Below are 111,530 nucleotides of genomic sequence, written 5' to 3' on the forward strand. Positions count from 1 at the left end.
CGATTCACCGACCGAGGATCGCCCGAGCGGCGAACACTAGGTTCTCCCGTCGCTCGCGGACGCGACGCGAGAAGTACGACAGCCACGCGTCGCCGAACGGGGCGTACTGCACCACGTCGACTCCCTGTGCGGCGAGGTCGCGCTGGGCGTCCTCGCGGACACCCATCAGCATCTGCACCTCGTAGTCGGTCCCGAACTCCCGGGCGAGTCGATCGGCGAGCGAGATCATCTCGGGGTCGTGGCTCCCGACGGCGACGCCGCGGTCGCGGTGCTCGAAGAGGTACCGCAGGTCCTCGCGGTACGCCTCGTTCACGGTCGCCTTGTCCGTGTACGCGATCGATTCGGGTTCGTCGTACGCCCCCTTCACCAGCCGGAGCGCGCCGGGCACGTCGACGAGGCGTTCGAGGTCCTCGCGGGTGCGACGGAGGTTCGACTGAACGCACTGGCCGACGCGCCACGGGTGGTCGGCGGCGATCGACGCGAAGGCGTCGAGGGTCGCGTCGGTGGTGTCTGCGCCCTCCATGTCACACCAGACGAACGCGCCAACGTCTGCGGCGTGCGAGACGACCTCGCGGTAGTGCGTCTCGAACAGCTCGATAGCGATGTCCAGCCCGAGCTGGGAGGGTTTCACCGAGAGACACGCGTCGAGTCCGCTGTCGGCGATGTCGTCGAGCAGCGCGAGGTAGGCGTCCACGTCGGCGCGGACGTCGGCTGCGTCGGCGTAGTGCTCGCCGAGCAAGTTCAGGATGACCGCGATGCCGTCCTCGTTGCACGCCCGCGCGTGGTCGAGGGCCTCCGGGACGGTCTCGCCGGCGACGAACCGACGGGCGATCGGCGGGATCATACCTCACGTTGGCTCGGCAACGACTTCACGGTTCCGCGCGTCGATCCGAGTATATATACTCCCGCCGAGCGACGCTCGGATATGATCGGTTCGCTCGTCGCGACGGCGTTCTGGGCGATGGTCCCCGCGTACGTACCGAACAACGCCGCAGTGCTCGCGGGCGGCGGTCGCCCCATCGACGGCGGCCGCGAGTGGCGTGGCGCGCGGCTGCTCGGCGACGGAAAGACTTGGCGTGGCACGGCCGTCGGCACGCTCGTCGGCGTCGTCCTCGCGCTGGCGCTCAATCGCCTCAACGGCCCCGCGAGCGCCGTTCTCGGCGTCGACCTCCCCCCGCTCTTCGGACTCCCCGCCGCGTTCGCGCTGGCGTTCGGTGCGATGTGCGGCGACATTGGGGCCTCCTTTCTCAAGCGGCGGTCCGGCCGCGAACGCGGCGCGGCGTTCCCGGGCGTCGATCAGCTCGACTTCGTCGTCGGCGCGCTCGCGCTTGTCTTCCTCGTCGACCCTGCGTGGGCGACGGACGTGTTCACGCTCCCGGTACTCGCGGCCGTCGTCGTGATAACGCCCGTGCTCCACGTTGTGACGAACGTCGGCGCGCACGCGCTCGGGCTGAAGAACGAACCCTGGTGACCCACCACCTCGACACCCCCGCCGAGGCCGGTGCGGGCTACTCCTCCGCGACGAAGTCGTCCTCGCTGGCGGACGAGGTACACACCGGACAGCCGGTCGCGAGGATCGTCTCTCTCATCTCCTCGTTCACCTCGATGGACTGCTCACAGTCGGCGCAGATGAATTCGACGGTCGTCAACACGAGTCCTCTCGTCTCTTCGAGAAGGCAGCAGACGATATAAATGGCCGGCTTTCGGGCGGAACTCGTTGGCACGCTTGACGGCGGACGGCTCGGAAAGGGATGACGAGGTCCCCGTATCCGCCACGCCGAGCGATCGACTCGGCTCAGTCCGTCCGCGGGACCGCGTACGCGCCGACCGCGAGGAAGGCGACGGCGAGCGCCGCAAGCACCGCCAGATCCCCGGTCCACGCGCCGCCGTCGAAGGTGATCGCTCGCGTGCCGCGAGCGAAGTACGTCAGCGGCGAGGCGGCGACGGCCGGCAGGAACCAGTCGGGCAACAGCGTGGGCGGGACGAACGTCTCAGAGAGGAAAAGCAGCGGCAGCGCGACGGTGTTGCTCGCGGCGATCACGCCGTCCTGTGAGTCCGAGAGCGCACCGAGGATCGCGCCCAGCCCGCAAAACAGCGCGACGGCGACGGCGACGAACGCGGGGAGCGCCGCGAGCGCCGGCGAGATCGCGAGCGTCGCGTCGGTCACCGCGAGCACCAACGCGAGGATGAGGAGGCTCGCCGCGCCGATGATCCCCACGTTGACGAGCGTGTGCGCGAGCAGCCACTCGCCCCGCGACAGCGGGGTCGTCGCCAGCTTCTCGAACCGCCCGCCGTCGCGGTGGCGAGCGATCTCGGAACCGACCCGCGAGAGCGGTGTGAAGAGGACGACCACGGCGAGGTACCCCGGAATGTAGTATCCGGCCGGCTCCGCGAACAGCCCGCCGCCGGTCGGCTGGGTGCGGACTAGCGCCCCGAAGATGACCACGAGGATCACGGGGAAGAAGAACGTGAAGAACACCGCCGTCCGCCGCCGGAGGAACGACCGCGCCGCCGCGGTCGCCTCGGTCCCGATCCGTCCGATCCGGCTCATCGGTCGGCCTCCCCGTCCGCGCTCTCGCTCCCGTCCGGCATCGTCGTCTCCTCGCGCGGCGAGTACTCCTCGCCCGTGAGCCGCAGGTACACGTCTTCGAGCGACGGTTCGGTCCACGCGAGCGATTCGAAGGTTACCCCCGCCGCGTCGAGGGCGTCGACCGCGTCGCCGATCGCTTCCGGCCGGACTCCGAGGATCCGGAGCCCGTCGGCGGTCGGTTCCACCGTCGCGCCGCCCGGCAGCGAGGTCACAGTCGCCTCGTCGCTGGCGGCGGCTTCATCGACTTCGTCGCCGGCGGCTTTGTCGGCTTCGTCGCCGGCGGCGGTGACTGCCTCGGCGACCCTCTCGACGACCTCGTCGCTCGCGGGATCGTCGAGCGTCACGTCAAGCCGCGGCTCGCCGCCGTGTTTGGCGATCAGGTCGTCCGGCGGTCCGACGGCGACGACGCTCCCGTCGCGGAGGAGTGCGACGCGGTCCGCGAGCCGTTCGACCTCGTCCATCGCGTGGCTCGTGAGGAAGACGGTCGTCCCGTCGCCGGCCAGCCGCTCTATCAGCCGGTGGATCGCGCGCCGGCCGGCCGGGTCGATTCCGGTGGTGGGCTCGTCCAGGAAGAGGAGGTCGGGGTCGTTGACGATGGCGGTCGCGACGCAGGTCCGCCGCTTCTGTCCCCCCGAAAGCGTCTCGTACCACGCCTCGGCGTCGTCGGCCATGCCGACGTCTCGGAGCACGCTGTCGGCGTCGCGGGCGGTGTCGTAGAGCCCGCCGTAGTACGCGACGAGCTCGCTCGCCGTCAGCCGCTCCGGCGGGTCGAACGACTGGGGGAGCAGCCCGATCCGCTGCGGATCCACGTCGCGCGGAGGCACGCCGAACGTCTTCAGCTCGCCGTCGGCCGTCGTCGTCCCCGTCAGCGCGCGGACGAGCGTCGTCTTTCCCGCGCCGTTCGGGCCGATGAGCCCGAACACCTCGCCGGACTCGACGCGGAGGTCGACGCCAGCGAGCGCGACGACGTCGCCGTACGACTTCCGAACGTCCTCGGCGACGACGACCGGAGCGGCTTCGGAGGCTGCGTCGCCGGGGTCGGTGTCTCTCGGGGCGGCGTCCGCCGACGCCCCTCGCGTCGCGGCCGCTGTCTCGTTCATGCGAGCGGATCGGTCTCCCGCGCGCGTAAGGGTTGCTCTTCGAGTGCGTGACTGACGGCGATTGCCCCTCTTCGAGCGCGGATTCGACCCCCGATCGTCCCGGTCCGTTACGCCTAAGCGACGCCGAACCGACCCACGGTGTATGCACTACCACGAGGCGGCGGCGTTCCTCTTCGACCTCCGCCGCTTCTCGGTCAAGCCGGGGACGGAGCGCGTCGCGGCGCTCCTCGACCGGCTCGGACATCCCGAAAACGCGGTGTCGTTCGTGCAGGTCGCGGGCTCAAACGGGAAGGGAAGCACGGCGCGGATGACCGAGTCGATCCTGCGCGAGGCCGGCCTCTCGGTCGGACTGTACACCTCGCCGCACCTCTCCGCGCTCACGGAGCGGGTCCGAGTCGACGGGCTTGCGATGACCGAAGACGCGGTCGCTGACTTCGTCGGCGAAGTACAGCCGTGGCTCGTCGAGCGCGCGGCGGCCGGAGAACCCCTCACCTTCTTCGAGGTCGTCACCGCGATGGCGGTCCGCGAGTTCGCGCGCCGCGGCGTCGACGTCGCGGTGCTGGAGGTCGGTCTCGGCGGCGAGTACGACGCGACCAGCGCGGTCGACCCGGTCGCGACCGCAGTCACCAACGTCTCGCTCGAACACACCGACGTACTGGGCGACACAGTCGCGGAGATAGCCCGCACGAAGGCCCGCATCGCGGGGGAGGGGACGCCCCTCGTGACCGCCTGCGAGGGAGAGGCGCTCGACGTGGTCCGCGAGGTCGCGGCCGAGGCCGGCGCGCCGGTCGTGACGGTTGCAGGCGCGAGCGAAGATGACCCGACAACCGCTGGCGACGCCGACCTCTCGGTCGCCTACGGCGGCCGCGTGAGCCCGAGCGACGCCGCGGTGACGCTCGCCGGCGAGCGCGACGGGACGTACCGGATCCCCCTCGTCGGCGCGCATCAGGCGACGAACGCCGGGATCGCCGCCGCGCTCGCCGAGCGGACGGCGCGTGCGATCGGTAGCGATGACGCCGACGGCGACGCGGAGGGCACAGACAGCGCGCGCCCCGACCGCGCACCCCACAGTCCCGCACTCCCGGACGCCACCCTCCGCGACGGGCTGGCGCGGGCGACGTGGCCGGGGCGGTTCGAGGTCGTCGACACCGCGCCGCTGACGGTGTTCGACGGGGCGCATAACCCCGCCGCCTGCGACACGCTCGCGGGGACGCTCGCCGAGTACGACTACGACGACCTCCACCTCGTGTACGGCGCGATGTGCGACAAAGACCACGTCGCCGCCGTCGGCTCGCTCCCGCCCGCCGCCTCCGCGATCACCTGTCGTCCCGACCTCGACCGCGCGGAAGACCCCGACGTGCTGGCGGCCGCGCTCCGGTCTGCGGGCGTCGACGCGGTGACGAGCGGCGACGACGTGGCGGCCGCGCTCTGCGACGCCGTCTCCCGCGCCAACCCCGACGACTGCGTGCTGCTCGTGGGGTCGCTGTTCGCGGTCGCGGAGGCCCGTGCCGCCCGCTTCCGCACCGTGACTCCCCGGCGGAGTGGCAGCGAGCGCGACGCCGCCCGGGCGCTCGACGCGACGGGCATTCCGCCGGCGATCGCCGACGAGCGCGTCGAGGGGATTGACCACCGGGTCCTCGCGCTTCGACTGCGTGGCGACCGCGCGTCGCAGATCGCGGCCGCGCTCCGCGCGGTCGGCGGCGAGGCGATCGTCGGCGGCGTGGGTGCCGGCGAGGGACGCGTCCCGAGCGGCGAGCGCGTCCCCGTCACGCTGGCGGGAACGGTCACGGAGTTTCGGGCCCTGCTGGATCGGATCGGCGGCGATCGAGAGTTCGCCGGCACCAGCCGTGAGTTCGCCGGCATCGTGGCCGACATCGCTGACCGGCTCGGTATTCGGGACGCCGACTCGGTTTCGGGAGAGCCGAACGACGACGCCCCCAACTACCCGTGGATCGACGGCACCGCGGTGATGGGCGTGCTCAACGTCACGCCGGACTCGTTCCACGACGGCGGCCGACACGCGAGCCGCGAAGACGCGGTCGCGGGGGTCAAGCGCATGGTCGCCGCCGGCGTCGACATCGTCGACATCGGCGGCGAATCGACGCGCCCCGGCGCGGAGCCGGTGCCGGTCGACGAGGAGATCGACCGAGTCGTCCCGACGGTCGAAGCGATACAGTCGGTTCCGGCCGTCGCCGACGGCGACGTGCTCGTCTCGATCGACACGCGGAAGCCGGCCGTGGCGGCGGCCGCGCTGGAGGCGGGCGCGGACCTGATAAACGACGTGACCGGGCTCGCGGACCCCGAGATGCGCGAGGTCGTCGCGGACGCCGGCTGTCCGGTCGTGGTGATGCATAGCCTCGACGCACCGGTCGACCCGACGAACGACCCCGAGTACGACGACGTCGTCGACGACGTGATCGCCGCGCTCCGTGAGCGGCTCGCGCTGGCCGAGACGGCCGGGATCGACCGCGACAAGGTGATCGTCGACCCCGGACTTGGCTTCGACACGTCCTCTGCCGAGGCGTTCGAACTGATCGACCGCGTCGGCGAATTCGCCGCGCTCGACTGTCCCGTCCTGATCGGCCACTCGCACAAGTCGATGTTCGGCGCGGTCGGCCGCGCCCCCGACGACCGCGAGCACGCCACCGTCGCGGCGACCGCGCTCGCGGCAGATCGCGGAGCCGACATCATCCGCGTCCACGACGTGGCGGAGAACCGCGCCGCCGTCGACGTCGCCGCGGCGGTCGGCGGATCGCCGCGGGGCAGTTCGGACGAGGTGGCCGACGACAGCGCTCCCGACGAATGACGGCAGCGTTTTCCTTCCCGACTTCCTCGCAGGGATATGACCCGGCGTCTGCTGCTCGGCTGTAGCGCGGTCGGGAACGCGTTCGTCGAACGGATGCGCGACGACCGCGACGAACTCGTCGCAGTCACCGACGACACCGGGTGGGCGTCGACGCTCCGCGACCGCAACGTCGCGACCGTCGAAGCCGACCCGACCGACCGGTCCGCGTATCCTGACGATGCCGCTGTCGTGTTCGTCGCCAGCGACGACCCCGCGCGCAACGTCGATGCCGCGCGCGCCGCCAGACGCCGATACCCCGACGCGACGGTCGTCGCGTACGGTGGGGACGACCCGACACCGGATCAGTTGACGGCCCTCGAATCGACCGCCGATCGCGTCGTCGACCCCGCCGAGGCCGTCGGCGCGCGCGTCTTGGACGCAACGGGTGCTGACGCCACGGAGGAGCCGGTCCGGCTGCTGTCCGCGCTCCGCGACTTCTCGGGCCCCCTGCTCGTGGTCGCCCACGACAACCCCGACCCCGACGCCATCGCGAGCGCGCTCGGACTGGCGCGGATCGCCGAGTCAGCCGGCGTTCCGGCGGACGCCTGTTACGGCGGCGAGATAGCCCACCAAGAGAACCGCGCGATGGTGAACCTCCTCGATCTCTCCTTACGAACCGTCGACGAAATTAACCTCGATGACTACGGCGGCGTCGCCCTCGTCGACCACTCGCGCGCCGGCATCAACGACAGCCTCCCGGAGGGGCACCCCGTCGACATCGTCGTCGACCACCACCCGCCGCGCGGCCCCGTCGCCGGGACGTTCGTCGACATCCGCCCGGATCTGGGCGCGACGAGCACGCTGATCGAGGCGTATCTCTCGCGGCTCGGGATCACGCCCGACCGCGCGCTCGCCACCGCTCTCCTGTACGGGATCCGGATCGACACGAAAGACTTCACGCGGTCGACGGCGATCCCGGACTTCGAGGCCGCGGCGTCGCTGTCGTCGCAAGCGGACGAGGCGACGCTCGAACGCGTCGAGAGCCCGAGCGTGAGCCCCGAGACCCTTCGCGTCATCGCGCGCGCCATCGAGCGACGCGACGTTCGCGGGTCGACGGTCGCCTCCTGCGTCGGCGAGATAGCCGACCGCGACACGCTCGCACAGGCCGCAGAGCGCCTCCTCGACCTCGACGGGATCACGGTGACGTTCGTATTCGGCTACATGGACGGCGTGATCTACGGATCCGCGCGGGCCCGCGGCGCGGACCTCGACGTCGGCGAGCTGCTCCGCGACGCGCTCGACCCCGTCGGCTCCGCCGGCGGCCATGCGACCATGGCCGGCGCGCAGGTCCCGCTCGGCATCTTACAGGAGGCGTCGGACACGGAGTCGTTGACCGATGTCGTCGAAGCGTTCGTCGCCGGGCGCTTCTTCGAGGCGCTCGACGACGCGCCGTCGCCGCCGACCGGGACAGTGCCGGAGTTCCCGACGGACTGACGCCGCAGGTGTCTGCAAACGACGGCCGCCCGCACTCCGCGCCCGAGGGCGCAACCTACATACTTCGCGACGGCGAACGTCGAGACATGACCGACGACGCCGTCGAACACCGCCGGCTGATCATCGCCGGCACGGGTATCTCCGGGCTCACCGCCGGGATCTACGCCGCGCGATCGAACAACGACCCCCTGATCATCGAGGGTGACGAGCCGGGCGGCCAGCTCACGCTCACCACCGACGTGGAGAACTACCCCGGATTCCCCGAGGGGATCTCCGGACCCGATCTCATCAACAACATGAAAGAGCAGGCGACGAAGTTCGGCGCGGACACCCGCAACGGGATCATCGAGGACATCTCGAAGGAACCCGCGGGCCACTTCCGCGTCCAACTCACCGACGGCGACATCTACACCGCAGACGCCGTCATCGCCGCCTCGGGGGCCAGCGCGCGGACGCTCGGCGTTCCGGGCGAAGAGGAGCTGATGGGGTACGGCCTCTCGACGTGCGCGACGTGTGACGGCGCGTTCTTCCGCGGCGAGGACATGCTCGTCGTGGGCGGCGGCGACGCCGCCATGGAGGAGGCGAACTTCCTGACGAAGTTCGCGGACACCGTCTACATCGCGCACCGCCGCGAGGAGTTCCGCGCCGAGGACGTCTGGATCGACCGCACGATGGAGAAGGTCGAGGACGGCGAGATCGAACTCCTCCTCAACACCGAACTCACCGAGATCCACGGGACGCCCGAAGCGGGGATCGATCACGTCACGCTCGTCGAGCACCCGGCCGGTCACCCCAAAGCGAAGCTCGACGACCCCGCGACCGCCGAGGAGGTCGAGGAGTACGACTTCGACGTGGGCGCGGTCTTCTTCGCCATCGGCCACACGCCGAACACCGACTACTTGGAGGGGACCGGCGTCGAGACCGACGCCGACGGGTACCTGATCACCGAGGGCGGTCGCGGCGGCAACCAGACCGACACGGGCGTCGACGGGCTGTTCGGCGCGGGCGACGTGGTCGACTTCCACTACCAGCAAGCGGTGACCGCCGCCGGCATGGGGTGTCAGGCCGCGCTCGACGCCGACGAGTACCTCTCCGAGCGCGAGCGCGCCGGGGAGCTGTACGAACCGGAACCGGACGCAGCGACCGCGGACGACTAGGACTCTCCGCGCCGCATCGGTCGACGCCGCTTACTCGCCGGCCGCCAGTTCCGTGAACACGGCGTCAACCATCTCGCCGGTGTCGTCGACAATTTGGTTCATCGCCTCGTCATCTGTCGGCATCCCGAGCAGGCGAGCGATCTTCATGATCGAGACGTGATACACCTCCTGTTTGCCGGGTGCGACCTCGTGGATCACCATGTTACAGGGAAACAGCCCGCCGATCCGGCCGTCCGTCGCGTCGAGCGCGCGGTCCGCCATCGCCGGGTTACACGCGCCGAGCACGTAGTACGGGTCGCGGTCGGCACCCACTTTCTCGTTCAACAGTTCAGACGGCGAGAACTCGACGGGGACGCCGAACCCGGCGTCGGCGCACACTTCGCGAACGCGCTCGATCGCCGACTCGTGATCGGTCGACAGCGTCGCCGTCGTCTCGCCGTACGCGTCGGGGTCGAGCTCGTGCGGATCGAACGGAAGTACCATACACCGAGTCGGCGTCGCCCGAGTAAAAAGTCCGCGGCGGGAGCGGTACGCTCGGAGCGTGCGGTCGACGGTGACCCCGCTCGGACTACTCCGTCGCGACCGGGCCGCGACCGACCAGGTCCTCGACCGTGGTGACGAACTCGCTCCGGCTCTCGAACAGTGGAATATCGGCGTCTGCGAGCACGTCGTCGAGGTCGCGCGGACCGTCCGGCGTTCGGATCGCGGCGTCGCCCTCTTGGTTCACCACGTCGCTGCGGGCGGCGGGCCACGTGAGCCGGGACGCGACGCGCGCGATCGGCTCGCCGGCCACGTCCACTCGATCGCCGAGTTCGACGACCGGTTCGACCTCTTCGGCCTCCTCGGCTTCGTCAGCCCCCTCGGCCTCGTCGGTGTCGCTCATACCTGCCGATTCCGTTCCGGCGACACTAATGGTTTCGATGCTGTTCGGGTCGGCTCCACCGTGCTCCCCGACTCCCCGCCGGTCAGCGCCAGCCGCGGTCGGTCTCGTTCAGGCGCTCGCACCCGTCGTCGGTGACCACGACGAGGTCCTCGATCCGGCAGCCGAACCGGCCGTCGAGGTAGATCCCGGGCTCGACGGAGAACACCATCCCCGGCTCCAGCGGGCGGTCGTTGCCCGCGACGATGTACGGCTCCTCGTGGACGTCGAGCCCCACGCCGTGACCGGTCCGGTGGACGAACGCGTCGCCGTAGCCCGCGTCCTCGATGACGGCTCTGGCCGCCCGATCGACGGCCTCGGCGGACACACCCGGTTCGACGGCGTCGACCGCGGCCGTCTGCGCCTCGCGGACGACCTCGTGGATCTCCGCGTACGCCGCCGGCGGGTCGCCGCCGAAGACGAGCGTCCGCGTCTGGTCGGAGGGGTATCCGTCGACGCGTGTGCCGAAGTCACACACGATGGGCTCACCCGCCGCGATCTCCCGGTCGCCGTGTCCGTGATGCGGCTTCGCGCCGTTCGGCCCCGCCCCGACGATCGGTCCGAAGGCGGCCCCGCGTCCGCCGTGTGTCTCCATGCGGTCGACGATCCACTCGGCGAGGTCCGACTCTGTCATCCCGACCGCCTCCGCGCCGAGGTCGCGGAGATCGGCGACCGTCGCGTCCGCGGCCGCCGCGGCCGCCCGCATCGCCGCTAGTTCGGTACTGTCTTTACGCACGCGGAGGCGCGAGAGCGCCTCGCTCGCGAGCCCCCACGTCGCGTCCGGCGCGGCCGCACGCAGGTCCTGCGTGAACGTCGCCCACATCGTGTCGTCGACGAGGAGTCGCCCGTCGCGGAGGTCGCACGCGTCGAGCAGGTCGCGGACGGCAGCCCGCGGATCGTCGCCGTCGGTCCACGTCCGCACGTCCGCGACGGTCGTCTCCGCACGCACCTGCGCCTCGTACAGGGCCGGAACGAACAACACCGGCTCGTCGCACGGGTGATCGGTCGCCGGAACGACGAAAAGGAAGTGTCGCTCGTCCGGCTCCGTCGCGAATCCGGTGAGATACTGGAGGTTGCGGCTCGGAAAGCAGATCAGTCCGTCGGCGTCGGTCTCGCGGAGGCGGTCGGCCGCGCGCTCGCGACGCTCCGCGTGGGTGTCGTCGGCCGCATCGGTATCACCTGTTGCCTCCGCGCTACCGGTCTCCTCGTCCGTGCCGCGCTCCGCGGTCATACCGTCCCTCCGCTCGGGACTCGGATATACGCCGCGGTCGTCGGTCCGCCGCTGCTCCGCAGCCCGGTGCGACATCCCCATATCGAGAGTGCAAGGGCCGAATATGCGTCGTTTCAGACACTGAAACGGCCGTTTCTCATCAGTATAGATCGTTTCAGGGAACACATACTTATGTCGGTGTTCGTGGTACCGTGGCGCATGGAGGCGAACAATGGGTACGTGGACACGACCGACGGCGGACTGTTCGACTGCCCCGAATGTGACGTGACGGCCCCGTCGGCGTCGGTGCCGTACGACGCGCTCGGGTACGCGGTCTGTCCATGCTGTGCGTACTCGGCCACACCGCGATCGGCCGCGCCGCCGCCAGACCGCCGAACCGCGTCGTTTTAACCGCCGGAACCGCCGTCTCCGGTATGAATTGGACGCTCGGTCGGGAGGACGATGTGATCACGGAGTGGGAGCGGTCGGACGGGTACGCGACGGTTCGGGTCCGCGAGCGCGCCGACGGCGGCTTCGTCGTCCGACTGGATATCATGGAGCAGGCGGCCGACGAGTCGACCTACGAGCGCGAGCGATACGACGCGCGCGAGGCGGCCCTCGACCGCGCCGCCGAGTGGCGGACGGCCCACGATCTGGAATAAGCGCTCGACGCCGACGCGGACGCGTACCCGGGTCCGACAGTCCGGCTACCGCTCCAGCAGTCCGGCTACCGCTCCGGGTGAACCGGCGCGTCGAACCCGCCCCGCACGAGCGGCTTCGCGACGTGACGCCGGGCGCTCGGCGGCACTTCGTACCAGCCGGTCTCGATCGCGCGGTCGACCTCTCGCTCGACTTTTTCGGGTTCGCCGGTCCCGCATCGACGACAGCGATATCCTTGATTTTTCCCCGCGGACGACATCGACCGACCGCACTCGGAACACGTCGGGACCGCTCGCTCGGTGCGGACGAGCCCTCTGACCGCGATCTTTTCCAGCTTTAGCGTTCCCGACTCCTCGTCCCGACCCGGGAGGGCTCGCCACTCGTGTTCGCCACAGACCGTCACCCGGTCGCCCGGTCGGAGCGCGCGGACGTGGTCGCGGAACCGACCGGTGGGCTCGAACGCGACGCACCGGATCCGATCGTCGCCGTCGAAGTCGTCGCTGGCGTCGCCGCCGTTGCCATCGTCATCGTCGTCGCCGTCGCTATCCGTGTCCGCGCTACTTCCGTCGTCTCCCGCCGCAACGTCGACGTGGACGTGTCCGCCGCGTCTCGTCTCCGGGTCGCTCGCGACGACGCCGTCGACGCGGTAGCCCGCGCCGTCGCGGAGGTCTCCGACATCCCCCGCCGCGAGGTGCGCGTCGGTCCCTTGGTTCGTCATGAATGTCTCGGTGCGCGCGACCGCTTCGCTCTCGATAGACGCGGCGACCTCCCGACAGGCCGCGGCGTCGTCTCCGCGGATTCCGTAGAGGATCGGCCCCGGCGCGTTGGGGACGCACACGATCTCACCCGTGGCTCGATCGACAGTGTCCCAGACGGTCGGGTACGCCGCGTCAGCGGCTGCGAAGACGCTCTCGGCGTCGACATCGCGGGGCGTTCCGCAGCGGACTAGGTCGCGGTAGGCGATGTGTTCGACCGTCCAGTCGTCGAACGCGGCGAGCGCGCCGACCGCGGCGAGCGCGCCGATGCGGCCGCGACCCGGCACACCGCCCTCCGCGATGTCGGAAGCGATCGGGTCGTCAGCGTCGCCCGCACCGCCCGCGAGACCAGCGCCACCGGTACCGAAGGCGGCGTGACGATAGCCGTGAGCCTCCGCGAGCGACGCGGCCTCGTCGAGCGTAAGCCGGTGACGGAGCGCGCGCCGCGCGAACGCTGCGACATCCGTCGGGACCGCAGCGGGCTCGACGGGGGCGACGACGAGTCCGGGCGAGGTGCGGGGATCCGCCGGGACCGCGAACTCGCGGACGGTCGCCGCGCCGATCTCGAAGGCGTCGGCGGCGTCGATTTCGTCGACATGGATCGCGACGGCCGCGTTTCCGCGGGTCTTGTGTTTCACGGCCGGGTTGAGGCGGACGAGAAATCGTCGCTCGACCCGACCGCCGGCGGCCGCGAGGCGCTCGGCGAGGCGCGCGCCGACGTACGTCGTGCACATCCCGCGCTCGCGGGAGTCGGTGTCATCGACGGCGACGATTGGCATACCTCCGCTTTTCGCCTCGCAGACAAACCGGTTTCGGGCCGACCCGTCGCCGGTCGCGGTCCGAACGCGCATCAGCGGCCGCGCCGCTCGGGAGCTATATATACCCTGGTCTGGGATCGATCGGACCGAAATCGCAAGCGAGCGGCGCGTTCGAGGTCGTGCGACTGACACAACGCATATATACGCTGAGCCGCTTGGTTCGACCATGTCCCGGACTGCGCTAATCGGGAACGTCACCGCGATGCTGGAGGACGCGGGCTTCCTCGTGAGCGACCGGTGTGCGGTCCGGCCCAAGAGCTTCGACGTGGCGGCGCGCCGCGACAAGGACCTGCTGTTACTGAAGATCCTCGGCAACGTCGACGCCCTCGACGCGGAGACCGGCGCGGAGATGAGACGCCTCGGCGAGTACCTGCAGGCGACGCCGATGGTGATCGGAATCCGAACGCGCGACGAGGATCTGAAGCCCGGCGTCGTCTACTTCCGCCACGGCGTCCCGGTTATCAACCCGGACACCGCCTACGAGCTGTTCGTCGAGGGAATGCCGCCACTCATATACGCGGCCCCGGGCGGGCTGTACGTCAGCCTCGACGGTGACTTACTCGCCGACGAGCGCGAGGAGCGCGGCTGGTCGCTGGGCCGGCTCGCGACCGAACTCGGCGTCTCCCGACGGACCGTCTCGAAGTACGAGGACGGGATGAACGCCTCCATCGAAGTCGCGATCCAGCTCGAAGAGCTGTTCGACGAACCGTTTTCGAGCCCCGTCGAGGTCCTCGACGGCGCGGACGCGGTCCGCGACGCGGACCCGACGCCCGCAGCACCCGACACTGACCCGGACGACGAGCACGTCGTCCACGTGCTCACGCGCGCCGGGTTCACGGTGCATCCGACGGCCCGGGCCCCGTTCAAGGCCGTCTCGGAGGACGAGAACAGTGCCGTGACGCGCGTGCTCACCGGTCACTCGGCGTTCACGCCAGCCGCGGAGAAACGCGCGCGGATCATGTCCTCCATCGGCGAGGTGGCCCAGACCCGGTCCGTGTACTTCACCGAGGGAGACGAGCGACGCGAGTCGGTCGACGGCACCGCCTTGGTGTCCTGTAAGGAACTCGCCGGCATCTCCGACCCCGAAGAGATCCGCGAACTCATCCGCGACCGGGCGGCGGTTCCCTCAGAAGCCTGATCCGACCGACCGCGACGAGCCCAGATCGCTTTTCACGCTCCGTTCCGCTACCCGTGATTACCGACCGAACAACCGACTGAAGAACCCGTCGCCGTCTGTATCATCGTCGTCGCCGTCGCTTTCGTCGGAGTCTGCGTTCCCATCGTCGGAGTCCGCCGAGTCCTGCTGATCGCCGGACCCGCTCCGCTCCGAGAGGACGGTGTTCATCGTCCCGGTGTCGTCGTCCCGGAACGGGACGCTCCCGGCGAGCTCGTCGTCGATGTCGCGGTCCGACGCGTCGGTCGCGTCGGCGGGTGACTCCTCTTCCGGTGTGTCGTCCGCCGTCTCGCGAGTCGCTGGCTCGTCATCAACCGCTTTGCGGTCTACCGATTCGTCGTCCGTTTCTCGATCCGCCGATTCGCTGTCCACCGAGTCGAGGCCCGTCGACTGGTCATCCGCCGGCCCGCGGTCCGAGTCGAACGCCGCCTCGCCCGCCTCGTCTTCGATCATCGATTCGAGGTCGTCGCCGTCGACGTGGTCGTTGCCGACGGTCTGCGTGTCGCCATCGAGGTCGTCGCCCGCGTCGCCTTCTGGACTGTCGTGCGCCGACTCTGACTCCGGCGATTCGGCGTCGCCCTCGTCATCTGACACGGGCGACTCGTCGGCGATGATGATCTCCCGCCCGTCGGCCGGCTCGTCAAGCCCGCCCGAGTCGGCGTCGGCAACGATGATATCATCGCCGTCGGCCTCCGCCGAATTCGGGTCCTCTTCGGTGTCGGCGTCCTCTTCGGTGTCGGCGGCGGTGCTGTCCACGCTCTCGTCGGAGGGCGCAGCCGCGTCGCCGTCTCGGTCGTCTCCGCCCGTCGATGTCGCCATCGTCGTATCGGCGGACTCCGATTCGGCCGCGGTGGCGGATTCCGGTTCGGGGATCTCCGCGCCGGTCAGCGTCCGGGCAAGGTCGCGATACGCGCGGGACGCGGGCGCATCCGGAGCGAACGTCACCAGCGGCTCGTTCGCCGTCACCGCCCGCGACACGGCAGGGTCGTCAGGGATCCGACCGAGGACGAGCGCGTCGAGGACGCGCGCGATCTCGTCGTCCGTCGCACCATCGGCACCGACGCGCGCGATCGCCACGCCGGCGACCGTGCCGCCGAGCCGCTCCGTCAGTTGTCGGGTCTTCTCGGTGTCGCCGAGGGCGTTGCGTTCGGCCGTCGAGACGAGCAGGGTCTCGTCCGCGAGCCCGAGCGGCAGCGTCGAGTCGTGCGAGAGTCCCGCGCCCGCGTCGAGGAAGACGTAGTCGGCGTCGTCGAAGGCGGCGACGACCTCGCGGAGCCCGGACGGGTCGGCCGCCGCGTACGCGTCAAGGTCGGCCGCTCCCGGAACGACGCGCAGGCCGGCTGGCCCCGATCGAACCGCGTCGATCGGGTCGGCCCGTCCGGAGAGCACGTCGTGGAGGGTGGTCTCTCCCGGTTCGACACCGACCGCTCCCGCGAGATTCGCCATGCCGATGTCGGCGTCGACCGCGACGACATCGGCACCGGCGTCGGCCAGGATCGTCGCTATCGCCGCGGTCGTGGTGGTCTTTCCGACCCCACCTTTCGCCGAGGCGACCGCATACACCGTTGCCATACCGAGACGGTCCGGCGACTGGTACTTAAATGTAGGCGGCCGCAGAGACGCAAGCGGACGGTTGGAGGAACGGTCGCATCCGACCCGTCGCGGGTCGAGGCCGTTCGATCCACCGCTCGCTTTCGCAAACACCTTATACGTCGCTTCTAGAGATTCAGGCGATTAGTAGTATGGCGAGACCAGAGGTGCTCGACCGGATCAAGCAGGCTGAAACGGAGGCGGACGAGATCATCGCGGAGGCGGAATCGGACGCCGACGAGCGCCTCGCTAAGGCTCGACAGCGCGCGGAAGAGATCCGCGACGAGGCCGAGGAGGAGGCGGCTTCCGAGGCCGAAGAGCGGCTCGAAGCGGCCCGCGAGGAGATCGAGGAGCGGCGCGAGGAGATCCTCGAATCGGGTCGTGCCGACCGCGACGAGCTCGAACGCGAGGCCCGCGACAGAGTGGACACTGCCGTCGACTACGCCGTCGAACGGTTCGAAGAAGCGGTGACCCAACAGGCCGAGGAGGCGGTGGATGCTCAGGCCTGAGCGGATGAGCAAGGTGTCGGTGACGGGCTCGAAGCGCGTCATCGACGACGTGATCGAAGCGGCGTACGACCACCACTCGCTGCACGTCACCGACTACGACGAGCGCTACGAGGGCTTCGAGCCCGGCGCGTCGCTCGACGGAGCCGAAGACGTTAACGAGCGACTCGTCACTGTTCGGTCGCTCGAAAGCATCCTCGATGTCGACGACGCGGACGTCGACCCCGCCCGCGCGCTCGACGACGAGGACCTCGCGGCGGAACTGGACGACGTGCGCGAGCGGGTCAACGAACTCAACGACCGGCGCGACGAACTGCGAACCCAGATCCGCGACAGACAAGAGGAGATAGACCGGATGGAGCCGTTCGCGGACCTCGGCATCGCGCTCGACCTGCTCGGCGGCTACGACTCACTCGAAGTCGTCGTCGGGGAGGCGAAACCCGACGCGGTCGAAGGCGCGCTCGCCGGTGCGGAGGGGATAGACGCGTACGAGGTGTTCGCGGGCGGCGACGTGGTCGCCGTCTTCGCGAAGCCCGCGGCGGGAGCTGACGAGGGCGTCCTTCAGGACTCGCTCGTCGGCGTCGACATCGCCCTGCTCGACGTGCCGGACGCGGAGGCGAGCCCCTCGGAGTACGTGGCCGAACTCGAAGCGGAACAGGCCGACCTCCGAGACGACCTTGTGGCGGTCGAATCCGAGCTGTCCGACGTGAAATCGGAGGCCGCGGGCTTCCTGTTGCGCGCCGAAGAGCAGCTCACGATCGAGGCCGAAAAGAAGCAGGCCCCGCTCTCCTTTGCGACGACCGAGAACGCCTTCATCGCCGAGGGATGGGTGCCGACCGAGACGTTCTCCGATCTCGAGGCGGCGATCACCGACGCGGTCGGTGACCACGCCGAGGTCGAGGAACTGGAACGCGCGTCGTTCACCCCCGACGGGGACCACCACACCGAGGCCGTCGCCGACGGCGGCTCCGCGGGCGGCGACACCGCAGCGGCGAGCGGCGACGCGGACGCCAACACCGCGGCGGCGAGCGGCGACGCGGACGCCACGGACGAGACCGAGCGCGAGGCAGCCACAGACGGCGGCCACGCGCCCCACGGCAGCGACGACCCGCCGGTCGTCCAGAACAACGGGAGCGCGGCCGGTCCCTTCGAACTGCTCGTGAAGGGCTTCGGACGGCCGAAGTACGCGGAGTTTGATCCGACGCTTCTCGTCTTCCTCACGTTCCCGCTCATGTTCGGCTTCATGATCGGCGACGTGGGGTACGGCGTGTTGTACGCCGCCATCGGCTATTTCCTGTACAGCAGGTACGAGGGGACGTTCCGCGAACTCGGAGCCGTCGCGCTGTGGGCCGGCGGCTTCACGATCCTGTTCGGGATCTACTTCGGTATCGACGTGTTCGGCTATCACGCCTACCAGCTCCTGCCGGGCGACGTTCACTGGCCGGTCGCTGGGAAGGGGCTCTCGCCAGCTGATATCGACTGGGCGCTGTCGTTCCTCGTCGCCAGCGTGCTGTTCGGCCTCGCGCACCTGAACGTGGGACACGTCCTCTCGTTCGTGAGCAACTACCAGCAGCACGACCTGAAACACGCGCTGTACGAGGGCGGCTCGTGGCTGCTGATCCTCAACGGCGCGTGGATCTGGATCTTCAGCCAGCACCTCCCCGGCCCGAAGCCGGAGTTCCTCTTCGAGTCCTTCTCGATACTCACCTTCGGAGCGGTCTCGTTCGCCGGCTTCCCGGTCGCAGTCGGGTACGCCGCTCTCGCGGCCATCCTCGCGGGCGTCGTCCTGCTCGCGATCGGCGAACCTCCAGAACTCGCGGAGGTGCTCTCGCCGATCGTCAACGTCATCTCGTACGCCCGGATCATGGCCGTGCTGCTCGCGAAGGGCGGAATGGCGCTCGCGGTGAACCTGCTCGCGTTCGGCGCGTACATCGACGAGAGCGGTGAGGGAAGCTTCCACTTCATCTTCAGTGCCGACTACCTCGAATACGTGCAGAGCCACCCCGGAGACTACGAGCTGGTCTTCGCGGGGATGACGACCGCGTTCGACCCGGCCTCCGTCGGAGCCGTCGGCGTCCTCGCGCTCGTCGGCGGTATCCTCGTCGCGGTCGTCGGACACATCGTCGTGCTCGCGCTCGGGATCACGTCCGCCGGTATTCAGGCGGTGCGTCTCGAGTACGTGGAGTTCTTCGGGAACTTCTACGAGGGCGGCGGGGACGCGTACCTGCCGTTCGGCTACGACCGAGAGTACACCGCCGACGAGTAGCCGTCGCGTTCAGCGCTGCGATCCGGCGAATTTTCTGCGGTCGATACCACCGAGAGCACTGTCTGTGTCTCGCGTCTCGGGGGCTCCGTTCGGTTGTTTTGGGAAGCTTTATGACTCCTGTAGGGGCAACTAGCAACTGTTCGGAGACGAGCAACCGCAACTACTACCAATGCTTGAAGCTACCAACGAACTCGGGAATGTCGCACTGCAGGCCGGAGGAACGCTCACTAACCCTAGCGCCGCGGCGGCGCTCGCCGTCGGACTGGCGGCGCTCGGAGCGGGCTACGCGGAGCGTGGAATCGGATCGGCTGCCGTCGGCGCGATGGCCGAAGACGACGATCTGTTCGTCAACGGGCTCATTCTGACGGTCCTCCCCGAGACGATTGTCATTCTCGCACTCGTCGTCGTCTTCATCGTCTAAGCGGTTCCCCCTTTCCACACCAATGAGTTTGGACACTGTCGTTGAGGACGTTCGAGACGAAGCCCGCGCGCGTGCAGAGGAAATCCGTGAGGCGGCGGAGTCCGAGGCGGACGAGATCGTCGCCGAGGCGGAAGCCGACGCCGAGCGCATCCGCGAAGAGCGGCTCGCCGAGATCGATCGCCAGATCGAACAGGAGCGCGAGCAAACGCTCTCGTCGGCCAAACTCGAGGCCAAACAGGAGCGACTCTCCGCGCGTCGAGACGTCCTTGAAGACGTCTACGACGATGTCGAGGCCACCATCGAGTCGCTCGACGGCGACCGTCGCCGTGAGCTGACCGAGACGCTTCTCGATGCGACGCTCGCGGAGTTCGACGACGAGGAGGTCGCCGTCTACACCCGCGCCGAGGATGTCGATCTGCTTGAGGACCTCGTCGCGGACCGCAACGCCGCGGTCGACGGCGAAGTCGACTGTCTCGGCGGCGTCGTCGCGGAAAGCGACACCTCTCGCGTTCGGGTGAACAACACGTTCGACTCGATCCTAGACTCCGTCTGGGACGACGAGTTGAAACACATCTCGGAGCGACTGTTCGACCAATGAGCGCTGTCGGCAGCTCGAACCCAGAGTACGTCGTCGCGCGGGTTCGTGCCCGCCGCGGCAGCCTCTACGGGGACGAGGAGTACCGCAAGCTCACACGCATGGGTCCGGCGGAAATCGCCCGGTTCATGGAGGAGTCGAGCTACGGGGACGAGATCAACGCTTTGGGGAGTCGACACAGCGGCGTCGACCTCATCGAGTACGCGCTGAACCAGAACCTCGCGGAGCAGTTCGACGCGATCTTAGATTGGAGCGAGGGGTCACTGTACGGCCTCATCGCCCGGTATCTCCGCAAGTTCGACGCGTGGAACGTCAAGACGGTCATTCGTGGCGTCTACACCGACGCGGACCAGTCTGCGATCGAATCCGACCTGATTCGCGCCGGGGAGTTCGACGACCGGCGGATCCGTCGGCTCTTGGAGACCGACTCGATCGACGCGGTCGTCGAGGTGCTCGAAGACACGATCTACGGCGATCCGCTCCGTGCGGCGTACGCCGAGTACGAGGAGACGGGCGTGCTGGTGCCGCTCGAAAACGCCGTCGACCGCGCGTTCTACGAGCGGCTCCTGTCGGGGCTCGACAGCGACGAACCGACTCGGCAGTACGAGGCGTTCCTCAAGGCCGAAGTCGACTTCCGAAACGCGACGAATGCCCTTCGGCTCGCCCGGTCGGGTGCCGACATCGACCCCGCGGCGTACTTCATCGAGGGCGGCGAGCTGTTCACTCGGGGGTCGCTCGCGCGGCTCGCCCGGAACCTCGACGAGCTCGTGGAGTACATCGCCGACAGCCAGTACGGCGACGAGCTCGGCCCGGCGCTGCGCGAGCTCGAAGAGGCGGACAGCCTCATCGCGTTCGAGCACGCGACGGACGCCGCGCTGTTGGCGTACGGCGACCGGCTGGGTACGATCCACCCGGTGTCGATCACGCCGGTCATTTCCTACATCCTCGCGAAGGAACGTGAGGTAGAGAATATCCGGGCCATCGCCCGCGGGAAGGAGGCCGGTCTGTCGGCCGACGAGATCGAATCGGAGCTGGTGATAACATGAGCCAAGAGATCGCCGTCGTCGGCAGTCCGGAATTCACGACTGGATTCCGGCTCGCTGGCGTGCGGAAGTTCGAGAACGTACCGGACAACGAGAAGGACGAGCGGCTCGACGACGCCGTCGAGCGGACCCTCGACGACGAGGGAACCGGCATCATCGTGATGCACGACGACGACCTCGACCACCTCTCGCGGGGGACCCGCGACGCGGTCGAGGGGAGCATCGAGCCCGTGCTCGTCACGCTCGGCGGGTCCGGCGCAGGCAGCGGCGGGCTGCGCGACCAGATCAAACGAGCCATCGGGATCGACCTGATGGAGGAGGACGACTAACATGAGCAAAGCAGACACAACCGACGCCGTCTCCGACGACGGCGTCATTCAGAGCGTGAGCGGTCCGGTCGTGACCGCCCGCGATCTCGACGCCCGCATGAACGACGTCGTCTACGTCGGCGACGAAGGCCTCATGGGGGAAGTGATCGAGATCGAAGGCGACCTCACGACCGTTCAGGTGTACGAGGAAACCTCCGGGGTCGCCCCCGGCGAACCCGTCGAGAACACGGGCGAGCCGCTGTCGGTCGACCTTGGTCCGGGAGTGCTGGACGCCATCTACGACGGCGTCCAGCGTCCCTTGGACGTGCTGGAGGGCAAGATGGGCAGTCCGTACCTCGACCGCGGGGTCGACGCGCCCGGCATCGACTTAGAGAAGGAGTGGGAGTTCGAGCCGGCCGTCGAGGTCGGCGACGAGGTCGGCCGCGGCGACGTGGTCGGCGTTGTCGAGGAGACGGTCACCATCGACCACAAGGTGATGGTGCCGCCGGACGCCCTCGAAGAGGATGAGACCACCGAGGTCACCGCGATCGAGTCGGGATCCTTTGATGTCACCGAGACGGTGGCCGAACTCGCCAACGAGACGAACGTCTCGATGCATCAGGAGTGGCCCGTCCGCGAGGCGCGCCCCTCCGCGAACAAGAAGACCCCCCGGACGCCGCTGGTGTCCGGCCAGCGAATCCTCGACGGGTTGTTCCCCATCGCGAAGGGCGGAACGGCCGCGATTCCGGGACCGTTCGGCTCCGGAAAGACGGTCACGCAGCACCAGCTCGCGAAGTACGCCGACGCGGACATCATCGTCTACGTCGGTTGCGGCGAGCGCGGCAACGAGATGACCGAGGTCATCGAGGACTTCCCCGAGCTGGAGGACCCGGCCAACGGAAACCCGTTGATGGCCCGAACCTCGCTCATCGCGAACACCTCGAACATGCCCGTCGCGGCGCGTGAGTCCTGTATCTACACGGGAATCACGATCGCCGAGTACTACCGTGACATGGGGTACGATGTGGCGCTGATGGCCGACTCCACCTCGCGGTGGGCGGAGGCGATGCGCGAGATCTCCTCCCGGCTGGAGGAGATGCCCGGTGAGGAGGGGTACCCCGCGTACCTCGCCGCCCGTCTGGCGCAGTTCTACGAGCGCGCCGGCTACTTCGAAAACGTCAATGGGACGGAAGGGTCGGTCTCGGCGATCGGTGCGGTGTCGCCGCCGGGCGGCGACTTCTCCGAGCCGGTCACCCAGAACACGCTGCGCATCGTGAAGACGTTCTGGGCGCTTGACGCGGACTTAGCGGAACGCCGTCACTTCCCGTCGATCAACTGGAATGAGTCGTACTCGCTGTACAAAGACCAGCTCGACCCGTGGTTCGAAGACGAGGTCGCAGACGACTGGGCCGAAAAGCGCCAGTGGGCGGTCGACGTGCTCGACGAGGAGACCGAGCTACAGGAGATTGTTCAGCTCGTCGGGAAAGACGCCCTGCCGGACGACCAGCAGCTGACACTGGAAGTCGCGCGCTACCTGCGCGAGGCGTATCTGCAACAGAACGCGTTCCACCCGGTCGACACCTTCTGTCCGCCAGAGAAGACGTACCTCATGCTGACGACGATCGAGACGTTCAACGACGAGGCGTTCGACGCCCTCGAAGCGGGCGTGCCGGTCGAAGAGATCATCGACACCGAGGCCGCACCCCGGATCAACCGGATCGGCGTCCAAGAGGACTACGAGGAGTACGTCGAGGAACTCAAAGCGGAGATCAGCGAGGAACTCCGGAGCCTCTACTAACATGAAAGAGTACCAAACCATCACCGAGATCAGCGGCCCGCTGGTGTACGCCGAGGTCGACGAGGCCATCGGATACGACGAGATCGTCGAGATCGAGACGGCACAGGGGGAGACGCTGCGCGGACAGGTGCTCGAATCCTCGGATGGCGTCGTCGCCATCCAAGTGTTCGAGGGCACCTCCGGTATTGACCAGAACGCGTCCGTCCGCTTCTTGGGCGAGACGATGAAGATGCCCGTCACCGAGGATCTGCTCGGGCGGGTCCTCGACGGGTCCGGCCGTCCGATCGACGACGGTCCGGAGATTGTCCCCGAGGAGCGACAGGACATCGTCGGCGCGGCGATCAACCCGTACTCCCGGGAGTACCCGGAGGAGTTCATCGAGACGGGCGTCTCCGCGATCGACGGCATGAACACGCTCGTTCGCGGACAGAAGCTCCCGATCTTCTCCAGTTCCGGCCAGCCGCACAGCGAACTGGCGATGCAGATCGCCCGGCAGGCCAGCGTGCCCGAAGAGGAGGAGGGCGACGACGAAGAGGGCTCCGAGTTTGCTGTCATCTTCGGCGCGATGGGGATCACCCAAGAGGAGGCTAACGAGTTCATGGAGGACTTCGAGCGCACCGGCGCGCTGGAGCGCTCCGTCGTCTTCATGAACCTCGCGGACGACCCCGCAGTCGAGCGGACGGTTACCCCGCGGATGGTGCTCACCACGGCCGAGTACCTCGCCTTCGAGAAGGACTACCACGTCCTCGTCATCCTCACAGACATGACCAACTACTGCGAGGCGCTCCGCGAGATCGGCGCGGCTCGCGAGGAGGTCCCCGGTCGTCGTGGCTACCCGGGATACATGTACACCGACCTAGCGCAGCTGTACGAGCGAGCCGGACGGATCCAAGGTCGTGATGGGTCGGTGACGCAGATCCCGATCCTCACGATGCCGGGCGACGACGACACCCACCCGATTCCAGACCTGACCGGGTACATCACGGAGGGGCAGATCTACGTTGATCCCAACCTGAACAGTCAGGGACTTCAGCCGCCGATCAACGTCCTTCCCAGCCTGTCGCGGCTGATGGACGACGGGATCGGCGAGGGACTCACGCGCGAGGACCACGCCGATGTGAAAGACCAGATGTTCGCGGCGTATGCGGAGGGCGAGGATCTCCGCGACCTCGTGAACATCGTCGGCCGCGAGGCGCTCTCCGAGCTCGACAACAGGTATCTCGACTTCGCGGACGCCTTCGAGTCGGAGTTTGTCGACCAAGGCTTCGACCAGAACCGCAGCATCGAGGAGACGCTGGAGATCGGCTGGGACCTGATCTCGATGCTCCCGAAGGACGCTCTCAACCGGATCGACGAGGAGTTTATCGAGGAGCACTACCGCGAGGACGACTCCGAGCGCGAAGTCATCGAAGCGGCCGACTGATCGGTCACGTCTCGATTCCGCTTTTTCGCCGGGATATACTCTCGAGTGGCGGCGTTGCCGAGCGATGCGGTTCGTCGCGTCTAAAAAGAATTAACCACCTCGGAGCGGAACGTTTCCCCAAGATGGCCAAGGACGTCAAACCGACACGCAAGAATTTGATGGCGATCGAGGACCGCATCGAACTCTCCGAGCGCGGTCACGACACCCTCGAACAGAAGCGTGACGGCCTCATTATGGAGTTTATGGACATCCTCGATCAGGCGCAGGATGTTCGATCAGACGTCTCCGAGAACTATGAGACGGCACAGCGCACAATTGACATGGCCCGAGCGATGGAGGGCGACGTGGCCGTTCGGGGCGCGGCCGCGGCGCTGAAAGAGCACCCCGAGATCACGACCCAATCGAAGAACATCATGGGCGTGGTCGTCCCGCAGATCGAGTCCTCGAAGGTGAAAAAGAGCCTCGACGAGCGGGGATACGGCCTGCTCGGCTCCTCCGCCCGCATCGACGAGGCAGCCGACGCTTACGAGGAACTCCTTGAGTCGATCATCCTCGCTGCCGAAGTCGAGACGGCGATGAAAAAGATGCTCACGGAGATTGAGACCACCAAGCGTCGCGTGAATGCCCTAGAGTTCACCCTCCTGCCCCGACTGTACGAGAATCAGGAGTACATCGAGCAGAAACTCGAAGAACAGGAGCGCGAGGAGACCTTCCGGCTGAAGAAGATCAAAGCGAAAAAAGAGGAAGAAGAGAAGGCGGAAGAAGAGGAACCGACGGTTGAGAGTTCGGCGGTCGAAGAACCCGAAGCGGCCGACTGACCCGGCGGCAGAATCCGCCTCTGCTTTTCCGGCCCTACCCGCTTGACTTCCCACTGCGCCTGAGACCGCAGTGTCTTGGAACGGTTAGCATACGCGTGTTGTCCTTCGGAAATCGTTCAATACGCACGCTATCTCTGCTATCTGTTTCACTGTCATTTCTGATGAAATAAACGCGGATGAGAATCAAACAGATACCGGTCTCTCCTCCTAAATGGACCCTAGACGTACCCGCCGACCATATTCTCGACGTACTTCGCGATCACGTCAACCTCCAAGTGGACCGGGTCGCCGGCCGACTTCTCCGAGAGCGTCGTGAGTTCGTAGGTTGTCGGAATGATGGCGACATCGAACTCCTCGTCCCGTTTCTCTGCCACGGTCAGCGAGATTCCGTCGAGCGTCACCGATCCCTTATCGACGAGGTAGTCACCGTGCCTCTTGGGGATCGAGAAGGTGAACCGCCAGTCCTCGCCGACGCGCTTGATCGCGGTCACCTCGGCGACGGTGTCGACGTGACCCTGCACCACATGGCCGTCGAACCGTCCGTCGGCGGGCATCGCGCGCTCGACGTTGACGGGGTCACCCTCACGGAGTTCGCCGAGGTACGTCTTCGCGACCGTCTCGCTCGCGAGGAACACCTCGAACCAGTTGTCCTTGGCCGGGTCGTCAGCGTTCGCTCCGCCGCCTCCAACCGCGTACTCTTCGACCGTGAGACAGACGCCGCTGACGCTTATCGACTGGCCGTGGTGGAGGTTGTCGAAGCCGTCGACGCCGATCCGTAGTCGGAGCCCGTCCGCGGTCTCGGTCCGCGCGCGGACCGTTCCGGTGTCCTCGACGATGCCGGTGAACATATCCGAACTGAGCGCGCGCGACACATATCGGTTCGGCCTTCGGTCGGTCGGCGGTCGTCCAACGATCGCCCTGTACCCGTCTCGCGACCATCCAGCACCCGGCCCGCGACGAGCCGTTTTTGTCCCCCGGGAGTCAACCCAACCCCGATGAGACTCGGCGTGATGGACATGATCGGACTGGCGGCGTCGCTCGTCTTCGCACTCCCGCTCGCGAACTACGCCGTCATCCGGCTGCTCGCCGGCGAACTCGCGCTTGGCGTCGGTCTACTTGTCGTCGCCACCGCGATGGTCGTCCTCCCGCAGTACTTCCTCGATCCGGGACGGATCCTGCGGGAACTGCTCGCGGGACTGCTCCCGCGTCAGCTCCGCGGGTTCGTCGTGTCCGACTCCGCAGCGGCGTCGGCCGATCCGGATGCGACCGAATCGGACCCGTCCGAAGCGGATCCCGCCGAGGCGACGCCCGAGGATGCGACCGCAGTCGAGAAGTGAGCGCCGGCCGCGGTCGAGACGTGGACCGTTCGCGTCTCGGGTTCACTCGCGTGTAGCCGGTACCATCCCGAGCGGGTACTCTGCGAGCAGTTCGTAGCCGTCCTCGGTGACGACGGCGAGATCACCCAGCCGGACGCCGCCAATGGCGGAGTCGTACACGCCCGGATCGACGGCGACCACGTGTCCGGTGCGAAGTTCGCCCGCGCGCGACAGCGACGGTGCCTCGTGGCGGCTCATGCCGACGCCGTGGCCGGCGTCGTGGAGGAATCCGGGCTCGCCCTCGTCGGCGTTCGGATCGAAGCCGTACGCCGCCAGCTCGGCGGCCGTCTCCCCGTGGACGGTCTTGGCCGGGACGCCAGGCTCGATCTCTGCGAGTGCGACCTCCCTAGCCGACTCGACCGCGACGGACGCCCGCCGCTCCCAACCGCCGTCGCCGTCGACGACGAACGTCCGTGTCAGGTTGCCGCGATACCCGTCGGGGCCGCGCGGCGAGACGCCGATCAACACCGTTTCGCCCGGGCGGATCGGTTCGTCGCCGCGGTAGTGACGGTCGGCCGCGGATCGTCCGACGCCGATCGCGGTGTCGCCGGCGTCGCTGACGCCGCTCACGGCGAGCGCCGCGTTCACCTCGCGGCGGAGTCGCTCCGTCGCCAGCGGTTCGCCGTTCCAGCGGAGAATCGGCTCTCCTGTCCCGTCCGCGTCGACAGCGCTCTCCGCCAGCACGGTCTCTGCGCGTGCCATTCCCGTGGCCGCCGCGCGTTGGACGCGGCGAAGTCGGTCGATCTCGGCCGCGGTCTTTCGCGCTCGGGCATCCGCGACCGCGTCGGTCGAGGCGAGGGCGTTGCCGGCGCGTTCGAGGTAGACGGCGGCGTCGTGGGGGATCGACGGCGGAACGAGCAGCGTCCGGTCACCGTCTTCGTTCCCGTCGCTGTCCTCGTTCCCATCGTCACCGAGCAGGTCGCGCACGACCGCCGCCGCGCGCTCGCCCGCGTGGCCACCGGTGCGCTCGGTCCGAACCGCGCGCACGACACCGTCGTGGAACTCGCCGTCGCCGTCAGAGGCTCCATTCTCGCTTTGAGTGCGTGCGCTCGAGACGAACTCACGGTCGGCCCGTTCGCGAAACAGCGACGGAACACAGCAGACGGCGCGACCCGCGGCGTCGGCGTCGCTCCTGTCGTCGCTCGGGACGACGACCAGCGCGTACGCCCGATCCGGGCCGGAAAAGCGCGTGAGGTACCGGAGATCGTCGTCGAATCGGTCGCCGACCGCGACGAAGGCATCGGCGTCCGCGGCCGCGACCGCCTCGGCGATCGGCGCGAGATCGGTGCGGAGCGGTCGGGAAGCGGAGGCACTCTCGCCGGGCGCGGCGTCGTCGCTCCCGCCGCTCACGGCTCCGGTTCCGGCACCGCCAACTCCGCCTGTACCTCCTCGACGAGATCCTGTGCGGGCTCTTCGCGGAGTTCGTTAAACAGGAGGACGCTGATCGGCAGGGTCGGGGCACCGCTGATGAGGCTCTCTAGGATCACGAGTCGCTCGCGGGCGCGAGACATCCCGACGTAGAAGACCCGCCGTTCGTTGTCGGTGAGAAGCGGGACCGGACTCGTCGTCTTGGTGAACTCCTCGACGCCGTCGACCGCCGTCGGATCGTCGATGGAGGCCGCCATCTGCTCGACGACCTTCTCCGTGAGATCCGTCGCGACGAACACGTGATCGGCCTCGCGCCCCTTCGCGGAGTGAATCGTCCCGACGCGGACGCGAGTCGGGTCCATCCCCCCGTAGTCGCCGTCGAAGTACGCGCCCATCGACTTGCGCTGGAAGCTCGTCACCTTCCGGACCATGTCGTCCGCGCTCGCGGTATCCGGCATGAACGGGATGTAGTCGTCGAGCTCGGCCGCCGTCACTTCGATCTGGGCGACATCATCGGCGTCCGCCGCCTCCTCGCGGTCGTCGAGGAAGTCATAGAACTCGTCGCGGTCGTGCGTGCCGAATGCCGAGTCCTGCAGCATGTCCGCGAGTCGCCGGGCCTCCAGCCCGTTCACGGGATCGCCCGCGTCCGTCTTCTCGATGGCGCTGACGTAGTCTTGCACCCGGTCGGTCCACATCCGCCCGTCGGTCAACATTGTGAAGGGGATCCCGTGGTCGATGAACTCATCGATGAAGTCGAACATCTGGTAGCGCGCGCGGAACAGACACATCACGCTTCCCTCGTCGTCGTCGACCGTGTACCGGACGTTCCGGACGAGTTCGAGCATCGACGGCGACTCGATCGCCTCGACGGTGCCACCCTCCTTGCGAGGGTGGAGATCCTTCTCCTGCCGCTTGTCGATGTGGCGGATCTCCGCATTGACGACATTGAGAATCTCCGATGGGAGGCGATAGGAGTTCGGGAGAACCACGTCCTCGTCGACCTCGGTGTCCAAGAGGAGATCGGGGTCAGCGCCCTGCCACGCGTAGACGACTTGGTCGTCGTCACCGGCGATGAGCACCTTCCGCATGTGCGGCTGCCACTCCTCGAAGACGTTGTACTGCAGCGTCGTGATATCCTGGAACTCGTCGATGATCAGGTACTCGACGTTCGGGACGAGCGAGCGCTGGGCGACTCGTTCGAGCATGTCGGCGAAGCCGACGAGGTCGTTGTCGCCCTTATACGCCCGCCACGCGCGGATCGTCTCGGGGATGTCGATTCGGTCGTCGTCGGAGGGCCACGTCGGCGTGTACTTGTTCCCCTGTTGGGCGTTCGGGTCCTCCTCGGGCGGGAGCCGCACCTCCTCGACGTTCCACTGGAACGGCACGTCGTACCAGTCGGCCACGTCGCGCTCGGTCCGCTGGAGCCATTGTGAGGTCGCGATGATCTTGTTTCCGATGGTCGTCGACCGGGCAGTCCGGCGGCCCGCGCCGCCGTGTTGGTCCTCGAATTCGATGCCGTACTCCTCGCAAAATCCCTCCTTGTCGTCCTCGCCGACCACGTCACCGCGAGAGAGGTCGAGCAGCTCGTACGCCTTCGCGTGCATCGTGCTGACGTTCCCCTGAAGGCTCCGGGGAGAGACGTCGAGCCGCTCGGCGAGCCGTTCCCGGATCTCGGCCGCGGCAGCGCGCGTGTACGAGACGACGAGCACGTCGCGAACGTCCGTGTCCTCGTCGTCGAGGATCCCCTCGACGCGGTCCAGAAGCGCCGTGGTCTTCCCGCTACCCGGACCGCCGAAGAGTCGCGTCACCGTGGGATCGGTCATTATCTACCCCAGATTCCGGTTCTTCTTAAACGCCGTGGCTCGGAGACACGGCAGAAACGTCGCCCGCGATGCGGAGGGTGGCTCATCGGCGAATGACTTGTTTCAGTTGCCTCGGGTCGCGCGGGCCTCTCGGACGTCCGCCCCGTCGCGAACGAGATTCTCGCAGGCCGGACAGACGCGCGGGCGATCGACCTCGTTCGGAGTGAACACCCGGACGTAATCGGCCGTGACGAACGAGCCGCAGTTCTTGCAGGTCGGCATGGTCGTGACTCACGAATGATACTATATAATGCTACCGCCGATCGCGACCGAAAGAAAGGACTTCACCGACTTGCGACGGCCATACACTCAGGTCGGCCGCCAGTCGCAGACGCCGCATCGGGCCGTTCCTTCGGGGTGCAGTGCACCGCACTCTGGACACTGGAGCTTGTTATAGGACCGCTCCCAGCGTACGATCTCTGTCTCGTGGCCGCGATCTGACAGAAACTCGTCGAACACGTCGCCGTCCGAGCTGGGTGCACTACTAGACATGCATGCCAGTCAATGACACGCGTGTATATATATCTTGTCGTAATTCTCGCGCACTTGGGTTTGCGGGACGTTCGAAATCCGTTCAAAATGTGACCGCATATCATAGTATCTCGGAGAGTTGAGCGTATTGCCGATGTGACTGACCGCCGCATCTCGGCCCACACACCGGACGCGCTCACGCGTCTGCGCAGTACTCGACGAAGTTTCGCAGGATCTGCAGCCCCGTCTCGCCGCTCTTCTCCGGATGGAACTGGGTGCCGAACACGTTGCCCGCCTCATTGGCGACGACGGCCGGGAAGTCTACCCCGTAGTCGGCGGTCGCGACGACAGCGTCGGGGTCGTCGGGTTCGGCGTAGTACGAGTGGACGAAGTAGGCGTACCGACCCTCGACCCCGTCGACGATGGGATGATCGCGCTCGACCGACAGTTCGTTCCACCCCATGTGCGGGACCTTGCGGTCGACATCGAACCGGACGTTGGTCCCGGGGACGAGATCGAGGCCGGTCACCTCGCCTTCCCCCTCGTGGTCGGCCTCCTCGCTCGACGTGAGGAGCATCTGCATGCCGAGACAGATCCCGAAGAGGGGACGACCGGCGTCAGCGTGGTCTGTCAGCGCCTCGCGCAGCGGACCAGCGTTTTCCATCCCCTCGCGGAACGCGCCAACGCCCGGGAGGACGACCCCGTCGGCGGCCGCGAACGCCGCGGGATCGTCGGTGATCTCGACCGACGCTCCCGCCCGTTCTAACCCACGGGTGGCAGACCGGAGGTTCCCGAGGCCGTAGTCAACCAACACGACATCCGCCAGCGTCTCCGCCGGCGGCCCGAAGGTGCTCATACGCTCCCTCCGAGGGGCACGGAAAAGTCGGTTTCCCTTGCAACAGTCATCACGAGAGCGGAGACAGACGCTCCGAGAGTCCCGGTCGTTGAGCCGTTTCCGACCGGAAGGGCCGACCAACGCCCGGATTCTCAAAACTCACCGAGACGCGACTGCCCATCACCGCCCGACTCCGTCGCATCGCCGACGCCGGCCACCTCGGCAGCTAGCGCGATCCCCTCGAAGAATCCGTCTCGCTGGCTCCGATCGTACAGCGTCGCCGCCGGGTGGACGGAGAGGAGTACCCGACGCGACGCGTCCGCGATCCGGGCGTCGACGATGTCACCGGACTCCGACGTGATCGCGACCGACCGGTCGAGCAGGTGCTCGCTCGGGACTTTTCCGAGAGTCACGATCAGGTCGGGGTCGAGCCGGTCGATCTCGGCGTCGAGGTAGCCGCGGCAGTTCGCCAACTCCTCGTCCGTCGGGTCGCGGTTGTCCGGCGGCCGACACCGGACGCAGTTCGTGATCCGCACGTCCGAGCGCGCGAGTCCAGCGTCCCGGAGCGCCTCGTCCAGCACGTCTCCCGACCGCCCGACGAAGGGCTCCCCCTGCTCGTCTTCGTTCGCTCCCGGGCCCTCGCCCACGAACAGCAGGTCGGCGTCGATCGGCCCGACGCCGTCTACGATCTGGCTCCGCGACTCGACGAGCGCCGGACAGCGCTCGCAGGAAGACACGCGGAGGTCGTCGTCGAGTCCGCTGTCGGTCCCCGGCTGACTATCGCTCGTCCCGCGATCGCTCATGTGACTCGATGAGCACGGCCGCGACATAAGTTGCGGCCGTTCAGGATCGTTCGATCCGCCCCTCACGCCGACTCGATCGCCTCGCGGTGCGCGCTCGCCGCGATACCGGCGAGGCGGAGGGGCTCAGGCCGCCGGAACCCCTCCTCGACGAGCCCGCGAGCCGCGGCCGCCGCCGCATCGATGTCGAGACCGACGGCGCGAACGAAAAGCGGCATCGCTCCGTCCGCGTCTGAGTCTGGTGTCCCAACTCGCGTGCGGGACGGGAACGACCGATACGCCGCGAGACGGCTCGCGAGTGCGTTTCCGTCGAACGCCTCGCGGAGCGCGGGCTCCAGACCCGGACTCGGCTCGTAGCTCACCGCGTACACCGGCACGCCGAGCGTCTCGTGGAGGCGTCGGAGATCGAGGAGGTTGAACCAAGCAGGAGCGATCCCGTCGCAGGCGACGTGGCGAACGTCGTCGCGGCCGAGCGCGTCGACGAGGTCGATCACAGCGGCGGTCGCGTCGGTGCCGCCGACGGTACAGCGTTCGAAACCGAGCCCGTCGAGGGTCCCGTCGGATCTGACGACAGCACCGGCTACGTAGCTGGTGTAGTCACCGTCGGAAAACGAGACTCCGAGCGTCCGGCTCGGTGGTCTCACCCGATCAGGTCTCCTCGGATTTGATGTCTTGGAGGCGATCGAGAAGTTCGTCGTTCGACGCGCCCGGCTCGTAGTCGACCGACCCCTCGTGGACCGATTCGGCCGCGCGGACTCCGTCCTCGTCGTCGAAATCCGCATCCAGGTCTTGGTTCTCCTGTTCGGATTCGTCGTAGCTTCCGAAGCCCATGTGTGTCCCTTACTAACAGCCGACGACTGATAAAACCCCTGTCGGTAGCGGGGGTTCGTACCGGGACGCGACGACGCCCGACCTGCACGTTTTTACTCGCCGCGCGACCTCGGGTACGTATGGAACCGATCACGGTCACCGCCGACGCGGAGGAGTTCACCTGCAATGCGTACCTCGTTCCCGGCGAGGCGACGACGCTCGTCGACGCCGGAACGATGCCCGGCGTCGCGGACGTGATCGCCGACGCGCTCGCCGACGCCGGCGTCGACGATCTCGACCGCGTCGTCTTGACGCACCAGCACCACGACCACGTCGGGGAACTGGATGCGGTGCTCGACCGGTTCGACGCGACACTTTACGCCAACGCCTCGCACCCGCGGCGCGACGTGACGATCGGCGACGGCGACGAGATCCTCGTCGGCGACGAGGCGTGCAAAGTCGTGTACACGCCCGGACACGCCGACGATCACATCTCGCTCGTCGGCGACGAGCGGCTCTACTCCGGCGATGTCGTCGTGTACAACGACGGGGCCTTCGACGACGGCTCCTTCGGCCGCACCGACATGGCGGGGCAGTCGCGCGAGCGCCTGATCGAGAGCCTCCACACGCTCCTCGACCGACTTCCGGACACCGTCGACGCGATGTTCCCCGGCCACGGCGATGTCTACCGCGCAAGCGACGGCCCCGACACGGTCCGTGCGGTCCTCGAACGCGCGACCGAACGCGCCGAGCGCCGCGAGCCGAAGTACCCCGACGCGTAGCCGTTCGACACGGCCACGCGCCGCAACCCCGACCGCCTCAACGCGACCGCTCCAAAGCGACCGAGCCTAGCCGTCGATAGAGCCCTCTCCGCGCTGGTCGGAGTCCGGCGACACCCCCCGTAACAGCTCGATCCCCTCGGACGCGACGGGAGTCGCCTCGTAGCCGCGCCGCCCGGCGAACTCGGTCTCGTCGATCAGACCGGCCGCGCGGAGCTCCGAGACGGTCCCGTGGAGGTCGGACTCGCACATGTCGGCCGTATCGAGCAGTTCGATCACCGACAGCGGCCCGTCGTCGACGACGACCGCGAGCAGGCCGAGCGACCGGTCGTCGTGTACCGCCCGCAGCACCCGCCGGACCGGTGTCGGGACGCCGCTGGCCGCGGTCGCGAGCGGCGACTCGCCGGCCACGACCGACAGATTGTCGTTGTCGACGTACCGCTCCTCACCGGTGGCCGGATCGCGCACTCGGCTCGACTCCGCGGAGCGTTTCACGAGGAGGTACGTCTCGCCGTCCGCGAGGCGGACCGTTTGCATTACCGTAGAAGAGCGGCCGCGCGAGTATTACGTTTCCGGGGGCGTGTCGGCAGCACCGGCCGCTGTCCCGTTGGCGTCGTCGTCGGCGTCGTCGATGGAAGCGTCGGCGGCGGAAGCGTCAACATCCCCAGAGTCTCGATCGCGCCGCCACGCGCGATACGTCTGGTACGTCCGGACCCCCGCGAGAAGCCCCACGATCGATAGCCCGGCCCCGATCCGCGACCACCCCTCGAAGTACCACACCATCGGGCCGAGCGCGACCAAAAGCACCGCGGCGTTAGCGTAGATCACGGCGGCGACGAACGCCCGGAGCGTCCCCGAGTCCACGTCGCTCGCTCCCTCGAAGTTCCCGTCGTCGAACGTCGTCACCGAGGGCGCTTTCGGGATGTCCGGCGTCATCTCGCGCTCGGCGTCGGACTGCTCGCCGAAGGAGACCTCGCCCTCGTCGTCCTCGTCGAAGGGGAACACGGCCGTCGGTACGCCCGGGTGGGCCAAAGGGGTTCCGTCCGCACTGCTCCGTCTGCAGTGTTCCGTCCGCGATGCGTCCCGCTTGAGACGGCGTCCTGTTTTGGGACGGTCAGAGGGCGTCCGCGAGACTGACCGTTCGGTTCGCTTCGACCCACGCGAGCGGATTAGCCGCGTCGAAAAGCACCACGTTCCCGTCGTCCTCGTACACCTCCACCTCGGCGTCGTCCGCGTTGCGCTCGACCGCACGAGACCGCTCGGAGTCCGAACGTGGGTCCGAAGACATGAACATTGGTAATTCATGGCACGATATATGCCTTTCCGTGTCGGGAGTCTTCGCCGCACCCGAAAGCCGAGCTTTTTAGCCGGGTGTGACGAAGAGCGCGTATGACTCAGTCGGGGCTGTCGGATTTCTCGTCGTCCGGGGCGACAGACGACGAATCGGGAGGTGGCATGGCGACCGCCCGCGACGACCTCGCCGCGGAAGAGGCGGCGGTTGTCGCGGGCGGCGGACGCGGTCACGTCAGCGATGTCGTCGATGTCGACGAGGCGAAGTTCCCGGAATCGACCGGGACTATCGAGTTGATGATCACCCAGATCGACTACGCGGTCGAAGGGTACGGCAACGACGAGTACCCCGTCGTTCACGTCTTCGGCCGGCGGCCGGCGAATGATCTTGAAGAAGACGCCGAACATGACACCGTCGAGCACGTCCGCGTGCTCGGTGTCGAGCCGTACTTCTACGTTCCCACGGCCGACCTCGACGGCGATCTCACGGAGCAGTACGACGTGGTTATCGGAACGCGCGAGGAGAACGCCGAGGGGGAGCCATACGAGAGCATTCGCGGCGAGCCGCTCACACGGATCATCACGCGCACGCCCCGCGACGTGGGGAACATCCGCGACGACTTCGCGACCACCTTCGAGGCGGACATCCTCTTCCCGAACCGCTTTCTGATCGACAACGGGCTGAACGGCGGCATCCGCGTGGAGGAGCGCCGGCTCGACGACGAGGACGGGACGCTTCAGGTCCACGAGGGCATGCTCGAACCCGCCGAGGTCGACGCCGAGATGCGGGTCAACACCTTCGACATCGAGGTCGACGACCGCCGCGGCTTCCCCGAGGACGGCGAGGAGCCGATCATCTGCCTCACCAGCCACGACTCCTACGACGACGAGTACGTCGTCTGGCTGTACGACGCGCCCGAGGCGGAGGTCCCCGCCCCCGAGAACCTCCCGGAGTACGAGGGGATCGTAGAGGGCGGTGACGGCGACGGAACCGGGGACGCGCTCGACTTCAAGGTCCGAACCTTCGAGGAGGAGGCCGCGATGTTGGACGCGTTCGTCGCGTACATCGACGAAACCGACCCAGATCTAATGACGGGGTGGAACTTCGAGGACTTCGACGCGCCGTACGTCCTCGACCGCTTGGAGGTGCTCGACGACGGGAGCCAGTATGACCTCTCCGTCGACCGGCTCTCCCGAATCGACGAGGTGTGGCGCTCGGGCTGGGGCGGCCCCGATATCAAGGGGAGAGTCGTCTTCGACCTGTTGTACGCCTACAAGCGCACGATGTTCACGGAGTTGGAGTCGTACCGGCTCGACGCGGTCGGCGAGCGAGAACTCGGCGTCGGCAAGGAGCGCTACACGGGCGACATCGGCGACCTCTGGGAGCAGGACCCCGAACGGCTCTTGGAGTACAGCATCCGCGACGTGGAGCTGTGCGTCGAGATCGACCGCGCCCAAGACGTGATCGCGTTCTGGGACGACGCCCGGAAGATCGTCGGCTGTAAGATCGAGGATGCGACGACGCCGGGCGACGCGGTCGACATGTACGTGCTCCACATGGCGTACGGCAACTTCGCGCTTCCCTCGAAGGGCCAACAGGAGGCCGAAGAGTTCGAGGGCGGTGCGGTGTTCGATCCGATCTCCGGGGTCCGCGAGATGGTGAGCGTACTCGACTTGAAGAGTCTCTACCCCATGTCGATGGTGACGATCAACGCCTCGCCGGAGACGAAGGTCGATCCCGACGAGTACGACGGCGAGACGTATAAGACCCCGACTGGCGTCCACTTCCGCAAGGAGCCGGATGGCATCATCAGAGAGATGGTAAACGAACTGCTCGACGAGCGAGAGGAGAAGAAGGCGCTCCGAAACGAGCACGATCCGGGGACAGAAGCGTACGAGCAGTACGACCGTCAGCAGGGGGCTGTCAAGGTTCTGATGAACAGTTTATACGGCGTTTTCGGATGGGACCGATTTCGCCTATACGACCGCGAGATGAGCGCTGGCGTCACCTCTACTAACCGCGAGGTGATCGCCTTTACCGCCGACGTAACGTCCGAACTAAACAGAGAAGTTACATATGGAGATACAGACAGTATCATGCTGTCACTCGGCGATCTCTCGAAGGACGAGGCGATCGAGACCTCCTTCGAGATCGGAGATCACATCAACGATCGGTACGACGACTTCGCGCGCGAGAAGTTGAATGCTGACTCGCACCGCTTCGAGATCGAGTTCGAGAAGCTCTACCGGCGCTTCTTCCAAGCGGGCAAAAAGAAGCGGTACGCGGGCCACATCATCTGGAAGGAAGGGAAAGATGTCGACGACATCGACATCACCGGCTTCGAGTACAAGCGGTCTGACATCGCCGGCATCACGAAGGAGGTCCAACAGAACGTCATCGAGACGATCGTGACGGGCGACGACATCGACGAGGACATGACGGAAATAAAAGAGTACCTTGTCGATGTCATCGCGCGCGTGCTCGACGGCGACGTGGACCTCGACGAGATCGGGATCCCCGGCGGGATCGGAAAGAAACTCGACGCCTACGCGACGCCGACCGCGCAGGTCCGCGGCGCGAAGTACGCCAACTGCATGCTCGGAACCAACTTCGGGAGCGGCTCGAAGCCGAAGCGGCTGTACATCGAGAAGGTCCACCCGGATTTTTGGGCACGGATGGAAGACGAGCGGGGGCTCGACCCGCAGCGCGACCCGCTCTACGGCGAGTTCAAACGCGATCCGGACGTGATCTGTTTCGAGTACGCCGATCAGGTCCCCGAGGAGTTCGAAGTCGACTGGGAGAAGATGCTCGACAAGACGCTGAAAGGGCCGATCGAGCGTGTCATCGAGGCGCTCGGCATGTCGTGGGAGGAGGTCAAAACGGGCCAAGAGCAGACCGGCCTCGGTTCGTTCATGTGAGCGCGATCGGCGTTGGTGGAAATAGGTTTTTGATCAGTAGAAAATTTCTTACAAGATCTACGAATTTTGACGGGGAGATGCGTAACCATTAACCCCCTAAGTCACCAGTGTGCAGGTACGAGGTACCGAGACGATATATGGCAACTCTCGAAATCAACAATCTACACGCACGAGTGGCTGAAGAGGGCGGCGAACGGATTCTCCGCGGTGTCGATCTCACGGTTAACTCCGGCGAGATCCACGCCCTGATGGGCCCCAACGGCTCCGGAAAATCCACGACGGCGAAGGTCATCGCCGGACACCCCGCCTACGAGGTAACCGAGGGCGAGATCCTCCTCCATCTCGACGACGAGGACGTCGCCGACATCGACGCTGACCTCGACGACGAGGACTATCACTGGGAACTGCTTGAGTTAGAACCTAACGAGCGCGCCGCGCTCGGGATCTTCCTCGGCTTCCAGTATCCCGCGGAGATCGAGGGCGTCACCATGACGAACTTCCTCCGACAGGCGCTCAACGCCAAGGCGGACGAGCGCGAGGAGCTGTTCGAAGACGAGGAGGAAGAAGCTGAGGCCGACGCGGACGACGAGGGCTACGACACCTCGCCGATGGAGGGCCCCGCAGACGACGGCGAGATCGGCGTCGCCGAGTTCCAGGAGATCCTCTCCGAGAAGATGGAACTGCTCGACATGGACGAGAAGTTCATGCAGCGCTACCTCAACGCCGGCTTCTCCGGCGGCGAAAAGAAACAGAACGAAGTGCTGCAGGCCGCAATGTTAGAGCCCTCCGTCGCCGTGCTCGACGAGATCGACTCCGGGCTCGACATCGACCGTCTCCAAGACGTCTCGAAGGGTATCAACGCGCTGCGCGACGAGCAGGGAACTGGCGTCCTCCAGATCACTCACTACCAGCGCATCCTCGACTACGTTGAGCCCGACCACGTCCACGTAATGCTCGACGGCGAAGTCGCCAAGAGCGGCGGCGCGGAACTCGCGGAGCAGCTCGAAGACAAGGGGTACGACTGGGTCCGTGAGGAAGCGTTCGCCGACGCGTAATCATGTGTGATTACGCAACAACACTATACAACCAGACCAGTAACCATTTGATATGAGTTCACAAGATCACCTACAAGAGACGAACACGGAGGAGCGCTTCGAGTTCAAGAAGGAGGAAAAATCCGCCTTCAAGAGCGAAAAGGGGCTCACCGAGGAGACGGTCCGCGTCATCTCGGAGGACAAAGACGAGCCGGAGTGGATGTTGGAGCGTCGCCTTCGCGCACTCAAGCAGTACCAAGAGATGCCGATGCCGACCGACTGGCCCGGGCAGCCCGATCTTTCGGAAGTCGACATCGACGAGATCGTTCCCTACATCCGTCCGGATATCGAGGCCCGCGGCGGTGCCGACAGCTGGGAGGATCTCCCCGAGGAGATTCAGGACACCTTCGACAAGCTCGGCATCCCGGAGGCCGAAAAGAATGCCCTCTCGGGCGTCGGCGCGCAGTACGAGTCCGAGATAGTCTACCAAAACATGCAGGAGCGGTGGGAAGAGAAGGGCGTCATCTTCTGTGACATGGACAAGGCGGTCCAAGAACACGAAGAGATAGTTAAAGAGCACTTCATGACGAAGTGCGTTCCCCCGAGCGACAACAAGTTCGCCGCGCTCCACGGCGCGATCTGGTCCGGCGGCTCGTTCGTCTACATCCCGGAGAACACCACCGTCGACATGCCGGTGCAGGCGTACTTCCGGATGAATAGCGAGGGGATGGGGCAGTTCGAGCACACGCTCATCATCGCCGAGGAAGGCTCCGAGGTCCACTACATCGAGGGCTGTTCCGCCCCGAAGTACTCGGCGTTTAACCTCCACTCCGGCGGCGTCGAAGTGTTCGTCGGCGAGGATGCTCACGTCCAGTACTCCACGGTGCAGAACTGGTCGAAGAACACGTACAACCTGAACACCAAGCGCGCCATCGCCGAGAAGGGCGGGCGCATGGAGTGGATATCCGGGTCGATGGGGTCGAAGGCGACGATGCTGTATCCCTCGACGATCCTGAAGGGACGCGGTGCGTCCGACAACCACATCACCATCGCCATGGCCGGCGAGGGACAGGACATCGACACCGGCGCGAAGGTGTACCACAACGCACCCGACACGAAATCCACCGTCGAGTCGAAGTCGATCGCGAAGGACGGCGGCCGCACCAACTACCGCGGCCTCATTCACATCGCGGACGGCGCGGAGAACTCCTCGACTGCCGTCGAGTGTGACGCGTTGATGTTCGACAATGAGTCGACGTCCGACACGATGCCGTACATGGAGATCAACGAGTCCAAGGTCGACGTCGCTCACGAGGCGACCGTCGGGAAGATCGGCGACGAGGACATCTTCTACCTGCAGTCGCGCGGTCTCGACGACGACGACGCAAAGCAGATGATCGTCTCGGGCTTCATCGAGCCCATCACGGAGGAACTGCCCATCGAGTACGCCGTCGAGCTGAACCGGCTCGTCGAGTTGGAGATGGAAGGTTCGCTCGGATAACATGAGCACGAAAGCAATCGAGAGCCTCTCAGAGGACACGGTACGACGCATCGCCGACGAACGCGACGAGCCCGAGTGGCTCTTAGAGACCCGTATCGACGCTCTGGAAGCCTTGGAGACGGCAGATCTCCCCGACGTTATCCAGACCCCCGGGCGTCGCTGGACCGACCTAGAATCACTCGACTTCGAGGCGCTCGTCGATCCGCTGAACCAGTCGGACGCGACGGAGCGCGCCGCGGGCGACGACGAGGTCGTCGTCTTACCCTTCACGGAGGCGTTCGACGAGTACGGCGACGTCATCGAGGCGAACTTCGGCTCCGTGCTCGACCCAGATCACAACTACCTCACGGCCCTGTCGGTCGCGCTCTTTACGACCGGCACGTTCGTCTACGTCCCCGAGGGCGTCGACGTCGAGGACGTGACGGTCCGCGCGGAGATGAACTCCCGGTCGCTTTTCAGCCAGACGCTCGTCGTCGCCGAGGAGTCGTCCTCAGTGACAATCCTCGAATCGATCGAGTCCGGTGATGAAAGCGCCGAGGCGGGCATCGACGGCGACCGATACTTCTCGAACCTCGTCGAGATCGTCGCGGGTGAGAACGCGAACGTCCAGTTCGGCTCGCTCCAGAACCTCGATCGGGACACGTACACGTACTCGCTGAAACGCGGAGTGACGGACACGTACGCGACTGTCGACTGGATCGAGAGCAACTTCGGTTCGAAACTGACCCGCTCCGACGTGGAGACCGAACTGAACGGCGACGGCTCCGAGAGCCAAATCGTCGGGACGTTCTTCGGGACCGACGACCAGCACTTCGACATCAACGCCCGCGTGTGGCATCAGGCCGAGCAGACGACGGCCGACCTCGTCACGCGCGGCGTGCTCGACGACGTCGCCCGCTCCGTCTACGAGGGCGTTCAGGATGTCGGTGAAGACGCGTGGAACACCTCGAGCTACCAGCGCGAGAACACGTTGATGCTGTCGGACGACGCCGAGGCCGACGCGTCGCCGAAGCTCATCATCCACAACCACGACACCGAGGCGTCTCACTCCGCCACGGTCGGACAGGTCGACGCCGAGGACCTGTTCTACCTAGAGAGCCGTTCGATCGACTCCCGCACGGCGCGGAACATGCTCGTCGAGGGATTCTTCGTACCTGTCCTCGAAGAGATCGCGGTCGACGAGTTCCGCGACGACGTTCAGGAACTCGTCTTACAGCGCCTCCAGTAAGCGCGCTGCCAGCAGTTTCCGTCGGTGTTTTCTCACGCGCTCGCCGCTTCGAGTCCGTCGTTCTCGCTCGCCGCGCGCGGTATACGGCGGAGACCGAGGGAACTTCTTAAGTCAGCGAGGCTCGGACGTACGTCCGTATGCGAACGGGCGTATCGACCGGCGACGGGTGGTCGGCGTGAGCGTGAGCCAGCGAATCGCGTCAGACGACCAGCTCGCCCGGCTACTACAGATCGGGATCGTGTTAGAAGAGGTGGTCGAGGCGCGGGCACACCACCACTACCAGAGCCTCGACGCCGATCTCGACGCGGAGATCGAGGCGTTGCTCGCAGATGCTGCGGAGGAGTCCGCCCATCACCGCGAGCGCTTGGAGGCGCTCATCGAGGGGCTCGGCGTCGAAAGCGTGCCGTTCGACGAGATCGAATCGCTCGTCGACGCCCGATACGGGCGGACACAGCCCGACGACTTCGACGGCGTGTTGTACGATCAGCTGTGTAACGAAGAGACCGCCTACAAGTTCTACGACGACCTCATCGAGGCGATCGAGGCTTCGGACGCCGCGTTTTCGATCGATCGCGAAGAACTCATGGCGACGCTCCGGGCGATCCGAGAAGACGAGGCCGAGGGCGTCAGCGAGGTGACGGAGGTAATGGAGCGACGATGACTCGAGAGACGAATGCGACGACGGGCCGAAAGCACACACCGTCGAAACCGACGACCGCCGACGGAGGGATGCCGTGAACACCGCAGACCAGTACCTCAAGACGATATACGTTGTACAGAAGCAAGAAGACGGCCCCGCCTCGACCGGCTCCATCGCCGACGCGCTCGGCGTGAGTCCGGCGAGCGCCAACGAGATGATCGGCAAGCTCGAATCGCGCGGGCTCGCCGAACACGAGAAGTACAAGGGCGTTCGGCTGACCGACGACGGCATCGTCCGGGCCCGAGATGCCCTTCAGACGTACTGCATCATCGAGCGGTTCCTCGCGAACGTGCTCGCGGTCGACGAGTTCCGCACGGAGGCTCGCGAGCTGGAGGCCGTCATCGACGACACCGTCGCCGACCGGCTCGACACGATCATCGATCGAGAGCCGGAGTGTCCGGACTGTTTCGACCCCGAGGCGGACGCCTGCGCGTGTCTGGAGGTCGCGGCGGCACCGGTCGAACAGGACTGACGCGCCCGAGCGACCTTACACGCCGGTTGAGTACCGCAATATTCCGGCGATTCCGCCGAACGCGTCGAGCAACTGTTCGCCCTTTTCGAAGTCGGTCGAGATGAACTTCGTCTCCGTACCGCGCTGTTCGGCGATAGCCATCAGGTGTTCGATGACGTCCTCGCGTTTCTCGACGCCGGCCTCCTCGCCGCACTCTGAACACTCGTGGTCGGGCGTCGAATGTCGCACGTCGACGACTTCGTACTCTTCGTGGCCGTTCGGGCACTCGTAGACGACCACGTCAGAGCGGAGGTCCTCGGAGATGAGCAGCCGATCGACAGAACCCATGATCAGATTCCGGCGGGTCTGCTCGAAGCCGTAGGTGGCCTCCTCACCGGTGTTGAGCTTCTCGAAGAACTCGTCCATGTTGCGCTTGTCCTCGACGATCTCTTGGTCGGCGAGCGCCTCACTGGCGTTGTCGACGAGGTCTTTGAGTCCGGACTCGTCCGTGTACGCCACGTCGAACTTGCCGAGCACCTTATCTTGGAGCTCGTGGTGGAGGTAGTCGCCGTCAAGGAACTCGTCTTTCGTCGGTGAGGGACCGCCGACGAGGATACCGTCGAGTTCGTGTCGCTTGTCGACGAACAGGTCGTTCGCCATCCCTGCGACCTCCTGATAGAAGTTGTCGATGGCCTCCAGCCGGAGCCGGGCGAACCGCTGTGCTGACTGTCCGCCCTTCCGCTGTTTGCCGGGGACGAGCGAGGAGGCGGACTTGACGGGCTCGACGCGCTTGCCCTTCAGCCATCCGACGTTCGCCTCGCGACGGTCTAGGACGATGAGCCCGAACAGCCCCGAATCCTCCAGCATGTGTTCGAGCGGCTGGGTGAGGAACTCGGAGTCGCAGTGGTACCGGAACGACTCGACAGGCTGGGGCGGCGACTCCAGCGTCCGAGTGACCATGTCGGTCTGACCGCCGCCGGCGTCGATCGCGCCCGAGAAGATCACGATGCCCTTCTCCGGCGGGTACGTGTCGTAGTACCGCAAGCGATCTTTGATCGACGTGAGCGCGTCCTGCACGTTCGTCCGGGTCTGTTTGGACTTGATGTTCGACGCCTCGCTGTGCTCTTGGGTGACGTGTGCCACCACGTCGGAGATCTGCTTGTCCTCCGGGATGTAGATGGTGACGAGTTGAGTGCCGGAGCCCTCGTACTCTTTGAGCTCCTCGATGACCTTCCGGAACTCGTACTTCCGGCGGTCCTCGCTCGCCTCCTGTGCGTCGCTACTCATTGTCTCAGATACGGTCGCGTGCGTGTAAGTAAGCTTTGACCTATCGATACGGTCGAAAATCGAACGCCTCGGGCCGTTACATCGACTCCGGAGCCTCGACGCCGAGCACGTCGAGCGCATTCGCCATCGTGTGCTTCGCGGCGGCGACGAGTGCGACGCGGGCCGCTCGAAGATCGTCGTCGTCGGCCGTAACGACCGGGCACTCGCGGTAGAAGGCGTTGTACGCGTCGGCGAACTCTCGGGTGAACGTGGCGATCGTGTGGGGTTCCAAGTCGTCCGCGGCGGACTCGATCGCGGCTGGGAACCGCGCGATCTCCCGAAGCAGATCTCGGGCCTCGTCGGCCTCCAGCGCCGCGGCGTCGACATCGATCGGCTCGCCCGGCTCAGGGACAGCGATCCCTGCGTCGGCGGCCTCATCGAGGATGCCGCAACAGCGCGCGTGGACGTACTGGACGAACGGGGCCGACTGCCCCTCGAAGTCGAGCGCGTCTTCCCATTCGAAGGTGATCGCCTTCGCGGGCTGTTTCGAGACTATGTCGTACCGGACCGCGCCGATGCCGACCTGGTGGGCGATCCGCTCCACGTCCTCCTCCGTGAGGTCGTCGTCGCGGATGCGGTCGTCCATGCGCGTCTCGACCGCCTCGCGGGCGCGGTCGATCGCCTCGTCGAGCAGGTCGTCGAGCATCACGCCGGTGCCGCGCCGGGTCGACATCTTCCCCTCCGGGAGATTGACGTACGAGTAGATGACGTGTCCGAGCCGGTCGATGTCGTTGCCGAGCAGCTCTAAGGTCGCGTCGAGCTGGTCGGCCTGCAGCTTGTGGTCCTCGCCGAGCACGGTCACGGCGCGGTCGTAGTTCGCGAACTTCCACTCGTGGTGGGCCAAGTCACGGGTGGTGTAGAGGCTCGTGTCGTCAGAGCGCAAGAAGACGAGGTTCTTGTCGATTCCCCAGTCGTCGAGCTCCAACTGCCACGCGTCCTCCTCGTAGACAGCGTGTTCGGTCTCTTTGAGTCGTGCGGCGATCTCGTCCGTCGAGCCGTCGCGCATGAACTGCGTCTCCTTGACGAACTCGTCGAACTCGGCTGGCAGGCGAGCCAGACACTCCTTCATCCCACCGAGCACGGCGTCGACCACCTCGCCGACGCGCTCGTAGGTCTCCTCGTCGCCGGCTTCGAGTCCCTGCAAGATCGCGGCGATCTCGGCTTCGGCCGCCTCGACGTCGTCCTCGTCGGCCTCCTCCAAGTAGGCGTTCCCCTTGCGGTAGTACCGCACGAGGTCATATTCGGTTCGGTCGCGAGCGGGCTCGCTCTCTAGGTCCGACTCGTCGAACCGCTCGTACGCCCACGTGAACACCGCCATCTGGCGGCCGGCGTCGTTGACGTAGTAGTGACGGTCCACGCCGTAGCCGGCGTACTCCATGAGGTTCGCGACCGCGTCCCCGACGATCGGGTTGCGCGCGCGTCCCACGTGGACCGGGCCGGTCGGGTTCGCGCTCGTGTGCTCCACGACGACCGAGGTGTCTCGGTCGGGCAGCGCGCCGTAGTCGGTGTCGGGCGCGGCCGCGTCGAGGGTGTCCGCCAGATAGCGGTCGTTCGCGTGGAAGTTCACGTACGGACCCGCGGTGTCGACGCTCGCGAGGTATGCGGCGTCGTCGACGGCGACTGCCTCGGCGACTCGCGTCGCCACGTTCGGCGGGGCGTCACCGACCTCGCCCGCGAGTCGGAAGGCGACGTTGGACGCGAGCGTCGCGTCCATCTCGTCGGGCGGTCGTTCGATGCCGAGGTCGTCGGTCGGGAGCTCCAAGGCCTCCAGCGCGTCCGTGAGCGCGGCCTCGACTGCCGACCGGAACTGCCTGAACATACGGTCCGTTCGACGGGCGGGTTAAAAGGGCCTTCCGAAGCGGCTCGGCGGTGAACGCGGCGCTCCGTGGCGACGAGCGTCTCTCGTCACGAGAACGGGACGGGACCCGCCGTCCTTCCGTTAGGCCTTTGCGCGGCGGTCCCGTTCCTATACCAGATGGAGTACCTGCAGCGCCGGGTCGCGCTCGTCGAGGAGCGGCTCGAAGCCGTGATCGGCGAGGTGGAGCCCGACGAGCTGTCCGCGGAGGTCGGCCACGTCGTCCTCGCAGGCGGCAAACGGGTCAGGCCCGCAGTGACGATCCTCGCGTGCGAGGCGTTCGACGGCGACCCCGACGACGCCGTCGACTTCGCTGCCGGGATCGAGTTCGTCCACAACGCGTCGCTGGTGATCGACGACATCATCGATCGCTCCGAGGTCCGCCGGGGAACGCCCTCGGCGTGGGCGGAGTTCGGCTACGGGCCGGCTATCATCGCCAGTGACGGCCTGCTCGGCGAGGCGTTCGCGCTCTTCTCTGGCGAGCCGCGAGCGATGCGGACCGTCGCCGAGGCGATGGTCGAACTCGGCGAGGGAGAGGCGACGGAACTCGCCGCCCGCCCGACAAGCGAGGAGGAGTACATGGAGCTCGCCCGCCGGAAGACGGGTGCGCTGTTCCGGGCCGCGGCCGAACTCGGTGCGGTCGCCGGCGGAGCCGACGCCGACGCGATCGACTCGTTCGGCGAGTACGCGGAGCGCGTCGGCGTCGCCTTCCAGATGCGTGACGACGTGTTAGACGCCACCGCCGACGCCGAGGCGCTCGGCAAGCCGACGGGACAGGATGCGGAGATGGACCGTCCGTCCGTCCTGCAGGTCACGTCGCTCTCGCCGGCGGAGATCGACGAGCGCGCACGCGAACAGTCCGACCTCGCGCTGGCCGCGCTCGATCGCGCGGATCCCCCGGAGACGGAAGCAATCGAGTATCTCCGCGACCTAGCGGAGTTCGTCGTCGTTCGCGAACGGTAACGATCCCCGCTGACGCGGGCTCACCGCCCGCACGTTCAAGTCGCTCCGTCCCGAATCCTGACCCGTATGACACGACGCGATCCCTTCGACGAGATCGACGACCTGCTCGACCGGATGGGACACGAGTTCGAGGAGCTCGGCGACACGTTCGCGCCCCCCGATCCGATGGGGGGTCCCGATCTGCTCGGCGCTCGCGACCCGCCCGTCGACGTGCTCGAAGACGACGCAGAACTCACCGTCCTCGTCGACCTCCCCGGATTCGACGACGACGATATCGAGGTCGAACTCCGCGAGGACGCGCTGACCCTCTCCGCCACGCGCGAAGAGACGAGCGAGGCGTCGATCGCCGGGGCGAGCAACGCGGACGCTGACGGCGCGGATAATGCGGGTGATGCGGACGACAGCGACTCGGCCGACGCGACTCGCGACGACGAGCCGGCCGTGCAGTACCACCGACGGGAGCGGCGCAGTCGATCCGTCTCACGGACGATTCCCCTTCCCGAGCCGGTCGATCGCGCCGAGGCGACGGCCTCATACGACGACGGCGTGCTCACTGTCACCCTCCCGAAGCGGTCGCCGTCCGATGCGGGTGGTCATCGGATCGACGTGAACTGACGCGCGAGTCGACCGAAGTGACACGGACTGCAAGTGAACCGGAGCCGGCAGTCGAGACGCGATCCCGGAATCTCCCTCGTCGGTTTGACCTTCCGCCCACCTTTTGTGTGATGCCGCGGCAGTCACCTCGTGCGATCCGACGCCTCACCCCCGTCCGTGGCCGGCGATACCGTCTGCGAGCGCCGGCGACGTGCGGGTGATCGCTCGTCGGATCGCCCGCGAGAGGGCCGTGGCATGGCACCGGTCGCCGGCGTGTTGCTGCTCGCGATCACCGTGGTGCTCGCGGGGGGCGTCGTCGCGGCCGCGATAGATGCGCCGCCGGAGCCGGCACCGTCGGCGGTGTTGTCGCTCTCGGTGACCGACGACCGGATCGCGATCGCCCACCGCGGCGGCGACCCGATCGACGTGACCAAGCTGACGGTCCGGGTCCGCATCGACGGCGAACCGCTCACCAGACAGCCGCCGCTCCCGTTCTTTTCAGCGTCCGGATTCCGACCGGGACCGTCCGGGGCGTTCAATGCCGCGAGCGCGAACACGCTGCGATCCGGTGACACGGCGTCGTTCCGCGTGGCGGGAACGAACGACCCGACCCTCGAAGCCGGCCGACGCGTCTCAGTCGAACTATCGGTCGACGGACAGCCTGTCGCGTCGCTTGAGGCGACGGCGAGCGCCGGATGACTCTCTGAGAGTGGATTTGAACGAATGACTCCGAACTACTCCTCGGAAACGCGCGCGACGGTCGTGATCGCACGAGGGCTCCTCGGGGTCGCCCGCTGGATGTGGTGCTCGAACGACTCGTAGCCGGCGGCGTCGAACATCTGATCGGCTTCGTCTTCGTCGTAGAAGAGCATGATCGCGTCGGCGATGCGCTGGAGCACGCGGTTGTGGGGGTAGTCGGGACCAACCACGAGGACCTGTCCGCCCGGCTTTGCGACCCGGCGGAGTTCGCTGAGCCCCTCGACGGGGTTCGGCCAGTACTCTATCGAACCGGACGACCAGACGACGTCAAAGGTGTCGTCGCGGAAGGGGAGTCGTTCTGCGTCGCCGCGGTAGAAGTTCACTCGGCCGCGTTTCCCGAACTTCTCGAAGGCCTTCTCCATCTGGTGGACGCTCTGGTCGAGCCCGTGGACCTCGTCGGCGTGGTCGAGCAGTCCCTCGGTGCCGAATCCGGTGCCACAGCCGACGTCGAGCACGTCCGGATCATCGCCGAACTCCAGCCACGAGAGCGCCTCAGTCCGCATCTCCTCAGACCAGTTAAACCGGTTGACTTGGTCGTACACCTTCGAGAGGTACTTGTAGAACAGACGGGCGTTCGACTTGTCCTCGAGGATCCCCATTTGCCGATTCCTTGGGTCGCCCGCCGCATAACGGCACGGATCCGCCGCCGCTCGCGGTCGCCGATCGCGGTCACGCGGTCGCCGACCGCCGACCGTGGGGGCTCCGTCGACTCTCGACGGCCCCGTTCCGACCGGCTTATCCGGCTTGGCGGCCGATCGACGGGCATGGATCCGACGACGAGCGGCCGGTTTCGCGTCCACGACCGCCGCCCGCGCCCGGACATCGAGGGAGCGGACGGCGAGCCGGTGGCCGGCGCGGAGGCGGCCGACCGGGAGACGATCGACACATCGGACGCGGACGACGTCGCTCCCCCCGAGGAGTTCGTTCTCGTCGAACACGCGGAGGGTCCCGTCGACCCGAACGAACCGGACGCAGGCGACCGGTTCGACCCGATGTACGCGACTGCGGAGGGCTACGACGGCGACCTCGGGGAGCGCGTGGCGTCACTGAAACCCGGCCACGTCGTCGACGCGACGCTTGCGTGGACGGACGGCTCCGCGCGTTTCTCTGCGGTCGAGGTCGTCTGCGAGACTCGGTTCCGCTACGCCGACGGCGTCGAGGGCATGTTCGAGGCGGCCGTCGACGCGTGGCAGTCGCTCCGCGCCGACGGCGAGGCCGTGGGATCTGTTCCCACTCGGTCGACCGACGGCGATCCGAACGGGGCGCTCTACCTGTTCGCCGACGGACCGGGGGGCGACACCTTCGACGACCTGCGGGCCGGACGGCTCCCGATCGAACCGCTCGTCGCCCGGGTGAACGCCTCCCGCGCGGACGCCGACCCCCGCGAGGTGTTCGTGCTCGCTCCGGCCGACCACGAGTTCGTCGCCGTCTACGTCGTCTTCGACCGGGACGGGGTGCTCGCACAGACGGTCAGAGACACCTACGACCTCGCCCCGGGACTGGCGGCGGGACTCGATTCTGCCGTGCCCGACGCGGCGAGGGCGGACGACGAAACCGGGCAAGACGAGGACACCGGACGGATCGACGGAACCGAAGACGACGCGGACGGCGTCGACGACTTCGACGCCCTCGATCGGCTGTAGTCGGTCGAGCGACGGCGTTGGCGACGCGACGCCCGCGGCCGTCAGAGCCAGTCGGCGTCCGGGTCGACGCGACCCGAGGGAGTCTCGCCGACGAGCGCCGCGGCGACGTCGGCGGCCACGCTCCAGTTCAGGTCATCACGGGCTTCCTCGCTGTACCACGCCGCGTGCGGCGTGATCACCGTGTCGTCTCGGCCGACGAGCGGGTCGTCTTCCGGGGGTTCGGCGGCCAGCACGTCGAGCCCGGCGGCCGTGATCGCGTCGGCCTCTAGCGCGTCGAGGAGGGCGTCGGCGTCGACCACCGGGCCGCGTCCGACGTTGACGAGCACCGAGTGCGAGTCGAGCTTTGCGAGCGCGTCGGCGTCGACGATCCCCCGCGTCGCGTCCGTCAGCGGCGCGTACACCGCGACGTGGTCGGCGCGCTCGAACAGCGCGTCGAACCCGACCGCCTCGACGCCGCGCTCGGCCATCGTCTCGTCCGCGACGAAGGGATCGTGGGCGATCAGGTCGGCGTCGAAGCCCGCGAATCGATCGGCCGCCCGGCGCGCGATGGGGCCGAACGACAACAGGCCGACCGTCGAGTCACCGACGCGGTGGACGGGTCGACCGACCTCCCAGCTCCAGCCGCCGTCGGCCACGTCGTCGTCGTACCGCTTCAGCGACCGGAGACAAGCCAGAAACAGCGACACCGAGTGGGTCGCCACCTCGTCGGTGCAGTAGTCAGGGACGCGGGTGACCGTCACGTCGCGTGCGTCCGCGGCCGCGACGTCGACGTTGTCGACGCCCACCGCGGCCCGCGCGACGACGGTGAGGTCGAGTCGGTCGAGCGCCTCGGCGGTGACCGGCGTGTCGATGTCGGTCACGACGGCGTCGGCGTCGCTCGCGGCCTCGATCAGTCGCTCCGTCGATCCGAGTTCGGCGACCTCGACCGTAACCGGGTCGTCGACGAGTTCGGCGAACGCCTCGCGGTACGTCTCCGGATCGATCATCGAGAACGCCGACAACACGACGCGGTACATGGAACTCGCTTCGTTTTCCACTCACTTGACGGCTGTCACTCGATGTCTCAGCGGTTCGAACGTCCCTTTTCGATGCGCCTATGCGCGCTCGCTCGCTACGACGAACCGTGAGCGACGACACGTCCAAGCCGCCGATGCTCGTCCTCCTCGAATCGCTGGCGTTCTACCGGAACGTCCGCGTTGGCCTCGTCGCCGGCGCGGTCCTCGCGGTGACGCTGTATCTCGTGCGAGCGCTGGAACTCCTCGGGCCGGTCATCGACACCCGCGAGTACCCGCTGTTCGGCCCCGAGGTCTGGTACGCCCTGTTAGCGTTCGTGCTCGCCGCGACGTTCGCGCTGCTCGTCGCCATCGCGCTGACGATCGCGGAGGCGGCACGCGGCGCTCGCGCGGTGTCAAACGAGTAACCCGGTCAGTCGGAGGGTCTCGACGCCGTCAGTCGGCGGTGCAGGACGCGTCGCACTCGTCGCCCGTGAACTCTTGTGCGGGCTCCGTGAGTTTGTAGAGGTTCTGTCTGGCGTCGGCAAAGTAGACATCTTCGTCGACGACGCCGATCTCCTCTAACCGTTCGAGGGCGTAGCGGACGGTTCGCGCCGAGAGCATCGACTCTTGGACGATCCCCTTCTGTGTCAGCGGGCCGTTGTATTCGAGCACCTTGAAGACGAGTTTGGCGCTCGGCGGGAGGTCGTCGAGCCCCTCCGTCTGGGTTCCTTCCATCGTGGTGAACTGACACCGTACACCGTGATAAATGTTGATGGCACGTCCGGTCGCTCGCGCGTCATCGCGCCGTCTCCCGTCGGGGAGGCAGTCACGGCCGCCGGGCGGAACGAACGGCTTTTCACGGGTGCTCGCGGATCCGGTGGTATGAGCGACGACTCGGAGATAACGGGCCACGCCCGGGGCGTGGTCGTCACGACGATCTGCGCGCTCGCGGGGATCGCCGCCGGCGTCGTCTCGGCGGCCTACGTCGGGACGGATCCGGTCGACGCCGGAAGCACCACGCTACTCGTGGTGCTCGCCGCGTTCGTGCTCGTCCAGTACCCGATATACAAGATCATCGGCGTGAGCGACTTCGGCGCGAAGGACAACCTCTACGTGGCGTTTCTGACGTTCACGCTGTGGTTCATCAGCTACTCGGTCCTTGCCGTCTCCGGCGTCGATCTGGTGGCCTGAGATGGCGGACGATAGCATCGCCGTCGTCGACCTCGATCGGTGCCAGCCCGATCGGTGCAACTACGAGTGTGCGAACTACTGCCCGCCGAACCGGACGGGAAAGGAGTGCATCACCGAGCGCGGCGAGGACGCGGCCGAGGGTGACCCGGATCAGATCCACATCTCTGAGGAGATCTGCCTCGGCGAGACCTGCGGTATCTGCGTCGAGAAGTGCCCGTTCGACGCGATCGAGATCATCAACCTCCCCTCCGAACTCGACGAGGATCCGGTTCATCGCTACGGCGATAACGCCTTCTCGCTGTACGGACTGCCGACCCCCGAACCCGGTTCAGTCACCGGGATTTTGGGACCAAACGGGATCGGGAAGTCGACCGCGGTCCACGCGCTCGCCGGCGAGACGGTCCCGAACCTCGGCGACCACGAGTCTGAGGGAGAGTGGGACCGGGTGCTCGACCGGTTCCGCGGCACCGGCCTCCAGAACTACCTCGAATCACTGAAGGCGGGAGACATCACGGTCGCGCGCAAGCCCCAGTACGTCGACCAGATACCGAACCAGTTCGACGGCAACACCCGCGAGCTGTTGGAGCGCACCGACGAGCGCGGCGCGCTCGACTCTCTCGTCGAGCGGCTGAACATCCGGCCGGTGATGGACCAGGACATCGACTCGATCTCCGGCGGCGAGCTCCAGCGCGTCGCGATCGCGGCGTGTCTCGCGCGCGATGCCGACTTCTACTTCCTCGACGAGATCACGCCGTACCTCGACATCGGCCAGCGGATGGTCGTCGCCCGTCTCATCCGCGAACTCGCGGACGACGACACTGCGGAACGGTCGATGCTCGTCGTCGAACACGATCTGGCCATCCTAGACCTGCTCGCTGACACCCTCCACGTCGCATACGGGGAACCGGGCGCGTACGGAGTCATCACCGACCCCAAATCGGTCCGGAACGGCATCAACGAGTACCTGAAAGGATACCTCGACAACGAGAACATGCGCATCCGCCCCTCCGCGATCACCTTCGAGGAGCACGCGCCGCGCGTCGCGTCACGCAGCGAGACGCTGATCGAGTACCCGGATCTTACGAAGTCGTACGGCGACGGCGAGTTCGAACTCCACGTCGAGGGCGGGACGATCAATCAGTCCGAAGTGCTCGGGGTCGTCGGTCCGAACGGGATCGGGAAGTCGACGCTCGCAAAGCTGTTTACCGGTGATCTGGAACCTGACACGGGCGAAATCGACTTCGCGCTCGACATCTCGTACAAGCCGCAGTACATCGACATCGACCAGCCGATGCGCGTCGATGCGTTCCTCTCGTCTATCACCGACCAGTTCGGCTCCTCCTACTGGAACACGGAGATCGCCCAGCCGCTCCAGCTCGACCGCGTGATGGAACAGAACCTCTCGGATCTCTCCGGCGGCGAGCGCCAGCGCGTCGCGATCGCCGCGTGTCTCTCCGACGACGCCGACCTCTATGTGCTTGACGAGCCTTCCGCGCACCTCGACGTCGAACAGCGCGTGCGGGCGACGACCGCGATCCGGCGATACGCCGAGAACCACGACGCGACCGTGATGGTGGTCGATCATGACATCTACGTCATCGACCTCCTTGCCGACCGGCTGATGGTGTTCGACGGCGAGCCGGCCGAGCGCGGCCACGCCTCCCCGCCACAGGAGATGCGCGACGGGATGAACGAGTTCCTCGCGGACTTAGACATCACGTTCCGGCGCGACGAGCGAACGGGTCGCCCCCGGATCAACAAGCCGGGGTCGCAGCTCGACAGCCAGCAGAAGCGCGAGGGAGAGTACTACTACTCCGGGTGACTCAACCTGAACCGTCCCGTCCGCTTCGGACCGGTCGAGTCCACCGATCCGCCGTATCGAAGCGATTAAGCCCGGAACCTGCAAACGTCAGAGTATGCAACACCTCATCATTCGCGGCGACCCCGGAATCCGGCGGGATGCGGTGATCGAGTACGAGGGCGAGGAGCTGGTCTGTTTCGGAATCAACGTGCAGGGCGGCTGGCACGGCCCCGACGAGCCCCAGCTCTGGTGTACCGTCGGCACCGAAGACGAGCGTGAGGCCTACGACAAACGCGAGTACGTTCCGCACTGGCTCGACGTCGACTCGGTCGACGCGGCAGACGTCGAGGTGCTCTCCGAAAAGGGCGAGTTGGCCGTCTGAAGCGCGATACATTCCTTACCGATCCACCGGCGGATCGTCGAGCCACGCCTCGATAGCGCCGGCCATCGCGCCGCGCCGATGGATCGTCCCCGCGTCCGGGTCGACGACGGTGCTCTCGGAGCCCGGAGTCTCGCCGTCGTCGACGACCGCGGCGACGCCCTCTCGAATCCGGTCGCCGAGGTCAACGGGGTCGGTGACGCTACCGGTCCCGGAGACGTTCGCGCTCGTGGCGGTGAGGGGACCGGCCGCGTCGAGGAGCTCGCGGGCGACCGGATGGTCCGGCACTCGGAGCCCGACGCGGTCGCGTCCGGCAGTGAGCGCGTCCGGAACCGCGTCGTCCCGCTCGACGACAACGGTCACCGGTCCCGGAAGGAACGCGCGGGCGAAGGCGACGGCGAACTCCGTCGGCCGGGTGCATCGCAGCGCGGCGTCGACGCTCGCGACGCCGAGCGAAAGAGGTTTCTCGCGGGCGCGCCCCTTCAGTTCGAAGACCCGCTCGACCGCGTCGGGATCGAGCGCGTCGCCGCCGAGTCCGTACACGGTCTCCGTCGGGTAGACGACGAGATCGCCGTCGGCCGCCGCCGCGGCCGCGCGTCGAACGTCGGCGTCGGGGGTGCTGTCGCCGAGAGCGGCGGGCCCGTCGTGATCGGGGCCACCGTCGTTGTCGTCTGTCACGGGAATCATTAGGCGGCCGACCTGAAAAAGCGTGACGAGAGCGACCGACGGCTCGCGCCGCCGCCCGCGAGGAGACGGCGTTTTATATCTGGTGCGTGCCGACGGCCGGTATGCTCGTCGTCGTCTCCGACACGCACTCGCGCGAAGAGTCGAAGCTCAGCGGCCGGACACTCGAAGCGGTCTGCGGGGCGAACGTGGTGATCCACGCGGGTGACTTCTATCGGGAACCGGTCCTCGACGCGTTCGAATCGACCGCACGGACGCTGCGCGCTGTCTACGGCAACAACGCTGACGCCGCGATCCGCCAACGACTCCCCGAGGTCTGTACGGTCGAGTACGCGGGGGTCCGCTTCGTGGTCACGCACCGGCACCGAAGCGGCGACACCGGGCTCGTCATGCTCGGTCGCGGCCGCGACGCCGACGCCGTGATCTGCGGCCACAGCCACCGCCCGCGATTCGACGACTCCGGCGGACTGCCGATCCTGAATCCGGGGAGTCACGCGCAGCCGCGTGGAAACCGCCCAGCACACGCGGAACTGGAGCCGATTGGGGACGAAGCCGCGTCGGACGAGGACAAATCGGACTGGGACGCCGACGTGTCGACCGAAAGCGGCGACGCCACGCTCTCCGGACGGCTCGTCACCCCCGACGGCGAGGTTTTTGAGAGATTCACGCTCTGACAAAATACCCTCCTTCCGGCGGCCCGTCCTGTCAGGCCGCTGGTTCGGTTCACGACTGTCCGGACCGGGGACCGCTCTCGCGACGGTTCAGGGCGAACGCGGCGAACAGGACCATCTGGGAAAACAGACGGCTCGCGCTCCCCGGACAGCCCGAGATGCCGGCTCCGGCGGGAAGTCGTCTGGCCTTCCAGCATTATCAAGGTGGAGCCTCCGGCCTCAAGGAGCGAACGGAGTGAGCGAGTAGGCCGGAGAGGAAACCGACATGGTGCGTCACAACTGGCATACTGCAACCGCCTGACCCCCAAATATTTAAGAAGCGTTAGCAGTACATCTGAAATATGGAGGTCCGACGTACCGCCCCTGTCAAACTCATCGTTCCCAGCGAGCGACGCGACGGCCTCCACGAATCCGCCCGACAGTTCCTTCATTGTGCCAATCGTGCCGCTGAGTTCTGTTGGTCCGACCGCTCCTACACCGAGTGCGTCACGGCCAACACAACCGCACGGGACGCGCTCTACGATGAACTCCGTGAGGAAACTGACCTCACCGCAAACCTCGTTCAGGAAGCCATCCGACGTGGCGTTGAAGCCGTCAAAGGATGTGTCGAACGGTGGAAAAACGGGAAGCGAGTGAGCCAACCGGAGTTCACGTCGTGGAGCATGCTCTATGACAAGCGGAGCGCGACGTTCTACCGGAACAAAGTCTCGCTCTCGACTGTCAACGGGCGTGTCGAGTGCGAGTTTGAACTTCCCTCGGATAGCCCTACGCCGTACGAACGGTACGTGTTGTCCGAAGCGTTCGAGTTCCGAGCGAGCACGCTTCAGTACGACGCAGTAGACGACGAGTTCTACTTCCATATCACCACCCGGAAGTACGACTCTGAAGGAGACGGCGAGCCGTCTGAGGGTTCGGCAGATACCGAGCACCAAACAGTCCTCGGTATCGACCTCGGCGTCAATAGTCTCGCTGTCGCCTCCACTGGACGCTTCTGGCAGGGAGACGACTACGACCACTGGTGCCGTGAGTTCGAGACGCGACGGGGCGAGATGCAACAGCGCGGCACGCAAGCTGCGCATAACGCCGTGCTTCGACTCGGAAAGCGAGAGGAAGCATGGCGGAAACAGTACATGCACACCGTCGCTAACGAGATCGTTACGGAGGCCGTCGAACACGATTGTGACGTAATCGTGTTCGAGGAGTTGACCGACATTCGAGAGCGGCTACCACACGCAAAGTGGCACCACATCTGGGCGTTCCGACGCCTGTACGAGTACGTCTCCTACAAGGCCCCGGAACGCGGTGTCTCCGTAGAGCAGGTCAAGCCGAACCACACGTCTCAACGTTGTTCTCGGAGTGATTGCGGATTCACGCATGACGATAACCGGCAGGGAGAACAGTTCTGTTGCCAGAAGTGTGGGTACGAAGTGAACGCGGATTACAACGCGGCGAAGAACGTTGGGACGCGGTACGCTCGAAAGCGGATACACAGACTCCGTTCCTCGCCCACGTCGGGGAGCGGAGACGCACCAGTAGACGTGCGTTTGAATGGTGGGACGGTGAACGGCGAGGGTTACCAGCCTATTGCTGGCGACTGATTGCCGGGAGTCCACATCAAAGCCCCTCCCTCAAGGACCGAGGCGCGTAGTCGTTCGAGACGGCGAAGCCGTCTCGTGATGACGAGAGAGCTTCGCTCTCTCGGACCACGCCGAGGGAGTAGGGTGGGGTAGTTTACTGGGGGAGGGCCGAAGCGGGGGTCGCATCTCCGAGTTGGACCGACGGAAGCTTATACGTGGTCGTGGCACAAACGGCTGTTTTAGCTTTGTCACGCCTCAACACGAGGTCAGCCTCGAACCGCCGTCGCGTCGCCCGAAACGCATAACCCCGTGCCGACGGATTCGAGGATATGCTACCGGTCGAGCCGCTGTTTGTCATCATCCTCGTCGGGCTGTTGGGACTGTTCTTCTTCGGGTTCCTTCTCGTCCGACGCACCGTGACTGGACTCCGAGAGGGGTACGAGGACGGCCAGAACTGAGATGGTCGTCGCCACTGTCGCCACGCTCGGTGTCGCCGCGGCTGCCAGCCTCTTCATGGCGTGGTCGATCGGTGCGGGCTCGTCTGGGTCGACGCCGTTCGCTCCGGCGGTGGGCGCGAACGCGATCTCGGTGATGCGCGCAGGGCTCGTCGTCGGCGTCCTCGGTCTCCTCGGCGCGGTGCTCCAAGGGGCGAACGTGACCGAGGCGGTCGGCACCGAGCTGATCGGCGGCGTCACGCTCACCGCCGGCGCGGCCATCGTCGCGCTGGTCACCGCCGCGGTGCTCGTCGCGATCGGCGTGTTCGCGGGGTACCCGATCGCGACCGCGTTCACCGTGACGGGCGCGGTCGTCGGCGTCGGCCTCGCCATGGGCGGCGATCCGGCGTGGCCGAAGTACGCGGAGATCCTCACGCTGTGGGTTCTCACGCCGTTCGCCGGCGGCGGCGTCGCGTACGGAGTCGCCCGCGTCCTGACCGGCGACACGCTGCCGGAGCGTCCGCTCACCGCCGGGCTCGCAGGGGTCGTCGGCGCGCTCGTCGCCAACGTTGGCTTCGCGGTCCTCGGTTCCGAGGGAGAGCAGGCGTCGATCGCGTCGGCGCTCGGATCGGGACTCGGGGTCGGATCGGGGATCGGGAGCGTCGCCGTCACGCTCGCCGTGGCCGCGCTCGTCGCGGTCGCGGTGTACGCGGACCTCGGACGCGACCGCGCGGGCGCACAGCGCCGCTTCCTGCTCGCGATGGGCGGGCTGGTTGCCTTCTCCGCCGGCGGGTCACAGGTCGGGCTCGCGATCGGTCCACTGGTGCCGATCTTCAGCGACGTGGGGGTGCCGCTGTGGGCGCTCCTCGTCGGCGGCGGCGGCGGGCTGCTCGTCGGGTCGTGGACCGGCGCGCCGCGGATGATCAAGGCGATAGCACAGGACTACGCCTCGATGGGACCGCGCCGGTCGATCTCCGCGCTCATCCCCTCCTTCGCGATCGCGCAGACCGCCGTCGCATTCGGAATCCCCGTCTCGTTCAACGAGATAATCGTCTCGGCGATCGTCGGTGCGGGCTACGCGGCAGGCGACGCCGGCGTGAGCCGGGCCAAAATGGGCTACACCGTGTTCGCGTGGATCGCGTCGCTCGTCGGATCGCTCGCGTTGGGGTTCGGCGTGTACTCCGCGGTGCAGTTCGTCGTGTGAAAACGCTCTCTGCCCTACATCGCTCTGCACAGCTCCGACACACCTCACGCCTCCCCAGCCTCGCGGACCGGCGCTCACGCACCGGTCCGGCTCCCTCGCGGACTGGCTCGCGGTCGCCGACCGGCGACCGCTCGCAGGCGCGCCGCCGCATCAGAAGCCGCTAGTCGCTCGGGTACGCCGGGAGCCGCGCGGAGCGCGCGCTCCCGTCGACGAACGGAAGGTCGGTCCGCGTCGCCGCGACCTCGTCGCCGTCGACGCGCACAGTGGCCCGGTCGAGATCGGCGTCGAACCCGACGAGCGCGAGGGCGATGGGGTCGCCGGAGGCGGGGCCGACCGCCGCGCGGGTCACCTCGCCGACCGCCTCGTCGCCGGCAAAGACGGCCGCGCCGGGCGTCGGTAGGACCGCGTCGTATCCCTCGGGATCGGCGTCGCCGTCGACCTCGGCGACCGCGTCGACGAGGCTGTCGAGCGCGAGCCCGACGAGCCGACGACTCGGTCGGCCTTGGTTCTCGACGCGGGAGACGACCTCCTGACCGACGTAACACCCCTTCTCGAAGTCGAGGGCATTCCGCAGGCCGAGCACGTTTGGCACCGTCCCCGCGAGTTCGTACTCGAAGAGCGGGGTTCCCGCCTCCGCGGAGAGCGCGTCCCACGTCCGGTACCCGAACGGGGCGGCGTTGAGGCCACGGGTGAGAAGCGTGTCGAACACCTCTTCGGCGTCGTCGGCCGCGCAGATCACTTCGTACCCCTCCTCGCCGAGCGGCGAGTCCGTCGCGATCACGGTGACGCCGGCGTCGACCATCGAACCGCGGACGAACGAGATCGGCTTCTCTGGCGCGCCCGGTCCGCCGAGCACCGACGCGATCTTCTCGGTCGATTTGGGTCCGTGGACACCGAACACGCCGAACTCGTCGGAGACGTCGTCAATCTCAACGTCTTGGATGAACACCTTTTCCGACCAGTCCTCGGCGATCGAGTCCGTCCGCTCCGGCGGGAGGAAGACGAGCAGCCGCTCGCCCGCGTTGTACACGTACATGTCCGTCTCGATGCCGCCCTGCGGATCGAGGAGGAGCGCGTACACTCCCTGCCCGTCTTCAGCTGGGACGCGGTTCGAGACCGCGTTGTCGACGAATTCGACACGGTCCGCCCCCGCGACGGCGAGCACGCCGTACCCCATCTCGATCGCGCCGACGACCTTGCGGACCGCTCCGCCGACGCGCTCGGGCTTCCCGTAGTGGTCGACCACCTGCCGGCCGCCGCGGTCGCGGTACGTCGCGCCGTGGGCATCGTGAGTGCCGGAGACGAGCGTCATATCATCTCGGAGTCGTGCGAGCGCCAAAAGGCCGCCGTCTCGGGAGGGACGGCGGTCACGGAGCCGGACGAGAAGCGACGAGAAACCGATCGAACGACAGCGACTACAAGCCGAGTCGATCGCGAAGTTGGTCGACGAAGGACGCGTCGTCGTCTGCGACGGGTGCGTCGGGGTCGGGGACCACGCGGTCGTGTGGATACACCCGCACTCGCTCCGCGCTCTCAACCGTGATGAGCGAATCGGCTTTCAGCGACGAGAGCGCCTCCTCGACGGCGTCGATGTCGGCGTCGACGGCTGCACGGAGTTCCAACACCGTCATCCCCTCGTCGCCGCGGTCGACGAGGGCGTCGAGCAGCGCAACCTCGACATCCGGCCGGTCGCGGTATTCCGGCTTTGCGGCCATGGGTATCGATTGGGTAGGATGGGGTTTACGTCTACCGGCGACTCCTATCGGACGAGCCGGGAACAGGTCCCACAGAGGTTCTCTTCTTTCACGTCGACCTCGCGGACCGTGGGCGAAAACGACATCACGCACTTGCTGTTGTCGCAGTGCTCCAGTCCGAGGGTGTGGCCGATCTCGTGGACGACTTCCTTGCGGACGCGGTCTGCGAACACGTCGATCGCGGGCTTCGTCGAGACGCCGCCGTCGGATGAGGTTCGCAGCCTGTGGGTGGATATCACGGAGCCGCTGCCGTTGAGGTACGCAAGCCCGAACACGTAGTTCCGCCGGCGGTAGTACAGGTCCTGAGAAGTGATGCCGATGTTCTTCTCGCCGCCGCCGACGCGACCGACCGTTTCGATAAGATCCTCGGCACGGTACTGGTCGCGTCCCGCGTCGTAGGCGGTCTCGGGGATCGGCTGGTCGTCGTGGACCGTGACGTCACAGTCGTACACCAATCGGAGCGCAGCGGAGGCCTCCCGTTTCACGCGCGGGGTGACCTCCCCGACCGGAACGATGTCCACGAGCATGGAACCGCTTTTGACCGCCGCGGTCATAAAGCCCGCGCCGTGGTGTCATCTCCCCGTTGCGCGCTCGTCGAGTCGCTCTCCCGCTACGAACGCCTGATCGAGGTTGGTATCGGCGATCGACCGGAGGTCGCGCTCGCGCTCGCCGACCGCGACCGCGACGTGTTCGCCATCGACGTCGACGTCGGAGACCGCGTGCGCGAAGCCGAAGACGGGATACGAGGCCGAAACGGGTCGCGCGACGGATCTCTTCGCGCCGTGCGGGCCGACGTGCTCGCGCTCGCAGACGAACGAGCTCAGTTGACTCCCTCGGGGGCGCTCCCGCGCTCCGTCGATGCGGTGTACGCCTGCAACCTCCCCGCCGAACTCCAGCGGCCGACCGTGAGACTCGCCGCGCGACTCGACGCAGCCTGTCTGTTCACGACGCTCGGATTCGAGGAGCCGACGGTCGCGGTCCGTCGCCGTTCACTCGACGGCACCACGCTGTACGTCGCGCGTGAGGGGACAGAAACCGGCGACAGCGGTGCCGACAGCGAAGCGGGCGACGGAGGGGCCGGGAGCGGGTGATCCGCCGACCGCGCCCGCACCGACCGCGAACCCGGAACGTTCTTTCCCGCAGCCGTCGGCTACGGGAGTATGCAGGTCGACGCAGTGGTGCTCGACATCGACGGGGTGTTGGTCGACGTGGCGGACTCGTATCGCCGAGCGATCATCGAGTCCGTCGACCGGGTGTACGGGGCGACGATCGACCGCGACGCGGTCCAGTCGTTTAAGAATGCGGGCGGGTTTAACAACGACTGGGAGCTGACGGACGCGGCCGCACTGTACGTGCTGGCCCGCCGTGAGGGGCTGGAGATGGATGTCGAGTCGTTCACCGACCTCGTGGCCGACGGCGGCGGCGGACTCAACGCGGCGAAAGCCGTCGTGAACGATCTCCCGGGCGTCGCGAAGGCCCGCGTCCGCGACCAGTGGGACACAGAGCAGCTCCGCGAGACGTTTCAGGCGCTGTACCTCGGCGAGGACTTATACCGCAAACTGGAGGGCGGCGAGCCCCCGCTTTCCGCACCGGGGTATATCCACGACGAGCCGACGCTCGTCGCTCCCGAGACGATAGACGATCTGACGGAGCGGTTCGACGTGGGCGTGGTGACCGGGCGACCCGCCGCCGAGGCCGATATCGCCCTGTCGCGCGTCGGGCTCGACGTGTCCGGGGAACACCGGTTCACGATGGACGACTGGGAGGAAGGGAAGCCGCACCCGCGGGCGCTCGTCGCGCTCGCGGAGCGGTTCGACGCCGACCGCGTCGCCTTCGCCGGCGACACCCTCGACGACATACGGACCGCGCGCAACGCCGACGCCGACGACGAGACCTGCGTGTACTACGGGATCGGCGTTCTCACCGGCGGGCTGACGGGCGAGGCGGGACGACGGACGTTCGCCGAGAACGGAGCCGACGCGGTCGTCGACGACGTGAACGAACTGGTGAATCTGTTGGAGTAGAGGGAGAGGCTGAAGTCAGAATTGAGCGCCGCAGGAGATGGGCCCTGCCGGATTCGAACCGGCGATCATTCCGTTATGAGCGGAACGCTTTGAGCCAGACTAAGCTAAAGGCCCGTATACCGAGGTAAACGAGACCGACCCTTTAGCGTACCGAATCGGAACAATCGACGGCGAGATATCCCACGCTCGATGCGAATTGCAGCTGCTCGAAAAACAGAATACGGAGGAAGCGCCGAAGCCAGGACTCGAACCTGGGACCGCCTCGTTAACAGCGAGGCGCTCTACCAACTGAGCTACTTCGGCTCATTCTCGGGTACTCGCGTCGTTTTGATAGGGCTTTCGTTTCCGCCCGACTCGGGAGCAGTGGGTTGGCACACCGCCCGACACCGCGGCGGTCCAGCGACACGTGACTCCTCGCGGCGTGACCGACACGTTTTCGGCCGGACCGCGAGATGTCGATCCATGAGCGACACCGAGGCGACCGACCTCGACGCGGTGCTGGCGCGCGTCCGAGAGCGGGCAATCCCGCAGCCGGAAGAGCGGGAGCGGCTCCGAGCGGTCGCCGCCGACCTCACCGCGCGGGCCCGCGAGGCGATTGCTGACCTCCCGGTCGCCGCCGACGTGGTGCAGGTGGGGTCGACCGCCCGTGGGACGTGGGTCTCCGGCGACCGCGACATCGACCTGTTCGTCCGGTTCGACGCCGACCTCGACCGCGAGCAGTTGGAGGAGTACGGGCTCGCCGTCGGCCACGCGGTGCTCCCAGACGGACACGAGGAGTACGCGGAACACCCCTACGTGAAGGGGTCGCACGAGGGGTTCGACGTGGACTTGGTTCCCTGTCACGATGTGGAACACGCCGGCGACCTGGTCTCGGCCGTCGATCGAACGCCGTTTCACGACGCCTACCTCTCCGCCCGACTGGACGAAGATCTCGCCGACGACGTGGTGCTCGCGAAGGCGTTTCTGAAGGGTATCGGCGCGTACGGCAGCGACCTCCGCACGGAGGGGTTCTCCGGGTACCTCACCGAGCTTCTCGTGCTGGAACTCGGTGGGTTCGTCCCGCTCGTCGAGTCCGCTCGAAGCTGGCACCCGCCGATGGAGTTCGACCCGGAGAGCCACGCGGAGCAGACGTTCGACGACCCTCTCGTCGTCGTTGATCCGACCGACCCGACGCGAAACGTGGCAGCGGTCCTCTCCGCGGCGAACCTCGCTCGACTCCAGCACTACGCCCGCGAGTTGCTCGCGGCACCGCGTGTAGAACTGTTCGAGACGGAGCCTCCAGAGCCGCTCGACGCCGCGGGCGTCCGCGACCACGTGTCTCGACGGGAGACGACACCGATTGCGATCACGTTCGACGCCCCCGACCTCGTCGACGACCAGCTGTGGCCGCAGCTCCGTCGGTCCCTCGACGGGATCGTGCGCGGACTCGACGCGCACGGCTTCGACGTGCTTCGGGCGCAGGCGATGGTAAGCGCCGACCGCGATACGGACGCTCACGAGAACGACATCCGAGAAATCGAGACGCACGACGGCCCCACACGCGAGACTGCGCAGAACGGGAACGGCCCGGATCGCAAGAGTCGACGGGCGGCGCTGTACGCCGAACTTGAGGTAGCAGAACGACCTGCAGTCGAGCGACACGAGGGGCCGCCCGTCGCCGTTAGAAACCACGCGGAGAGCTTTTATCAGTCATACGCCGATGACGTCGATCCGGACACATACGGCCCGTTCATCGACGGGAACCGGTACGTCGTCGAGCGCGAGCGCGCGTTCACGACGGTTCGCGACTACCTCGAAAGCGACGATGCCACCGACGTCGCGCTCGGTGCGCAGGTGGACCGCGCCTTCGCCGAACGCGACGTGTTGGTCGGCGACGCCGTCGCGACGCTCGCCGACGAGTTCGGCGGCTCGCTCCGAGAGTTCTACGAGCCGCATCCGTGACGACGAGTCGAGACGACGCCTACTCGGAGAGCCGATCGGAGACGATGTAGACGCCAGCGACGATCGCGACGAGAACGGCACCGACGACAGACGCGAGCGCCGCGATGCGCGGGAACGCCAGCCAGAACGCGACGTAAAACGAGAACGCGAACGCGAGCAGTCCGACGATGGCGACACCGCGAGCCGGATTTTGGACGGCCGCGACGAAAATGCGCTGTGGGAGCGAGAGGTCGCCGAACGCAACGGCCTCGGGGTGGTCGGCACCCACCTCGTTTGCCGTATCGTCCACCGCGCCCTCATCGACCGCCGCGGCGTCGCCGTCGGCGTCGATCCGCCGGCCGGAGTCAGCGTCGTCGGTCACGGCGGCGAGTACGAGACGGAGCGGCCTGTACCTGTCGTTTGTCTGCGTCGGTCGCGGCTGGACGGCGAGACAGCGGGCCTGTGCGGTCGCGCCGAAACACTCACGCGAGACCGCCGAGAGCCGATCCGACGACGAACGCGACCAGCGCGATAGCGAGATTTGCGACTGCGAACCACGCCGCACGGCGACCGTCTCCGCCGGAAATGGTCGAGACGGTCTCGACGGCGAACGTGGAGAACGTGGTGAACGCCCCGCAGAAGCCGACGGCGACGAAAAGCGTCTCCGCGGACCCGATCGGTGCGGCGAGAGCCGCGCCAAGCGCGAGGCTTCCGAGCGCGTTGACGGCCGTGATCGACAACCGGCCCTTGATCCGGAGCCCAACAGCGTGACGGGCCGCGGCTCCCAGTGCGCCGCCGAGTCCGACGAGGAGGACCGGGGTAATCGCACCGATCACCGTCACAGTTGTCCTCCGACCACCATCATACACGTCCTCCGATCAGTATGCCGACCGCCGCCGCTGCGAGCCCCAGCGCGTAGCTCGCGGCGACATACGTGCTCCCGGCGACGGTACCGAGCGCTACCCCGTCGCCGACGAACGTGCTGTACGTCGTGAACGACGAGAGTGCGCCGGTTCCGACGAACAGCTGGGTGCGGGTCGTCGTCGTACGGCCGACGAGGACGCCGAGCGCGAGCGATCCCGCGATATTCACCGCGAGCGTGCCGAGGCCGGTCGTGTCTCCGGCAGCCACGTCGACACCGTATCGGGCGGCCGCACCGACGAACCCGCCCACGGCAACGAGGAGGTAGCCGAACCGCGTCCGTTCCATGCGAGAGGATCGCCGCCGGCTACCTTGGGACTTCGGACTCGCACGAAGCGGTATCCGGCGGCTTGCCTCCGATCATCTCGACCTCTGTCGCACCGGCCCCGCCGGACCGTTCGACCGCCGCCCGGGTCCGGCTCGCACGGGGGCTGCCGCCGCCGTGTGAGGTCCGTCGCTCGCGGATGCGGACGGTGTGTGCCGTCTCCGTCGCGTCGTCGACGACGAGCGCCTCGCCGGTCCCAGTCGGGAGCCGCGAGGCGAGCGATCCGGCGAGATACGTCGCCTCCGCCTCCGCGAGTCGGGAGACGTCGCTCTCGGCGGTCAGTCGGTGTGCGACGAGGAGATCCGACTGCGAGACCGCGACGCTCGGGACCGCATTCGGGCGTTGTGTCGCGCAGACGAGCGACACGCCGGGCGCTCGACCGCGGGTGAGGAGCGTCCGCAGCGCCGGGTCGGCGACGCCGCCGAAGAAGACGTGCGCCTCGTCGACGAGCAGCCACGGGAGCCGGTCGAGCGCACCGTCGACCTGCGCGTCGTAGAGCCCGCGGGCGACCGCGCGGACGACAGCGGCCGCGGCTCGATCCGGAACGCCGGCGAGGTCGAGCACGGTCGGCGTCCCGTCGGCGGCGAAGCTCGCGACCGGCGGTGCGTCGGCGTCGAAGACGCCCCACGACTCGGCCAGTCGGAGGTGGTTATCGACGGCGCGGCGATCGGCGTCCGGTGCCCGCGACGCGTCGATCCAGTCACGGATATCTTCGAAGGACGGTGACTCGGGTCCGGTCTCGGCGTCGGGTGCGGTATTCGTCCCGCCGTCGGACGCGCCCGTGTCGGCGACGGCTCGCCAGAGTAGGCTCCCCGCGCCGCTTTCGGGGTCGAGACCGAGCAGGTCCGGCCACGCGCTCGCCGGGATGGCGGCGGGAGGAACGCTCGGTTCGACGACGCGGCCGCCGGCTTCGCGGAGTCCCCCGAACACGCCCATTGGATCGACGACGACCGGCGAGACGCCCTCGGCGGCCGCGAGCCCCTCGGCGATGACACCGAGCGTGTACGACTTCCCGGTTCCGCGCTTTCCGAAGATGACGGCTGCGTGCGGGCCGTCCACGTCGACGCCGACAGCGGCCCCGGTGCTGCCGTCGCGGGCGAGAAACGATCCGAGCCGGACTGTCGACGGCGGGATGGTCTCGGCGGAGTCGGCCGTCGCCTCGCGAGATGGGGTAGCCGCTGCGGGCGACGGCGTCGACGGCTGGGCGTCGTCGCGTCCGATCACGTGCATACCGACCGAGGCCGCGGCATCGAACAAAAAGGACGGGGTGGCACGCGAGAGCCCATCCGAGGCTGGCCCGACCGACGCGATACGACTCTTTATACCTGATACCGAGACCAGCGGGAGTATGTTCGACTCGACACGTGACGGACGCACCGCGAACAGACGGTCGTTTCGTACGGATCGCCGCGCGATAGAGGGACTGCCGGTCAGACTGGTGATCGCGCTCGTCGTCGGCGTCGCGAGCCTCAGCGTCATGATGGGGATGATCGGCGATATCGACGGGCTGGCCGCGACGGAACTCGACGCCAGACCGCAGCCGGAGGTGACGACACCGGGCGACCAGTCGCTCGCGGTCACGGTCCTCGACCCCGACGGCGCGAGCGTCGCCGACGCGACGGTGATCGTCCGGAGCGGCTCGGCGCGAATCGACGGGGTCGCCACCGGCAAAACGAACGCTGACGGCACCGCACGCGTCGAAGTCGACCCGACGCTCGGACCGAACCAGCCGGACGGAACGCTCACGATCGAGGTGAAGCCGCCGGCGGAGGGCGACTACGTCGACGAACGCGAGAACACGGACGTGCTGGTCGTCGCCGAGTGATCGACTCGACCGCGGCCGGGGAGGTCAGCTGTGATCAACTGCGATCAGCCGCGAATAGTGCCCGAGCCGTCAGATCCGATCGTCCCAGTCGATCCACTCCTGTTCCCAGCCGTGAGACGCGAAGTGACCCCGTTTGGCCCACTCGGCGTCCTCCCTGCGCGTCCGGTTCCGCTCGACGCCCGCCTGCTCCCCGTCGACGAGCATCGGGTCGATCCGAACCGGGCCCGCGGTCTCGACGGTGCTGAACCCCTGTGGGGCAGCATCGTCTCCGTCTGGCGGCTGTGAGGGCGTCGTCTCGGGTCCGGCGTCGACATCGCGACCGGTGTCGCCGGTGGACTTATTCTCGGAGTCGGGCTCGATTGCGGCGATGGTCTGGGCCGTCGTGCCGCGCGGATAGACGATCCGGCCGTTCGCGGCGAGTTGATCACGGAGCGCACGCGGGGGTTCGACGACGGCCGCTTCGAGGAGGATCCGGTCGTACGGCGCGTACTCCGGAAGCCCGTTGACGCCGTCTCGTCGGTCGACGAGCACCGCGTCGTAGCCGGCCGTCGAGAGATTCGATCGTGCGCTCCAGACGGCCTCGCGGTCGATGTCGACCGCGTGCACGTGGCGTGGGCCGGCTATCTCGGCGAGCAGCGCGACGGAGTAGCCCGCGCCGGCACCGACGACGAGCACCTCGTCGCCCCGGGTGACATCTAACGCCGTGATCAGCCGAACGACGGTCTGAATCGAGAGGGATTCGTTATCGTCGTCGGTGCGACCGGCTCCGCTCGCTCGGGTGGTGTCGTCGACGAACGGCTCGCGAGGGACTCGCTGGAGCGCCGTCAGCACAGACGCGTCCAGCGGCTCGTCGAGCTGGTGTTCGAGCCCCTCGATCGCGTCCGCGCGGATCGACGCCTCGTCCATACGCCTGCTCGGCACTCGGCCGTCTAAAACCGCTCGCTTGTCACCGCATCGGGACGAACCGGACGCTTCCGTGGTCCTCGCGCTCGATCCCGTCGTCTCGGACCGTGAGACGAACGAGCCGCTGGCCGCCGCTCTCCTCGTCGACCGGCGCGACGACGCGACCGCCGACTTCGACGCGGTCGACGATCGGCTCGGGAACGCCGGCCGACGGCGCACACGTCACCGACGCAGCCGCGAACGGTGCCTCCTCGCGGAACGCCTCTCGGGCGTCGCCCGCGTGCACGGTGACCACATACCCGTGCCGATCGAGCCTCTCCCCCGCGATTTCGGCCAGTTCGGGGACGTACTCCGCAGTGAAGACGTTGCCCGGACCGACGATCTCGGCGAGGACGGCGGCGTGGTAGCCGCAGCCGGTCCCCACCTCGAAGACGCGGTCTCCCCGTTCGAGGTCGAGCAGGTCGGTCATGATCGCCACCATGTGGGGCGCGCTGATCGTCTGGTCGTGTCCGATCGGCAGGGGGCGGTCCGCGTACGCCCGCGCCCGCTGGCTGTCGGGAGCGAACGCGTGGCGAGGAACCGCTTCGATCGCGGAGAAGACCGCGGGATCTACGTCGAGACGGCGTTGGAGATCAGCGACCAGTTCGCGGCGAGCCTGTGCGTACGCGGAATCGTCCAATGCGATCACCTCTCCTCACTCGTCCGGGCGCGACCCGTCGATCTCGCTGTCTTCGGTCTCGACCTCGACACTGCTTCCCCCTCTCGTGTCTACGTCGAGGTCACCGCGGATCGCGCTTCCCTCCATCTCGACCTCGACGCTCGCGCCGCCGCCGGCGGTGACCGCGGTGTCATCTTCGATGGTGCTGTCTTCCATCGAGAGCGAGAACGTTCCGCCGCCACCGAGAGTCGCGGAGACGCCACCACCGACCGTCGCGTTCTCCATCTCGATCTCGATTTCGGCCCCGCTTGGCGTGTCGATCCGGACTACGCCAGCGATCTCGCTCGAAGACAGCGAGATCGAGACGTTTCCGCCCCCGCGAATCTCGATCTGGAGGTCTCCGCCGATCTCGCTGTCTTCGAGTTCGACGGAGACATCGCCGCCGCCACCGAGGGTAATCGTCGCGTCTCCGTTGACGACGCTGTCTTCGGCCTCGATCTCGACTTCTCCGCCGCCGCCGAGGTTGATATCGATACACGGGACCGTCTCCTCTTCGAGTTCGATCTCCGGGTCGGTGAGACACTGTGCAGCCGGGGGCTGACACGCGACCGTCGTCGACCGCGTGAGTTCGATCGACTCGTCGCGATCGGTCGTGACCGCCCGGATCGAGAGTTCCACGTCGTCTGTCGTGCTCGATGCACACGACAGTCCGGCCTTGAGGTCGGTCGCTTCGCCCGGCTGGAGCGTCCACTGATCGATCTGGAGGTCGGTCCGCGTGATGCCGAACGATCCGCCGTCGGCGACCCCAACCTGTTCGAGCGTCAGGGGCTCGGAGAGCCGGTTGGTCACGGTGAAAAGCGTCACCGTGTCGCCTGAGGTGCCCGTCGGGTCGGCCGCTTCGATGCCGAGGAGCGCGCTGTCGTCCTCTGCGGTGCCGACGCTGAACTGTCGGTCGCCAGTCACCGACGAGAACGCGCCCGTCCCCTGCACGCCAGCGGCAGCGGCACCGCCGGTGAGGAGGACGCCGAGGACGGCGCGGCGGCTCACGGAACCGCTTGAACCGCCGCGGCTGCGCTGTCGTTTCCGTCCCATGTCGGTGTGTCCTGCGGCGGCCGAACCGCCTCACTCGCGCCGGGGACGTTCGCTCACGCCCCAGCGGATTCTAGGCGTCGCTTCCGTGGGTGAAGGTAGGGTACGTAGACATATAGTATTGCGGTGCTTGAACGCCCTCACGGCGGATCCGCGCCGCCACCGAGCCGATAGCGGCGGTTCTGGATCACCTGCGCGACGGAGGAGGCGAGGAAGACCGCGAGAATCATCGCGGCCCACCCGATCTCCGGCACGGTCTCGGTCGGGACGAACCCGACCCACACGCCGGCCAACACGAGCGCGGACAAAAGCGACACGCCGAGGTAGTAGACGCCCCACGAGATCGATCCCTCGGGGACGACATCGAGATAGACGTCGAGCGCCGCGGCCCCCTCGGTGAGTTCGATCCGATCACCGTCGTAGTCGATCATGCCGGCGTCGGCCAGCCTGTCGAGGTGCGTCTGCTGAAGGGACGTGTACACCCGCTTGCGCTCGGCCGAGGTGAGTTCGGCCACCGACTTGTCCTGCTCGCGGGCGGCAACCATCTCGGCGAGATCGGAGAGCGATAGCGGTTCATCGGCCTGCTTGCAGAAGTGGATGACATATCGCCGCCGGTGGTTGCTCAACAGATCGTACAGTTCGTCTTTCTCCGGGCGAGTGTACTCCCGCTGGTCGGTGAGCGACACGCTCACGACGCCTCCGCTCGCGATCGATCATTGAAGGGCGTCTGCTCCGGGCTTTCTGGAGGGCGACTGCTCCCACACATCTCACGCTACCGGTTCGTTTCACTCCGTATATACTATTCGGCTGTCGAATTCGGCGGACGTGACGCGCGTCACTCTAGTCCGAGCGCGCTCACAACCGCGTCGGTGTCCTCCACGGTGAGCGCCTCGGCCTCGTCGCGGTGGGATCTGAACGTCTCGATGTGGCCGTTTATTGTCTCCGCGCTCTCGCCCTCGTCTGCGGCTCGCGCAGCCGACAGGGCCGCCTCGGTGGCGTCGGTTTGAATCCGGACCTCCTCAGCCGACAACTCGCAGATCTCGGCTGCCGTCTCCTCGGTGATTTCGCGTGCGAGCGTTGCGCTCTCGGCGAACATCGATTCTGCCTCCTCGATGTCCACCAGCCCGGCCTCGATCGAGTCAATCGCCTCTGGGTACGCCTCGTCGTTGAAGCTACTGACTCCCTCGTCGCGCGCCGTGACAGCGTCGTTTCGGGCGACGAGCGCGTCGTCGTACGTTCGGGCGATCTCGCGGCGATCGTCGTCGACGCCGTCGCCGCCACCGGTGATACTGCCATCACCTCCGGTGACTCCGTCGAGACAGCCTGAAAACGTGGCGAGTCCCGCGAAACTGGCAGACGAGACGATCACACGCCTGCGTTTCATACAATTGAAACGAAACTCCGACACGTAAAAGCGTTTCTCTAAGCGGAAGCAACGGTGGATAACACTAGTTGTGACAGGCGTGAAACCAGAGTTGTGATCACTTCTTCACGCATGAAACGGAGATCCCCATCCGGTGTCGGACGGGTATACATCATACCTTTGATATTTTCCGCGTGCTGAAGCGCGAGGCTTTCTCCTCGATTCTCCGTAATCAGTTACTTCCCTCACCAATTTCGATCGTATCCACCAGATCAATGTCATTGATATTGGTGCCGAACGCGGGTTCATTGTCACCTGAGATAGCAGATCGTATGTTCCTCGCTGAAATACCAGTGTCTCCTCCACCTGTATCGTTCAGGAGGGATATCTGTTCAGTCTCACCAACGCCGATCTCGACTCTGGTTGCAGGGTCTTGCTCGTTAGAAGAGGACCAAGACTCCGAATCAGGAGAGATCTGCGTGTCGTCTTCATCTTTAAATTGGTAGATCTGGGTCGCAACGGCTTCTTCGCCGCCCGTCTCGCCTGTTACCTCGGAGGCATCGTCGCCGAACTCTTGGAACGTGATCCCGATGTTCGCTCCATCCTGAATATTCTGATTTTCCACTTCAATGAGATCACCGAACTCAACGTCATCATTGATCTCTACCGCTATTGCAAAAGCGAAGTTACCATCTTCACCGTCGTTTGCGACGGCTGCGGGGGTTGGAATACGATTGCTTTCAGTGTCTGTAGAGACATTCGTGTACCCATTAATTTCGGTATCCCCAAACAGGATCTCAGTAGGAGTTGGGCCATCATCTTCAGAGACGACTGCAGTGAATATATCGTCGGAACCTCTCTCTGTGGGCTCATTAACCTCCCCCGCGTCCAATCCTTCGAAAATATCTCCTTTTCGCACAGTCAACTGCTGATCAGCAACGACACGCATGTCTGCGCCGGAATCGACGCTGTCTTGAAATCCCGCACTCGTGAAGGCCGCTCCGCTCCCAGTTGCTAACGCCCCGAGTCCGATCACCATACTGCGTCGCTTCACCATATGGTATCTGCTTGTAACGGTATCCACTTAGTATTACGTTCCCTGAAACGATCGAAAGCCTCGCTTGAACACTTCTGTGCGACCGACGACAGCCTCGATCGAGACCGGTGGTACCCGGATACGGCCGAAAACCGCAATCAGAGAGCCGGGGGAGATGAGACCAACGAAAAAGCAGGTAGAGTGCTATTGCGGATCGGTTATCGAGCGTGAGTCGTATTATCAAACATGTGTAATTACTCGTCGACCGCCGTGATCTCCAGCGTGACGCTCGCGCCGTCGGGGATCGCGTCGAGATCGCCCGGGTCGTCGTCGGCGATCAGGTTCACGACCATCCCGAACGCGACCGCGTCGCCGGGGGGGAACGTCTCGTTCGGGTCGGCACGGAGGGTCGTCTGGCCCTGCCCGTCCGTTTCGGTCGGCTCGTCGGCGGAGATGACTCGGAGCGTCTTCGCGACGTTCTCCGCGTCCGAGTCGGCTCCGTCTGCCGCGGCGAACGAGAATTCGAGCTGATCGTAGGGAACGTCGCCGTTGTTCGCTACTTCGACGAGGTCTTCGAACCGCGAAATCGATCGCTGGTTCAGCTTCTCGATCACGATCGCCTCGACCTCGCCGTCGCCGTCCGTCGAGACGTACTCCTCTCCCGTGCGGCCGGGCGTGAGGGTCAACTCCGAGATGACCACGATCCGGAGATCCGCCGCGGAGGTCGTCTCCGAGAGGAGCGACGCCGAGCTGACGACGGCGCTGCCGAGTGCCATCGAGGCGAGGCCGACTGCGGTCTGTCGTCGCGTGATCATTGTGAAATTCGTCGCGGTCGCCGCACCGCGGTTCGTGTCTACCGATACGCCGCCAGAGCCCTTTGTATTGGTGTGCTTTCCGCGTCGGCTCGGATTCGATCGCCCTGTCGCGATGCAGTCCGTCGATTCAAGCAGTGCAATACCGGGTTCAGTCAGGGCTTGCCGCCGTTCAAGCTCGCCAATACAAAGTGGATAGGGATACACGGGATAGATATGGCAAACAGACGCAGCGTCCTGATCGGACTCGGTGGATTGGTGGCCGGCGGCGGCGCGATCTTGAGCACGGGAGCGTTCGACACGGTCGAAGCACAGCGGACGGTCTCCGTGGAGACCGCGGGTGACGCGGACGCCCTGTTGGGACTTACACCGGCAGAGCGTGGGGACGGGAGCAACGAGTACGTCGAGGAGACCGAGGGAACGATCTCGATCAACCTCGACGGCGGCGCGGATGCGGACGGACTCAACCAGAACGCCCAGACCACGATCCGGAACCTCGTAACCGTAACCAATCAAGGAACACAAACGGTTGACACGCTGGGACTCGAATTCACGGAGACGCCGAGCGAGATTGATCCATCGGAGACGTTCTCGTTCTCGGTCGACTACACGGACGACGACGGTGAGGACATGGTCGCTCATCCCGACGACGGCGACGGTGCGGTAAACATTCTGACCGGCAATAACGACATTCCGTCCGAGCTCCCACCGGGGCGTCCGGTCAACTTCGGTCTCCAGATCGACCTGATCGACGGCGGAAACGATGACAACGCGCTTCCCGAAGGGGGAGAGTACACGCTCACCATCACCGCCGAAGCAAATCCAGACAACTGATCGTCGAGACCGTCAGCTGAATCTAGGGTAGCCGTCACCCACGCCGGCAGGCGATCGTTTCGTTGTTCTCTCGTGCCGTCTCGGTCTCTTTCTAGCCGATCATAACAGCGCGGGAAGCCGACGCACCACGAGATAGGACACCCCCGTGAGTCCAGCCCAGAGCAGTGCCGCAGCGATCCCGAGGGTCACGAGCGGGGGTGACCCGAGCACGCCGGCGACGAGCCAGATCGCCACGCCGGCGAGCGCGAGTCCTTGGACCGTAATGCCGTCGACCGGCGGGCGTTGACTCGCGAGCGTCCGTATCATCCCGTGTCCGCCGAGCACCAACGCGAGGAGGTAGCTGACGGCACCGAGGACTCCCCACACCGACCCGAGCGCCGCTTGGGGCGTCTCGGGAGTTTCTTCGGAGGGGGCCGTCTCGGACGTCGCGGCCGCGACTTCGGTCGTCGCCGCCCCGGCGCTGTCGATACCGAGGGTGTCCTCGACGGCGAGCTCCACGGTGAGGCGCTCGTCGGGCATCTCGATCTGGCGCGTCGGCGTCGTCTGGGGCGACAGCGCCGTCCCGTCGGTGTAGAAGTGATAGCGCCCGACGCCTCCCGTGCCGGCCGTCGAGTTCGCGCCCGACACCTCGAAGTGGGTCGAGGAGGCCACGCGCTCCGGCGCGTTGAGTCGCGGCGTCGGGCGGACGTAGCGCTCTCCTCTGGAGGTATTGCGGAACGGGACGAAGTCGACCCAGCCCGCCGCGGTCACGACCCTGTCGCCGTCTCCCTCCGGGAGGATCGAGGCGTGGTAGGGACCGGTGTCGGCCCCCCAGTAGTTCGACTCCGCGTCGACGGTGCGGACCGCGTCGGTCACGTAGCGGGCGGTGACGTTCGCAGCGACGAGCGGTTCGACATCGACCGTCAGCCCGCGCGGGTGACCGTAGATGTCGTTATCGGTGATCTGGACGCCCGCGTCCGGGGACTCTGCGTCGGTGAGTCCGACCGCGGTCGGGAGTTCGTCGGTGACGCGCCGGATGTCGAGTGCACCCGTCTCCGCCGCGCGGGCGTGGCTGACGCCGTCGGTCCGGAGCACGACGACGGCCTCGCCGTCCCAGAGCCGAGAGAGCGTGATCTGGCGGCGCACCCGCGAGTTCGCGACGCGGGCTTCGAGCCGTTCCACGGACTCGTTGCCGTCGAGGATCGCGCCCCGGTCGCCCTCGGCCACGTAGACGCCCGTGCCGGGATCGACGCCGTCGATCGCGACTGGGTCGGCGTGGGCGTTCGTGTTGAACACGACCTCGTTGCGCCGGATCGAGGTGTCGACCGCGCCGCGGGTCACGATCCCGTAGGCGTTCGCGGCGACGACGTTCCCGGTCGCGTCGAGCGTCCCGTTGTGGGTGATCGGACTCGACACGAGGAGTCCGGCTCCGCCGTTGTTCGCGAGGCGGTTGCCGGCGACATCGACCGCGTCGATCAGGAGATCCGAAGTCACGGCGACGCCGTGGCCCTCGCCGTCGGCGACGGTGTTGTCGGCGATCGAGAGGTCGTACGCCCCGCCGCGCGTCCGGACGGCGATGCCCGCGGCCCCGCTGTCTGCGACATCGTTTTCCGATATCGCGAGGTCGGTCACGACCCGGCTCTCGACCGCGATCCCGTCGTCGCCGTTGTCGCGCACGTCGTTGCCCGCAATCCGGCCCTCGCGGACGGCCCAAGTGCCGAGATGCAGCCCGTCCCGGCCGTTCCCGCGGACGGTGTTGTTCACGACGCGGAGTTCGCCCTGACTCGTCGTCGAGCGGATGTCGACGCCGCTGCGGGCGTGCTCGGTGATGGTGTTCGACCGAAGCGTCACGTGCGTCGAGAGGCGTTCGCGGCGCTCTGACTGTCGGATCCGGATCCCGCTCGACGACCCCGTCAGTCGGTTGCCGGTCGCGGAGACCGACGTCTGCGTGCGGGCGTCGACTTGGAGGCCCGCATCAGTGGCTTGGATGTCTGCGTCGCGGACGCTCAGTTCGCTCTGATCGGCCCGCACGGCGACACCGTCGCCGCCGATAGACCGCATCTCCGTTTCCGAGACTCGCACGCCCGTGACAGTGTCGGCGGCCGCGAAGACGCCCGCCCCCGCGACGTCTCGGAGGGTGGAGTCGGCGACGGTGAGGCCGCTGGCGCGCGTGGGCTCGGCGGGGAGGGCCCCGGAGGGCTCCACGTCCGGTCCCGCGGACGGGTCCGCGTCCTCGCCGACGACGTACGCCGCGCGGACGCCGTCGGAGAGCTGGGGGACGCCGTCCGCGAGGAGGTTCACGTCGACGGGGTAGACGCCTCGGGTGGGCGGGTTCTCGACGCCGCCGTACTCGACGAGGAGCCGATCCCGGCTGGAGAGTCGCACCGTTCGTGAGAGCCTGATCTCGATCTGTCGGCCGTCGACAGAAACGTTGGTGACCGCCTCGGCGAGCGACCGGTCGACGTCGCCGTCGCGGTCGGCGTCGATGCCGATGCGGGCGATCGTGTCGGCGTTGACGCCGCGGACCGAGCTATCGGCGGGGTACCGCAGCCGAATCGCGTTCGTCGAGACGCCGGCACCCGGATCGAGCGTGAGGGTGTTCCGGGTCGTCTGGCCCCGCGTCGGGTTCGCTGCGGTGAGTTCGATGGCCTCTATCGCCCCGGTCGAGGGGGTCACGTCGATCGCGTGGCCGTCGACGTCGCGGACCGTCGACCCCACGAGCGCAATCTTTGGTGCCGTCGGGGTCGCGTCCGTGACGCCGACGCCCGCGGTCGCGAACTCTTCGAGCGTCGAGTCGACGATCCGGATTGCGCCGTCGTCGCTCGCGGCGTCAACGCCGGTGGATCCGCCCCGCAGCGTGGTGTTGTGGAGCGCGAGCCGGGAGTCGTCGCCTCCCTCGTAGCGGAGGCTTTCCCACCGGTGGTCCGGGTCCGTGCCCGCGGTCCGGCGGAGCGTCACCGGGCGGTCTGCGGTGCCGTCGGACCGCAGCGAGCCGCGGACGGTGAGCGTGACGCCCTCGGCGAGTTGCACGTCGGTTCCCGGTTCGATCGTGAGCGTCGCGCCCGGTTCGATCTCGACGGAGCGGATGATCCGGTACGGGCCGTCTGCGGGCGACCAGGTCGTGTCGGTTGCGATCGGCGACTCGACGAAGGTGACACCGGAGTCGGTGTCGTGGGTCGCGGCGGTGGGTGCCGTGTCGGGAGACGCACCGGCGGTGGGGGCGGAGGCGGGAGCGGCGGTCGCGGGCGCAGCCGCCCCGGCGGCCACGGCTCCGACGAGCGCGACACCCACGAGTAGCGCCACCCACCAGCGACGAGCGTCACGCACGGCGATCACGTTGCGAATATCGTTCATCTTGCGGGTCGGTGATATAACGATTGGGTTGCAAGTGATCGAGCGTGAGAACGGGAGGCGGGTGTCGTCTTCCCGTGGAGAGAAATCGTGAGGCTGATACCTGTTTTTCTTCGACATCGACCTACTACTCTCGGTTTGGATCGTGGGGCGACGCGCTCGACCGTGCGTTCGACGACACGGATGCTGACGACTCAGCGTGAGGGTGTCTGAGGAACGGATCGCAGGCGACGGGACGGGCCCCTAACCCCGAAAACACTGTCCCGTCGGCTGAGTGGTTCGACCCGTATCGGCGTACACGTGTCTCACGGGTAGCTATTTCGATTGATTTGTTGCGTGGGCGCGTACGTGTGCGCAAGACACTGGCCAACTGAGTAGACGACTGAGTAGAACCGAAGCTCGTTGTGGAATCCCTGTCGGTACTCGCGGCGTTGTGGTGGTCACTTCGATTTCGAAAACCGGTGTCTGACGCTCTCAGATAGGCATGTGTGGCGTTCACACAGAACGAGGGGCTACACAAAGCATATATAACCGGCACTGGAATAAACGGTTGCGAACCCCTACCCGAAGCAAGCGATGGAAACGCGAGTACTCTGATCCAAGTCCGGTCGCGCCCTCGACGCAGTGTCGGTCGATGACGAACGGGCGACTGAGGTGAGGACAAAGCACACTGTCGCACTGCAGAACGAAACACAACACACAATGACAAACGACAATAATACACGCAAGAAGGTCAACGCGGTCTTCTTCGCAGCGATCATGGTCGTCTCCATGGTCGCAGTCGGCTTTGCGGCCGCTCCCGCCGCTGCACTCAGCGATACAGACGGTGACGGAGTTACCGCAAGTCCGGATACGGCAAACGAGACTTCCACGCACTCGTTCAACGTGACGTATAGTTCAGGAGACAATGCAGTAGACAGCGGAGAAAACATTACCAACTTCTCGGTTGATTACTCCAACTTCAACAACGCCGAAGGGACTACAACCGGAGTTGGCAATGGTGATGTTACGGTCACTCTCAATGGGTCCGATGACGTCACTGTTAATTCTGTGACGCAGGAACAGTCCACACAGACTGACGACAGAGCTCTCATTGATATTGAACCGACAGACATCAACGCCAGTTCAACTCTCGAAGTTGAGATCGACGGCATAACGAACCCGGATAACGCTGGTTCGACTCAAGATGTTGTCTACGAGAGTACCACAGACAGCAGTGGACTCACGGATCCGGTTAGTCTTAGTCTGGCACTAGCTGCGGCTACCGGCGGCGGTGGCACCACTAGTGAACGTACCGCTGGTGGCGAAGAAGCCTTTGACGGTTCGACCGTCTACCAAGGCGAGGACGACCTAATCTTCACCAACCAGAGTGAAGGAGATATCAGCGTTGGTGAACTGCAGAAGACCGCTGGTAACGCAGAGGGTACGTCTCTTAGCCTCCCGATCCCGGAAGACGCTTCAACCGGCACGTACGCGGTGGACGGTGACTCGGATAACTTCGGCGTTATCGTTCAGCAGCCGCGAATCACGACCTCCGAGGTCCAGCTTGACGGCGACGACATCAGTCAGATCGCAACCTCACGTGCGACTGCTGACAACGGTCTCAGCATCAACGCGAGCTGGAACTTCGAAGAGGCTGAAAACATCACCGTAACCGTCGAAGATTCGAGTGGTGCCGACATCACTCGTGAAGTTGTCGACCCCGACACCAGTTCCACTGCGACGGAAGTCGACGGCGACATCATCCTCAACGGTGAAACTGGAACGGTCGGCTCGGCTAGCGTTGGTCTCAACCTCAACGACCAGGACGCCGAAGAGTACACTGTCGTCTTCGAAGGCTCTGACGACCTCGACTACGACAGCGTCGTCCAAGAGTACACCATCGAAACGACCAACCAGGACACCGTTACCGTCGATACTGCCGAGGACACTGTCACGCGCGGTGACAACCTCCAGTACACGGTGAGCGGTGCGACGAACAACGACTACTACACGGCCGTCGTTCAGGACTCCGACCTCCGTGACGGCTACTCCGTCAGTGACGCTCAGGGCGTCTTCCGCAACGTCGAAGATACCTCACAAGTTGGCGTCGTCTCCCAGAACTACAGTATGGGTGCCGACAACGCCAGCGATGTCAACTACGCGTACGCAATTATCCAGATTGACGGAACCACAGGTGTCGGCTCCATCGAGACCGCAAACCTCGATGACTCGTCGAACACCCTCGACATCTACGAGGCAGGAAGCAGCACTGACGCAAACATCAGCGGCGAAGACTCTGTCGACGACGTTGACTTCGATGTCGAAGAGGGCGAAGTCGCCCTCGACAACCCGACCGACTCGTACACAGTCGGTTCGGAAGTCGATGTTAACGGTACCGCACAGAGCGCAGACGATGTCGCGATCTACGGTCGTGACAACGGCGACTGGGAACTGCTCAACATCGACGACGATGGTGACCTCGACAGCGATGACTACATCTCTGTCGACTCGGACGACTCGTTCGAAGAGGAAGATGTTCGCCTCTCTGACGCGAGCAACATCTACTCGTTCGAAGGATCGTACGACATCGGTGTCGTTGATGCTGCTGACCTGAACGAAGTTAGCGACGCCAGTTCGCTTACCACCTCGCAGTTCAGCAGTGCCTCGAGTGCGCGGTACACACTTCAAGTTGAGCCGGGCGACCTCACGGCCAACTTCGGCACGATCAACGGTCAGATCGCAGACGACGTCGATGATGAAATCGATGTCGAAGGAACTGCGGCTGGTCAGGATTCAGTCGTTATCGCGTTCGTCGGTGAGCGTGGCGAGGTTACGGCCACAACTGCCTCGGTTGACAGTGACGACACGTACGACGAAGAAGAGATCTCCCTCAGGGACATCTCGCAGGGCTCGGTCTCTGGACACGTGATCTCTGCGAACCGAGACGGTGAATTCGGCGAAGACACGGCATCTAATGCCAACGATCTCGTAAACGAAATCGAGGACTACGGCGGTAACAGCCGTAGTGGAGACCAGGTCCGGAGTCGGATCCTCTCCAACACTGTTGATGACACGGGCAGCGACGACCTGATCGTTTCGACAACGTTCCGTCTGAACGATGCGACGCTGTCGATCAACGACGTCTACCCCGAAGAGGCTGAAGCCTCTGGTGTCAACCCGGTTGCTGCCGGCGAGACGCTCGTCGTTGACGGTGACACCAACCGTCAGTCCGACAACGCGGCGATCACGCTTGAACTCCTGACGGAGGAGGACAACAACGTCGCGGCGGCTGACACCGACGAGTGGGACAACGACGGTCAGTGGAGCGCTTCCATGGACACGTCTGACCTCGAAACTGGTACGTACACTCTCGAAGCCGACGACGGCGAGAGTACGGACCGCGTCGAGGTCGAAATCGTCGAAGAGCGCGACACCAGCGATGGTGACGACGGCTCTGACGACGGTGACGACGGCTCCGACGGCACCGACGACGGCTCCGACGGAACCGATGACGGATCTGACGGCACCGACGACGGCTCCGATGACGGATCCGACGGCTCCGACGGCGGAGACGGCGGCTCCACGGACGACGGCACGCCCGGCTTCGGCGCGCTCGTCGCCCTCGTCGCCCTCGTCGCGGCCGCGCTCCTCGCGACCCGTCGCGACAACTAACGACCACTAACCACCGAACGGACGCCCGTTCGGCCCACGCGGTTTGCGGTTCCATTTTTCGAACGCGCTCGCACCGACGAGCGACGGCGCTGCGCGTCGACACCGCACCGAGACACGCCGATCGTTCCCACCCGGAATCGACTGTCAATCCACAGCGTCGATCGCTCTCTTGGCGCACGAGTCGTATCCGTGCCGCCGTATCTGCGACCGGTTTGTAATGACAGGTATGTACACGTCATAACGCATATATCGCTCCACGTCAAACGTCACTGTATGAGCGGATCAAGTTACGACAAGACGATTCAGTTCCGTGCCGGAGCAGAAAAAGAGGCCGCGGAGCTACTCGATGAGATTCACATCGGGGGCGTCAACGTGAGCGAACTCGCCCGCGTCGGCCTCGTCGACATGCTTCGGCAGTCATTGGATGAACGGGACGAGATCGCGGTGTACGAACGATACAGCCGGGGTGAGATCAGTGAGGACGTGGTCCGTGTCCTTCTCGGTGAGAAACTCGATAGGATGGAAGCCGAAAAAGAGTCGTTCGAGGCGGCCATGGAGAGAGACACGTCCGAATTCTTGACGGGCAGCGATGGCGAGTGAGGCTCGCTATCCGATTCTGGCTGATACGAGTTCGTTGATCGCGGTTGCTTCGAACAAATACCCGACCGAGGACAGCCGTGAGCACTACCTGAAACGAGGAAGCCAACGTGTTCTTGAACAGCTAGACGAGGATTCGTCGCCGTGGTCGTGCGTACCCGTTGTTCCCCGCCCGCACGGGCCAGACGCAGGCGAGCAATCGCTCAAACAGGAGCTTTCTGAACACGCTTCTTCGTATCAGGTTGTCTCGATTCTCGACGCAGCTGCGCGACGGTCAATTCGGCGTCTCATCGAGGACATCGAGTACGACATTGACGTTGTGGGACCGCCGTATCTGCTCTATATCCTGCTCGACAACGACCGCATCTCAAAGCCTGAGTTCTGCGAGGCAACCGTCGAGATGATTCGGACGGAAGGGTGGACTGGGTACGAAGTCGTGAAGAACGCGTGGAGTAGTATTCCCGTTGACTGTTCTGAAATCCTTGACGACAGATATGGCGATGCACTTCCACCGAGATGATCTGATCAGTTCTACCAAATCAGAACAACGCCTACACAGTGACTCGAACGTCTGGGTGGATCCACGGAGGCACGCCTTTCGCTACCACCGACGCCCCCACTCACGTGGTTTGCGGTTCCCATGTTTCGAAACGCGCTCACACCCGCCAGCGACAGCCATCGAGACGATGACAGCTGTGTCCGCGCGGTACGACAGCGACCGAAATCGTCAGTTCTGGGCGAATCGTTTATAACGTTCTCTTACGTTCTATTACACATGCCGATCAGCATCGATCGATTCGAGGACGAACCGGACGGTGTGCTGGAACTCGAAGCTGGGACACAGCCGTACACCGTCCTTTCGTTTTTGGCCGAAAACGACGCGCAGGCGTTCACGCAAGGCGAGATACACGAGGCGACGGACATCCCCCGAGGTAGTGTCGGCGTCGTGCTCTCTCGGTTGGAAGACCGGGGATTGGTCCGCCACCGAGGCCGATACTGGACGATCGCCGAGGACGACCGGCTCGCCGCCGTCGCCGCCCAGCACGGAGCGAGTTCGGCGTCGACGACAGACGACTACTACGGCGACTCGGCGGAGTGACAGGCGTTCTTCGATACGAAAGAAGACGACTTCCCCACAGTGCGATGCCGAGATCGACCGCCGCGGTGTGAAACGCCCAATTCGACCGCAATAGCTATGAGGTACAACTGAGTACATCTAGCTACAATGCCGGTCCTGCTCGATGACCACGACCCCGATCTCTCGCTTCGCCCGGGGACCACGAAATCGAACGTCGTGGCGTTCCTCTACCGTCACCCGGACTGGGGGTACGCCCCCCGAGAGATCACGGACGCCCTCGATATCCCCCGCGGGACCGCGACGACCACGCTCGCACGGCTGGCGGACGAGGGCTACGTCGGCAAGACCGACGACGGCTACTACCACGCGCTCGACGACCGGACCGACATCCGACGATACGTCGCCAGCCTCGATCAGGTCGACCGACTGTTCGGTCGCCACCGCGACGACGCCACGCCCGAGACACCCGAGAGACGGATCGGCGCAGACCGCACCGACGCAGAACTCGACGCGGAACTCGACGCGCTCGAAGACGAACTGGACGGGAAAAATGAGTAAGCTGTCTGCGGGAGACGTTTGCTGGGCGCGAGATCCGACCGGTGCGCATCCGCAGCGACCGATAGTCGTGTTGGCTCACGACACGCACCCGTTCAGTGCGACAGATTGCACCGTGATGTGTGTCGGAACGAGTGCCGGGAATATCAGCAAACGACTCCGGAACTCAAAGACGAACATCTTGACGGCATCTCTTTTGGAAATACGTCGTACCTGATGCCGTGGGCCCTGTACACGATTGCCCCGGGAACGTTCGTGAATGGAGACATGAAGGGGAAACTCACGAAGCAGGGACGGAGAGTCGTGAAAAAATCGCTCATCTCTCTTCTCCCGTAGTTCCGTGGCTCCCGAGAGAAGAGTCAATGAACGGATCCATTTCGACGGTGTCGCGGTGACTACGTGGTCCAGTACGCGAGCGCCCGATGCACGTCGCTGAGACTGCAATCGGGATAGAGTTGCGTGATCTCGTCGGGGTCGTATCCGCTGTGTTCGTACGCGACGGCGATGTCTTTCACCCGGATTCCCGTTCCCTCGATTGTCGGTGCACCGTCACTGTGCTCCGACGCTCGGACGATTGTCATACGGGATAGTGAACCCACAACGACGTGAACGTCTGGGGTGGATCTGCGGCAACACATCCCTCACGACCCACCGAACAGACGCCCCCACCCACGCGGTTTGCGGTTCCCATGTTTCGAAACGCGCTCAGACCGGCCAGCGACAGCGCTGTGAGTTCGACTACCCGGCCGCTCGCCATGTCTCACCCGAGAAGTCACCGTTCGTCCGAAACTGATCCGTTCCCCGACTATGGGGCCCTCGCGTGAACCACGGCCGGCAGTTGATCCAAACGTGCTTCGACGACGGCCAGTGGATGCATATCGAGATATTCCGCGCTCTCACGGAGCGTATCGGCATCTGATTGTGATAGCTGGAAGTGGACGTTTCCGTACTCCGGATGGTCGTCGTCTTGGTGCCAACCGAGGAGAAGATTCCGTTCAGGTTCGATCCAGCTGATCCAGTAGAAGTCGTGGTCGGTACCGACCTCGACATCGAATCCGACTTCGAGTCGGACATGTTCCACTGGATAGCTTGAATCGTCCAGAAACGCCCTCGGGTCCGGATTCGCGACAACTCGATACGGTCCCGGCTCTCGATGCGTCGAAACACGAAGCTGGACGGTCCCGAATACGGACTCACTCTGAAGTCGGTTCGTGATCCGTCGATGGATTCGTTTGTTGTTGAGCCCGTCTCTGTTCGCGAGGAATATCATTTCAGATTACGCGATTTCGAGTCCATCGTCTCCATCAGAGCGAGAGAGTTGCGTTACGTCTGAATAGAGCTGCAGTGCGTGTTTCGACAGTCGAATCTCCGTCTTTAGCGCTTCCCACGTCGAAGCGGCGTTCCGAATGGCACGCAGTTCCTCCGTGGAGAGGTCTTCTTCGACCAGCTTGTTGCGCAGTTCCGACAGGGTCTCCACCTCGTATTCCTCCTGTAGCGACTCGATCTGTGCGGTGTGTTCGACGAGGGTCGATTCGAGCTCATCGCGAGAGTTCTCATCAATGAGGTCAAGCACTTCCGCAATGAGTGTCTGAACCGGGTTTGGCGCGTATTTCGTCTGTCCGTCGACTGTGTGTTCTTTTGTTTTGTTTTCGGCCACGAGAGCCTCCAATTCGCTGTCGGCAGTCGCCCACGCGACGTCTGCCCTGTCTGCGATGGCGGTGACTGTCTCGGGCTCTCCGAGCATCTCAACGACGAGGCGGACTCGTTCACGCCCGCTGTACTCCTCTGTCCACTGCTCTCTGTGCGGATCTCCCATTTCGTCTCTTAGTTACGCAAGAGTACCATAAATAATTTTGTTCACAGTAGATATTTGAGAACCGGATAACGCCGTTCAGATACTTTCGTCGCAGTACACCGGGCGGCTCATGCAGAGATCGAATCACTCGGAAAATGCGGATTCTAAGCGCGTGCGGTCGAGACCGACGGTGTCGTAGTCCTGCTCGGTCGAAAGAACACGCTCTTCGCCGGTTGTGACAAGCCCGGCATGAACTGCGTCGAACGGAGTGAGTTCGTACTCATCGAGGAACGCCGCAGCGGCCAGCACCGCGTCTTCGTGTTCTTTCGGCACGATCGGAACCAGTTCGAGCAGGTTAGCAATCGCCCGCGGCGCATCGATTTCGTACTCAGCAGTCTCACGGTCGTAGAACAACACCAGAACCTCGGCATATGCGAGTATCGACGTATGAATGTCATCGCGCTCGTCGAGCGCCCGGAGTGCAGCCTCCTGAAGCCAGTCGTCATCCTTCACCAGCGCTGTGAGAAAGTCAGTTTCGACGTACACGGGTCACTCCTCGCCGTCCTGCGACCGGGCGTCCGCTTCTGCTTGAACCTCCCGAGAGATCGCCTCACGCGCGTCCGTTTTCAGATCGTCGGTGTCCGTCTCTACAAAGGTATCACCAACGGCAGCTCGGAGTCCCTCTAGCGGGTCCTCGTCGACGGGGAAGAGTGCGACGTGACTCGGGAGTTCGACGATCCGATACCGGTCACCGAACCGCTCCCGGACATCTTTCGGGAGGTAAATCCGCCCTCGTTCATCTGCCGACTTTGACATGGTATACTGTTCTTATACGGGAGAATTCAAAAATCTTCCCGTAAATATCGTATAGTTCCCGCCTATTTTCCGTCTCTATCTTTGAAAACAGTAGCAACCAAGACCACTACCCACCGGACAGACGCCCCCGCTCACGCGGTTTGCGGTCCCCATGTTTCGAACGCGCTCAGACCGGCCAGCGACAGCGCGCGATTCGTCTCGACGGCGTCTAGACACTCGATCGGTCACAACAAACGAGTCCCGACGAAACCGCCACCTCTCGGTGTCGACGACGCTTCCCGCGAGTTCGACGCCGAGAGCGACAGCAAATACGATGTCGACAGTATGTCGACGCCCCAACAGCTAATCTGCGAGTAGAACCGCTATAGACGCCGATCAGCGACACCCGTCACAGAAAGTATTTATCCGCCACGACGGTAGGTAAACCACGTACATGCACACACGTCTCGCCCTCGTCGCGGCGGTCCTCCTCGTCGGTCTCGCGGGGGTCGCCGCGCCGTTCGCCGCCCCCGCAGCGGCGCAGTCTGGGTCCGCCGTCGGCTTCGGCGACTCTCAGACGACGGTCGCACAGGGCGACGTCGCGACGATCGACCTCCAGTTGCGCAACACCGATCAGGCCACCCTCCGTATCCGGTCGGCGGACAGGCAGTACCGGGCCACGCTCCGCGTCGTCGACGGCGACGGCGACGGCACCGTCCGCGTCCGCGCCAACACCTTCCGCGGGGGTGACCTCGACGACGCCGACCGCTTCACGGCCGAGAGCGACGCGGACACCGCCAGACTCCTCTCCGAGTCGAGCACGACGGACGCCCCGGTCCTCGACACCGGCCGGTACAATCTGATCGTCTCGACCGCGGACACGAGCGTCGCGTCCGTGCTCACCCTCGTCGAACCCGACGCGAACGACAGCGACGCCGCCGTCGTCTCCGCTGACGGCACCGTCTCCGAGCCTGCAACCGACAGCAATGGTGCGTCCGAGAGCGACGCTGACAGCTCGGCCGGGATCGACGCTGACGCAGAGCGCGAGAGCGGCGGCAGTGCGACAACTGAAGGCGGAGAGCGTGCGACCGCCGCGGAGACGACATCCCGGTCGATCGAGGCCGCCCGTGGCGACCGTGTCCGCACGCGCTTCGACGTGAGTGGCCTCGGCGGCGTCCTCGAGTCGCGGGCACCCGCGCGAAACCTCGTCTATCCCACGGACAGCGAGCCGACCGCGGAGACGACGCACACGGTTCAGACGACGCCCGACGAGACCGTTTCGGTGCGGTCGCTAACGGTTGATTACGGTGTCGACGACAGCATGCCGCCCCGTGGCGTCCACCAGTTCTCCCGCGGCGACATCGAGGCGATCGGCGTCGACGAGACCGGCGACGGATTCGTTGACCGCTCCGCCGGGATCGCTATCCAGAACGTTCGGACGAGCACCGACGGGCGCATGACGCTCACCTTCGATCGGCCGATCGCCGTCTCCGAGAACCACACGTTCCTGCTGTCGTACGCGATGCAAAATCCCGACACGTCGGGTACCGAGGACGTCTCGGTGACGCTCCGCGGCAGCGAGACGACCCACAACGACCGGGGAACCGTGCTGTACGGCCCGGCCGGACAGGGAACGCTCGGGAACGGGGTTGATCTCCGTCCGACGACCGTCGACGGCGACGTGCCGACCGCACCGCTCGCGGCGGTCGAGACGATGTATGACCCCGGTGCTGGCGGGCTCGCTGCGACCCTCGACACGGGAGCGTTCGATACGGGCGAGTACGCGATGACACTCTCGGTCGGCGAAGCCGCCCCCGCCCACGCTCCGCGGACGTCACTACGGGAACCGTTCGCTATCGTCGAGCCGTCCGTCGAGTTCACGGATCGGTCTGTGGGCGACGATCCGCTGTTATCCGTGACCGCCGACACCAACCTCGCACCGGGCAGTTCGGTCATCCTCCGTGTGGAAGCCGAGGAGCCGAACGGCGGCATCAGTCAGGTTCTCAACTGCGTGGCTACGGCCGGCCCGGACGGGACGATCGGCTGTACGTTCGACCTCCAGAACCCGGCCTCCGACTTCGACATCGAAGTCACCGCCCAGCGCAACGACACCGTGATCGGCGGGCCGGTCAAATACAACTGATCGCCGTAGGCGTAGTGGGAATCGCGTCCGTCGCCGAGCGCCCCGATCGAAATCGGCGCACTCAGACGCGGAGGCCGAGCACGTACACTGACCCGACGACGACGACGCCGCCGAGCGCCTCTCTCGTGCCGACACCGAACGGGAAGAGAGGAGGCCCACTATCAGAACCGTCGCCGCCGTCGTCACCGTTCTTGTCGGGATTCTGCGCCGATTCGTCCGTCGTCCCGCTGCTCGATCCGGTATTGCCGTCGCCCGTTTCTGGCGTCTCCATGCTCGTTGTCGCGTCGCCGGTCCCGTCGCCCACATCACCGTCGCCTTCGGTCTCGCCGCCTGCGTTGTCTTCGTCACCGTCCTCACTCTCGGTCGTCGATTCCGTTGATTCGTCCACGCGCGGGGTGATCGACTCGGTGTACTGGGCTCCCCCGTCGTGTGTGACGAGCAGGTTCGCCACCGTCCGTCCCGGAGCGGCGGTGAGGGTCCGATCGAACGTGACTGACTCTACGGGCCCGGCCGTTTCGTGTGCGCGGACAATGTCGAGACGCTCGCCCGAGTCGGTGTCGATCGTTTCGAGCGTCACGCGCGTCACGTCAGCGTCCGTGATGTTGCCGGCGAGACGCACCGTCTCCGCGGTCGTATTCGTCTCTCGAACGGAGACGGACACCTGCGGATCCGGGTCGTGCTCGATCGCGAACTCCCGTTCGTTGGTGTTTCCGGCCGTGTCTTCGGCGACTAATCGGAACTCGTTCGGCTCGTCGGTATGGTGTAAGGCGACCCGTGTGTCTACGGTCACGTTGAGTCGCTCGGCGTCCGGCCCCGGGTCGGTCTCAGTCAACAGCACCTGAGAGCCGTCGGCGTCGACGCGTTCGAGCGTCACGCGGTCCAGTTTCGTCTCGTCGCTCACGGATCCGCGAATGCGCGCTGAGTCGCTATAGCTCACGTTCGGCACGTCGAGTTCCATCTTCGGTGCGGTCTCGTCGTCGACGACGAGCGTGAACTCGTCCGTGTTCGTCTTCCCAGCGGCGTCGACGTACCGCATCACGATGTCGTTCTCGCCGACGCCGAGCCGAAGGTCCTGTGAGAACTCCTCGCCCGGATCTTCGATGCGGTACATGTCTCGGTCCGTCTCGTTTTCGTCGTTGTCGAGGTCGTACGTGAACGTTCGCTCGATTGTAACTCGATCCACTGTCGAGACCGTGTGGAGGCTGCCTGCGATCGTTACCTCTCCCGTGGGAACCGTCGTCTCGTCCGGCGGACCGCCCTTCACCGTCGTGGTGAACGGCGACGTGTATTTCACCCGCGGCGCGCCCGTCCGTTTGGTCACCGTCGCTTCAAACGTCGCGACGCGCTCCGCGTCTGCGATGATCTCCACGTCGTTGTCGTTGAGACCGAGTTCGAGCGGGACGGCTCGCGAGAACGAACGATTCTCCGGGCGGTACGAGTGCCGTATCTCGCCGTCGACCCGGATCTCGATCAGATCGATCGACGTGTTCGACGCGACCGTGATGTTCGCCGTCGGGTCCGACTGAACGATGCGTTCGCCGCCGTCGGCGACCGGTTCCCCATCGATAGCGATGTCGATCTGGGGGCCGGAATCCTGCTGTCCCGCGGCCACAGCGACAAGCGGACCGGCGCTCGCGAGCAGGATCGAGATCGCGAGACAGACGCTCCAGACGGCGATCTGACTGGATGTGACGCCGGATCGTCTCGCCTGCGACGCCGGCGCATCGGTGTACCGCCGCGGCCGCGAGGGAGGTTTCGAGTTCATGATAGACACTGAAAGACCCCACCGATCGAATCTCGGTCGGGAGGCGTGGTCTGTGTCTCTGTTCCCGCATCGACACTTGACTGTAGTGGGCCAACTATCACGAGGGATATCTGGACCGGCCTGCGGATTCGACGGCGCACCGACTACCCGGCACCGGTTCGCACACACGGCGCGTAGCGAAGCCGTTAAAAGCGATCCGCAGGAAGTACGAGTAACTCGCTGGTGCGGACACAGCGGGCACTCGCCGCCGGACGCGTCGACGGGTCGCCGCCGACGCGCCGGGACGAGACGACATGTGGCCGTCTTACGGCTGAATCGCAACCGTCCGCGGACACACAATGGCACGAAGTTTCTACTCGCACATCAAGGAAGCATGGCGGTCCCCCAAGGAGGGGAAACTAGCGGAACTGCAGTGGCAGCGCAAACAGGAGTGGCGCGACGAGGGGGCCATCGAGCGCATCGAGCGCCCTACTCGGCTCGACAAGGCCCGCGAACTCGGCTACAAGGCCAAACAGGGCGTCATCGTCGCCCGCGTGAGCGTCCGGAAGGGCGGCTCTCGGAAACAGCGGTTCAAGGCCGGTCGCCGCTCGAAGCGTCAGGGCGTCAACCGCCTCTCGCGACGCAAGTCGATCCAGCGCATCGCCGAGGAGCGCGCTTCGCGGAAGTATCGCAACCTCCGCGTGCTCAACTCCTACTGGGTCGGCGAAGACGGCTCCCAGAAGTGGCACGAAGTGATTCTCGTGGATCCCGCACACCCCGCCATCGAGAACGACGACGACCTGAATTGGATCACGTCTGACAACCATAAGGGTCGGGCCTTCCGCGGACTCACCTCCGCCGGCACCAAGGGCCGCGGTCAGCGCACGCGCGGAAAGGGCACGGAGAAGACCCGCCCGAGCGTCTCCGGCAACGACCGTCAGGGCAAGTAACGCGGCGCGGACTCGACGCTCGATTTCTTCGGTCGATTTCGCTGTGGGTAGCTGTCGGTATGTGTATCGACTCTCGACCGAAGCGCGCTTAGGGCGCGCCGGCGATGACCATCTTCGAACCGTCCGCAGAGAAGGAGAGATCCCGCGTCGAGTCGGCGTCGACACGCACCGCGTCACCCGGGCCGAGGGCGATGTCCTCGCCGTCGACCGTGAGCGTCGCCTCGCCGTGAATCAGCACGTACACTTCCTCTTGGCCGTCATCTGCGTGATCGTGTTCCATCCCGTCCCAGCCGTCGTCCGCTTCGACGACGGTCACGCCGAGCTGTTCACAGTCGAGCGCGTCGCGGAGGAAGTACATGCCGGGCGCTCGCGGTTCGACATCGTCGTAGGTGGTCGCGTCGTGTCCCATACGCGCGATACGCGGTGAGCGCCGGAAAAGCTACGGGTCGGCGAAGGCGGGATCCGGGAGACCGTGTCGGCGATCCTAGAACGAACTCTTCAGCTTCTCGAAGAAGCCGCCGCCGACGTCGATGTCCTCGCCGCCCGCCTCGGCGAACGCTTCAAGCGCCTCGCGCTGCTCCTCGTTGAGTGATTCGGGGATGACGACCCCGACCTGCACGTAGAGGTCACCGCGGCCGCGGCGTCGCAGTCGAGGCATCCCCTTGCTCTGAAGCCGAAACGTTTCACCGCTTTGGGTCCCGGCGGGAACGTCCATCTCGACGCTGCCGTCGACGGTCTCCACTTCGATCGTGTCGCCGAAGACGGCCTGCGGGAACGATACCGCCTCGCTCACGTGCAAGTCGTCGCCGTCCCGCTCGAAGCGGTCGCCCACGTCGATGTCGACTTCGATCAGCAGGTCGCCGTTCGGCCCGCCGTTCTCGCCGGGCGCGCCCTCGCGCTCCATCCGCAGGCTCTGCCCGGAGCGGATGCCGGGCGGAATGTCCACGGAGAGCGTCGCCTCCTCGCGGACGACGCCGTCTCCGCCGCAGTCCCGGCAGTCCTCGCTGTACAGTTCGCCGTCACCCTCACACCGCGGGCACGTCGAGGTCTGCTGGACGCGGCCGAGTGGGGTTTGTTGGACCTGTTGGACCTGTCCGCGACCGTTACACTGCGAGCAGGTCTCCACGTCGGCATCGGGCGGGTGGCCCGCACCGTCGCAGGTGTCACAAGCCGTCGGGCGAGTGAGCGTGACCTGTTTGGTCGCGCCCTCGAACGCCTCCTCCAGCGTTATCTCGAGGCCGGTCTTGAGGTCCCTACCTTGTCGCGGGCGGGTGTCGGGACCGCCGCCGCCGCGACCGCCGCGGCCACCGAAGAACTGATTGAAGATATCTTCGAAGCCGCCGGCTCCGCCCGCGCCACCGGCTCCGCCGAAGGGACCACCAGCTCCGCCGGGACCGCCGCCGGTCGCGCCGCGCTTGTCGGCCTCGGTGAACCGATCGTGGCCGAGTTGGTCGTACTGGCTGCGCTTCTGTTCGTCAGTGAGCACCTCCTTGGCCTTCTGTATCTTCTTGAAGCGCTCTTCGGCGTCGTCGTCGTCGCTGACGTCCGGGTGGTGTTTGGCGGCCTGCTTGCGGTACGCCTGTTTGATCTCGTCTTCGCTGGCGTCCCGCGACACGCCCAAGACGTCGTAGAAGTCTTCGCTCATGCGTTACGTTCGTGAATGGTTGATGATCGCCGGAGCCGCTCGCAGCTACTCGTCGTCTTCGTCTTCGTCGTCCACGTCTTCGAAGTCGGCGTCGACGTACTCCTCGTCGTCCGCGTCGGCCGCGCCGCCCGGACCCGCACCGCCGGGGCCGCCGGCACCGCCCATACCGCCCATTCCGCCGGGACCGCCGGCCGCACCGCCAGCACCGCCCGGACCGGCCTGTGCCGCCTGCTCTTGGTACATCTGCTTGCCGATCTCTTGGAGTTCCTCCGAGAGCGCCTCGGTGACGGATTCCAACTCCTCGGTCTCGGCATCTTCGTCTTCGAGCGTCTCCTCGACATCGTCGATGGCCGCCTCGATATCGTCGATGAGGTCCGCGTCGAGGTCGTCTTCGTTCTCCTCAAGCAGCGTTTCGGCGCGCTGGATCGCAGTCTCGGCCTCGTTGCGCGCCTCGATGCGCTCGCGCCGCTCCTCGTCTTCTTCGGCGTGTTTTTCGGCTTCCTCCTGCATCTCCTCGATCTCCTCGTCGGAGAGGCCGACGCCGCCCTCGATGGTGATCGACTCGGCGTTGCCCGAGCCCTGGTCTTCGGCCTCGACGTTGACGATACCGTTCTCGTCGATGTTGAACGAGACTTCGATCTGCGGAGTGCCGGCCGGTGCCGGCGGGATTCCCGACAGCTGGAACGCGCCGAGCAGTTCGTTCTCCTCGGCGATTTCGCGTTCGCCCTGGAAGACGCGGACGTTGACGGAGGTCTGGTTGTCCGCGGCCGTGGTGAACACCTTCGACTCCTCGGTCGGGATCGTGGTGTTCTTCTCGATGAGCCGCTCGAACAGACCGCCCTTCACCTCGATACCGAGCGAGAGCGGGGTCACGTCCAGCAGGACGATGTCGTCCACGTCGCCGGAGAGCACGCCACCCTGGACGGCCGCGCCGAGCGCGACCGCCTCGTCGGGGTTGACGTTCTTCTTCGGCTCCTGCCCGACGAGTTCCTCGACCTCCTCTTGGACCTGCGGCATCCGGGTGGAGCCGCCGACGAGGATGACCTCGTCGATATCGCTCTTCGAGTAGCCGGCGTCCGAGAGCGCCTGCTCCGTCGGACCGACGGTGCGCTCCAACAAATCCGAAGTGAGGTTCTCGAACGTCGCCCGCGTCACGGACTGTTCGAGGTGGACCGGACCGCTGTCGGTCGCGGTGATGAAGGGGAGATTGACCGTCGTCTCCTTCTTGCTCGACAGTTCGATCTTCGCCTCCTCGGCGGCGTCTTTCAGCCGCTGGAGCGCCTGCCGGTCCTCGCGGAGGTCGATACCGTGGTTGTTCTGGAACTCCTCTGCGAGGTGGTCGATGAGCGCCTCGTCCCAGTCGTCGCCGCCGAGGTCGTTGTCCCCGTTCGTGGCGACGACCTCGTAGACGCCGCCGCCCAGATCGAGGACGCTCACGTCGAAGGTACCGCCCCCGAGATCGTACACGAGGACAGTCTGGTCGGACTCGTCGTCGAGGCCGTACGCCATCGAGGCCGCAGTCGGCTCGTTGACGATGCGCTCGACCTCGAAGCCGGCGATCTCGCCGGCGTCTTTGGTCGCCTGCCGCTGCTTGTCGTTGAAGTAGGCGGGGACCGTGATCACGGCTTTCTCGACATCGTCGCCGAGGTATTCCTCGGCGTCGCGTTTGATCTTCTGGAGGATCATCGCCGAGACCTGCTCGGGCGTGTACTCATCGTCGCCGATTGCGACGGTGTAGTCGTCTTCGCCCATGTGCCGCTTGATCGACTGGATCGTGCGGTCCGGGTTCTGGACGGCTTGGTTCTTGGCTGGCTTTCCGACGAGCCGCTCGTCGTCGTCGGCGAACGCGACGACCGAGGGCGTCGTCCGGTCGCCCTCCGCGTTCGCGATGATCTCGGGCTCGTCGCCCTCCATGACCGCGAAGGCGGAGTTGGTGGTACCGAGGTCGATACCGAGGATCTTGTTGCTCGCCATCTTGGCCACAGATAGCGGCTTGTGTCGGTTAAAGGTTACTAGACGGCGCGATCTAGTCGAGACACCGAAACCCTTCACGTCGTGCGATTATTGGATCGTGTGAGTCGATCACATCGATGTCTTTATCAAGACCCGCAAGCGCAGCATCCGCCCGAGGGTTCGGTTGGGAGGTGAATTCCCTCAGAGCCCGCTGACGAGGTCTTCGAGCACCGCCTCGGGATCGTCGGCCTTCGCGACTCCTGAGGCGAGCAGGACGCCCGATGCACCGAGGTCGCCGGCGGCCGTCACGTCGTCGCCGGTGGAGACGCCCGCGCCGCAGAACACGTCCACGTCGGGGTCGACCGCGTCCGCGGCCGCGACCGCGTCCTCGACGATCCCCGGGTCCGCGGTCGAGACGGAGATGTCACCGCCGATGAGTTCCGGCGGCTCGACCGCGACGGCGTCGGGCGAGAGCGCGGCGGCCGCGCCGACCTGCGCGGGGTTGTTCGCGCAGACGATCGTCTCCAAGTCGGCGCGCTCTGCCGCCCGCACCGAGCCGTCGATGTCGGCGAGCTTCAGCCGCTTCTCGGAGTGGTTGATGAGCGTCCCCGCGGCACCGTTGTCGGCGACCGCCTCGGCGAGCGTCGAACCGGTGTGGGAGCCGTGGGCGTTCGGCGAGACGTGCTGGGCCCACGTCTCGACGCCGGTGTCGGCGACGCGAGCGAGGTCCGCGGCCTGCGGCGAGACCGCGATCCGCGCGCCCGACGCCTCGGCGACGTCGCGGGCGGCGGTCGCGACGTCGATCGGATCGCACGGGTACGCCTTGAGGTTCACCAGGATGAACATGTAGGAAAGAGCGCTCCGCGGGCGCAAATAGGTTCGTGCTTCGTCGCGCTCGGAACGTCCCGAGACCATAAACGACCTTATACCCCGGTACTGTGGGTGCGGACGAAATGTCCCTCATCGAGCTCATCGCAGGGGTGGAAGCTCACGAGGCCACGCTGACCGTCTACAATGCCGACGCCGCAGACACGGACGCGCTCCGCGAGCACTTCGCCGACCGCAACATCCGGATCGTCGACGAACAGAGCGATGCGGGTCCCGCGGCGTTCGCGGTCCTGTCCCGTGACGGAGCGTTCGTCACCGCCGTCACCGTCGACGAACTCCTCCCCGACGGGCCTGCCGACGGCGATATCGTGGGGACCGATCCCGGCGACGGAACGCGACGCGGCGGGACTCGACGCGACGAGACTCGACGCGTCGGAGGGCCGGTCCTCGACCACCTCGACGAGACGATGTTCACCTCCTACTCGCGAGCCGACATGGTCGCGGCATCAAGAGAAATAGAAGACCGTGCGTGGCGCGTCGGCGACGGCGAACTCCACGCGGGGTTCCAGACGCTCGACGTGCTCACCGGCGAGACCGACACCTACGACGTGCTCGGCGAGAAGACAGATCTCGACGTGCACGCGTACGCGGCCGACGAGGGGAACGCACCCGACGTGAAACACTACACCGTTCACGTCGGCCGCACCGCCGAAATACGCGAGATGTGGTTCGTCGCCTACGACGGCGGCGACATCGACGAGGCGAAGTGCGCGCTGCTCGCCGAGGAGCGCAGCGACGGAGAGTTCTACGGGTTCTGGAGCTACGACCCCGAGACAGTTGACGACATCATCGACTACCTGACGGAGCAGTACGGCGGATCGGGACAGACAGACGGCGGGGCGGCGGCGTGACGCGAATCTCGGAGACGACCGTGTGGCTGTCGGCCGCGACGCTCGTCGCGACGGTCGCGACCGCGGGGAGCCTCTGGTTCAGCCTCGGGCTCGGGCTCACCCCGTGTGACCTGTGTTGGTACCAGCGGATCCTCATGTATCCCCTCGTCGTCGTGCTCGGCGTCGCGACCGTCGAGCGTCGGGCGGCGGTCTCGCGGACCGCGCTGCCGCTCGCGGGACTCGGTGTTGTCTTCTCCGCGTACCACTCGTACCTCCAGGCGACGACGGCGCAGTGCTCGCTCGGCGGCCCGTGTGCGTCGGTTCAGTGGCAGAGCCCGGTTGTCGGGCTCACGATCCCGAACCTCGCGCTCGTGGCGTTCGTCGCGATCGCGGCGCTGTCGGTCGGCGCGTGGCTGCGCGTCGAGCGTCGATGAGTGGGGGAGACAGCTGAAAAGTCGGAACGCCGTCAGTCTTTGCGCTTGACCACGTCGCCGAGGGTCATGGTCCCCGAGTCGCCGGAGTCCCAATCGGCGTCCTCGACGGATTCGCCCTCGACGAGAGAGATGTCGAGTGCGCGTTCGAGTTTGCGCTGGACCTCGTCTGTCGGAAGCGTGTCGCCGCGTTCGAGCTTGCGGATGAGGCTCGCCTTCTCGTTGAGCTGATCGGCGAGCTCCTCTTGGCTCTGTCCGCTCGACTCGCGGGCCGTACGGATGCGCTCGTCGTAGTCCGTCGCGATCTCGTCCATGTCATCGAACATGTCGCGGGGACGGGTCGATCCGCCGGACGAAGCGGACGAGGAGGACGACGAGGAAGACGAAGACGACGTCCCGGTGCTGGAACTCGTGGAGTACTTGCTGCCGGCGGAGCTCGTGGACTCGTCGCGGACCTCGGTACCGAAGTCCGTACACGAACTGCAAAGCTCCAGCTCAGCGCCTTCGACCTTCGTCGTCGTCAGCGACGCCTGCTCGGCACCACACATCTCACACTGAGGCATACGCACCGCTAACGTTCCCGGTGGTATAAAGGGTGCGCCGGCCGCCGAGAGCGACGAGGAGCGACCAAATCCACCGATCAGAATCGTGCCGCGTCCGGTACCGACTTATCTACGGGGACGGCAGGGAACGTATGGACGTTCACGTCACCGGCTCAACCGTACGAGGGTCGACTCGCGCGCCGTCGTCGAAGAGCTACACGCACCGCGCGCTGTTGGCCGCCGGATACAGCGACGGTGCGACCGTGCGGTCACCGCTTGTCTCTGCGGACACGAAGGCGACCGCGCGCGCCGTGAGCGCGTTCGGCGGCAGGGTGAACGCAGGCGATGAGATCCCTGACGACGCCAAGACGCTCGCGATCGACGGGTTCGGCGGCCGTCCCGCCGTTCCCGAGGACGTGATCGACTGCATGAACTCGGGGACCACGATGCGGCTCGTCACCGCCGCGGCCGCCCTCGCGGACGGAACGACCGTGCTCACGGGCGACGGATCGCTCCGATCGCGCCCGCAGGGGCCGCTTCTCGACGCGCTCTCCGATCTCGGCGTGCGCGCGGAGTCGACGCGGGACAACGGGCTGGCCCCGCTCGTCGTCACCGGCCCGCTCGCGGGCGGCGAGGTCGCCATCCCCGGTGACGTCTCCTCGCAGTACGTCACGGCGCTGCTCATGGCCGGCGCGGTCACCGACGACGGGATCGAAATCGACCTCACGACCGCGCTCAAGTCGGCTCCGTACGTCGACATCACGCTCGAACTGCTCGGCGAGTTCGGGATCGAGGCGACCCCTGTCGACGACGGCGGCGACCCGATCGACGGCGCGGCGGGCGCGGCGGGCTTCGTCGTCCCCGGCGGACAGACCTACGAGCCCGCCGGCGGGAGCTACGCGGTGCCCGGCGACTTCTCGTCGATCTCGTACCTCCTCGCTGCGGGCGCGATCGCCGGCAAGAGCGGAGGGGACGGCGAGACCGTCCGGATCGAGGGCGCGCGGCCGAGCGCGCAGGGCGACGCCGCGATCGTCGAGATCGCAGAGCGCATGGGGGCCGCCGTCGACTGGGACCGCGACGCCGGCGCGATCACCGTGGAACACTCTCCGCTGTCCGGCGTCGCGGTCGACGTGGGCGACACGCCCGATCTGCTTCCCACTATCGCCGTGCTCGGAGCCGTCGCCGACGGCGACACGCGGATCGAGAACTGCGAGCACGTCCGCTACAAGGAGACGGACCGGGTGTCGGCGATGGCCGAGGAGCTGGGGAAGATGGGCGCAGAGACAACGGAGGATCCCGACGTTCTCACCGTCCACGGCGACGAGAGCGACCTCCGCGGAGCGACCGTGGACGGCCGTGCGGACCACCGGATCGTGATGGCGCTCGCGGTCGCCGCGCTGGCCGCCGAGGGGACCACGACGATCCGCGGCGCGGAGCACGTCGACGTCTCGTTCCCGGACTTCTTCGAGACGATGGCGGATCTGGGGATGGACGTGGAACGCGACAAATGAGGCAACGCCGACCACACGACCGCGGTGGGAACTGCGTCGACACCGGACACGCGGTGGCGCGCCGTGAGCGGCCGCGCACCGCGGCCGCGAACGCCCGCGAGGTCACCGGCGCTTGCGCCGGTTGCCAGAGAATCTTCGATTCTCGCTGGAGGCCAGCGGGGACCGCGATGCGGTGCGGTCCCGCGGCCCCCGCCGGCCGAGGCTGGGGAGGCGTGAGGCGCGGGTCGGGTGCTGTCGGGTAGTGCGGTGGCGATGATCGCGTCGGGCGCAACGAGTACCCACACACCCCCGTCCAGCCGAGCGGTTGGTGTATCGGTGGGGTCGCTCGCCTGAGCAAGCGACGTAGAGAGGGCAGATCGCCACACGCCCGTCTGTGACGGACCGACGGGTACACAAGTCCGCCGCGACGACACGGGAGTATGGACGATATCGACGTCGAGCCCGTCGACCGCGTCGACGAGACAGACGAGGTCGCTGACGCGGCAGGTACCGAGGAGGGCGCGGACGCCGACGTTCCGGTCGAATCCGCGGAGACAACCGATCTCCCCGCCGGCGTCGACGCCCCGGAGTACGTCCTCTACGGCGGGAAAGGCGGCGTCGGGAAGACGACCATGGCGGCCGCCACGGGGCTCGCCTCGGCAGCCGGCGGCGTCCGGACGCTCGTCGTCTCGACCGACCCCGCACACTCGCTGTCGGACACCTACGAGACGGACATCCCCGCCGAGCCGACGCGCATTCGCGAGGAGATTCCCCTGTACGCGGCCGAAATCGACCCCGACGCCGCGATGGATGAGGGAATGTTCGGAGCCGACGCCGACCCCCTCGGCGGGCTCGGCGAGATGGGCGAGATGATGGGCGGGATGGGTGGCGACGGACCGATGGGCGGCGCGGGCGACGGCAGCGACGCCGCCGGCGACACGGCAGACGGCGACGAGGGTCTCGGCGGGCTCCTCGGCGGGACGATGCCCGGAGCCGACGAGGCCGCCGCGATGCGCCAGCTCCTCGAATACCTCGACGATCCGCGGTTCGACCGCGTCATCGTCGACACCGCGCCAACGGGGCACACCCTTCGACTCTTACAGCTCCCCGAGATCATGGATTCGATGCTCGGCCGCGTGATGAAGCTCCGCCAGCGCTTCTCGGGCATGATGGACGGGATCAAGGGAATGTTCGGCGGCGACGACGACCCCGACCCTTCCGCGGACCTCGACGAGCTTCGCGACCGAATCGAGCGCCTGCGGGCCGTGCTCCGAGACCCGGGACAGACCGACTTCCGCGTCGTGATGATTCCCGAAGAGATGAGCGTCGCGGAGTCCGAGCGGCTTGTCTCCCGCCTCGACGAGTTTCAGATCCCGGTGAACACGCTCGTCGTCAACCGCGTGATGGAGGGCATCGGCGACGTGGCCGGGCCGGCGGCGACCGGCGGAGACGCGCCCACTATCGATCCCGAGTGGATCGTGGAGCCGAACCCCGACACCTGCGAGTTCTGCGCGCGCCGGTGGGAGGTCCAGCAGGCCGCGCTGCGACGCGCGACCGATCTGTTCCGCGGCCGCGAGGTGAAACGCGTCCCGCTGCTCGCGCGAGAGGTCCGCGGCGAGGCCGCGCTGCGGGTCGTCGCGGCGTGTCTGGCGTGACATACGGAATGGCCGCTACTCGCGCGCGCCAGCGAGCAGCCGATCGCGAACCGTCTCCGCGACTCCGGAGAGATGTGCCTGTCCGAACAGCCCGACGAGCACCGCGCCCGCGGTGTTGTACATGAGGTCAAGGACGGTGTCGTCGAGCCCGTGTTGGGCGAGCGGCATGTCGATCCCGGTCTCGGTCGCGACGATGTCGAGCCCGAACTCGAACAGCTCCCAGACGACGCCGAACGCGAGCACGACGACGACGATGAACACGAACGCGAACCGCGGCGGGATCCGGATCCCGTCGCTGTGGAGGTCGACCGCCCGCAGCGACGTGTAGCCGACGGCGGCGACGAGCGACGCGGACAGCGCGTGCGTGACGTGGTCCCACCACTCGACCCGTGCGTAGAAGCCGGCGGATCCAACCGTATGGAGGAAGACGGCGATCGTGATCCACAGCGCGAGCCATGGGTCGAGCGGGAGGTCGTACCGGCGTTCGAGCGCCGCCGGGATCAGCGTGACCAAGAGGGAGATGACCCCGTTGCTTATCGCCTTCTGTTCGCCCGCGAGGAAGCCGTAGGCGACGATGCCGATGAGAAACAGCTGCATGGAACCCGTGAGCCGGCGCTGCGACCGGAGCGAGGGGCGAGGCAGGAGCGTCATCGTCGCATCACCCGTCGAATGCTGCGGCGGAGGCGTCGTCCGCGGTTCCGGAAGTAGGCGTCGAAGAGGAAGCCGGCCGCAAGCCCCGCCAGCGTGACGTAGATCCACTCGATCATTAGCGCGTCGTTCGTCGTCAGATACGCGGTCCCGACCGTTCGGTCGAGGTTCCATCGGAGGACCGTCCACACCGCCGCGGTCGCGAGCGTCGCCATGACCACGAAGACGACCGCGAACCAGTGGGTGACCCGTAGACGGGTGAACATGTGGAGGTCGACGGTGATCACGAGCGCGAGCGCGGCGATCGCGACGTACGTCGCGAACGTGCCCAACTCGCCGCCCAGAAGCGCGCGCACGAGCACCGGTAACAGCGCGAGCCCGACCAGCTCCGCCGGGAGCGTCACCCGCCAGTCGCGGGCCGCGACGGTGGGCGCGAGCACGACCGCGCCGAGTCCGACGACGATCGCCGCCGCGATCAGATCGGCGTCGAGCGCGCTCTCGACGAGCACGGCGACGAGCACGGCGACCATCGCCCACGCCGCCAGCGCGTTGACCCGTCCGTCGCGGACGAGTCGGGCTATCCGGTCTTCGACAGCCTCTTCGCCGACATCGCGGTCGTCTCGCCGATCCCTCGCCATACCGAGACTGGAGGCCGAGGACACTAATATGGGTTGCTCCGACGGCGATCGCAACGGACGCCCTTTTGTCGGTCACGCGCCTCTGGTCGGTATGAACTGTCGGCGGTGTGGAACCCCGCTTCGAAAGCCCGGGGACTACTGTCTCACCTGCAACACCGCCAACGCAGACGCCGTCGTCGCGGAGTTCGAGTCAGACCGCGCGCGGCTCACGATGCTCGACGAAGACGAGATCGCCGGCGAGACGACGGTGACGACTCGCCCCGAGAGCGCGGAGCGACTGAGCGAGATCCAACTGCGGAACTTCGCCGGACGCGTCGCCGACGAGATACGGCGGAAGCGCCCCGACACCGTCTACGCCGCCGGCGAGCGCGAACCGCTCCGAGAGACGCGGGCGCAACTCCACCACGAGTTCTACCGCGTGCCGAACGCGAAGTCGGACCGCGAGCCGCGCCGCGGTACCGCCGCGACCGACGAGGACGACCGTGACGCCCGCGACGCGAGCCCCGTCGTCGAATGGGTGCTCGACCGTCGCGGTGACCGCGCACTCGACGTGGTCGAGACGCCGCCGCGCGAGAAAATCGGCGGTTCGCACTCGACGCTCATCGGCGACCGGAAGGGGCGAAAAGCCGTCAGCACGGTCGCTGAGCACCCGCACGTCAAGAAAATCGTCCCGGGACCGATCGACGCCGGCGGCACGGGATCGCGGACGGGACTCCGCGCGAAGGCGACCCGCGCCGGCACCAACGGGAACGTCCGACTCCTCCTCCGCGACGGCTCAAGCGTGCAGGAAAACCGGATCGTCACCACCGCGATGGACCGCGAGACCGGCGAGCGCGTGCGAGCCGATCTCAACGGAGCACTGCGAGACGCAGGACTGCAAGACGAGTGACGGCGGCGGACGAGCGAGGTCGATCGGTGAGCGGGGGCCACCGACGAGCCGAGGCCACCGACGAGCCGAGGCCACCGACGAGCCGAGGCCACCGACGAGACTGACCGGCAGACACGCGGTCGTGTTCCTCTCCGGTCACCAGTGATCATATCTCACGGACAGTGTCGAGAAATCCGACGTAACGGGTGTTTTGAGGGCCTACAGTACCGATCTGATTCGCGGACTTTTTCACAAAAACGGGCGTATCTGCGGACGTGAATCTCCTCGTCACGATCGGTTCCGGCGTCGTCTTCGGTCTGGCGCTCGCCGCCCCGCCGGGGCCGATGAACGCCGTGATCGCCGAGGAATCGGTACTCCGGGGGCGTGTGGCCGGAGTTCGTGCCGGGCTCGGTGCCGCCACCGCCGACGCGATGTTCTTCCTGCTCGCGTACCTCGGCGTCGTCGCAGTCGTCGAGTCGCTCCCGCTGTTGCGAGCCGTCATGATCGCGGTCGGGGGCGTCTTGATGCTGTATTTCGCTGTCGACACGGCCCGCGGAGCGCGGGCGTCGTTCCGTCCCACGTCCGGCGACGAGCCGTCTATCGAGGCCGACAAGGGGTTTCGCAAGGCTCTGGTGCTCGCACTGACAAATCCCTACCAAGTGCTGTTCTGGCTGACGGTCGGCGTCGGACTGTTACGACCCGGCGAACTCGACGTGCTGTCGCGGCTGCCAGTGATCGGCGCAGACTTGGCCGGCACCCTCGTCGTCGCTACGGGGTCGCCGGCGCTGATAGGCGGATTCTTCCTCGGCGTGCTGATCTGGATCGTCGGCTTTCCGACCGGCCTCGTCGCGGCCGAACGCCGGATCGAGACGTTCGCGCCCGTCGTCGCCGTCGGTTCCGCAGCCGTGCTCGCCGGCTTCGGCATCTACTTCCTGTACGACGCCGCGACGACGTTCGAGGCGCTATCGATCGTCGACACATCTGTTCTTCTGGCAAATTGACATCCTCCCCGCGCTGAAGGGCGAGGCTTTCTCCTCGATTCTCCGTAAATGGTGGGACGTTGATCGATGAGAGTCACCAGCCAATTGCTGGCGACCAGAAATCCCCGATTTCTGGTTAGCAGTCAGAACTCGGAGAGTTCTGACGACACCCTCAAGGAGCGAACGGCGTCAGCCGTGAGCGAGTAGGGTGGGGTAGTTCACGCGTCTTTCGCGCCCGTCACCGTCTCGCGAACCGCGTCGACGCCCTCGTCGTGGAGCAGGTCGCCGACGACGACCACGTCGCTGTGGGCGGCCATCTCGTTTGCGGACTCGTAGTCGTGGACCCCACCGCCATAAAAGAGGGTGGCGTCGTCGAGCGCGTCGTGGGCGGCCGCGACCTTCCCCGTGTCGCCGAACATGCCCGAGTACTCGACGTAGACGATCTCTTGGCCGAACATCCGCTCTGCCACCTTCGCGTAGGCGGCCACGTCGTCGGCCGTGAGGTCGCAGTCGGCGTCCGTCAGTTGGGCTACGGAGGCCTCGGGGTTCAACACGATGTACGCCTCGGTGTGCGTGCGGCTCCAGTCGAGGTCGTCGATGCGGACCCACTCCTTGTGCGCGCCGGTGATCCAGAACGGGCCGCCGGCGTTGAACACCGTCGGGATCAGGTAGCCGTCGAGGGAGGGCGAGTCGATGACGACGCCCGGGTTCGACGGTTCCTGATACAGCGGCACGTCGTACTCGGCCGCGGCGTCGACGACTCGCGTCATCTTCTCCGCGGTGACGTCGAGAGTCCCGCCGATCTCGATCGCGTCGGTTCCGGTCCGGCAGACGTCCTCGAAGGTCTCCCCGTCCCGAAGCTCTTTATCGGGATCGACTTTCAGCACGTGATCCCAGTCGTCCCACGGATTGCTCATCGGACACGAATCCTCCGGGCGGAACCAAAAAGGTGCGGAACCTGCCTCGAAGCGGGAAGCAGTCGAGGACGAGAGTGGCCTCCCGAGCGTTTATGTACCGAGTCGCGGCCAACCGCCACGTGACAGACACCACCCGATCAGACGACCGAGGGATCGGCGACGATGAGGCAACGGCGATCGACGAGCGGCTTCGCGCCGTCGAACGCGCGCTCACCGGCTCCGACGCGGCGGTGGCGGACATCGCCGACGGTGCGGAGGCGACCGCCGAGCGACGGGCGATCGGCTCGCGGCTCACAGATCTCGAAACACGCGTCGAGGAACTGGAGGCGGCGACGCAGGCGCTTCGAGGGTACGCCGGCGCGGTTCGCGCGGTCAACACCGAGGTCGAGCGGCGGGCGGATCTCGCGCTCGCCAGAGCAAGCCGCGAGCGGGATCGCGAGGACGCGCACGCAGGTCAGGGATCGGACCCAGACTCGGATCCGATCGACGAGGGAACCGGCGAGCGGCCGACGGCGTCGGCACTCGACGCCGCCGTGCCTTTCGACTCAACTAGCGGGGGGAGCGGCCATCGGCTCGGAGAGGATCGGGAATACGGCGGCACAGACGAAACCGGAACGGCCGATGAACGCGGTAGGACCGGAACAGGTGGGACGGCCGGATCGGGATCGTGGAGCCGAGAGACGCTGACCCGTCTCCGTGAGTCGCTGTAGCATTACACGGGCGCACTGCGACGCGTCGCGGGCGAAACGGTCAGTACGGTCGGAGCAGCCGGCGTGATACGCGTCGTCCTCACCGTCGCTGTCGCCGTGGCGCTCATCGCCGCGTCGATGCCGGCGCTGGAGACGGCCCGCGTCACCACGACGGCGGAGCGACTCGACGGGGAAGCAGACCGAATCGAGCGGTCGACCGCACGGGTCGTCTCCGGATCGGTCGCCGTCGCGGACCCGTCGCTCGCCGCGCGGACGAGCACGGTGGTCCGCGTTCCGACCGGAATCACCGCGGCGCGGATCAGTTGGATCGCGCTCGTCGAGATCGGCGGCGCAGGGGCTGACCCCGCGATTGCGTTGCGCTACCGGACCGCCGGGGGACGCGACCGCATCATCGCTGTTCGCACTGCCGCCGTTCCCGCGAGAGTCGAACTCGCCACCGGGCAGATAGACCTCCGTCCAAGCGGTGAGAGCCGGATCGAACTCCGGTACGTCGACGACGGCGGGCCGACGGTTCGGATCGCTCGTGTCGGGTGACGGTTTATACACGATGCGGCGGCCACGGCCGCCATGACCTTCGATCGTTCCGCACTCTCGCGTCTCGGCGGTGACTCGCTCCCATCGCTCCGCTCGCTTCCGTGGGCCGAGGACGACGCGTCCGCCTGTCGGTGTGATCCGACGTTCAGGGAACCCGTCGGAACCGGCGTCGACGACCGCGTCGTACTCGCGGTCGACGCAGACAAGTGTCCCGGCCGTGGCGACCTCGCTGCCAGCCCCGACTGTCTCGCGACTGTTATCACGGCGTTGACCGACCGGGACGCGGACATCGTCCGGACACACCACGGCGGGAGGGAGCGGACGTATGCGGGGCGTGCCGCCGCGTGTCTGATCGCCGCTGGTCGGTTCTGCGAGCAAGTCGCGTTCCACGAGTCGCGGCTCGCCGATCGCGTGCGTCGAGATCCGGTCGCGGCCGCCCGCGAGGCCGACGGGCGGGCTGGCGTTCCGAAGCGGATCGCTGCCGAAACCGCACTGTCGGAAGTTGTGGCGGGTGCCGACACAACCGGTGACGTGCTCCGCGCACACACCGGACCACAGATTGCGGCGACGCGCGTCGCGTCGGAGCCGCCGCCGCGAGCCGTCCTCGTCGATCGTTGGGACCTCGACACCGGTGCGACGGTGCGGCTGTACGAGGGCGAGAAGACGCTTCGGACGTATCACCTCACGCCACCCGCGGCCGGTCTCGACGACGAAGCGATCGCACGGCTCGCCGCGGCCAAAGACAGGCTTCTCGACGATCCGGTCGGCGGCGACAGGGCACCGGGACGGGCCGTTCGAGCGATCGCGGCCGAGGGGGACTCGGTATCCACGCTCGTGGACGTGCTTCGACGACACACCCGGGGATACGGCGTGTTCGAGCACGTGTTCGCGGACGACCGCGTGAGCGACGCGACGCTGACGGCACCCGTCAGCGAGAATCCGCTCCGGGTCGTCGTCGACGGAGAGCGCTGTCGAACGAACGTTCGACTCCCGCCGGAAGGCGCTGCGACGCTGGCGTCTCGGCTCCGGCGAACGAGTGGACGGGGATTCTCCCGCGCCAGTCCGACGCTCGACGCGACGCTGGAGACGGAAGCGGGACGGGTTCGAGTCGCTGCGACGACCGCTCCGGCGAGCGACGGACTGGCGTTCGCGTTCCGTCGCGGTGACCCCGACGCGTGGACGCTCGCGCGACTCGTCAGCGTCGGAACGGTCACGGCCGACGCCGCGGGGCTGCTCTCCGTTGCGGTCGAACGGGGCGTGACCGGCCTCGTTGCGGGCGGTCGCGGTGCCGGAAAGACGACCGCGCTCGGGTCGCTCCTCTGGGAGTTGCCGCCCAAGACGCGGTCGATCCTCATCGAGGACACACCAGAATTGCCGGCGGCCGCCGTGGCCGCGGCCGGCCGCGACGCCCAGCGCCTCCGCGTCGGCGACGGCGCGGAGCCGTCGCCGAGCGAGGCAGTCCGGACCGCACTCCGACTGGGCGGCGGCGCGATCGTCGTCGGCGAGGTTCGCGGCGAGGAGGCGCGGGCACTGTACGAGGCGATGCGGGTGGGTGCAACCGGCGAGACGGTGCTTGGAACGATTCACGGAGAAGATCCGAGCGCCGTCAGAGAGCGCGTCGTCACCGACCTCGGCGTCCCGGTGTCGTCGTTTGCGGCGACCGACCTCGTCGTACTCCTAGACGACCACGAGGTGACCGTCATCGCGGAGGTCGTCGACCGCGACGGCGACGCGACGTTCGAACCGCTGTACGAGCGGACCGGATCGGGATTGGTGCCGACAGGACGGATCGACCGCGGCGAGAGCCGATTGGTCGGCCGGCTCGCCGCGCCGGGCGAGTCGTACGCCGACAGCAGAACGGCGATCCGGCGACGGGCGGAACGGATTCGAACGGCAGTTCGGACGGGGTGCGTGAGCCCGGATCGATACGTCGATATTGATGTCGAGGTTGATGTCGAGTCTACCGACCGCGACGCCAGTGGCGTCAGCGGCGGGACGGCCCGATGACGGCCACAGACGGATCGGCGGACGGTTCGACCGGAACACGAGTCGAGCGTGACGGCGAACCCGGATCGTCGGAGCTGCGTCGGTCGCTGTCGTTTCTCGGCTGGGACCGTTCGGCCGAGTCCGTGATCGAGGTCGGGAACCGAACGGGCGTCGTCGTCGGTCTCGGCGTCGCTCTCGTCGCGGCGGTCGTCGTCGTCGCACCGGCCGCGGGAGGGATCGCGGGACTCGTCGCCGGACTCGGCGCGACGCACGTCGTCCACCGCGGCCCCGTGTGGCTCGGGTCGCTCCGCCGAACCCGGGCGCTCGGCGCTGCGCCCGGGCTCGTCGGGCGGCTCGTGTTGCGGATGCGGCTCGATCCCTCGACGGAGCGTGCCGTCCGATTCGCCGCCCGAACCGGAAACGGACCGTTGGCCGACGCGCTAGCCCGCCACGAGCGGAGGAGCGCGGCCGTTCCGACGAGCGGGCTCCGGGCGTTCGCCCGCGAGTGGCAGCCGTGGTTCCCGGCCGTCGACCGGGCGGCCGCGCTCGTCCGAACGGCGGCCTCGGCACCGGCGGAGCGACGGGGACGATGCCTCGATCGGGCCCTTGACGCGACGATCGCCGGGACGACGGACCGGCTCGCCGCCTTCGTCGGAGAGGTCCGCGGGCCCGTCTCCGCGCTGTACGCGTTCGGCGTCCTCCTGCCGCTCGCGATGATAGCCCTGTTACCCGCGGCCGCGGCGTCGGGCGTTCCGATCGGGCCCGGGATCGTCACGGGGCTGTACCTCGTCGCGCTGCCGACGGGCCTGCTCGTCGCGTCCGGGTGGCTGCTCTCGCGCCGTCCGGTCGCGTTCGCGCCGCCGGAGATAGGAAGCGATCACCGAGACGTGCCGGACCGCGGTCCGCACGCGGCCGCGGCCGGGATCGGGTCCGGCTTCGTCGCTGCCGCGCTCGCCGCATGGGGTGTCGCTCGGTGGGCGGCACCCGTGGCGGGGATCGGCGTCGGGGTCGGCATCGCACTGCTCGTCGCCGTCCGTCCCCGCCGAGCGGTGCTCGCGAACGTGCGCGCGGTCGAGCGGAGCCTCCCGGACGCGATGACTGTGATCGGCGGTGACGTCGCCGAAGGCGTCGCGGTCGAGGTCGCGATCGCGAACGCGGGTGAACGGATAGACGACGCGACGGGCGAACTGTTCGAGCGCGCCGGGCGTCGGAGCGACGCGCTCCGCGTCGGCGTGCGAGAGGCGTTCCTCGGCCGCGGCGGGCCGGCGGTCACGGTTCCGTCTCCACGGGTCAACGGAGCGATCGCGCTCCTCGCCGTCGCCGCGCGCGAGGGTCGCCCCGCCGGCGACGTGCTGCTCGAACTCGCCGATCAGCTGGAGGAACTCCGCGCGCTCGAAGGCGACGCTCGGCGGCAGCTCGCGACCGTGACGGGAACACTGACGAACACCGCGGCCGTGTTCGCGCCGCTCGTCGGTGGGGCGACAATCGCGCTCGCGACCGGGATCGACACGGTCGACATCACGGCGGTCGGGACCGGTGCCGCCGCGGGCGCGGACGCGCTCGGAGGCAGTGGAGTTCCCGCGAGCGCCACCGATCCGCGAGGCGGATCCGACCCGGGCGCGACGGCGGCGCTCGCGGTGCCGGTGCTCGGACGGATCGTCGGCGCGTACGTCCTGATCCTCGCGGGGCTTCTCACCGCGCTCGCGACCGGCCTAGAACGCGGCTTCGACCGGACGCTCGTCGCGTACCGGATCGGGATCGCGTTGCCGACCGCGACGGCGACGTACCTCGTCTCCTTTCTCGGAGCCGGACTCCTGCTGTAGCACGGGGCCGGCTGTCGTGCGAACCGCCGTGGCCGACCGATCGGCCACACAGGCCTCATCGGCCGCTTCGGCGACAGGCGACGCCTTATATACCGAGCCGCGGCCATCCGCCCCATGTTTGAGACGAACGTCGACGCCACGTACGCGTGGCTCGGACTCGCACTGGTGAGCGTCGCGACGGCGGGTGTGGCCGCAACGCTGCCGACGTCTCCGCCGCCGGACGCGAGCGGAGTGGCACACACGATCGATTCGGTCGCCGACGGGACGCATCCGTCGACGGCCGAACACGGCCTCGCCGCGAACCGAATTCGGCTCACAGAACGCTCGATAGCGCTACAAAGCGACGGCGGAACCGGAACCGCGTCGCTGCACGGTCCGAAGATAACTCCCGTTCCGGCGGGACGGGGTTCAATGGGGCTGAACCGGACGAACGGAACCGACGGGCTCCGTCGCGTGCTCGGCGGCGTGCCGCCCTCGTCCGCGTTCGACGATCCGGCCACCTTTGCTGCCATCGCCGAACAGGCACGCGACGCCGACGCGGCGTGGCGACAGGCACCGGAGCGGCTCACTGTACGGCGAGTCCACTATGGAGGTGTCCATGTCACGCTGGTCGGGTGAACGTCCGCTCGATCGCGACGAGTCGGCGGGTCGAACAGCGAGGGATACCGCAGTCACGAGCGGCAGCACCGCGGACCGCGCCGCGGTTGAACCGATCGCCGCGCTCGTCGCGGTGGTGGCGGTCGGTGCGGCGCTCGGGCTGTACGTCACCGCTATCGACGGTGCGACGCCGGAACACGAACGGCCGGTCGCCGAGGCGACGCTCGACCGAGTCGAACCGGCGCTGACCGTCGGGGGCGTCGTGGACCCCAATCGGTTAGACGGCCTGAAGCCGTTCCGGTACGCGACCACCGTGGAGATTCGCGCCGACGGCGAGACGTGGCGCGTCGGTACGGGGGCGACCGCACCGGAACTGGACGATCCGTTCGCGTCCGACCGAGTCGCCGTCGCTCGTCAGAGCGTGACCGTCCGAGTCGCGCCGGGGCAAAACGTGCGCGGCACGTTGCGTGCGGCGGTGCGGCGATGACGAGCACCGTCCTCGACGTGAGCGTATTGCTCCTGTGCGTCTCGGCGAGCGTCCTCGCGCTCTCGCCCGGCGGACTCGAAACAGGAGCAGAGCCGTCGACCGCGGGCGAGATCGCAGACCGACTCTCGACCGAGACGGTGACGGTGACCTACGCGGACCCGAGCGCGCCGGGCGGAAACCGGACCGTCCACGCGACACGCGCAGAGCTTCTGGCGCTGCTCGCTGTCGACGCACATGACGCACGTGGCAGGTCACGCGGCGCGGTCAACGACGCTGATACGGACGACATCGCCGACTCTGACACCGTAGCCACCGACGGCTTCGAGCGACAGGCACTGGCGGTGGTGGGGGCGGGGCTCGACGCCCGAACGCGGATCGATGCCCGCATTCGAGAGGGCGGCTCAGCCGATCGACTCAATCGGTCGATCGCTGCCGGCCATCCCTGGTCCACGCGATCGGCCGAGGCAACCGATTCCGTGACACCGAGCGTCGTCAAATCATCCACCGGCGTCAGCGTTGGGACCGCACCGCCGCGGAGCGCAGACACCACCGCGGCGGTGATCACGCAGCCTCGTCCAGTCGTTTCCGCCACGTCGGACGGCCACGTCCGGATCGTGGTCAGGAGGTGGTAACCGTGCGAGATCGCGGCGGGCGAGACGGTTCGGGCTGGAGGGGGACGATCGATCGTCAGCGCCGGACGTTCGTCGTCGATGAGCGGGCCCGCGTACCGTTCGCGCTGATCGGCGTCCTCCTGCTGGTGTCGAGCTCGGCGTACGCTGCGGGCGTGGTCGATCAGGGGCTGATCGCCGAGGACCGGAGCGTGGAACGAGCCGTCGAGCGGGCCGACGCCGACGCGACCGCGGCGCTTCGGAC

General features: G+C 66.5%; 117 protein-coding genes, 2 tRNA genes and 1 pseudogene (1 of these 120 only partly in view). 62 read left to right on the forward strand and 58 right to left on the reverse strand.

What is annotated here, in order from left to right:
• Positions 1-4: 4 nt before the first annotated feature.
• Positions 5-844 carry a proline dehydrogenase family protein gene (locus tag NO887_RS01345; protein ID WP_256416713.1) on the reverse strand — a complete coding sequence of 280 codons (840 nt, stop codon included), beginning with the start codon at positions 842-844 and terminating at the stop codon, positions 5-7.
• 81 nt (positions 845-925) lie between these two features.
• On the opposite strand from NO887_RS01345, the gene NO887_RS01350 reads away from it, so the two are divergent.
• Entirely contained in the window at positions 926-1,471 is a 546-nt protein-coding gene (locus tag NO887_RS01350; RefSeq protein ID WP_256416714.1) for a CDP-2,3-bis-(O-geranylgeranyl)-sn-glycerol synthase, read from the forward strand.
• Between the two features lie 37 nt (positions 1,472-1,508).
• Here the strand turns inward: NO887_RS01350 and NO887_RS01355 are convergent, their stop codons facing one another.
• The 3 genes from NO887_RS01355 to NO887_RS01365 all read right to left on the reverse strand — a co-directional run bounded on the left by NO887_RS01355 (position 1,509) and on the right by NO887_RS01365 (position 3,690).
• Positions 1,509-1,649 (reverse strand): DUF7560 family zinc ribbon protein, encoded by a 141-nt coding sequence (locus NO887_RS01355; protein WP_256417011.1) that lies wholly within the window; start codon positions 1,647-1,649, stop codon positions 1,509-1,511.
• A 146-nt stretch (positions 1,650-1,795) separates the two neighbouring features.
• Positions 1,796-2,551: an ABC transporter permease gene (locus NO887_RS01360; RefSeq protein ID WP_256416715.1), complete on the reverse strand. Its 756-nt coding sequence runs from the start codon at positions 2,549-2,551 to the stop codon at positions 1,796-1,798.
• Positions 2,548-3,690 carry an ABC transporter ATP-binding protein gene (locus tag NO887_RS01365; protein WP_256416716.1) on the reverse strand — a complete coding sequence of 381 codons (1,143 nt, stop codon included), beginning with the start codon at positions 3,688-3,690 and terminating at the stop codon, positions 2,548-2,550. The genes NO887_RS01360 and NO887_RS01365 overlap by 4 nt, the downstream gene beginning before the upstream one ends.
• A 142-nt stretch (positions 3,691-3,832) precedes the next feature.
• Here NO887_RS01365 and folP point away from each other — a divergent pair, with 142 nt between their 5' ends.
• The 3 genes from folP (at position 3,833) to NO887_RS01380 (ending at position 9,126) form a co-directional block, all read left to right on the forward strand.
• On the forward strand, positions 3,833-6,496 hold the full coding sequence (gene folP, locus NO887_RS01370; RefSeq protein WP_256416717.1) for a dihydropteroate synthase: 2,664 nt from the start codon (positions 3,833-3,835) through the stop codon (positions 6,494-6,496).
• Positions 6,497-6,532: 36 nt separating this feature from the next.
• Entirely contained in the window at positions 6,533-7,969 is a 1,437-nt protein-coding gene (locus NO887_RS01375; protein ID WP_256416718.1) for a DHH family phosphoesterase, read from the forward strand.
• An 86-nt stretch (positions 7,970-8,055) separates the two neighbouring features.
• A complete protein-coding gene (locus NO887_RS01380) occupies positions 8,056-9,126 on the forward strand; it encodes an NAD(P)/FAD-dependent oxidoreductase (RefSeq protein WP_256416719.1) in 1,071 nt (356 codons plus the stop codon).
• Between the two features lie 30 nt (positions 9,127-9,156).
• Here NO887_RS01380 and NO887_RS01385 read toward each other — a convergent pair whose 3' ends face one another.
• From NO887_RS01385 to NO887_RS01395, 3 genes are all read right to left on the reverse strand, one after another.
• Complete coding sequence (locus NO887_RS01385; RefSeq protein WP_256416720.1) at positions 9,157-9,609, reverse strand: DUF302 domain-containing protein; 453 nt, start codon at positions 9,607-9,609, stop codon at positions 9,157-9,159.
• 85 nt (positions 9,610-9,694) lie between these two features.
• The gene (locus NO887_RS01390) at positions 9,695-10,009 is read right to left on the reverse strand and encodes a DUF5789 family protein (RefSeq protein WP_256416721.1); all 315 of its coding nucleotides are present in this window, start codon (positions 10,007-10,009) and stop codon (positions 9,695-9,697) included.
• A gap of 82 nt (positions 10,010-10,091) precedes the next feature.
• Positions 10,092-11,276, reverse strand: a complete 1,185-nt coding sequence (locus tag NO887_RS01395; RefSeq protein ID WP_256416722.1) for an aminopeptidase P family protein — start codon at positions 11,274-11,276, stop codon at positions 10,092-10,094.
• A 198-nt stretch (positions 11,277-11,474) separates the two neighbouring features.
• On the opposite strand from NO887_RS01395, the gene NO887_RS01400 reads away from it, so the two are divergent.
• Positions 11,475-11,666, forward strand: coding sequence for a hypothetical protein (locus NO887_RS01400; RefSeq protein ID WP_256417028.1), 192 nt, complete (start codon positions 11,475-11,477; stop codon positions 11,664-11,666).
• 23 nt (positions 11,667-11,689) lie between these two features.
• On the forward strand, positions 11,690-11,917 hold the full coding sequence (locus tag NO887_RS01405) for a DUF7543 family protein (RefSeq protein ID WP_256416723.1): 228 nt from the start codon (positions 11,690-11,692) through the stop codon (positions 11,915-11,917).
• A gap of 65 nt (positions 11,918-11,982) precedes the next feature.
• Here NO887_RS01405 and NO887_RS01410 read toward each other — a convergent pair whose 3' ends face one another.
• On the reverse strand, positions 11,983-13,449 hold the full coding sequence (locus NO887_RS01410; protein ID WP_256417012.1) for a tRNA(Ile)(2)-agmatinylcytidine synthase: 1,467 nt from the start codon (positions 13,447-13,449) through the stop codon (positions 11,983-11,985).
• Positions 13,450-13,654: 205 nt separating this feature from the next.
• Between NO887_RS01410 and NO887_RS01415 the strand changes: the two genes are divergently transcribed.
• Positions 13,655-14,626 carry a transcriptional regulator gene (locus tag NO887_RS01415; protein ID WP_256416724.1) on the forward strand — a complete coding sequence of 324 codons (972 nt, stop codon included), beginning with the start codon at positions 13,655-13,657 and terminating at the stop codon, positions 14,624-14,626.
• 57 nt (positions 14,627-14,683) lie between these two features.
• On the opposite strand, the gene minD is transcribed toward NO887_RS01415, so the two are convergent.
• Positions 14,684-16,234 carry a cell division ATPase MinD gene (gene minD, locus NO887_RS01420; protein WP_256416725.1) on the reverse strand — a complete coding sequence of 517 codons (1,551 nt, stop codon included), beginning with the start codon at positions 16,232-16,234 and terminating at the stop codon, positions 14,684-14,686.
• A 170-nt stretch (positions 16,235-16,404) separates the two neighbouring features.
• On the opposite strand from minD, the gene ahaH reads away from it, so the two are divergent.
• The 9 genes from ahaH (at position 16,405) to NO887_RS01465 (ending at position 25,430) form a co-directional block, all read left to right on the forward strand.
• Positions 16,405-16,761 (forward strand): ATP synthase archaeal subunit H, encoded by a 357-nt coding sequence (ahaH, locus tag NO887_RS01425; RefSeq protein WP_256416726.1) that lies wholly within the window; start codon positions 16,405-16,407, stop codon positions 16,759-16,761.
• 4 nt (positions 16,762-16,765) lie between these two features.
• Positions 16,766-19,024: a V-type ATP synthase subunit I gene (locus tag NO887_RS01430; RefSeq protein ID WP_256417013.1), complete on the forward strand. Its 2,259-nt coding sequence runs from the start codon at positions 16,766-16,768 to the stop codon at positions 19,022-19,024.
• A 169-nt stretch (positions 19,025-19,193) separates the two neighbouring features.
• Complete coding sequence (locus tag NO887_RS01435; protein WP_256416727.1) at positions 19,194-19,445, forward strand: hypothetical protein; 252 nt, start codon at positions 19,194-19,196, stop codon at positions 19,443-19,445.
• 22 nt (positions 19,446-19,467) lie between these two features.
• The gene (locus tag NO887_RS01440) at positions 19,468-20,043 is read left to right on the forward strand and encodes a V-type ATP synthase subunit E (protein WP_256416728.1); all 576 of its coding nucleotides are present in this window, start codon (positions 19,468-19,470) and stop codon (positions 20,041-20,043) included.
• A complete protein-coding gene (locus tag NO887_RS01445) occupies positions 20,040-21,086 on the forward strand; it encodes a V-type ATP synthase subunit C (protein ID WP_256416729.1) in 1,047 nt (348 codons plus the stop codon). Before NO887_RS01440 ends, NO887_RS01445 begins: the two co-directional genes overlap by 4 nt.
• A complete protein-coding gene (locus NO887_RS01450; protein WP_256416730.1) occupies positions 21,083-21,412 on the forward strand; it encodes a V-type ATP synthase subunit F in 330 nt (109 codons plus the stop codon). The genes NO887_RS01445 and NO887_RS01450 overlap by 4 nt, the downstream gene beginning before the upstream one ends.
• Before the next feature lies 1 nt (position 21,413).
• The gene (locus tag NO887_RS01455) at positions 21,414-23,189 is read left to right on the forward strand and encodes an ATP synthase subunit A (protein ID WP_256416731.1); all 1,776 of its coding nucleotides are present in this window, start codon (positions 21,414-21,416) and stop codon (positions 23,187-23,189) included.
• 1 nt (position 23,190) lies between these two features.
• Positions 23,191-24,612 carry a V-type ATP synthase subunit B gene (locus tag NO887_RS01460; RefSeq protein WP_256416732.1) on the forward strand — a complete coding sequence of 474 codons (1,422 nt, stop codon included), beginning with the start codon at positions 23,191-23,193 and terminating at the stop codon, positions 24,610-24,612.
• A gap of 122 nt (positions 24,613-24,734) precedes the next feature.
• Complete coding sequence (locus NO887_RS01465; protein ID WP_256416733.1) at positions 24,735-25,430, forward strand: V-type ATP synthase subunit D; 696 nt, start codon at positions 24,735-24,737, stop codon at positions 25,428-25,430.
• A gap of 218 nt (positions 25,431-25,648) precedes the next feature.
• On the opposite strand, the gene NO887_RS01470 is transcribed toward NO887_RS01465, so the two are convergent.
• A complete protein-coding gene (locus NO887_RS01470; protein ID WP_256416734.1) occupies positions 25,649-26,278 on the reverse strand; it encodes a riboflavin synthase in 630 nt (209 codons plus the stop codon).
• A gap of 147 nt (positions 26,279-26,425) precedes the next feature.
• Between NO887_RS01470 and NO887_RS01475 the strand changes: the two genes are divergently transcribed.
• A complete protein-coding gene (locus NO887_RS01475) occupies positions 26,426-26,767 on the forward strand; it encodes a DUF7533 family protein (RefSeq protein ID WP_256416735.1) in 342 nt (113 codons plus the stop codon).
• A 42-nt stretch (positions 26,768-26,809) separates the two neighbouring features.
• Here the strand turns inward: NO887_RS01475 and NO887_RS01480 are convergent, their stop codons facing one another.
• From NO887_RS01480 to NO887_RS01515, 8 genes are all read right to left on the reverse strand, one after another.
• Positions 26,810-28,156: a M24 family metallopeptidase gene (locus NO887_RS01480; RefSeq protein ID WP_256416736.1), complete on the reverse strand. Its 1,347-nt coding sequence runs from the start codon at positions 28,154-28,156 to the stop codon at positions 26,810-26,812.
• On the reverse strand, positions 28,153-29,997 hold the full coding sequence (locus tag NO887_RS01485) for a UvrD-helicase domain-containing protein (RefSeq protein WP_256416737.1): 1,845 nt from the start codon (positions 29,995-29,997) through the stop codon (positions 28,153-28,155). Before NO887_RS01485 ends, NO887_RS01480 begins: the two co-directional genes overlap by 4 nt.
• A 102-nt stretch (positions 29,998-30,099) precedes the next feature.
• Positions 30,100-30,258, reverse strand: coding sequence for a DUF7563 family protein (locus tag NO887_RS01490; protein WP_256416738.1), 159 nt, complete (start codon positions 30,256-30,258; stop codon positions 30,100-30,102).
• Between the two features lie 87 nt (positions 30,259-30,345).
• The gene (locus NO887_RS01495; RefSeq protein ID WP_256416739.1) at positions 30,346-30,528 is read right to left on the reverse strand and encodes an HVO_0416 family zinc finger protein; all 183 of its coding nucleotides are present in this window, start codon (positions 30,526-30,528) and stop codon (positions 30,346-30,348) included.
• A 175-nt stretch (positions 30,529-30,703) separates the two neighbouring features.
• On the reverse strand, positions 30,704-31,363 hold the full coding sequence (gene hisH, locus NO887_RS01500) for an imidazole glycerol phosphate synthase subunit HisH (protein WP_256416740.1): 660 nt from the start codon (positions 31,361-31,363) through the stop codon (positions 30,704-30,706).
• 131 nt (positions 31,364-31,494) lie between these two features.
• Positions 31,495-32,145 (reverse strand): uracil-DNA glycosylase, encoded by a 651-nt coding sequence (locus NO887_RS01505; RefSeq protein WP_256416741.1) that lies wholly within the window; start codon positions 32,143-32,145, stop codon positions 31,495-31,497.
• A 62-nt stretch (positions 32,146-32,207) separates the two neighbouring features.
• Positions 32,208-32,786, reverse strand: coding sequence for an endonuclease dU (locus NO887_RS01510; protein ID WP_256416742.1), 579 nt, complete (start codon positions 32,784-32,786; stop codon positions 32,208-32,210).
• A gap of 4 nt (positions 32,787-32,790) precedes the next feature.
• Complete coding sequence (locus tag NO887_RS01515; protein WP_256416743.1) at positions 32,791-32,973, reverse strand: DUF5786 family protein; 183 nt, start codon at positions 32,971-32,973, stop codon at positions 32,791-32,793.
• A 119-nt stretch (positions 32,974-33,092) separates the two neighbouring features.
• On the opposite strand from NO887_RS01515, the gene NO887_RS01520 reads away from it, so the two are divergent.
• Entirely contained in the window at positions 33,093-33,734 is a 642-nt protein-coding gene (locus tag NO887_RS01520) for an MBL fold metallo-hydrolase (RefSeq protein WP_256416744.1), read from the forward strand.
• 66 nt (positions 33,735-33,800) lie between these two features.
• Here the strand turns inward: NO887_RS01520 and NO887_RS01525 are convergent, their stop codons facing one another.
• From NO887_RS01525 to NO887_RS01535, 3 genes are all read right to left on the reverse strand, one after another.
• Positions 33,801-34,268, reverse strand: coding sequence for a DUF7346 family protein (locus tag NO887_RS01525; protein ID WP_256416745.1), 468 nt, complete (start codon positions 34,266-34,268; stop codon positions 33,801-33,803).
• Positions 34,269-34,295: 27 nt separating this feature from the next.
• Positions 34,296-34,736, reverse strand: coding sequence for a DUF7322 domain-containing protein (locus tag NO887_RS01530; protein ID WP_256416746.1), 441 nt, complete (start codon positions 34,734-34,736; stop codon positions 34,296-34,298).
• Positions 34,737-34,845: 109 nt separating this feature from the next.
• Positions 34,846-35,019: a DUF7331 family protein gene (locus NO887_RS01535; protein WP_256416747.1), complete on the reverse strand. Its 174-nt coding sequence runs from the start codon at positions 35,017-35,019 to the stop codon at positions 34,846-34,848.
• Between the two features lie 101 nt (positions 35,020-35,120).
• Between NO887_RS01535 and NO887_RS01540 the strand changes: the two genes are divergently transcribed.
• The 6 genes from NO887_RS01540 to NO887_RS01565 all read left to right on the forward strand — a co-directional run bounded on the left by NO887_RS01540 (position 35,121) and on the right by NO887_RS01565 (position 42,875).
• The gene (locus tag NO887_RS01540; protein WP_256416748.1) at positions 35,121-37,940 is read left to right on the forward strand and encodes a DNA-directed DNA polymerase; all 2,820 of its coding nucleotides are present in this window, start codon (positions 35,121-35,123) and stop codon (positions 37,938-37,940) included.
• Between the two features lie 137 nt (positions 37,941-38,077).
• Positions 38,078-38,995 carry an ABC transporter ATP-binding protein gene (locus tag NO887_RS01545; RefSeq protein WP_256416749.1) on the forward strand — a complete coding sequence of 306 codons (918 nt, stop codon included), beginning with the start codon at positions 38,078-38,080 and terminating at the stop codon, positions 38,993-38,995.
• Between the two features lie 52 nt (positions 38,996-39,047).
• Positions 39,048-40,475 (forward strand): Fe-S cluster assembly protein SufB, encoded by a 1,428-nt coding sequence (gene sufB / locus NO887_RS01550; RefSeq protein ID WP_256416750.1) that lies wholly within the window; start codon positions 39,048-39,050, stop codon positions 40,473-40,475.
• A gap of 1 nt (position 40,476) precedes the next feature.
• On the forward strand, positions 40,477-41,703 hold the full coding sequence (gene sufD, locus NO887_RS01555) for a Fe-S cluster assembly protein SufD (protein ID WP_256416751.1): 1,227 nt from the start codon (positions 40,477-40,479) through the stop codon (positions 41,701-41,703).
• Positions 41,704-41,878: 175 nt separating this feature from the next.
• Complete coding sequence (locus NO887_RS01560; protein ID WP_256416752.1) at positions 41,879-42,364, forward strand: ferritin-like domain-containing protein; 486 nt, start codon at positions 41,879-41,881, stop codon at positions 42,362-42,364.
• Between the two features lie 73 nt (positions 42,365-42,437).
• Positions 42,438-42,875, forward strand: coding sequence for a metal-dependent transcriptional regulator (locus tag NO887_RS01565; RefSeq protein ID WP_256416753.1), 438 nt, complete (start codon positions 42,438-42,440; stop codon positions 42,873-42,875).
• A 15-nt stretch (positions 42,876-42,890) separates the two neighbouring features.
• Here NO887_RS01565 and prf1 read toward each other — a convergent pair whose 3' ends face one another.
• Positions 42,891-44,141, reverse strand: a complete 1,251-nt coding sequence (gene prf1 / locus NO887_RS01570) for a peptide chain release factor aRF-1 (RefSeq protein WP_256416754.1) — start codon at positions 44,139-44,141, stop codon at positions 42,891-42,893.
• A gap of 76 nt (positions 44,142-44,217) precedes the next feature.
• A complete protein-coding gene (argS, locus tag NO887_RS01575; protein ID WP_256416755.1) occupies positions 44,218-45,999 on the reverse strand; it encodes an arginine--tRNA ligase in 1,782 nt (593 codons plus the stop codon).
• Positions 46,000-46,155: 156 nt separating this feature from the next.
• On the opposite strand from argS, the gene NO887_RS01580 reads away from it, so the two are divergent.
• The 3 genes from NO887_RS01580 (at position 46,156) to NO887_RS01590 (ending at position 48,291) form a co-directional block, all read left to right on the forward strand.
• Positions 46,156-46,998: a polyprenyl synthetase family protein gene (locus NO887_RS01580; RefSeq protein ID WP_256416756.1), complete on the forward strand. Its 843-nt coding sequence runs from the start codon at positions 46,156-46,158 to the stop codon at positions 46,996-46,998.
• Between the two features lie 66 nt (positions 46,999-47,064).
• Positions 47,065-47,613 carry an Hsp20/alpha crystallin family protein gene (locus tag NO887_RS01585; RefSeq protein ID WP_256416757.1) on the forward strand — a complete coding sequence of 183 codons (549 nt, stop codon included), beginning with the start codon at positions 47,065-47,067 and terminating at the stop codon, positions 47,611-47,613.
• 234 nt (positions 47,614-47,847) lie between these two features.
• The gene (locus NO887_RS01590) at positions 47,848-48,291 is read left to right on the forward strand and encodes a type IV pilin N-terminal domain-containing protein (RefSeq protein WP_256416758.1); all 444 of its coding nucleotides are present in this window, start codon (positions 47,848-47,850) and stop codon (positions 48,289-48,291) included.
• A 35-nt stretch (positions 48,292-48,326) separates the two neighbouring features.
• Here the strand turns inward: NO887_RS01590 and NO887_RS01595 are convergent, their stop codons facing one another.
• Entirely contained in the window at positions 48,327-48,950 is a 624-nt protein-coding gene (locus NO887_RS01595) for a methyltransferase domain-containing protein (RefSeq protein ID WP_256416759.1), read from the reverse strand.
• Between the two features lie 165 nt (positions 48,951-49,115).
• Here NO887_RS01595 and NO887_RS01600 point away from each other — a divergent pair, with 165 nt between their 5' ends.
• Entirely contained in the window at positions 49,116-49,994 is an 879-nt protein-coding gene (locus NO887_RS01600; RefSeq protein WP_256416760.1) for a DUF6663 family protein, read from the forward strand.
• A gap of 41 nt (positions 49,995-50,035) precedes the next feature.
• Here NO887_RS01600 and NO887_RS01605 read toward each other — a convergent pair whose 3' ends face one another.
• On the reverse strand, positions 50,036-51,010 hold the full coding sequence (locus NO887_RS01605; protein WP_256416761.1) for a C-terminal binding protein: 975 nt from the start codon (positions 51,008-51,010) through the stop codon (positions 50,036-50,038).
• A 107-nt stretch (positions 51,011-51,117) separates the two neighbouring features.
• Between NO887_RS01605 and NO887_RS01610 the strand changes: the two genes are divergently transcribed.
• The gene (locus tag NO887_RS01610) at positions 51,118-51,414 is read left to right on the forward strand and encodes a DUF7536 family protein (RefSeq protein WP_417454975.1); all 297 of its coding nucleotides are present in this window, start codon (positions 51,118-51,120) and stop codon (positions 51,412-51,414) included.
• Positions 51,415-51,442: 28 nt separating this feature from the next.
• On the opposite strand, the gene NO887_RS01615 is transcribed toward NO887_RS01610, so the two are convergent.
• On the reverse strand, positions 51,443-51,724 hold the full coding sequence (locus NO887_RS01615) for a MarR family transcriptional regulator (RefSeq protein WP_256416762.1): 282 nt from the start codon (positions 51,722-51,724) through the stop codon (positions 51,443-51,445).
• Positions 51,725-51,871: 147 nt separating this feature from the next.
• Here NO887_RS01615 and NO887_RS01620 point away from each other — a divergent pair, with 147 nt between their 5' ends.
• The 3 genes from NO887_RS01620 to NO887_RS01630 all read left to right on the forward strand — a co-directional run bounded on the left by NO887_RS01620 (position 51,872) and on the right by NO887_RS01630 (position 54,363).
• Positions 51,872-52,180 carry an EMC6-like membrane protein gene (locus tag NO887_RS01620; RefSeq protein WP_256416763.1) on the forward strand — a complete coding sequence of 103 codons (309 nt, stop codon included), beginning with the start codon at positions 51,872-51,874 and terminating at the stop codon, positions 52,178-52,180.
• A gap of 1 nt (position 52,181) precedes the next feature.
• Positions 52,182-54,002 (forward strand): ribosome biogenesis/translation initiation ATPase RLI, encoded by a 1,821-nt coding sequence (locus tag NO887_RS01625; RefSeq protein ID WP_256416764.1) that lies wholly within the window; start codon positions 52,182-52,184, stop codon positions 54,000-54,002.
• Between the two features lie 94 nt (positions 54,003-54,096).
• Positions 54,097-54,363: an HAH_0734 family protein gene (locus NO887_RS01630; RefSeq protein ID WP_256416765.1), complete on the forward strand. Its 267-nt coding sequence runs from the start codon at positions 54,097-54,099 to the stop codon at positions 54,361-54,363.
• Between the two features lie 15 nt (positions 54,364-54,378).
• Here NO887_RS01630 and NO887_RS01635 read toward each other — a convergent pair whose 3' ends face one another.
• Positions 54,379-55,038, reverse strand: a complete 660-nt coding sequence (locus NO887_RS01635) for an L-threonylcarbamoyladenylate synthase (RefSeq protein WP_256416766.1) — start codon at positions 55,036-55,038, stop codon at positions 54,379-54,381.
• A gap of 110 nt (positions 55,039-55,148) precedes the next feature.
• On the opposite strand from NO887_RS01635, the gene NO887_RS01640 reads away from it, so the two are divergent.
• From NO887_RS01640 to NO887_RS01655, 4 genes and pseudogenes are all read left to right on the forward strand, one after another.
• The gene (locus tag NO887_RS01640) at positions 55,149-55,718 is read left to right on the forward strand and encodes a metallophosphoesterase (RefSeq protein WP_256416767.1); all 570 of its coding nucleotides are present in this window, start codon (positions 55,149-55,151) and stop codon (positions 55,716-55,718) included.
• Positions 55,719-56,056: 338 nt separating this feature from the next.
• Entirely contained in the window at positions 56,057-57,313 is a 1,257-nt protein-coding gene (locus NO887_RS01645; RefSeq protein WP_256416768.1) for an RNA-guided endonuclease InsQ/TnpB family protein, read from the forward strand.
• Positions 57,314-57,618: 305 nt separating this feature from the next.
• Positions 57,619-57,750, forward strand: a pseudogene (locus tag NO887_RS01650) (DUF7859 family protein); the annotation flags it as partial.
• 1 nt (position 57,751) lies between these two features.
• The gene (locus tag NO887_RS01655) at positions 57,752-58,930 is read left to right on the forward strand and encodes an inorganic phosphate transporter (protein ID WP_256416770.1); all 1,179 of its coding nucleotides are present in this window, start codon (positions 57,752-57,754) and stop codon (positions 58,928-58,930) included.
• 160 nt (positions 58,931-59,090) lie between these two features.
• Here the strand turns inward: NO887_RS01655 and ygfZ are convergent, their stop codons facing one another.
• From ygfZ to NO887_RS01670, 3 genes are all read right to left on the reverse strand, one after another.
• Positions 59,091-60,242, reverse strand: coding sequence for a CAF17-like 4Fe-4S cluster assembly/insertion protein YgfZ (gene ygfZ / locus NO887_RS01660; RefSeq protein ID WP_256416771.1), 1,152 nt, complete (start codon positions 60,240-60,242; stop codon positions 59,091-59,093).
• Positions 60,243-60,345: 103 nt separating this feature from the next.
• On the reverse strand, positions 60,346-60,645 hold the full coding sequence (locus NO887_RS01665; protein WP_256416772.1) for a DUF6432 family protein: 300 nt from the start codon (positions 60,643-60,645) through the stop codon (positions 60,346-60,348).
• Positions 60,646-60,689: 44 nt separating this feature from the next.
• Positions 60,690-61,211 (reverse strand): archaemetzincin family Zn-dependent metalloprotease, encoded by a 522-nt coding sequence (locus NO887_RS01670; protein ID WP_137783692.1) that lies wholly within the window; start codon positions 61,209-61,211, stop codon positions 60,690-60,692.
• 39 nt (positions 61,212-61,250) lie between these two features.
• On the opposite strand from NO887_RS01670, the gene NO887_RS01675 reads away from it, so the two are divergent.
• Positions 61,251-61,775: a UPF0146 family protein gene (locus tag NO887_RS01675; protein WP_256416773.1), complete on the forward strand. Its 525-nt coding sequence runs from the start codon at positions 61,251-61,253 to the stop codon at positions 61,773-61,775.
• A gap of 69 nt (positions 61,776-61,844) precedes the next feature.
• Positions 61,845-62,708, forward strand: coding sequence for a TIGR01548 family HAD-type hydrolase (locus tag NO887_RS01680; RefSeq protein ID WP_256416774.1), 864 nt, complete (start codon positions 61,845-61,847; stop codon positions 62,706-62,708).
• 38 nt (positions 62,709-62,746) lie between these two features.
• On the opposite strand, the gene NO887_RS01685 is transcribed toward NO887_RS01680, so the two are convergent.
• Together NO887_RS01685 and NO887_RS01690 are read right to left on the reverse strand one after the other, a co-directional pair.
• A tRNA-Ile gene (locus NO887_RS01685) sits at positions 62,747-62,822 on the reverse strand.
• Positions 62,823-62,938: 116 nt separating this feature from the next.
• Positions 62,939-63,011: transfer RNA gene (locus NO887_RS01690), tRNA-Asn, on the reverse strand.
• A gap of 159 nt (positions 63,012-63,170) precedes the next feature.
• Between NO887_RS01690 and cca the strand changes: the two genes are divergently transcribed.
• Positions 63,171-64,649, forward strand: a complete 1,479-nt coding sequence (gene cca, locus NO887_RS01695; RefSeq protein ID WP_256416775.1) for a CCA tRNA nucleotidyltransferase — start codon at positions 63,171-63,173, stop codon at positions 64,647-64,649.
• A gap of 19 nt (positions 64,650-64,668) precedes the next feature.
• Here cca and NO887_RS01700 read toward each other — a convergent pair whose 3' ends face one another.
• The 4 genes from NO887_RS01700 to NO887_RS01715 form a co-directional block, all read right to left on the reverse strand.
• A complete protein-coding gene (locus NO887_RS01700) occupies positions 64,669-65,010 on the reverse strand; it encodes a hypothetical protein (protein ID WP_256416776.1) in 342 nt (113 codons plus the stop codon).
• A 100-nt stretch (positions 65,011-65,110) separates the two neighbouring features.
• On the reverse strand, positions 65,111-65,470 hold the full coding sequence (locus NO887_RS01705; RefSeq protein WP_379812018.1) for a fluoride efflux transporter FluC: 360 nt from the start codon (positions 65,468-65,470) through the stop codon (positions 65,111-65,113).
• A gap of 19 nt (positions 65,471-65,489) precedes the next feature.
• On the reverse strand, positions 65,490-65,837 hold the full coding sequence (locus tag NO887_RS01710) for a fluoride efflux transporter FluC (RefSeq protein ID WP_256416777.1): 348 nt from the start codon (positions 65,835-65,837) through the stop codon (positions 65,490-65,492).
• Positions 65,838-65,856: 19 nt separating this feature from the next.
• On the reverse strand, positions 65,857-67,104 hold the full coding sequence (locus tag NO887_RS01715) for an ATP-binding protein (RefSeq protein WP_256416778.1): 1,248 nt from the start codon (positions 67,102-67,104) through the stop codon (positions 65,857-65,859).
• A gap of 118 nt (positions 67,105-67,222) precedes the next feature.
• Here NO887_RS01715 and NO887_RS01720 point away from each other — a divergent pair, with 118 nt between their 5' ends.
• Entirely contained in the window at positions 67,223-67,699 is a 477-nt protein-coding gene (locus NO887_RS01720; RefSeq protein WP_256416779.1) for an Ig-like domain-containing protein, read from the forward strand.
• A 69-nt stretch (positions 67,700-67,768) separates the two neighbouring features.
• On the opposite strand, the gene NO887_RS01725 is transcribed toward NO887_RS01720, so the two are convergent.
• The 7 genes from NO887_RS01725 to NO887_RS01755 form a co-directional block, all read right to left on the reverse strand.
• Entirely contained in the window at positions 67,769-68,605 is an 837-nt protein-coding gene (locus NO887_RS01725) for a protein-L-isoaspartate O-methyltransferase family protein (RefSeq protein ID WP_256416780.1), read from the reverse strand.
• A 40-nt stretch (positions 68,606-68,645) separates the two neighbouring features.
• Complete coding sequence (pcm, locus tag NO887_RS01730) at positions 68,646-69,281, reverse strand: protein-L-isoaspartate O-methyltransferase (protein ID WP_256416781.1); 636 nt, start codon at positions 69,279-69,281, stop codon at positions 68,646-68,648.
• A 15-nt stretch (positions 69,282-69,296) separates the two neighbouring features.
• Positions 69,297-70,352: a hypothetical protein gene (locus tag NO887_RS01735; protein WP_256416782.1), complete on the reverse strand. Its 1,056-nt coding sequence runs from the start codon at positions 70,350-70,352 to the stop codon at positions 69,297-69,299.
• Positions 70,353-70,489: 137 nt separating this feature from the next.
• A complete protein-coding gene (locus tag NO887_RS01740; RefSeq protein ID WP_256417016.1) occupies positions 70,490-71,035 on the reverse strand; it encodes a DUF7344 domain-containing protein in 546 nt (181 codons plus the stop codon).
• Positions 71,036-71,184: 149 nt separating this feature from the next.
• The gene (locus tag NO887_RS01745; protein WP_256416783.1) at positions 71,185-71,733 is read right to left on the reverse strand and encodes a hypothetical protein; all 549 of its coding nucleotides are present in this window, start codon (positions 71,731-71,733) and stop codon (positions 71,185-71,187) included.
• A gap of 211 nt (positions 71,734-71,944) precedes the next feature.
• On the reverse strand, positions 71,945-72,751 hold the full coding sequence (locus tag NO887_RS01750; RefSeq protein WP_256416784.1) for a hypothetical protein: 807 nt from the start codon (positions 72,749-72,751) through the stop codon (positions 71,945-71,947).
• Between the two features lie 251 nt (positions 72,752-73,002).
• On the reverse strand, positions 73,003-73,563 hold the full coding sequence (locus NO887_RS01755; RefSeq protein WP_256416785.1) for a hypothetical protein: 561 nt from the start codon (positions 73,561-73,563) through the stop codon (positions 73,003-73,005).
• Between the two features lie 213 nt (positions 73,564-73,776).
• On the opposite strand from NO887_RS01755, the gene NO887_RS01760 reads away from it, so the two are divergent.
• Entirely contained in the window at positions 73,777-74,394 is a 618-nt protein-coding gene (locus NO887_RS01760; RefSeq protein WP_256416786.1) for a hypothetical protein, read from the forward strand.
• Positions 74,395-74,493: 99 nt separating this feature from the next.
• On the opposite strand, the gene NO887_RS01765 is transcribed toward NO887_RS01760, so the two are convergent.
• On the reverse strand, positions 74,494-77,727 hold the full coding sequence (locus NO887_RS01765; RefSeq protein WP_256416787.1) for a right-handed parallel beta-helix repeat-containing protein: 3,234 nt from the start codon (positions 77,725-77,727) through the stop codon (positions 74,494-74,496).
• Between the two features lie 699 nt (positions 77,728-78,426).
• On the opposite strand from NO887_RS01765, the gene csg reads away from it, so the two are divergent.
• The 5 genes from csg to NO887_RS01790 all read left to right on the forward strand — a co-directional run bounded on the left by csg (position 78,427) and on the right by NO887_RS01790 (position 83,611).
• Positions 78,427-81,378 (forward strand): HVO_2072 family ArtA-dependent S-layer glycoprotein, encoded by a 2,952-nt coding sequence (gene csg / locus NO887_RS01770; RefSeq protein WP_256416788.1) that lies wholly within the window; start codon positions 78,427-78,429, stop codon positions 81,376-81,378.
• Between the two features lie 273 nt (positions 81,379-81,651).
• On the forward strand, positions 81,652-81,978 hold the full coding sequence (locus tag NO887_RS01775) for a DUF8065 family protein (RefSeq protein ID WP_256416789.1): 327 nt from the start codon (positions 81,652-81,654) through the stop codon (positions 81,976-81,978).
• Positions 81,968-82,495: a hypothetical protein gene (locus NO887_RS01780; protein ID WP_256416790.1), complete on the forward strand. Its 528-nt coding sequence runs from the start codon at positions 81,968-81,970 to the stop codon at positions 82,493-82,495. Before NO887_RS01775 ends, NO887_RS01780 begins: the two co-directional genes overlap by 11 nt.
• A gap of 255 nt (positions 82,496-82,750) precedes the next feature.
• Complete coding sequence (locus NO887_RS01785; protein ID WP_256416791.1) at positions 82,751-83,074, forward strand: helix-turn-helix transcriptional regulator; 324 nt, start codon at positions 82,751-82,753, stop codon at positions 83,072-83,074.
• 126 nt (positions 83,075-83,200) lie between these two features.
• Positions 83,201-83,611, forward strand: a complete 411-nt coding sequence (locus NO887_RS01790; RefSeq protein ID WP_256416792.1) for a MarR family transcriptional regulator — start codon at positions 83,201-83,203, stop codon at positions 83,609-83,611.
• Positions 83,612-84,003: 392 nt separating this feature from the next.
• On the opposite strand, the gene NO887_RS01795 is transcribed toward NO887_RS01790, so the two are convergent.
• The 5 genes from NO887_RS01795 to NO887_RS01815 all read right to left on the reverse strand — a co-directional run bounded on the left by NO887_RS01795 (position 84,004) and on the right by NO887_RS01815 (position 86,219).
• On the reverse strand, positions 84,004-84,189 hold the full coding sequence (locus tag NO887_RS01795) for a DUF433 domain-containing protein (RefSeq protein WP_256416793.1): 186 nt from the start codon (positions 84,187-84,189) through the stop codon (positions 84,004-84,006).
• A gap of 224 nt (positions 84,190-84,413) precedes the next feature.
• Positions 84,414-84,689: a hypothetical protein gene (locus NO887_RS01800; RefSeq protein WP_256416794.1), complete on the reverse strand. Its 276-nt coding sequence runs from the start codon at positions 84,687-84,689 to the stop codon at positions 84,414-84,416.
• A 195-nt stretch (positions 84,690-84,884) separates the two neighbouring features.
• Entirely contained in the window at positions 84,885-85,424 is a 540-nt protein-coding gene (locus NO887_RS01805) for a DUF7342 family protein (RefSeq protein ID WP_256416795.1), read from the reverse strand.
• 123 nt (positions 85,425-85,547) lie between these two features.
• Entirely contained in the window at positions 85,548-85,949 is a 402-nt protein-coding gene (locus tag NO887_RS01810) for a PIN domain-containing protein (protein WP_256416796.1), read from the reverse strand.
• 3 nt (positions 85,950-85,952) lie between these two features.
• A complete protein-coding gene (locus tag NO887_RS01815; protein WP_256416797.1) occupies positions 85,953-86,219 on the reverse strand; it encodes an AbrB/MazE/SpoVT family DNA-binding domain-containing protein in 267 nt (88 codons plus the stop codon).
• 433 nt (positions 86,220-86,652) lie between these two features.
• On the opposite strand from NO887_RS01815, the gene NO887_RS01820 reads away from it, so the two are divergent.
• Positions 86,653-88,341, forward strand: coding sequence for a DUF7827 domain-containing protein (locus NO887_RS01820; protein WP_256416798.1), 1,689 nt, complete (start codon positions 86,653-86,655; stop codon positions 88,339-88,341).
• Positions 88,342-88,402: 61 nt separating this feature from the next.
• Here NO887_RS01820 and NO887_RS01825 read toward each other — a convergent pair whose 3' ends face one another.
• Positions 88,403-90,106 carry a hypothetical protein gene (locus NO887_RS01825; protein ID WP_256416799.1) on the reverse strand — a complete coding sequence of 568 codons (1,704 nt, stop codon included), beginning with the start codon at positions 90,104-90,106 and terminating at the stop codon, positions 88,403-88,405.
• 338 nt (positions 90,107-90,444) lie between these two features.
• On the opposite strand from NO887_RS01825, the gene NO887_RS01830 reads away from it, so the two are divergent.
• Positions 90,445-91,035, forward strand: a complete 591-nt coding sequence (locus NO887_RS01830; protein ID WP_256416800.1) for a 50S ribosomal protein L15e — start codon at positions 90,445-90,447, stop codon at positions 91,033-91,035.
• Between the two features lie 88 nt (positions 91,036-91,123).
• On the opposite strand, the gene NO887_RS01835 is transcribed toward NO887_RS01830, so the two are convergent.
• The 4 genes from NO887_RS01835 to tpiA form a co-directional block, all read right to left on the reverse strand.
• Entirely contained in the window at positions 91,124-91,444 is a 321-nt protein-coding gene (locus NO887_RS01835) for a cupin domain-containing protein (RefSeq protein WP_256416801.1), read from the reverse strand.
• A 75-nt stretch (positions 91,445-91,519) separates the two neighbouring features.
• Entirely contained in the window at positions 91,520-92,680 is a 1,161-nt protein-coding gene (gene dnaJ, locus NO887_RS01840; protein WP_256416802.1) for a molecular chaperone DnaJ, read from the reverse strand.
• A 45-nt stretch (positions 92,681-92,725) separates the two neighbouring features.
• Positions 92,726-94,654: a molecular chaperone DnaK gene (dnaK, locus tag NO887_RS01845; RefSeq protein WP_256416803.1), complete on the reverse strand. Its 1,929-nt coding sequence runs from the start codon at positions 94,652-94,654 to the stop codon at positions 92,726-92,728.
• A gap of 180 nt (positions 94,655-94,834) precedes the next feature.
• A complete protein-coding gene (gene tpiA / locus NO887_RS01850; protein ID WP_256416804.1) occupies positions 94,835-95,479 on the reverse strand; it encodes a triose-phosphate isomerase in 645 nt (214 codons plus the stop codon).
• A gap of 107 nt (positions 95,480-95,586) precedes the next feature.
• On the opposite strand from tpiA, the gene NO887_RS01855 reads away from it, so the two are divergent.
• Positions 95,587-96,372 (forward strand): DICT sensory domain-containing protein, encoded by a 786-nt coding sequence (locus NO887_RS01855; RefSeq protein WP_256416805.1) that lies wholly within the window; start codon positions 95,587-95,589, stop codon positions 96,370-96,372.
• A 5-nt stretch (positions 96,373-96,377) separates the two neighbouring features.
• Positions 96,378-96,785 (forward strand): disulfide bond formation protein B, encoded by a 408-nt coding sequence (locus NO887_RS01860; RefSeq protein WP_256417017.1) that lies wholly within the window; start codon positions 96,378-96,380, stop codon positions 96,783-96,785.
• A 32-nt stretch (positions 96,786-96,817) separates the two neighbouring features.
• Here NO887_RS01860 and NO887_RS01865 read toward each other — a convergent pair whose 3' ends face one another.
• On the reverse strand, positions 96,818-97,345 hold the full coding sequence (locus tag NO887_RS01865) for a multiprotein bridging factor aMBF1 (RefSeq protein ID WP_256416806.1): 528 nt from the start codon (positions 97,343-97,345) through the stop codon (positions 96,818-96,820).
• Positions 97,346-97,476: 131 nt separating this feature from the next.
• On the opposite strand from NO887_RS01865, the gene aroA reads away from it, so the two are divergent.
• Both aroA and NO887_RS01875 read left to right on the forward strand, forming a co-directional pair.
• Positions 97,477-98,835, forward strand: a complete 1,359-nt coding sequence (gene aroA, locus NO887_RS01870; protein ID WP_256416807.1) for a 3-phosphoshikimate 1-carboxyvinyltransferase — start codon at positions 97,477-97,479, stop codon at positions 98,833-98,835.
• A gap of 419 nt (positions 98,836-99,254) precedes the next feature.
• On the forward strand, positions 99,255-100,469 hold the full coding sequence (locus NO887_RS01875; protein WP_256416808.1) for an ArsA family ATPase: 1,215 nt from the start codon (positions 99,255-99,257) through the stop codon (positions 100,467-100,469).
• 15 nt (positions 100,470-100,484) lie between these two features.
• Here NO887_RS01875 and NO887_RS01880 read toward each other — a convergent pair whose 3' ends face one another.
• Positions 100,485-101,120: a DUF2238 domain-containing protein gene (locus tag NO887_RS01880; RefSeq protein ID WP_256416809.1), complete on the reverse strand. Its 636-nt coding sequence runs from the start codon at positions 101,118-101,120 to the stop codon at positions 100,485-100,487.
• Positions 101,117-101,755 (reverse strand): hypothetical protein, encoded by a 639-nt coding sequence (locus NO887_RS01885; RefSeq protein WP_256416810.1) that lies wholly within the window; start codon positions 101,753-101,755, stop codon positions 101,117-101,119. The genes NO887_RS01880 and NO887_RS01885 overlap by 4 nt, the downstream gene beginning before the upstream one ends.
• Before the next feature lie 91 nt (positions 101,756-101,846).
• On the opposite strand from NO887_RS01885, the gene NO887_RS01890 reads away from it, so the two are divergent.
• Positions 101,847-102,644, forward strand: a complete 798-nt coding sequence (locus NO887_RS01890; RefSeq protein WP_256416811.1) for a DUF2103 domain-containing protein — start codon at positions 101,847-101,849, stop codon at positions 102,642-102,644.
• A gap of 254 nt (positions 102,645-102,898) precedes the next feature.
• Positions 102,899-103,624, forward strand: coding sequence for a LysE family translocator (locus tag NO887_RS01895; RefSeq protein ID WP_256416812.1), 726 nt, complete (start codon positions 102,899-102,901; stop codon positions 103,622-103,624).
• A gap of 197 nt (positions 103,625-103,821) precedes the next feature.
• Here the strand turns inward: NO887_RS01895 and NO887_RS01900 are convergent, their stop codons facing one another.
• Positions 103,822-104,520: a phosphoglycerol geranylgeranyltransferase gene (locus NO887_RS01900; protein ID WP_256416813.1), complete on the reverse strand. Its 699-nt coding sequence runs from the start codon at positions 104,518-104,520 to the stop codon at positions 103,822-103,824.
• Positions 104,521-104,639: 119 nt separating this feature from the next.
• On the opposite strand from NO887_RS01900, the gene NO887_RS01905 reads away from it, so the two are divergent.
• From NO887_RS01905 to NO887_RS01940, 8 genes are all read left to right on the forward strand, one after another.
• Positions 104,640-105,230 (forward strand): DUF7310 family coiled-coil domain-containing protein, encoded by a 591-nt coding sequence (locus NO887_RS01905; RefSeq protein ID WP_321169348.1) that lies wholly within the window; start codon positions 104,640-104,642, stop codon positions 105,228-105,230.
• A 63-nt stretch (positions 105,231-105,293) separates the two neighbouring features.
• Positions 105,294-105,764 (forward strand): DUF7311 family protein, encoded by a 471-nt coding sequence (locus NO887_RS01910; RefSeq protein ID WP_256416815.1) that lies wholly within the window; start codon positions 105,294-105,296, stop codon positions 105,762-105,764.
• 33 nt (positions 105,765-105,797) lie between these two features.
• Entirely contained in the window at positions 105,798-107,771 is a 1,974-nt protein-coding gene (locus NO887_RS01915) for an ATPase, T2SS/T4P/T4SS family (RefSeq protein WP_256416816.1), read from the forward strand.
• Complete coding sequence (locus tag NO887_RS01920) at positions 107,768-109,573, forward strand: type II secretion system protein (protein ID WP_256416817.1); 1,806 nt, start codon at positions 107,768-107,770, stop codon at positions 109,571-109,573. The genes NO887_RS01915 and NO887_RS01920 overlap by 4 nt, the downstream gene beginning before the upstream one ends.
• Before the next feature lie 114 nt (positions 109,574-109,687).
• On the forward strand, positions 109,688-110,191 hold the full coding sequence (locus NO887_RS01925; RefSeq protein WP_256416818.1) for a DUF7283 family protein: 504 nt from the start codon (positions 109,688-109,690) through the stop codon (positions 110,189-110,191).
• Positions 110,172-110,657 (forward strand): DUF7285 family protein, encoded by a 486-nt coding sequence (locus NO887_RS01930; protein WP_256416819.1) that lies wholly within the window; start codon positions 110,172-110,174, stop codon positions 110,655-110,657. Before NO887_RS01925 ends, NO887_RS01930 begins: the two co-directional genes overlap by 20 nt.
• Positions 110,654-111,289 carry a DUF7284 family protein gene (locus NO887_RS01935; RefSeq protein ID WP_256416820.1) on the forward strand — a complete coding sequence of 212 codons (636 nt, stop codon included), beginning with the start codon at positions 110,654-110,656 and terminating at the stop codon, positions 111,287-111,289. Before NO887_RS01930 ends, NO887_RS01935 begins: the two co-directional genes overlap by 4 nt.
• Positions 111,283-111,530, forward strand: the beginning of a protein-coding gene (locus NO887_RS01940) for a DUF7286 family protein (protein ID WP_379812038.1). 2,992 nt of this gene lie beyond the right edge of the window; 248 of the gene's 3,240 nt are visible here — the first part of the coding sequence; it begins with the start codon at positions 111,283-111,285; its stop codon lies beyond the right edge, outside the window. The genes NO887_RS01935 and NO887_RS01940 overlap by 7 nt, the downstream gene beginning before the upstream one ends.

Source organism: Halorubrum laminariae, from assembly GCF_024494655.1.
GTDB lineage: Archaea > Halobacteriota > Halobacteria > Halobacteriales > Haloferacaceae > Halorubrum > Halorubrum laminariae.

Coding starts and splice junctions, on each gene's coding strand:
- NO887_RS01535 (WP_256416747.1), bottom strand. CDS start 35,019: ATGTCTTCGGACCCACGTTCGGACTCCGAGCGGTCTCGTGCGGTCGAG.
- NO887_RS01495 (WP_256416739.1), bottom strand. CDS start 30,528: ATGTCTAGTAGTGCACCCAGCTCGGACGGCGACGTGTTCGACGAGTTT.
- NO887_RS01750 (WP_256416784.1), bottom strand. CDS start 72,751: ATGGTGATCGGACTCGGGGCGTTAGCAACTGGGAGCGGAGCGGCCTTC.
- NO887_RS01365 (WP_256416716.1), bottom strand. CDS start 3,690: ATGAACGAGACAGCGGCCGCGACGCGAGGGGCGTCGGCGGACGCCGCC.
- NO887_RS01440 (WP_256416728.1), top strand. CDS start 19,468: ATGAGTTTGGACACTGTCGTTGAGGACGTTCGAGACGAAGCCCGCGCG.
- ygfZ (WP_256416771.1), bottom strand. CDS start 60,242: ATGACGCTCGTCTCCGGCACTCACGATGCCCACGGCGCGACGTACCGC.
- NO887_RS01630 (WP_256416765.1), top strand. CDS start 54,097: ATGCAACACCTCATCATTCGCGGCGACCCCGGAATCCGGCGGGATGCG.
- NO887_RS01455 (WP_256416731.1), top strand. CDS start 21,414: ATGAGCAAAGCAGACACAACCGACGCCGTCTCCGACGACGGCGTCATT.
- NO887_RS01385 (WP_256416720.1), bottom strand. CDS start 9,609: ATGGTACTTCCGTTCGATCCGCACGAGCTCGACCCCGACGCGTACGGC.
- NO887_RS01515 (WP_256416743.1), bottom strand. CDS start 32,973: ATGGGCTTCGGAAGCTACGACGAATCCGAACAGGAGAACCAAGACCTG.
- NO887_RS01890 (WP_256416811.1), top strand. CDS start 101,847: ATGAACTGTCGGCGGTGTGGAACCCCGCTTCGAAAGCCCGGGGACTAC.
- NO887_RS01765 (WP_256416787.1), bottom strand. CDS start 77,727: ATGAACGATATTCGCAACGTGATCGCCGTGCGTGACGCTCGTCGCTGG.
- NO887_RS01400 (WP_256417028.1), top strand. CDS start 11,475: ATGGAGGCGAACAATGGGTACGTGGACACGACCGACGGCGGACTGTTC.
- NO887_RS01780 (WP_256416790.1), top strand. CDS start 81,968: ATGGCGAGTGAGGCTCGCTATCCGATTCTGGCTGATACGAGTTCGTTG.
- csg (WP_256416788.1), top strand. CDS start 78,427: ATGACAAACGACAATAATACACGCAAGAAGGTCAACGCGGTCTTCTTC.
- aroA (WP_256416807.1), top strand. CDS start 97,477: ATGGACGTTCACGTCACCGGCTCAACCGTACGAGGGTCGACTCGCGCG.
- NO887_RS01745 (WP_256416783.1), bottom strand. CDS start 71,733: ATGAAACGCAGGCGTGTGATCGTCTCGTCTGCCAGTTTCGCGGGACTC.
- NO887_RS01380 (WP_256416719.1), top strand. CDS start 8,056: ATGACCGACGACGCCGTCGAACACCGCCGGCTGATCATCGCCGGCACG.
- NO887_RS01415 (WP_256416724.1), top strand. CDS start 13,655: ATGTCCCGGACTGCGCTAATCGGGAACGTCACCGCGATGCTGGAGGAC.
- NO887_RS01485 (WP_256416737.1), bottom strand. CDS start 29,997: ATGACCGATCCCACGGTGACGCGACTCTTCGGCGGTCCGGGTAGCGGG.
- NO887_RS01605 (WP_256416761.1), bottom strand. CDS start 51,010: ATGTACCGCGTCGTGTTGTCGGCGTTCTCGATGATCGATCCGGAGACG.
- NO887_RS01725 (WP_256416780.1), bottom strand. CDS start 68,605: ATGGACGAGGCGTCGATCCGCGCGGACGCGATCGAGGGGCTCGAACAC.
- cca (WP_256416775.1), top strand. CDS start 63,171: ATGAGCGACACCGAGGCGACCGACCTCGACGCGGTGCTGGCGCGCGTC.
- NO887_RS01540 (WP_256416748.1), top strand. CDS start 35,121: ATGACTCAGTCGGGGCTGTCGGATTTCTCGTCGTCCGGGGCGACAGAC.
- NO887_RS01360 (WP_256416715.1), bottom strand. CDS start 2,551: ATGAGCCGGATCGGACGGATCGGGACCGAGGCGACCGCGGCGGCGCGG.
- NO887_RS01735 (WP_256416782.1), bottom strand. CDS start 70,352: ATGGGACGGAAACGACAGCGCAGCCGCGGCGGTTCAAGCGGTTCCGTG.
- NO887_RS01805 (WP_256416795.1), bottom strand. CDS start 85,424: ATGGGAGATCCGCACAGAGAGCAGTGGACAGAGGAGTACAGCGGGCGT.
- NO887_RS01775 (WP_256416789.1), top strand. CDS start 81,652: ATGAGCGGATCAAGTTACGACAAGACGATTCAGTTCCGTGCCGGAGCA.
- NO887_RS01505 (WP_256416741.1), bottom strand. CDS start 32,145: ATGAGCGATCGCGGGACGAGCGATAGTCAGCCGGGGACCGACAGCGGA.
- NO887_RS01645 (WP_256416768.1), top strand. CDS start 56,057: ATGGAGGTCCGACGTACCGCCCCTGTCAAACTCATCGTTCCCAGCGAG.
- NO887_RS01710 (WP_256416777.1), bottom strand. CDS start 65,837: ATGGAACGGACGCGGTTCGGCTACCTCCTCGTTGCCGTGGGCGGGTTC.
- hisH (WP_256416740.1), bottom strand. CDS start 31,363: ATGAGCACCTTCGGGCCGCCGGCGGAGACGCTGGCGGATGTCGTGTTG.
- NO887_RS01760 (WP_256416786.1), top strand. CDS start 73,777: ATGGCAAACAGACGCAGCGTCCTGATCGGACTCGGTGGATTGGTGGCC.
- NO887_RS01885 (WP_256416810.1), bottom strand. CDS start 101,755: ATGGCGAGGGATCGGCGAGACGACCGCGATGTCGGCGAAGAGGCTGTC.
- NO887_RS01795 (WP_256416793.1), bottom strand. CDS start 84,189: ATGACAATCGTCCGAGCGTCGGAGCACAGTGACGGTGCACCGACAATC.
- NO887_RS01470 (WP_256416734.1), bottom strand. CDS start 26,278: ATGTTCACCGGCATCGTCGAGGACACCGGAACGGTCCGCGCGCGGACC.
- prf1 (WP_256416754.1), bottom strand. CDS start 44,141: ATGAGTAGCGACGCACAGGAGGCGAGCGAGGACCGCCGGAAGTACGAG.
- NO887_RS01545 (WP_256416749.1), top strand. CDS start 38,078: ATGGCAACTCTCGAAATCAACAATCTACACGCACGAGTGGCTGAAGAG.
- NO887_RS01815 (WP_256416797.1), bottom strand. CDS start 86,219: ATGTCAAAGTCGGCAGATGAACGAGGGCGGATTTACCTCCCGAAAGAT.
- NO887_RS01925 (WP_256416818.1), top strand. CDS start 109,688: ATGTTTGAGACGAACGTCGACGCCACGTACGCGTGGCTCGGACTCGCA.
- argS (WP_256416755.1), bottom strand. CDS start 45,999: ATGTTCAGGCAGTTCCGGTCGGCAGTCGAGGCCGCGCTCACGGACGCG.
- minD (WP_256416725.1), bottom strand. CDS start 16,234: ATGGCAACGGTGTATGCGGTCGCCTCGGCGAAAGGTGGGGTCGGAAAG.
- NO887_RS01580 (WP_256416756.1), top strand. CDS start 46,156: ATGGAGTACCTGCAGCGCCGGGTCGCGCTCGTCGAGGAGCGGCTCGAA.
- dnaJ (WP_256416802.1), bottom strand. CDS start 92,680: ATGAGCGAAGACTTCTACGACGTCTTGGGCGTGTCGCGGGACGCCAGC.
- NO887_RS01395 (WP_256416722.1), bottom strand. CDS start 11,276: ATGACCGCGGAGCGCGGCACGGACGAGGAGACCGGTAGCGCGGAGGCA.
- NO887_RS01615 (WP_256416762.1), bottom strand. CDS start 51,724: ATGGAAGGAACCCAGACGGAGGGGCTCGACGACCTCCCGCCGAGCGCC.
- NO887_RS01595 (WP_256416759.1), bottom strand. CDS start 48,950: ATGGGGATCCTCGAGGACAAGTCGAACGCCCGTCTGTTCTACAAGTAC.
- NO887_RS01460 (WP_256416732.1), top strand. CDS start 23,191: ATGAAAGAGTACCAAACCATCACCGAGATCAGCGGCCCGCTGGTGTAC.
- NO887_RS01785 (WP_256416791.1), top strand. CDS start 82,751: ATGCCGATCAGCATCGATCGATTCGAGGACGAACCGGACGGTGTGCTG.
- NO887_RS01930 (WP_256416819.1), top strand. CDS start 110,172: ATGTCACGCTGGTCGGGTGAACGTCCGCTCGATCGCGACGAGTCGGCG.
- NO887_RS01790 (WP_256416792.1), top strand. CDS start 83,201: ATGCCGGTCCTGCTCGATGACCACGACCCCGATCTCTCGCTTCGCCCG.
- sufB (WP_256416750.1), top strand. CDS start 39,048: ATGAGTTCACAAGATCACCTACAAGAGACGAACACGGAGGAGCGCTTC.
- NO887_RS01820 (WP_256416798.1), top strand. CDS start 86,653: ATGCACACACGTCTCGCCCTCGTCGCGGCGGTCCTCCTCGTCGGTCTC.
- NO887_RS01825 (WP_256416799.1), bottom strand. CDS start 90,106: ATGAACTCGAAACCTCCCTCGCGGCCGCGGCGGTACACCGATGCGCCG.
- tpiA (WP_256416804.1), bottom strand. CDS start 95,479: ATGTTCATCCTGGTGAACCTCAAGGCGTACCCGTGCGATCCGATCGAC.
- NO887_RS01935 (WP_256416820.1), top strand. CDS start 110,654: ATGACGAGCACCGTCCTCGACGTGAGCGTATTGCTCCTGTGCGTCTCG.
- NO887_RS01640 (WP_256416767.1), top strand. CDS start 55,149: ATGCTCGTCGTCGTCTCCGACACGCACTCGCGCGAAGAGTCGAAGCTC.
- NO887_RS01450 (WP_256416730.1), top strand. CDS start 21,083: ATGAGCCAAGAGATCGCCGTCGTCGGCAGTCCGGAATTCACGACTGGA.
- NO887_RS01835 (WP_256416801.1), bottom strand. CDS start 91,444: ATGGGACACGACGCGACCACCTACGACGATGTCGAACCGCGAGCGCCC.
- NO887_RS01670 (WP_137783692.1), bottom strand. CDS start 61,211: ATGCTCGTGGACATCGTTCCGGTCGGGGAGGTCACCCCGCGCGTGAAA.
- NO887_RS01405 (WP_256416723.1), top strand. CDS start 11,690: ATGAATTGGACGCTCGGTCGGGAGGACGATGTGATCACGGAGTGGGAG.
- NO887_RS01620 (WP_256416763.1), top strand. CDS start 51,872: ATGAGCGACGACTCGGAGATAACGGGCCACGCCCGGGGCGTGGTCGTC.
- NO887_RS01680 (WP_256416774.1), top strand. CDS start 61,845: ATGCAGGTCGACGCAGTGGTGCTCGACATCGACGGGGTGTTGGTCGAC.
- NO887_RS01665 (WP_256416772.1), bottom strand. CDS start 60,645: ATGGCCGCAAAGCCGGAATACCGCGACCGGCCGGATGTCGAGGTTGCG.
- ahaH (WP_256416726.1), top strand. CDS start 16,405: ATGGCGAGACCAGAGGTGCTCGACCGGATCAAGCAGGCTGAAACGGAG.
- NO887_RS01345 (WP_256416713.1), bottom strand. CDS start 844: ATGATCCCGCCGATCGCCCGTCGGTTCGTCGCCGGCGAGACCGTCCCG.
- NO887_RS01655 (WP_256416770.1), top strand. CDS start 57,752: ATGGTCGTCGCCACTGTCGCCACGCTCGGTGTCGCCGCGGCTGCCAGC.
- NO887_RS01875 (WP_256416808.1), top strand. CDS start 99,255: ATGGACGATATCGACGTCGAGCCCGTCGACCGCGTCGACGAGACAGAC.
- NO887_RS01520 (WP_256416744.1), top strand. CDS start 33,093: ATGGAACCGATCACGGTCACCGCCGACGCGGAGGAGTTCACCTGCAAT.
- NO887_RS01585 (WP_256416757.1), top strand. CDS start 47,065: ATGACACGACGCGATCCCTTCGACGAGATCGACGACCTGCTCGACCGG.
- NO887_RS01435 (WP_256416727.1), top strand. CDS start 19,194: ATGCTTGAAGCTACCAACGAACTCGGGAATGTCGCACTGCAGGCCGGA.
- NO887_RS01525 (WP_256416745.1), bottom strand. CDS start 34,268: ATGCAAACGGTCCGCCTCGCGGACGGCGAGACGTACCTCCTCGTGAAA.
- NO887_RS01410 (WP_256417012.1), bottom strand. CDS start 13,449: ATGCCAATCGTCGCCGTCGATGACACCGACTCCCGCGAGCGCGGGATG.
- NO887_RS01390 (WP_256416721.1), bottom strand. CDS start 10,009: ATGAGCGACACCGACGAGGCCGAGGGGGCTGACGAAGCCGAGGAGGCC.
- NO887_RS01855 (WP_256416805.1), top strand. CDS start 95,587: ATGTCCCTCATCGAGCTCATCGCAGGGGTGGAAGCTCACGAGGCCACG.
- NO887_RS01445 (WP_256416729.1), top strand. CDS start 20,040: ATGAGCGCTGTCGGCAGCTCGAACCCAGAGTACGTCGTCGCGCGGGTT.
- sufD (WP_256416751.1), top strand. CDS start 40,477: ATGAGCACGAAAGCAATCGAGAGCCTCTCAGAGGACACGGTACGACGC.
- NO887_RS01880 (WP_256416809.1), bottom strand. CDS start 101,120: ATGACGCTCCTGCCTCGCCCCTCGCTCCGGTCGCAGCGCCGGCTCACG.
- NO887_RS01865 (WP_256416806.1), bottom strand. CDS start 97,345: ATGCCTCAGTGTGAGATGTGTGGTGCCGAGCAGGCGTCGCTGACGACG.
- NO887_RS01375 (WP_256416718.1), top strand. CDS start 6,533: ATGACCCGGCGTCTGCTGCTCGGCTGTAGCGCGGTCGGGAACGCGTTC.
- NO887_RS01915 (WP_256416816.1), top strand. CDS start 105,798: ATGACCTTCGATCGTTCCGCACTCTCGCGTCTCGGCGGTGACTCGCTC.
- NO887_RS01600 (WP_256416760.1), top strand. CDS start 49,116: ATGGATCCGACGACGAGCGGCCGGTTTCGCGTCCACGACCGCCGCCCG.
- NO887_RS01625 (WP_256416764.1), top strand. CDS start 52,182: ATGGCGGACGATAGCATCGCCGTCGTCGACCTCGATCGGTGCCAGCCC.
- NO887_RS01920 (WP_256416817.1), top strand. CDS start 107,768: ATGACGGCCACAGACGGATCGGCGGACGGTTCGACCGGAACACGAGTC.
- NO887_RS01430 (WP_256417013.1), top strand. CDS start 16,766: ATGAGCAAGGTGTCGGTGACGGGCTCGAAGCGCGTCATCGACGACGTG.
- NO887_RS01715 (WP_256416778.1), bottom strand. CDS start 67,104: ATGCACGTGATCGGACGCGACGACGCCCAGCCGTCGACGCCGTCGCCC.
- dnaK (WP_256416803.1), bottom strand. CDS start 94,654: ATGGCGAGCAACAAGATCCTCGGTATCGACCTCGGTACCACCAACTCC.
- NO887_RS01830 (WP_256416800.1), top strand. CDS start 90,445: ATGGCACGAAGTTTCTACTCGCACATCAAGGAAGCATGGCGGTCCCCC.
- NO887_RS01350 (WP_256416714.1), top strand. CDS start 926: ATGATCGGTTCGCTCGTCGCGACGGCGTTCTGGGCGATGGTCCCCGCG.
- NO887_RS01465 (WP_256416733.1), top strand. CDS start 24,735: ATGGCCAAGGACGTCAAACCGACACGCAAGAATTTGATGGCGATCGAG.
- folP (WP_256416717.1), top strand. CDS start 3,833: ATGCACTACCACGAGGCGGCGGCGTTCCTCTTCGACCTCCGCCGCTTC.
- NO887_RS01900 (WP_256416813.1), bottom strand. CDS start 104,520: ATGAGCAATCCGTGGGACGACTGGGATCACGTGCTGAAAGTCGATCCC.
- NO887_RS01590 (WP_256416758.1), top strand. CDS start 47,848: ATGGCACCGGTCGCCGGCGTGTTGCTGCTCGCGATCACCGTGGTGCTC.
- NO887_RS01475 (WP_256416735.1), top strand. CDS start 26,426: ATGAGACTCGGCGTGATGGACATGATCGGACTGGCGGCGTCGCTCGTC.
- NO887_RS01755 (WP_256416785.1), bottom strand. CDS start 73,563: ATGATCACGCGACGACAGACCGCAGTCGGCCTCGCCTCGATGGCACTC.
- NO887_RS01490 (WP_256416738.1), bottom strand. CDS start 30,258: ATGCCGACCTGCAAGAACTGCGGCTCGTTCGTCACGGCCGATTACGTC.
- NO887_RS01720 (WP_256416779.1), top strand. CDS start 67,223: ATGTTCGACTCGACACGTGACGGACGCACCGCGAACAGACGGTCGTTT.